This window comes from Pirellulales bacterium (assembly GCA_033762255.1).
Taxonomy (GTDB): Bacteria; Planctomycetota; Planctomycetia; order Pirellulales; family JALHPA01; genus JANRLT01.
Window position 1 is genome coordinate 230,686 of record JANRLT010000021.1, and the last position, 105,873, is coordinate 336,558.

Annotated in this window: 78 protein-coding genes and 2 tRNA genes (1 of these 80 only partly in view); 39 read left to right on the forward strand and 41 right to left on the reverse strand. The window is 54.9% G+C overall.

Annotation, left to right across the window (positions count from 1 at the left end):
- The 5 genes from SFX18_06525 to SFX18_06545 form a co-directional block, all read right to left on the reverse strand.
- A protein-coding gene (locus SFX18_06525; protein ID MDX1962788.1) for an FtsX-like permease family protein crosses the window boundary here: on the reverse strand, positions 1-848 show its 5' portion. 292 nt of this gene lie to the left of the window's left edge; only the first 848 of its 1,140 coding nucleotides appear in the window; it begins with the start codon at positions 846-848; its stop codon lies beyond the left edge, outside the window.
- Positions 845-1,510: a TetR/AcrR family transcriptional regulator gene (locus SFX18_06530; protein ID MDX1962789.1), complete on the reverse strand. Its 666-nt coding sequence runs from the start codon at positions 1,508-1,510 to the stop codon at positions 845-847. Before SFX18_06530 ends, SFX18_06525 begins: the two co-directional genes overlap by 4 nt.
- 399 nt (positions 1,511-1,909) lie before the next feature.
- Positions 1,910-2,359, reverse strand: a complete 450-nt coding sequence (locus SFX18_06535; GenBank protein ID MDX1962790.1) for a hypothetical protein — start codon at positions 2,357-2,359, stop codon at positions 1,910-1,912.
- A 581-nt stretch (positions 2,360-2,940) separates the two neighbouring features.
- Positions 2,941-4,158, reverse strand: a complete 1,218-nt coding sequence (locus SFX18_06540; GenBank protein ID MDX1962791.1) for a PQQ-binding-like beta-propeller repeat protein — start codon at positions 4,156-4,158, stop codon at positions 2,941-2,943.
- Positions 4,159-4,467: 309 nt separating this feature from the next.
- Entirely contained in the window at positions 4,468-5,661 is a 1,194-nt protein-coding gene (locus SFX18_06545) for a hypothetical protein (GenBank protein ID MDX1962792.1), read from the reverse strand.
- Between the two features lie 367 nt (positions 5,662-6,028).
- On the opposite strand from SFX18_06545, the gene SFX18_06550 reads away from it, so the two are divergent.
- From SFX18_06550 to SFX18_06585, 8 genes are all read left to right on the forward strand, one after another.
- Entirely contained in the window at positions 6,029-7,591 is a 1,563-nt protein-coding gene (locus SFX18_06550; protein ID MDX1962793.1) for a CehA/McbA family metallohydrolase, read from the forward strand.
- A gap of 280 nt (positions 7,592-7,871) precedes the next feature.
- Positions 7,872-9,191 (forward strand): glycosyltransferase family 4 protein, encoded by a 1,320-nt coding sequence (locus tag SFX18_06555; GenBank protein MDX1962794.1) that lies wholly within the window; start codon positions 7,872-7,874, stop codon positions 9,189-9,191.
- 108 nt (positions 9,192-9,299) lie between these two features.
- A complete protein-coding gene (locus tag SFX18_06560) occupies positions 9,300-10,379 on the forward strand; it encodes a WecB/TagA/CpsF family glycosyltransferase (protein ID MDX1962795.1) in 1,080 nt (359 codons plus the stop codon).
- Positions 10,380-10,511: 132 nt separating this feature from the next.
- Positions 10,512-11,012 (forward strand): glutathione peroxidase, encoded by a 501-nt coding sequence (locus SFX18_06565; GenBank protein MDX1962796.1) that lies wholly within the window; start codon positions 10,512-10,514, stop codon positions 11,010-11,012.
- 343 nt (positions 11,013-11,355) lie between these two features.
- Entirely contained in the window at positions 11,356-12,117 is a 762-nt protein-coding gene (locus SFX18_06570) for an ATP-binding cassette domain-containing protein (GenBank protein ID MDX1962797.1), read from the forward strand.
- 21 nt (positions 12,118-12,138) lie between these two features.
- Entirely contained in the window at positions 12,139-14,469 is a 2,331-nt protein-coding gene (locus SFX18_06575) for an ABC transporter permease (GenBank protein MDX1962798.1), read from the forward strand.
- Between the two features lie 28 nt (positions 14,470-14,497).
- On the forward strand, positions 14,498-15,757 hold the full coding sequence (locus tag SFX18_06580) for an amidohydrolase family protein (GenBank protein MDX1962799.1): 1,260 nt from the start codon (positions 14,498-14,500) through the stop codon (positions 15,755-15,757).
- A 202-nt stretch (positions 15,758-15,959) separates the two neighbouring features.
- The gene (locus SFX18_06585; GenBank protein ID MDX1962800.1) at positions 15,960-17,240 is read left to right on the forward strand and encodes a hypothetical protein; all 1,281 of its coding nucleotides are present in this window, start codon (positions 15,960-15,962) and stop codon (positions 17,238-17,240) included.
- 46 nt (positions 17,241-17,286) lie between these two features.
- Here the strand turns inward: SFX18_06585 and SFX18_06590 are convergent, their stop codons facing one another.
- The 3 genes from SFX18_06590 to SFX18_06600 all read right to left on the reverse strand — a co-directional run bounded on the left by SFX18_06590 (position 17,287) and on the right by SFX18_06600 (position 21,385).
- Positions 17,287-18,807 (reverse strand): sugar ABC transporter ATP-binding protein, encoded by a 1,521-nt coding sequence (locus SFX18_06590; protein MDX1962801.1) that lies wholly within the window; start codon positions 18,805-18,807, stop codon positions 17,287-17,289.
- Between the two features lie 272 nt (positions 18,808-19,079).
- Entirely contained in the window at positions 19,080-20,267 is a 1,188-nt protein-coding gene (locus SFX18_06595; protein ID MDX1962802.1) for an ABC transporter permease, read from the reverse strand.
- Positions 20,264-21,385, reverse strand: coding sequence for a substrate-binding domain-containing protein (locus SFX18_06600; protein MDX1962803.1), 1,122 nt, complete (start codon positions 21,383-21,385; stop codon positions 20,264-20,266). The genes SFX18_06595 and SFX18_06600 overlap by 4 nt, the downstream gene beginning before the upstream one ends.
- 510 nt (positions 21,386-21,895) lie before the next feature.
- Here SFX18_06600 and SFX18_06605 point away from each other — a divergent pair.
- The 5 genes from SFX18_06605 to aroA all read left to right on the forward strand — a co-directional run bounded on the left by SFX18_06605 (position 21,896) and on the right by aroA (position 28,443).
- Positions 21,896-22,903, forward strand: coding sequence for a serine/threonine-protein kinase (locus tag SFX18_06605; protein MDX1962804.1), 1,008 nt, complete (start codon positions 21,896-21,898; stop codon positions 22,901-22,903).
- A gap of 132 nt (positions 22,904-23,035) precedes the next feature.
- On the forward strand, positions 23,036-23,941 hold the full coding sequence (locus SFX18_06610; GenBank protein MDX1962805.1) for a DUF3472 domain-containing protein: 906 nt from the start codon (positions 23,036-23,038) through the stop codon (positions 23,939-23,941).
- A 327-nt stretch (positions 23,942-24,268) separates the two neighbouring features.
- On the forward strand, positions 24,269-26,377 hold the full coding sequence (locus SFX18_06615; GenBank protein MDX1962806.1) for a PAS domain S-box protein: 2,109 nt from the start codon (positions 24,269-24,271) through the stop codon (positions 26,375-26,377).
- A 6-nt stretch (positions 26,378-26,383) separates the two neighbouring features.
- Positions 26,384-27,004: a response regulator gene (locus tag SFX18_06620; GenBank protein ID MDX1962807.1), complete on the forward strand. Its 621-nt coding sequence runs from the start codon at positions 26,384-26,386 to the stop codon at positions 27,002-27,004.
- A 116-nt stretch (positions 27,005-27,120) separates the two neighbouring features.
- Entirely contained in the window at positions 27,121-28,443 is a 1,323-nt protein-coding gene (aroA, locus tag SFX18_06625) for a 3-phosphoshikimate 1-carboxyvinyltransferase (GenBank protein MDX1962808.1), read from the forward strand.
- An 89-nt stretch (positions 28,444-28,532) separates the two neighbouring features.
- Here aroA and SFX18_06630 read toward each other — a convergent pair whose 3' ends face one another.
- A complete protein-coding gene (locus tag SFX18_06630; protein MDX1962809.1) occupies positions 28,533-28,778 on the reverse strand; it encodes a hypothetical protein in 246 nt (81 codons plus the stop codon).
- Between the two features lie 724 nt (positions 28,779-29,502).
- On the opposite strand from SFX18_06630, the gene SFX18_06635 reads away from it, so the two are divergent.
- Positions 29,503-30,099, forward strand: a complete 597-nt coding sequence (locus SFX18_06635) for a hypothetical protein (GenBank protein ID MDX1962810.1) — start codon at positions 29,503-29,505, stop codon at positions 30,097-30,099.
- A 46-nt stretch (positions 30,100-30,145) separates the two neighbouring features.
- Here SFX18_06635 and SFX18_06640 read toward each other — a convergent pair whose 3' ends face one another.
- On the reverse strand, positions 30,146-30,835 hold the full coding sequence (locus SFX18_06640; protein MDX1962811.1) for a peptidylprolyl isomerase: 690 nt from the start codon (positions 30,833-30,835) through the stop codon (positions 30,146-30,148).
- Positions 30,836-31,318: 483 nt separating this feature from the next.
- Here SFX18_06640 and SFX18_06645 point away from each other — a divergent pair, with 483 nt between their 5' ends.
- From SFX18_06645 to SFX18_06675, 7 genes are all read left to right on the forward strand, one after another.
- Entirely contained in the window at positions 31,319-31,984 is a 666-nt protein-coding gene (locus tag SFX18_06645) for a protocatechuate 3,4-dioxygenase (protein MDX1962812.1), read from the forward strand.
- Between the two features lie 345 nt (positions 31,985-32,329).
- Positions 32,330-32,512: a hypothetical protein gene (locus tag SFX18_06650; GenBank protein ID MDX1962813.1), complete on the forward strand. Its 183-nt coding sequence runs from the start codon at positions 32,330-32,332 to the stop codon at positions 32,510-32,512.
- A gap of 268 nt (positions 32,513-32,780) precedes the next feature.
- Entirely contained in the window at positions 32,781-33,440 is a 660-nt protein-coding gene (locus tag SFX18_06655; protein ID MDX1962814.1) for an OmpH family outer membrane protein, read from the forward strand.
- Between the two features lie 98 nt (positions 33,441-33,538).
- A complete protein-coding gene (locus SFX18_06660) occupies positions 33,539-34,180 on the forward strand; it encodes an OmpH family outer membrane protein (protein MDX1962815.1) in 642 nt (213 codons plus the stop codon).
- Between the two features lie 173 nt (positions 34,181-34,353).
- Positions 34,354-35,229, forward strand: a complete 876-nt coding sequence (gene lpxC, locus SFX18_06665; GenBank protein MDX1962816.1) for a UDP-3-O-acyl-N-acetylglucosamine deacetylase — start codon at positions 34,354-34,356, stop codon at positions 35,227-35,229.
- A gap of 53 nt (positions 35,230-35,282) precedes the next feature.
- Complete coding sequence (lpxA, locus tag SFX18_06670) at positions 35,283-36,089, forward strand: acyl-ACP--UDP-N-acetylglucosamine O-acyltransferase (protein ID MDX1962817.1); 807 nt, start codon at positions 35,283-35,285, stop codon at positions 36,087-36,089.
- Between the two features lie 66 nt (positions 36,090-36,155).
- Entirely contained in the window at positions 36,156-37,328 is a 1,173-nt protein-coding gene (locus SFX18_06675) for a Gfo/Idh/MocA family oxidoreductase (GenBank protein MDX1962818.1), read from the forward strand.
- A gap of 68 nt (positions 37,329-37,396) precedes the next feature.
- On the opposite strand, the gene SFX18_06680 is transcribed toward SFX18_06675, so the two are convergent.
- The 5 genes from SFX18_06680 to SFX18_06700 form a co-directional block, all read right to left on the reverse strand.
- A complete protein-coding gene (locus SFX18_06680; protein ID MDX1962819.1) occupies positions 37,397-38,929 on the reverse strand; it encodes an ABC transporter permease in 1,533 nt (510 codons plus the stop codon).
- Positions 38,930-38,956: 27 nt separating this feature from the next.
- Positions 38,957-39,226, reverse strand: coding sequence for an acylphosphatase (locus SFX18_06685; protein MDX1962820.1), 270 nt, complete (start codon positions 39,224-39,226; stop codon positions 38,957-38,959).
- A 184-nt stretch (positions 39,227-39,410) separates the two neighbouring features.
- Positions 39,411-40,655, reverse strand: coding sequence for a pitrilysin family protein (locus SFX18_06690; GenBank protein MDX1962821.1), 1,245 nt, complete (start codon positions 40,653-40,655; stop codon positions 39,411-39,413).
- A 99-nt stretch (positions 40,656-40,754) separates the two neighbouring features.
- Positions 40,755-41,990, reverse strand: a complete 1,236-nt coding sequence (locus SFX18_06695; protein ID MDX1962822.1) for a pitrilysin family protein — start codon at positions 41,988-41,990, stop codon at positions 40,755-40,757.
- A gap of 183 nt (positions 41,991-42,173) precedes the next feature.
- Positions 42,174-42,767 (reverse strand): GNAT family N-acetyltransferase, encoded by a 594-nt coding sequence (locus SFX18_06700; GenBank protein ID MDX1962823.1) that lies wholly within the window; start codon positions 42,765-42,767, stop codon positions 42,174-42,176.
- Between the two features lie 462 nt (positions 42,768-43,229).
- On the opposite strand from SFX18_06700, the gene SFX18_06705 reads away from it, so the two are divergent.
- Positions 43,230-43,649 carry a hypothetical protein gene (locus SFX18_06705; GenBank protein ID MDX1962824.1) on the forward strand — a complete coding sequence of 140 codons (420 nt, stop codon included), beginning with the start codon at positions 43,230-43,232 and terminating at the stop codon, positions 43,647-43,649.
- A 173-nt stretch (positions 43,650-43,822) separates the two neighbouring features.
- Here SFX18_06705 and SFX18_06710 read toward each other — a convergent pair whose 3' ends face one another.
- Entirely contained in the window at positions 43,823-45,517 is a 1,695-nt protein-coding gene (locus SFX18_06710; protein MDX1962825.1) for a thiamine pyrophosphate-binding protein, read from the reverse strand.
- Positions 45,518-45,809: 292 nt separating this feature from the next.
- Here SFX18_06710 and SFX18_06715 point away from each other — a divergent pair, with 292 nt between their 5' ends.
- Positions 45,810-46,436 carry a flavin reductase family protein gene (locus SFX18_06715; GenBank protein MDX1962826.1) on the forward strand — a complete coding sequence of 209 codons (627 nt, stop codon included), beginning with the start codon at positions 45,810-45,812 and terminating at the stop codon, positions 46,434-46,436.
- 106 nt (positions 46,437-46,542) lie between these two features.
- Positions 46,543-47,220 carry a J domain-containing protein gene (locus tag SFX18_06720; protein ID MDX1962827.1) on the forward strand — a complete coding sequence of 226 codons (678 nt, stop codon included), beginning with the start codon at positions 46,543-46,545 and terminating at the stop codon, positions 47,218-47,220.
- A gap of 155 nt (positions 47,221-47,375) precedes the next feature.
- Here the strand turns inward: SFX18_06720 and purU are convergent, their stop codons facing one another.
- From purU to SFX18_06745, 5 genes are all read right to left on the reverse strand, one after another.
- Positions 47,376-48,212 (reverse strand): formyltetrahydrofolate deformylase, encoded by an 837-nt coding sequence (purU, locus tag SFX18_06725; GenBank protein ID MDX1962828.1) that lies wholly within the window; start codon positions 48,210-48,212, stop codon positions 47,376-47,378.
- A 394-nt stretch (positions 48,213-48,606) separates the two neighbouring features.
- Positions 48,607-49,002, reverse strand: coding sequence for a hypothetical protein (locus SFX18_06730; protein MDX1962829.1), 396 nt, complete (start codon positions 49,000-49,002; stop codon positions 48,607-48,609).
- A 328-nt stretch (positions 49,003-49,330) separates the two neighbouring features.
- Entirely contained in the window at positions 49,331-49,672 is a 342-nt protein-coding gene (locus SFX18_06735; protein ID MDX1962830.1) for a hypothetical protein, read from the reverse strand.
- A 302-nt stretch (positions 49,673-49,974) separates the two neighbouring features.
- Entirely contained in the window at positions 49,975-51,204 is a 1,230-nt protein-coding gene (locus SFX18_06740) for a hypothetical protein (GenBank protein ID MDX1962831.1), read from the reverse strand.
- Positions 51,197-51,940, reverse strand: a complete 744-nt coding sequence (locus tag SFX18_06745; GenBank protein MDX1962832.1) for a sigma-70 family RNA polymerase sigma factor — start codon at positions 51,938-51,940, stop codon at positions 51,197-51,199. Before SFX18_06745 ends, SFX18_06740 begins: the two co-directional genes overlap by 8 nt.
- Positions 51,941-52,397: 457 nt before the next feature.
- Between SFX18_06745 and mtnA the strand changes: the two genes are divergently transcribed.
- Positions 52,398-53,459, forward strand: coding sequence for an S-methyl-5-thioribose-1-phosphate isomerase (mtnA, locus tag SFX18_06750; protein MDX1962833.1), 1,062 nt, complete (start codon positions 52,398-52,400; stop codon positions 53,457-53,459).
- A 250-nt stretch (positions 53,460-53,709) separates the two neighbouring features.
- Entirely contained in the window at positions 53,710-54,174 is a 465-nt protein-coding gene (locus SFX18_06755; GenBank protein ID MDX1962834.1) for a hypothetical protein, read from the forward strand.
- An 81-nt stretch (positions 54,175-54,255) separates the two neighbouring features.
- Here the strand turns inward: SFX18_06755 and SFX18_06760 are convergent, their stop codons facing one another.
- Positions 54,256-55,176, reverse strand: coding sequence for a TrmH family RNA methyltransferase (locus SFX18_06760; protein ID MDX1962835.1), 921 nt, complete (start codon positions 55,174-55,176; stop codon positions 54,256-54,258).
- Between the two features lie 248 nt (positions 55,177-55,424).
- Entirely contained in the window at positions 55,425-57,776 is a 2,352-nt protein-coding gene (locus SFX18_06765) for a hypothetical protein (GenBank protein ID MDX1962836.1), read from the reverse strand.
- Between the two features lie 14 nt (positions 57,777-57,790).
- Here SFX18_06765 and SFX18_06770 point away from each other — a divergent pair, with 14 nt between their 5' ends.
- Positions 57,791-58,126 carry a hypothetical protein gene (locus tag SFX18_06770; protein ID MDX1962837.1) on the forward strand — a complete coding sequence of 112 codons (336 nt, stop codon included), beginning with the start codon at positions 57,791-57,793 and terminating at the stop codon, positions 58,124-58,126.
- Between the two features lie 229 nt (positions 58,127-58,355).
- Here the strand turns inward: SFX18_06770 and ilvB are convergent, their stop codons facing one another.
- Both ilvB and SFX18_06780 read right to left on the reverse strand, forming a co-directional pair.
- On the reverse strand, positions 58,356-60,122 hold the full coding sequence (gene ilvB, locus SFX18_06775; protein ID MDX1962838.1) for a biosynthetic-type acetolactate synthase large subunit: 1,767 nt from the start codon (positions 60,120-60,122) through the stop codon (positions 58,356-58,358).
- Between the two features lie 216 nt (positions 60,123-60,338).
- Complete coding sequence (locus SFX18_06780; protein MDX1962839.1) at positions 60,339-61,298, reverse strand: hypothetical protein; 960 nt, start codon at positions 61,296-61,298, stop codon at positions 60,339-60,341.
- A 463-nt stretch (positions 61,299-61,761) separates the two neighbouring features.
- Between SFX18_06780 and SFX18_06785 the strand changes: the two genes are divergently transcribed.
- Both SFX18_06785 and SFX18_06790 read left to right on the forward strand, forming a co-directional pair.
- Positions 61,762-62,901, forward strand: a complete 1,140-nt coding sequence (locus SFX18_06785) for an alpha/beta fold hydrolase (GenBank protein ID MDX1962840.1) — start codon at positions 61,762-61,764, stop codon at positions 62,899-62,901.
- 38 nt (positions 62,902-62,939) lie between these two features.
- A tRNA-Ala gene (locus SFX18_06790) sits at positions 62,940-63,012 on the forward strand.
- A 400-nt stretch (positions 63,013-63,412) separates the two neighbouring features.
- Here the strand turns inward: SFX18_06790 and SFX18_06795 are convergent.
- The 3 genes from SFX18_06795 to SFX18_06805 all read right to left on the reverse strand — a co-directional run bounded on the left by SFX18_06795 (position 63,413) and on the right by SFX18_06805 (position 68,402).
- Positions 63,413-65,494 (reverse strand): alpha/beta hydrolase-fold protein, encoded by a 2,082-nt coding sequence (locus SFX18_06795; GenBank protein MDX1962841.1) that lies wholly within the window; start codon positions 65,492-65,494, stop codon positions 63,413-63,415.
- A 10-nt stretch (positions 65,495-65,504) separates the two neighbouring features.
- A complete protein-coding gene (locus SFX18_06800) occupies positions 65,505-65,969 on the reverse strand; it encodes a MarR family transcriptional regulator (protein ID MDX1962842.1) in 465 nt (154 codons plus the stop codon).
- Between the two features lie 372 nt (positions 65,970-66,341).
- Positions 66,342-68,402, reverse strand: coding sequence for a trypsin-like peptidase domain-containing protein (locus SFX18_06805; protein MDX1962843.1), 2,061 nt, complete (start codon positions 68,400-68,402; stop codon positions 66,342-66,344).
- Between the two features lie 465 nt (positions 68,403-68,867).
- On the opposite strand from SFX18_06805, the gene ftsH reads away from it, so the two are divergent.
- A complete protein-coding gene (gene ftsH, locus SFX18_06810) occupies positions 68,868-71,183 on the forward strand; it encodes an ATP-dependent zinc metalloprotease FtsH (protein ID MDX1962844.1) in 2,316 nt (771 codons plus the stop codon).
- A 181-nt stretch (positions 71,184-71,364) separates the two neighbouring features.
- Positions 71,365-71,790 carry a Dabb family protein gene (locus SFX18_06815; protein ID MDX1962845.1) on the forward strand — a complete coding sequence of 142 codons (426 nt, stop codon included), beginning with the start codon at positions 71,365-71,367 and terminating at the stop codon, positions 71,788-71,790.
- Positions 71,791-71,934: 144 nt separating this feature from the next.
- Here the strand turns inward: SFX18_06815 and SFX18_06820 are convergent, their stop codons facing one another.
- Together SFX18_06820 and SFX18_06825 are read right to left on the reverse strand one after the other, a co-directional pair.
- Positions 71,935-72,594: a hypothetical protein gene (locus tag SFX18_06820; GenBank protein MDX1962846.1), complete on the reverse strand. Its 660-nt coding sequence runs from the start codon at positions 72,592-72,594 to the stop codon at positions 71,935-71,937.
- 411 nt (positions 72,595-73,005) lie between these two features.
- A complete protein-coding gene (locus tag SFX18_06825; protein MDX1962847.1) occupies positions 73,006-78,846 on the reverse strand; it encodes a PA14 domain-containing protein in 5,841 nt (1,946 codons plus the stop codon).
- 682 nt (positions 78,847-79,528) lie between these two features.
- On the opposite strand from SFX18_06825, the gene fliG reads away from it, so the two are divergent.
- The 3 genes from fliG (at position 79,529) to SFX18_06840 (ending at position 85,680) form a co-directional block, all read left to right on the forward strand.
- On the forward strand, positions 79,529-80,521 hold the full coding sequence (gene fliG / locus SFX18_06830; GenBank protein MDX1962848.1) for a flagellar motor switch protein FliG: 993 nt from the start codon (positions 79,529-79,531) through the stop codon (positions 80,519-80,521).
- A gap of 62 nt (positions 80,522-80,583) precedes the next feature.
- A complete protein-coding gene (gene mutS / locus SFX18_06835; GenBank protein MDX1962849.1) occupies positions 80,584-83,190 on the forward strand; it encodes a DNA mismatch repair protein MutS in 2,607 nt (868 codons plus the stop codon).
- Positions 83,191-83,559: 369 nt separating this feature from the next.
- Positions 83,560-85,680, forward strand: a complete 2,121-nt coding sequence (locus tag SFX18_06840) for a glycoside hydrolase family 97 protein (protein MDX1962850.1) — start codon at positions 83,560-83,562, stop codon at positions 85,678-85,680.
- A gap of 218 nt (positions 85,681-85,898) precedes the next feature.
- Here SFX18_06840 and SFX18_06845 read toward each other — a convergent pair whose 3' ends face one another.
- The 4 genes from SFX18_06845 to SFX18_06860 form a co-directional block, all read right to left on the reverse strand.
- Entirely contained in the window at positions 85,899-86,390 is a 492-nt protein-coding gene (locus tag SFX18_06845) for a hypothetical protein (protein MDX1962851.1), read from the reverse strand.
- A 711-nt stretch (positions 86,391-87,101) separates the two neighbouring features.
- Positions 87,102-88,736 carry an SPFH domain-containing protein gene (locus tag SFX18_06850; protein MDX1962852.1) on the reverse strand — a complete coding sequence of 545 codons (1,635 nt, stop codon included), beginning with the start codon at positions 88,734-88,736 and terminating at the stop codon, positions 87,102-87,104.
- A 206-nt stretch (positions 88,737-88,942) separates the two neighbouring features.
- Positions 88,943-89,602: a hypothetical protein gene (locus tag SFX18_06855; GenBank protein ID MDX1962853.1), complete on the reverse strand. Its 660-nt coding sequence runs from the start codon at positions 89,600-89,602 to the stop codon at positions 88,943-88,945.
- Positions 89,603-89,892: 290 nt separating this feature from the next.
- Positions 89,893-91,044 carry an iron-containing alcohol dehydrogenase gene (locus tag SFX18_06860; GenBank protein ID MDX1962854.1) on the reverse strand — a complete coding sequence of 384 codons (1,152 nt, stop codon included), beginning with the start codon at positions 91,042-91,044 and terminating at the stop codon, positions 89,893-89,895.
- 344 nt (positions 91,045-91,388) lie between these two features.
- Between SFX18_06860 and SFX18_06865 the strand changes: the two genes are divergently transcribed.
- Both SFX18_06865 and SFX18_06870 read left to right on the forward strand, forming a co-directional pair.
- Positions 91,389-92,462: a 3-isopropylmalate dehydrogenase gene (locus SFX18_06865; GenBank protein ID MDX1962855.1), complete on the forward strand. Its 1,074-nt coding sequence runs from the start codon at positions 91,389-91,391 to the stop codon at positions 92,460-92,462.
- Positions 92,463-93,442: 980 nt separating this feature from the next.
- Positions 93,443-93,515, forward strand: a tRNA-Asn gene (locus SFX18_06870).
- 1,668 nt (positions 93,516-95,183) lie between these two features.
- On the opposite strand, the gene SFX18_06875 is transcribed toward SFX18_06870, so the two are convergent.
- The 7 genes from SFX18_06875 to SFX18_06905 form a co-directional block, all read right to left on the reverse strand.
- Complete coding sequence (locus SFX18_06875) at positions 95,184-98,081, reverse strand: YfjI family protein (protein ID MDX1962856.1); 2,898 nt, start codon at positions 98,079-98,081, stop codon at positions 95,184-95,186.
- Positions 98,082-98,398: 317 nt separating this feature from the next.
- The gene (locus SFX18_06880) at positions 98,399-98,638 is read right to left on the reverse strand and encodes a DUF1580 domain-containing protein (protein MDX1962857.1); all 240 of its coding nucleotides are present in this window, start codon (positions 98,636-98,638) and stop codon (positions 98,399-98,401) included.
- Positions 98,639-98,881: 243 nt separating this feature from the next.
- Complete coding sequence (locus SFX18_06885) at positions 98,882-99,652, reverse strand: hypothetical protein (GenBank protein MDX1962858.1); 771 nt, start codon at positions 99,650-99,652, stop codon at positions 98,882-98,884.
- Positions 99,653-100,366: 714 nt separating this feature from the next.
- Entirely contained in the window at positions 100,367-100,570 is a 204-nt protein-coding gene (locus SFX18_06890) for a hypothetical protein (GenBank protein ID MDX1962859.1), read from the reverse strand.
- Between the two features lie 61 nt (positions 100,571-100,631).
- A complete protein-coding gene (locus SFX18_06895; GenBank protein MDX1962860.1) occupies positions 100,632-101,405 on the reverse strand; it encodes a hypothetical protein in 774 nt (257 codons plus the stop codon).
- A 26-nt stretch (positions 101,406-101,431) separates the two neighbouring features.
- Positions 101,432-101,761 (reverse strand): hypothetical protein, encoded by a 330-nt coding sequence (locus SFX18_06900; protein MDX1962861.1) that lies wholly within the window; start codon positions 101,759-101,761, stop codon positions 101,432-101,434.
- A 44-nt stretch (positions 101,762-101,805) separates the two neighbouring features.
- Positions 101,806-102,228, reverse strand: coding sequence for a hypothetical protein (locus tag SFX18_06905; protein ID MDX1962862.1), 423 nt, complete (start codon positions 102,226-102,228; stop codon positions 101,806-101,808).
- A 639-nt stretch (positions 102,229-102,867) separates the two neighbouring features.
- Here SFX18_06905 and SFX18_06910 point away from each other — a divergent pair.
- Genes SFX18_06910 through SFX18_06920 form a run of 3 tightly spaced genes read left to right on the forward strand, consistent with a single transcriptional unit; the run spans position 102,868 to position 105,334 of the window.
- Entirely contained in the window at positions 102,868-104,238 is a 1,371-nt protein-coding gene (locus SFX18_06910) for a polymorphic toxin-type HINT domain-containing protein (protein ID MDX1962863.1), read from the forward strand.
- Between the two features lies 1 nt (position 104,239).
- Positions 104,240-104,929 (forward strand): hypothetical protein, encoded by a 690-nt coding sequence (locus SFX18_06915; GenBank protein ID MDX1962864.1) that lies wholly within the window; start codon positions 104,240-104,242, stop codon positions 104,927-104,929.
- Positions 104,930-104,971: 42 nt separating this feature from the next.
- Positions 104,972-105,334: a hypothetical protein gene (locus SFX18_06920; GenBank protein ID MDX1962865.1), complete on the forward strand. Its 363-nt coding sequence runs from the start codon at positions 104,972-104,974 to the stop codon at positions 105,332-105,334.
- Positions 105,335-105,873 lie beyond the last annotated feature (539 nt).

The following is a 105,873-nucleotide window of genomic DNA, read 5'->3' on the forward strand; positions in this document are numbered from 1 at the left end:
TTTTCGATGATAAACAGATAGAGCGTCTGGCCGGTGACAGCCGCGCCGACGATAAAGCCCAGGGCGATCGTCACGCCAAAGTTAATTGGAATGCCGGTAGAACCGATAAAGTACCAGACCGTCTTCCAAAAAAACTGGTCCCGCGAGAGCGCGGTCAGACCGGTCGCGGCCTCAATGTTTTTGCGGACGGTCTCCACCGGTTGGCCCGCCGCGGTCTTTGCCAGGACGAACGTGGTCGCCTTGGCGCGGGGAGCCATGATCCGCGCCGCTTCTAAAAATCGCGAATAGATAATCGGCACCGAAAAGAACGGCGACCCGACCTCGCACACCCCGACCAGCACCACGCGGCGGTCGTTGATGTGAAACTCCCGACCCAATTGGTATGGCTCCGTTCCCCACATGTATTCATAACCCGCCTTGTCAATGATGACCGCTCCCGGCTGCCGCAGATCCAATAAATTACCCGCCAGCAACTTTGTCGGCGCTCCCGCCAGGCTCGTATCGTCCACGCCGGTCAAATAGACATTGCGCGTTTCGCCATTTTCCAGCCGGGACAGCACCTGCCCTTTGTGCAGCGGAACCGCCCAGGCGACTCCCGCCACGCCGCGTACCCGTTCCAACTGCCCATCGCGAATCGGGCGGGCTTCGTCCAAAAATCGCACATGCCGATCCATCACCCAAATGTCAGCGTCGTTCACATCCAAAATTTGATTGCCCGTGCGGGTGAGGATCCCCATAAAGATCGACACTTGCTGCGTCATGAGGAGCGTGGCGAACGCCACGCCAAAAATCAGGCTTAGATACTTCGCCCGATCCCCCATCAGCATTTTTAACGCAACCCAGTTCATGGCAACGCCTCCTCATGGGTAATACGCGCGGGGTCGCGCAACATGCCGCGCAGCATCGATTTGATCATGTGCCGGGCAGTCTCCTCCACGGGCCGCCAGTCAATCCACTGATCCTGTCCTTTGGCGATATACGCGGATGAAATCCCGTGCACCGTCGCCCACAACATTTGCGAAATCAGCTCGTGGTCGTGATACTCTGGCCGAAAAACATCCGCAGCCAAGGCGTAATCGACCGCCGCGCGGAGGAACGCGTAGCCATCCTCGTTGGGATTGCCGCGCTCGATCTTGGTCAGTTCGGCGCTGCGGGTGTGCCCCGGCGTCATCATGAGCAGTCGATAATGCTGAGGATGCGCGAGTGCAAATTGCACGTAACCCCAACCGATCAGCATTAGCCGCCGAACGGGGTCGGCCTCGGCTAGCGATTTTTGCACGGAGAGCCGCAATGCCTGGCAATCCTCGTCCATGAGCGCCTGCAGTAGCGTCTCTTTGTCCGCGTAGTGAAAATAAATTCCCGTGGGCGTGTAACCGATCATGTCCCCCAGCTTGCGCATGGAAAAACCGTCCAGGCCGACGGAGAGGAACAACTTGCGCGCGGCATCCAGGATCAGCGTGCGGACACGCTCTTTTTCCTGGGCACGGCGATCAGCGGAACTGAGTTTCATGGGTGTATGTAGGAGGCGAGTCCGTCGCCGAATGAGCTGTACGGGGCGAATCTGTCGCCGAAGGGACCGGAAGAGGCAACTTTGCCGTCGAAAATAACGTACGGCGGTTCTAACGCAATCATTTTGCCCTACACAACAATAATACCTATCGGCGTTAGGTTGGGTAGTGGCGTAATGCTTTTATATTACGATCGCGCATGAATAAAAAGTTCGTAACCTATGATTTATTAATAAGTTACGACGATATTTCCTGACAGAAAATATTCACTTTTTTTTAAATCCAAACAAAAAAACTAGCTATTTTGATGAATTTGTAACATATACGACACCGCTAATCAAAGTAACAAGCAGAGAGGCCGGAACAGTCAGATTGATAGAACCCAATGCAAAGGCGAATCCTCAATTATGTGCCAAATGTTGCGGAAAAGGTGTGGGAGGCCCTAAGACATTCTTGGCATACATAGGCAATAACAATATCCCCAATATGCCTCCGACTAACCAAATTACACTGACAGCGATGGCTGTCATGAGCACATATCGTTTTAAGACTTTTGGATTTGCAATTCCGCCACACCAAAAAAAGACCACCCCTCCCAATACAAATCCGTTTATCCCGCCGTAAATAGCACCTTCGATCGCCCCTTGAATAACCGCCCGAATGATTATCGAATCATTCCAATTCATCAAGTAATGGAAGTATGCCGGCCCAAGCCATCCGTTAATAAAACTTGTAATCATGCCTATCAAACTCCCCAATCCCACGGCATACAAAAGCACGCCAAGCATTTGGGGCGGATTGATCAAACTCGTATCATCACCAGTTTGTGGCGCGGAGTAGGGATTTTGCATGAAACAGTAAACTACTGCAGGGTTGCATAAAAGTGGAATGGACTTTCATTGCTAATAAATTGCATGATTCTAACTTAGTGTCCTTTAGGTTAAATTAAATCGCGAATCAAAGTGGTCGACGCAACCAATACATACTTGCAGCATATCGCAGCCAAAATCGATATAGCGAAAAATGATAAACCATCGCTTGTGTGTAACTGCTTCGGCAACGGAGTTGCCTCCTACAATTGTCCTCCCTTCCCCACACAGAGACAAAAAACAAGTTTTGACCCCGCCACCCTCTCGTCTCACGCCTCCTACACCGCCGATACCATCGGCGGCTTTGAGTGAGTTGCGGAATATCAAAAGCGTGCTCCGCTGCGCGTTGCGGCTAACCAGTTTTCTACCGCCACAAGCCCTTTGTCCAGTCCCTCACCACACATGGGCAAAATGCCCATGCCACGTCGCTAGCGTACCGGTGGACTTACGCCCACCGCTCGCCGCCCCCGCTTCTTCGTCTCCCATCTCTCGTCTCCCGTCTCCCGTCTCTCACTTCGGCAACGGAGTTGCCTCCTACATGGCACGGCGACTAAAAGTCGCCGCTACTTCCCTAACTTCCACACATGCTGATTGCTGCGCACAAAGATCGCTCCGTCAGCGATCGCGGGGGTGGCCATGATTTCCTCATTCAGCGGGTTTTCGGCCAGGACTTCCCCTTTTTCCTTGGTCAAATCGACCACCTGGATCAGTCCGTCCTTGGCGGTGGCGTACAGCTTGCCGTCGGCGATGACGGGGGTGGCCCAGAACTGCCCCTTCAGCCGTAATTGCCAGAGCGGGTTGCCGGTCGCGGCGTCGGCGGCATTCAGCACCCCCGCGCGATTGATGACATAGACCTTGCCGTCGTGGACGATGGGACTGGCGGCGCCCGCGTTCAGCTTATTTTGGGTCCAGAGCAATTCCGGGCTGGAACTGCCGGTAAATTTAAGCGCCCGCAGACCATCCCCCGGCACATACGCCACATCGCCGACATACACGCACGAACTGATCCCGTCGCATGGCTTGGCATTTAACCAGATCTGCTGCCCGTCGCTGGGGTCATGGGCGGAGACCCCTTTACCATTGGTCAGCAAAACCACCGACTCGCCCGCGGTTTTGCCAGCGGCCACGACCGGCGACGCCCAATGCGCGGATTTGTCGCGGTCGATGCGCCATTTGGTTTCGCCGGTATTGGCGTCAAAACCCGCGGCAAAGGAATCTCCCTGGGCCTCGGACTGGACAATCACCACGCCATCGGCGACGACCACCGACGAGGACATGCCAATGTCATTCCCCGCCAGGGGGTAATCGACCGTTAAGCCGCGGTACCACTGCAAGTTGCCATCCAGGTCGAGGCAAATGAGATCATTGGACGAAAAGAACGCAAAAATTCGCTGGCCGTCAGTCGCGGGGGTGTTGGCGGCGACGGAACTGCTGGGGTGGCAAAGCGTGCGCCCCGTCGCCCAAAATTGCCGCTCCCAGAGCTGTTTGCCAGTGGCCTTGTCCAGGCAAATCACATGCAGGCGGTCGTTTTTACCGCCACTGGCCGCGGTAACAAAAACGCGATCCCCCACGACGATGGGGCAGGCGACGCCATTACCGGGCAGAGGCGTCTTCCAGGCGATGTTTTCCGCTTTATCGGCGTCAGCAGTCCATTTGACCGGGGTTTTTTGGTCGGCGGCGACGCTGGTGCCATCGCCGCGAAACCCGGTCCAATCCGCAGAAAGGGAAAGAGGAGCAAGGGCAAACAGGAAGGGAAAAATGGCGAGGGAAGTTGTGCGCATGGTTGGATTTCTGAACATGTGAAGATGATTGTTTATGAAATGGAATGTAAAATTGTGTTGCATAAATTATTGTCACTCGTCCTCTCCTGCCATCAAGCAGGGATAGTATGCTGCGTCTGCCACCGTCTTTTACCGCCGATTCCATCGGCGGTTTTGTGTGGATTATGGCATGTCGTTAAGTGCTCCGCTGGGCGTCGCGGCTAACTAATTTGACTCTCGCATACTGTTGCACCAGTCCCGTCCGGCGGACGGGATCTACTCTCGCCTCCTAACCGCCGATACCACCGGCGGCTTTGTATCCCGCCCCCCTTACTGCGGTGTTTCCGCGGGCTTGGGCGAGAGGGCCGCGGCAGGGGTTTCCGGCCGGTTGGCGGCTAATATCGCCGTGCCAATGCTATCGCAGACCCGCAGTTGAAACATCCAGTCCTGGGCCCATTGCTCGGTCTGCTCGTTCTGGCAGATTTTGAGCAAAATCGTGTTTTTGCCCGGTTTTAGCTTGGCCGGAGCGATGTATTGGTCGATGGCGTTGGCCGCGTGGTACACTTCCCGCTGCCAGATGAGTTCGCCGTTCAACCAGATTTTGTTGGCGTTGATGCAGCCCAGGCGAAATTGGCAATCCGTCCCTTTATCCGCGTCAAATTCGGTGTAGGCGTAGGCCACAGCCCCCTTGATCTTGCCCAGGGCCGCGTTCAGGTCCACTTCGCCCGTGGGGCTGTTGGTCGTGTGGGCCTGCCAGGCGATCTCGCCCGATTTGCCCTGGTATTTGGCCTTTAAGTCAATTTTTTCCTCTGGCGGATAGGCGATGTTAAAAGCCGACTGGTTGGTATTATCAAATGGGGCCAGCAATTGCCACTCCATGAGAAAGCCCAACTGCCGCGGCAGATCAACCGTCTGTCCGGCGTCGCGCAGTTTCTTGGCCAGGCTTTCGATTTGATCGATATCGCGGGCGGCGGCAAACGCTTTTTTATACGCGGCCAGCGCGGCTTCGCTGGCGGGTTTTTCCCCCACGGCGGCGTCGGTGTCGCGGATCAGCTTGGCCACGGCGTCGCGGCGTAGTTCCAGGCTGGGGTCATCCAACATATCGGGCAAATAGCGGTCGGGGGTTTGCGGGTCGATTTTTGTCAGTAATTCATAGGCCATCCGGCGCCCGCGGTCGCCATTGGCATGATCGGCGATAAATTTTTCCAGGACGGTCGGAGCGAGCTGCTCTCCCTTCGCGGCGGCCCGGTCTAAAATCACCTCGACCGCGCTACGCAGATAATTGACCGCGTTGGGATTGGCGTCCCGCATCGCCAATAAAATCGTGGGAACCGTGGCTAGCGACTGCTGGGCGAGTTCCTTTACGGCGGCATTGGCCCCGGCAAACCCTTCTGTCGATTGGCCCGCGGACTTGATCGCGGCGATCAGGGCCGGCACCTCGGCGGCGGGGGCAGGTTTGGCCAACAAGCCCATGACCAATAAGCAGTAACACAGACCCCGCAAGCAAACGGTTCGATAAAGCATGGCAAGTTTTTGGGTGGTATGGTGGGAAAGTTAATGGTGGGAATGCCCCTGATTCTAACGGATGACACTCCCTCCCGCCAACAACTCCCCGGGGAAATTTCCCGTGGCGGATGACCGTCATATCCGGCAGAATGCGACCAAAAGAATTTGACAGCGGGCGTGGGCCAGCCTCGCCAGAACGAAAATCTAGCGAGAGGGCACGCGCGGGGAATTATCATAAGAATAGATCGCGACGATTGATGGAACAGTGGCAAATACCGTGGGTTAGCGCCCGACGGCTGATCGGCCCAACTCGAATCGGCGGCTTTGACACTGTACTAACACGGCCTGTGGGGTGGAAAATATTATGAGCGGCAAGGAACAAAGAATGCTGGCGATGTTACGGGAAATCGTGTTCTGCACGGGGCTAATGCTGACAGCGTTTGCTGGGGGCTGGCCAGGCGTGCTACGCGCCGCTGATGGCCAACTGGAACTGCGGGTCATCGACCGCGACACCGGACAGCCGACTGTGTGCCGCATGCACCTAAAAAACGCCGCGGGCAAGCCGGTCAAAATCCCCGGGGCGTTGCAACATGGCGACTACGTTGTCATTACCGATAAAATTGTGCTCCGTTTGCCGCGCGGCAACTACACCTTTACTATGGAACGCGGGCCAGAGTCGCTCATCCGCAGCGGGCATTTTACGATCAATCGATTTGCCGATGATGTTGAAACCGTCGATCTGAAAAATTTTTGTAACCTGGCCGACGAAGGGTGGTACGGGGGCGATCTGGATGCTCAGCGTCCGGTGGACGATCTACCCTTGCTCATGGCGGCCGAGGGGTTGCACGTGGTCGCGCTCACCTCCTGGCAAAATGACAAGACGATTTGGAATAAACAAAACCCACTTCCCAAAACCCCGATCGCCGAGCACCCCAATCATCGCCTGATTGATCTGCTGGGGGGGCGAGACGAACGGCACGGCAGCGCGCTGGGTTTATTTAACCTGCGGCAGCCGCTAACCTTACCGCGCTCTGCCGATCTCTGGCCCACGCTGGCCCAGACCGCCGCGACCGCGCACGCCGAGCGCGGCTGGGTGGACGGGGCGCGGCTGTTTTCGCGGGAGTTGCCGCTCTTGGTGGCGGCTGGAAAGCTGGACTCCGCACAACTGCTTAATAGGCATTTGCTACGCGGGGGAATCGTGGATCATGAAGCCGACGGTTACGCCCGCGACAAAAAGTTTTATCCCGCCCCCTTTGGCAACGGGCGCTGGAGTCAACACATCTATTATCAACTGCTTGAATGCGGCCTGCGCCTGCCGCTGACCGCGGGGAGCGGTTCCGGGGCCAACACCAACCCGCTGGGGTACAATCGTGTGTACGCCCAGGTGGAGGGGGAATTAACCCTGGAAAAGTGGTGGGCCGCGGTCCGGGCGGGGCGGGTCATGGTGACGAATGGGCCGTTACTGCGCTGCACCGTGGAGGGTAAATATCCCGGGCACACGTTTACCGCCAGCAAAGGCGAAACGCTGGAGCTACTGCCGGAGTTGACGCTGTCCACCCGCGACAAGATCGATTACATCGAAGTGGTCCATAATGGCGTGGTCGTGAATGAGCTCCGCTTGGCGGAATACCAAAAATCTGGCGGAAAAGTGCCCCCTCTCACATTTACCGAAAGTGGTTGGTTTTTATTGCGGGCGGTGACAAACGAAAAGTCGACCTACCGCCACGCCACTACCGGGCCGTTTTTTGTCGAGTTTGATTACCAAAAGCGATTCAACCCCGCCGCAGCACGGTTTTTTATCGATTGGGTGGACCGGGAAATCGCGGCCATCCGCGCCGAAGAACCTGCCGGCATCGAACAGCCCGCGCGGCTCGCGCAGTGGGAACAAGCCAGGGTGTACTGGCAAAAGTTAGGAAAAAGAGGTGGAGGCGATTCCGTCGTCGAATAGCCAAAATTTGTAGGAGGCAACTCCGTTGCCGAGCAGGCTGCTTTATCAGGTGGGGTGAGGAGGAGCAGAGGTGCGGGGGTGAAGGTTGTTGGTTAACCGCGGAGCGCGACATAAAAAAGGGAACTGTGCGGCAGTCAATTCCATTGCCCCACCCAGCTCCGCAGGAGCGCGATCTTTACAGTAAGCTTCTCCTCCCCGCCGGTTTTTTCCTTCTAAACCGCATAATTGCCACACTTTCCGGCTTGCGGCCAGGCATGACCTATGCTTGCGCATGCCGCTTTTGCCTGCTACCGCTGTTTGTCCCCCCGTACCGGATCTGGTCGCATTGGGGGGGCGCGCTGAAGTCTGGGAAACCCCTGTTTCCAGACCAGAATCAATCGCGCCCAATCCGGCTTGCCCACCAAAATCTTATCTTTCACCATCCGTCGCGCCGCGGGTCCTGCAAGTCGTCAATGGCGAACATTACGCCGGGGCCGAGCGTGTCCAAGATTTACTGGCGGAGCAATTTGACCGGCTGGGATTATGGAATGGTCTGGTTTGTGTCAAACCTAACAAATTTCCCGAACAGCGACTTGCCCGGCAGGTGCCGCTGTGGTCCTTTCCCATGCGGGGGAAGATCGATTTGCGCCCGGCGCACAAACTCGCGCGGCTCATCCGTGCGCAACAAGTGCAACTGCTGCACGCGCATGGCGCCCGGGGGGCGCTCATCGCCAGCCTGGCTGGCTGGTGGACCAACACGCCAGTGGTCTATCACGTGCATGGTCAGACCGGAGTGGAAGTCGGGGGTAAATGGTCCACTTGGCTTAACGCCACACTGGAGCGCCGTATTTTACAGTCCTGCGCGGGGCTGATTGCCGTCTCGGACAGTACGGCCCGTTACTTAACAGAGCACGGCGCTCCCGCACATAAAATTCATGTCATCCCCAACGGCGTGCCGGGGCGCCCCCTTCGGCAGTTAGTGGAAGCTTCCCATTCTTTCGCAAGTCAATCCCACAACGGTCCCACACTAGGGTTTGTGGCATGGTTGCGGCCGCGCAAAGGACTCGAGGTGTTTTTGGACGCGGCGGCGCAACTCTTGCCGCGTTTTCCCGCGCTGCGGCTATGGGTGGTGGGAAGCTTTGAAACATCCGCGTATGAGGCAGAGATAAAAACCCGCGCGGCACATCTGGGATTAAGCGATCACATTGTCTGGCGCGGGTTTTGCCAGCCCATCGACGCGGAGCTGGACATGCTGGATGTGTTGGCGTTTCCCAGCGTGCTGGCCGAGGGGATGCCGATGGTCCTGCTCGAGGCCCTGGCCGCGGGCGTACCCATCGTTGCCAGCCGTGTACCCGGGGTGACTGATGTCATCCGCCACGAACAAAACGGCCTCTTGGTCGAGCCACAGAGCGCGGCGGAATTGGCCGGTGCCATTGAGAAATTGCTAGATTCCAGCCAGCTCCGCGCTCGCATGATTCAGGCGGGGCAACAATGCCACGCGGCGGAATTTTCGGACGTGGTCATGGCCCGCCGCACGCAGCAACTCTATGCGCATGTTCTCGCCACTCAGGCCCCATCCGCTCGCCACTCTTTGTCAAAAGGTCTCGCTCTAGGTCCGTAAATTGCAAATCACGCCCGGCCCCCTATACGGGGGGTAAGCGAGCGAACCGTGATGCACCGTGATGAACCACTCATTTCACCTTAACGATTTTGATTCCTGGTAGCACGCATGCCCCGCGACATCGCCACCGTTGAAAATACGACAACGACCACCACCACTATTGGCTATGGTTCCGCGTCGCCTGGCATTTCGCCCGCTTCAACCAATGCCATCGAGTTGGCCAGCCGGGCCCAGGTCTTGCCCGAGCCGGAATTTCTGGGCGCGCAAACCCACCCGCCCCAAGTTTGGGAACAGGCAATTCCCGAGGCCCTGCAAGCCGACAGAGATCACCAGCGTTTGCTCCGTCATTCAACGTGGCACGACGGGTTGCCGGAAGAGCTACAACATCGTTGGAGCCAGGCCGTCTCCCTGTTAGGCGTGGGCGTAACAAATTTGGATTTTTCAGGGGCAATTTCCCTGTTGGATTTTGCCCTATCCGCAACAGACGGCGTCACCCGACCAATTTATTATGTGAACGCCCATACGCTTAATATCGCCAGCGTCAATCCGGAATTTCGCGGCGTGCTAAACGCCGCGTGGCGGGTGTTTGGCGACGGCACGGGCGTCCGCTGGGGGGCGCGGGCGCAACACGCGCGGATGCGGGCAAACCTCAACGGCACGGACCTGGTCCCGCGAATGTTTTATCAACTGGCCGATCAGGGGTACAGCTATTATTTGCTGGGGGCGGACGAACAGACGATTGCCCGCGCCGCGGAGTACGCCCAAACGCGGTTTGGCGGGTGGCGGCTGGCGGGGTACCATCACGGTTATGTCCAGGGAGAGGCCGCGGGTCCCATGGCAAAAGAGATCGCGCGGTGCCAGCCGGATTTGCTATTGGTGGGAATGGGCAACCCACTGCAGGAAAACTGGATTCATCACCAACGAAAAAAGCTGGGCGTCAAGTTGGCCATGGCGGTGGGGGGGTTGTTTGATCATTGGGGGGGAAACTTGACCCGCGCGCCCCGCTGGGTGCGCGGCTTAGGTTATGAGTGGTTGCAAATTTTGTTACAGCAACCGCACAAATGGCAGCGATATTTGGTGGGAAATCCGCTCTATCTGTGGCGGATCTGGCAAAATCTGGCGCGGGATCGACGGCAGACGCGGCAGTGGCGGGAACAGGAGAGCGGGGTAGAATTAATAACGATTTGAAAATTACGAATTTCAGATTGCACGTATTCCCGCTCCCCCCACGTCCACATTTCCCCAACACACAACCCACGCAGGCAAAAAGCACGTTTTGCCCCCAACCACCCTCCCGTCCGGCGGACGGGACCTACTCCCATGCAAACATCTCTCTACGATATTCCGATTCAAACAATCAAGCTGGAAAATACCACGCTAGAGCCTTACCGTGGCCAAGTCCTGTTGATTGTCAATGTGGCCAGTCGTTGCGGCTTTACTCCGCAATACCAGGGTCTGGAAGAACTCTATCTGCGATTCAAGGACCAGGGGTTCGCGGTGCTGGGATTTCCCTGCGACCAATTTGGGCATCAAGAACCAGGGACCGAGGCCGAGATTGAGCAGTTTTGCCAGCTAAATTACAAAGTGACGTTCCCCCTCTTTGCCAAAATCGACGTCAACGGACCGCAGGCGCATCCCCTGTATCAAGCGCTCAAAACCGCCCAACCCGGGATTTTGGGGACGGAGGGGATCAAATGGAATTTTACCAAATTTTTAGTGGATCGCGCGGGTACGGTGGTCAAACGGTATGGCTCGATGGAGACGCCAGCCAGTATCGCCCCCGAAATCGAGCGGCTGCTAGCAATGAACGCGACTAGCTAATTTCCTGCCGGTCTGACAAACCAGGGGACACATAGTGACGCCCGTTTAACTGACTCAACGCCCTGATTCTCCCAACTCAGCCGTGCTCATGTGCAAGGCACCAGCGGATCATTTTTTAACAGTCGTTTATTAACTGCTCATCCCCACAACCGCGTTATGTTTGCCAATGGCCGACTTTGCGGCAAACGTCCGGTTCTAACGATTGTAACTCCCCGGGATGGCCTGGAAAGTCCGCCAACTATGGGAGAGTTGGTAGTGCCAGCCCGCAAAAAACGGTAAGCTGGCGTGTGGCGGAATGGCTGGTCGTATTGGCTGACGCGGCGAGTAGAATTTATAGATCCTGATGATTACAGTCCGCGACTTATCGAAGCATTACACCGATTTGCAGCGCGGGGCGTTTGTGGCACTGGGGGGTGTCAGTTTTTCCGCGCGGCCGGGGCAGATTTTTGGTTTATTAGGGCCCAACGGTGCGGGGAAAACCACGGCCTTGCGGATCTTGGCCACATTGCTGCGACCGACGGGGGGGACCGCGCTGCTCAATGGCTTTGACGTGGTCTCGCAGGCCAGCTTTGCCCGGCGGCAGTTGGGGTTTGTCTCAATGAACACCGCGGTGTACGACCGAATGACCGCCTGGGAAATGGTGGAATACTTTGGCCGGTTGCACGGATTTGCCGGCGAAGAATTGCGCGGCAGAATGGAAAAACTATTTGAGCGGCTGCAGATGGGGGAAATCCGCGACTTGCTGGGGGCCAAGATGTCCACCGGCATGAAGCAAAAAGTCTCCATCGCCCGCGCGCTAGTGCACGATCCGCCGGTGTTGATTTTTGACGAGGCGACATCGGGGCTGGATGTGCTGGTGGCCCGCTCGCTCATTCGCGAAGTGGCCGAACTGCGCGACCAGGGAAAGTGCGTCATTTTTTCGACGCACATCATGCGCGAAGTGGAAAAACTATGCGATCGTATCGCCATTATTCACCGCGGCAAGATCCTCACCGAAGGTTCGCTGGACGAACTGCGCGACCGGCACCACGAACACGATTTTGAAGAGTTGTTTTTTCGCCTGATTTCCGACCATGACGCCTCCCCGGTCCCTGTCCCGGCCTAAGCTTCCCCTTCGCCCATCGGTATGAACTGGACGAACATATTTTTGATCTTTTGCCGCGAGGTGCGCGATCAATTGCGCGACCGGCGAATGCTATTTATGATGTTCATCCTGCCGCTGATGCTCTATCCGCTGATGGGCCTGAGCGTGATGCAATTGACGCAGTTTCTCAAGCAGCACATCCCCAAAGTGCTGCTCATCGGCGCGCCCCGCTCGGCCGAATACCCGCCGTTGGTCCAGGGGGAGGAATTTTCCAAAAAATGGGTCAAGGACCTGAACACTTTTCAGATTCGGCAGCAAGACTGGCCCGACGATGTTAACGCCTGGCCCAACAATCTTAAGGAGCAAGCCCGTCACTGGATCGAGGAAGAGAATTATGACGTGGTCGTGGCTTTTCCGGCGAATTTTGCCGCCAGCCTGAATGAATTTCACACCTGGCTGTTGGCGGTCCGTCAGGGAACCGCGCATTTGGACTCTCCCCCGCGGATGCCCCAGCCGCAAATTTTTAGCAATACCGCCCGGCAAAAGTCGGTCCTGGCCCTGCATCAGGTCCAAGAAGTCCTCCGCCGCTGGCAAAGCGCGATTTCACAAAAAAATCTTTCGGACACGCAGGTTCCCCCCCAGGCGCTACGCCCGTTTGAATTCGACACCGTGGAACTGGCCCAGCCAGAGCAAAAAAGCGCGGCCACCTGGTCCCGTATTTTGCCCATGCTTTTAATCCTGTGGGCGTTAACGGGGGCCTTTTATCCGGCGATTGACCTGTGCGCAGGGGAGAAAGAACGCGGTACGCTAGAGACATTGCTTTGCAGTCCCGCCGAGCGCGAGGAAATCGTCACGGGAAAAATGCTAACCGTCATGCTGTTTAGTGTCGGGACTTCGCTATTGAATTTGCTTAGCATCGGCCTAACGGGATTGTTTATCTTTAAGCAATTAGAAAGCGTGGTCAATTCCAAGGAACTCGGCGTCCCCCCGCTGGAAACCATGGGTTGGCTGGTGCTGGGATTGATCCCGGTGGCGATTTTATTCAGCGCGCTTTGCGTGGCGCTGGCGTCATTTGCCCGCAGCAGCAAGGAAGGGCAGTTTTATATGATGCCCCTCATGCTGTGCGTGCTGCCGCTTGCCATCCTTCCCATGGATCCCCGCATGGAGCTTACCTTGGGCAACGCGTTGTTGCCGATCAGCGGCTTGATTCTTTTGTTGCGGAGCCTATTAGAAGGGGAATTTCTCAAGGTATGGCCCTATTTTTTGCCGGTTACCGTGGTCACGGGACTAGGTTGTTGGGTCGCGGTGCGCTGGGCCGTGGATCAATTTAATCGCGAGGAAATTCTCTTCCGTGAAAGCGAGCGATTTGATCTCCGCCTGTGGATCTGGCATTTATTCCGTGATCGCCGTGAAACACCCAATGTGGCGATGGGTCTGGCCTGCGCCTTGCTCATTTTGATCGTGCAATTTTTTGTTAATTGGTTGCTGGCCAGCCATGGGACGGGGGGCCTTCCCACGCTCAAGTCGCTGGTAACCCTCGTGCTCATTTCGCAACTGGTCGTGATCGCCACGCCCAGCTTGCTCATGACGATCATGCTGACAACGCGTCCGGATAAGACGCTGTTGCTGCATTGGCCCGGTTATCGGCGGGTAACGGTGGAGTTAGCCTCCGCCCAGTCGGCCCCCGCCCCCGCGGCGGATCGCGCCTGGTGGCTAAGCGGACTGATCACGCTGGCATTGGCGGCGTTACTAGCCTTGGTGCTGCAACCAGCGACGCATTTATTGGCGCATCTGCTACAAGTGCTCTATCCAATCTCCGCCGAGAACCAGGCCGCGTTGCAGGTGCACCTGCAACCCCTACAGACCGGCCCGGCCTGGTTGCCTTATGTGTTATTGGCCTTGCTACCCGCCATTTGCGAAGAACTAGCCTTTCGCGGGTTCATCCTCAGCGGACTGCGCCACTGGGGCAGTCGCCGCCGGGCAATTTTGCTCTCCGCGTTCTTCTTTGGCATTACCCATACCATTATTCAACAATCCCTCAGTGCGATGATCCTAGGCGTGGTGCTGGGCTATATAGCCGTCAAATCTAATAGCATCTTGCCCAGCTTTACGTTTCACGCGCTACATAACGCGCTCGGCTTTTTTGTCGCCACGGCGGCCGCCCAGCAGGCCCCTTGGCTAGAATGGATGCTGGTCCGCGGGACCACGGCGGATCAAAGCGGAACATTTACCTTTACTCCAGCCATCACCATTCTGGCATTGCTGATTTCCGGGGTAATCCTGGCTTGGTTTGGCCGCTTGCCGCAAGAACGGACCGAAGAGGAGACCGTTTGGGACGCGATCCAGGAAAATCGGCAGTTAGAAATGACCTAATTCGATTTTATGTGCGAGTTACGTAATCATGCCCGCGTATCGCGCTAAATGGCTGGTCCCCGTGACCACGCCTCCCATCGAAAACGGCGTGATTGCCTTCGCCGCTGGAAAAATTTCCGCCATCGAAACTGCCCACTGCTGGTCCGGGGAAACACCTGTGGATCTGGGGGACGTGGCGATCCTGCCGGGTCTGGTCAATGCCCATACGCACTGGGAATTTAGCACGTTACCGGCACCGTTGGGCCAGCGCGGCATGCCATTTACAGATTGGCTGCGACTGGTGGTGAAATGGCGTCAATCTCAAACGCCCATGGATCGCCAGCAGGCACTTATGGCTGGCGTGCGCGAAAGCTTGGCTTCGGGCGTCACGACCGTGGGTGAAATTGACACGCAAGGTTGGCTTACTGATCAGGCTTTTTCGGCAAGGCCGGTCCCCGACGCCGTGCTATTCCAAGAAGCCATCTGTTTTAGCCAAACAGACGTTCCCGCCAAGATTACCGAGATTTCCCGCCGATGCGGCTATGATTCGGTACGGCACGATCATTCTCTAGCGTCACGGCCTGGACCCGCGGACGTTTGGCAACCGGGAGTAAGCCCCCATGCCCCCTATACCGTTCACGCAGACCTCTTGCACGAATTAGTACGGTTATCATGCCTGCACCAACTTCCCCTGGCGATGCATTTGGCCGAGACCCCTGCGGAATTGGAGTTTTTGCACACTGGTCGCGGGCCGTTGATGGAAATGCTGTTTGGGGCGGGTGTCTGGCGTGAAGATCTGCGCGGATCGGCGCGCACGGTCCATGATCTATTGCAAATCTTGGCAACCGCTCCCCGGGCCCTGGTGGTCCATGGCAATTACCTGGGTACGGCGGAAATTGATTTATTAGCAAAAAACGCCGACCACATGAGTGTCGTGTATTGCCCCCGCACCCATGATTTCTTTGGCCATGCCCCGCATCCGTGGCAAATTATGCAAAAGGAGGGGGTAACGGTGGCTCTGGGAACGGACAGCCGGGCCTCCAATCCCGATCTTTCCCTCTGGCGGGAAATGCAGTGGTTAGCGGAAAGAAATGTTGCTATCGAGCCAGAAAAAATATTAACAATGGGAACTCTGGAGGGGGCAAAGGCCCTGGGTAAGGCTGGGGAAATTGGCAGTTTAGAGGTGGCAAAAAGGGCAAATATGTCCGTAATATCAGGGAAGGCGGGAAAATTATCCGGGTGGGAGTCGCTGTTGTATGACCCGTCGGCACGGGTAGCCGCCACCTGTTTGCGGGGAGATTGGCTCTAAGTTGCCCTCCCTCTGCCGGAAAATTAAATTTTCGCTGCTGCCCAAAAAACACAAAAATTCTAGCGAGCGGGGCAACCTTATTTGTTAAAATGCGAATATCAACCGGGCTCGACAGGTATAACACCAGGTTAGCCCCTACCAAACCGCCGTGCCAGTTTTGACGGCACGGCACCTATTTTCTTCCAGATCGAGGCACTCAATCATGGGGCATCGCTGGTTTGCCGGCTTGGTTGTGGCGTTTTGGGTAACCTCCATGGGTTGGTTGCTGGTGACAAAACTATTGCCACCGCTGCAAATGGGGGAACCCCCTTCTTACCGTTCAATTTATGGAAATGCCGCCATTTCCCGTCCGCGCCCAGTCGGGTGGCAGATGACCTGGCGGGACAAGCCCATGGGTTGGGCGGTGACGCATTATGAATGCGACGATCAAAACTACACCACGGTGCAAAGCCATGTCCATTTTGACTTTTTGCCGGTGGACGAATTACTGCCGGTCCTGTTTCGCGGATTATGGGACAGCCGCGTACGCGGCTTAGGCAAGATTCACCTCGACGCCGATAGCAAAATCGTTATCGACCCACACGGTTTGTTGCAATCATTATCATTTCATCTCACTAGCCCCGAACTGCCCGAACCAATCCGCGTCACCGGGCAGTTACGCAACGAAAAATTACAAATCGTTATTTTTAACCAGAGCCAGCAATTTACCAAGCTCGAATTGCCGGGCAACGTGGTGCTGGGAAACGACCTTTCCCCCATGTCGCGGCTGCCGGGATTGACCGTGGGCCAAACGTGGACGGTTCCCATTTATAGTCCATTTCGGGTGACGACATCCTCCCCGGTCGAAATGTATCAGGCCACAGTCGAGCGGCGGGATATTTTATTATGGCAAAATGACCTGCATCCCGTGTTGGTGGTGACCATGCGGCCCGACTCGGGCGCTTTGGGAACCAACCAGCGCCGTCCCCGCGCGCGACTATGGGTCGATGAAATGGGCCAGGTATTGCTGCAAGAAAGCTTTATCCAAAACTTCAAACTGGCGTTTACCAGGGCCAATCTGGTGGAAACATCCGCCATGTGGGCCAAATCGCAAGCACACAAGCAACAAAGGCTGCGCGAAACACTTGATCTAGAGCCCAACGCGCAGGCTTTGGCGGCTGTCAATGTCTGGGAAATTCCCGATTGGGCACTAGCGGCGCAAGAGTGGGAAATTCCCACGGCGGAGTCGGCCTGGCGCAAATCATGGCGGGGGTTTCAAGGCGTGCTGGGGGGGCTTGGACCTGAAAAAGAATCCGCACTCCCCGCGGATATCCAATCCAACAACCAAAAACAGCCAGGCCAACCTACCAGTGGGAAAGAAACTCCTTCGGTATGGAAATCAATCTTGCGCGGAGGAGTCCGGTGGTTACCGCGTGAATCAATAGCCCCATCCCCAACCGCCGAGAGTGACGCTTGGGACGCGGCGTTAGAGTCAGGGCCTTAGCCGTGTGTCAGCGGACGGGGTATTTCCACAGCTTGATCTGTCCTGATCAACCCGCCCGCTGCTTCTTGGTGGTGGCCGCCTCCATGATCTTTTGTTCGGTCGCCTCAGCCCGGGTAAATTCTCCCGTCAATTCCCCTTCGCACAGAACTAATATCCTGTCGCTGACGGTTAATAACTCTGGTAACTCGCTGCTGGTCACGATCATGGCCATCCCCTGCTCCGCCAACCGGTCCAGCAGACGATACAGCTCGGCCTTGGCCCCCACATCGACCCCGCGGGTTGGATCATCCAACAGCAGCACCCGCGGTTGGGTCAAAAGCCACCGTCCGATAATGCATTTTTGCTGGTTTCCCCCGGACAACGTGGTGATGGACGCCTCTGGCCCGGCGGTTTTGATACCCAAATCCGCAATCTGCGACTGCACCGCGGCTAATTCCGCGGCGGGATGAATCAGACCCGCCGTGGATAATTCGGCCAGGCGGCACAGAGAGATATTTTCCCGTACGCTCATATGGGCAAAGAGGCCCAGGCGTTTACGATCCTCGGTGACCAAGGCCATCCCCGCCCATTTGGCGGCGGCGGGATCGCGAAAGCTGACGCGTTGACCATTGAGGCGAATTTCTCCCGCAGGGGGGGTGGGACTGGCGCCAAACAGGGCCTCCAGCAGCTCGGTGCGGCCCGCCCCCATGAGTCCGGCTATGCCCAGGATTTCCCCTTTTCGCAGCGAGAAGCTAATATCACGCAGCCGCCAGCCGCGGGCGTGCCCCGGCCAGGGAAGTGATAGATTTTGGACTTCGAGCATGACCTGACCCAGCGCCGCCGAGGTGGGCCGCAAGGCTTGTTCGATCTCGCGTCCGACCATCAGATGGGCAATCGCGCGGGGGTTGGTGTCGCGGGTTGGAACCGTTTTTACAAATTGGCCATCCCGCAGGACGGTTATTCGGTCGCTTAAGTGAAAGACTTCTTCCATCTTGTGCGAGATATACAATATGGTGACCCCCTGGCGGCGCAGCTTTTCTATCACGCGATAAAGGCGGGCGACTTCCGCCTCGGTCAGGGCGCTTGTGGGTTCATCCATGATGAGGATGTCGGATTTGAGCGATAACGCCTTGGCAATTTCCACCAGTTGCTGGTCCCCGACGCGCAATGTTCCCACCAGCGCCCGGGGAGAAATTTCGCAATCGAGCTGGCCCAGCAACTGTGCAGCCTCCTGGTCCATCAGCCGCTGATCCAACAGCCCCCAACCAAAAGTTTTTTCCCGGCCGAGAAAGATATTGGCCGCGACGGAAAGTTGCTCAACCAGGTTGAGTTCTTGGTGAATAATACTGATACCGGCGGCTTCGGCGTCCCGCGTCCCGCGAAAGCGCGCGGTCTGGCCACGGATGACCAGTTCCCCCTCGTAGACGGGATAGACGCCGGAAAGTATTTTCATCAGCGTGCTTTTGCCCGCGCCGTTTTCCCCCATGATGGCGTGCAGTTCACCGGCCTCCACATCGAGGCTGACATTGTGCAACGCCCGCACGCCGGGAAATTGTTTGCCAATCGCGCGAATCGAAATCAGGGACATAGGCGGGCAATGAAAAAATTAAGAATTAAAAATTTAAAATTCAGATTTGGGAAAGAGATAAGACATTAGCGTACATGTACGCACAGTGACTGCAATCCGACCGTAGCGAATACCGCCGATACCAGCGGCGGCTTTACTTTGAAGCTTACGGGATTCCGTATTCCGTCGCGCTCCGCTGCGCGTCGCGGCTAACCGTCTCTCGTCTCTCGTCTCTCGTTCCGCCGATACCAGCGGCGGCTTTGTGTCCGTTTTCCCCACTCCCTCGGCTCCCCTTACCCCTCTCCTCTGACTTTTGAACCGCGCGATTCCGCAATCGCCCAGGCCACCAGTAATACCCCGACGATGCCTCCCACCACCAGGCTGGCCACGGTTTGCTTGACAAAGAAATAACACACACAACCGGCCAAGAACGCCAAAAAGGGGATGGTGGCCCAGCCGATGCTATCGCTAAAGAAGCGCCGGGTGAGTCGATCGCGCTGGCTAAAAGCGACCGCCACCACAACGACAATTCCCACGATAAGCCCCTCGTAAACCTTGGAATCGCTCACGATGCGGCCGATTGCGTCAATCACGGTGCTCAGAAAAAGACACCCTAAGACCACTCCGGGAATCGTCCCCACGCCCCCCTTTAAACTGCATCCCCCGATGACGGAAGCGGCGATGGCGTTAAGCTCATAACCGACCGCGTCGATGTCGGGCTTGGCGGCGGAGGTTTCGCCTAAATAAAAGATCCCCGTGACACAGGCGGTGAGGGAGCCGAGACAATACGCCAGCCACTTGAGCCGGTCGGTGGGAATGCCGCTCAGGACCGCCGCTTGTTCGTTACCCCCCAGGGCGTGCAATTGCCGGCCTAACTTGCTACGACTCATCAAAATCCACAAGACAAGCGCCAGGCAGACAAAGGTCGCGCTCAGCACGGTAGGGCTGCGGAGAATTTGGCGAATCCACTCCTCGGAAAAATTGACCTGCCCGCTGCCGTCGATTTTGGCCAAACCCCGGGCCAGGCTGCGCAAACCCACCAGGGTGGCCAAAGTCGCAACAAAGGGTGGCAGACCGACGCGGGTAATCAGCCACGTGTGAAATGTCCCCACAAATAACCCCAGGACTAGCGTCCCCCCGATCGCCCCGACGAACGCCCAGGGGGAGATATCGATTTCATTACTGGCAAAACCGGTGGGGTCAAATAATTTCATCAGGCAGGCAAAGACCGTGGCGGCCAGCGCGATCATGGCCCCGCTCGAAAGGTCGATTCCTCCCGCAATGATTATAATCGCGGCCCCCATGGCGAATATGCCCAAGAGGATCGTGTCTTGCAGGATTTCCCAGGCACAGACATCAAAGCTGTACCAGTATTGAAGGTTTTCGCGATCCGCGATCAACGTTACCGCAATTACCCCGATCCACGCCAGCAACAATTTCAGCTCGATCGACCGCCCGGCGCGCCGCAATAAATCACTCATGAATCGGTCAATCCGTATTTTTTAAGCCAGGCTTGAAAGTCGGGCAGGGTTAATAGCTCGACTTGGGAAATGGGAGTATTCAATTCTTTGAATGTGTCCGCGGTCAGGGGGGAGCCTTTTTCCGGGATCACCACTTTTAAGCCGGTATCCTTGATATTTCCCCCCTCCGCTCCCAAATTGGGAAAAATTTCCTTAATGGTCGCGTCATCCTTGTTTAATTTGGCATAAGCCGCCTTGACCGTCAGATACCCCATCATAAATGGGTTTTGAACCACCATCACATCAATGTTCCCTTTTTGCATATGGGTAATGGCGTTGGCCTCGGCGTCAAAGGTCGCCACCGTTTGTTTGCGGTCGGGACCACCCACCTCATCGGCTATCGCGGGGGCGTTGTACGACCAGATCCCGACCAGCACCCCCACATCGGGATGCTTGGTCAAGACCTGCCGCACATTGTCCCGCGCGATCTTGCGGTCGGAATTGTCCAGCTTCCGCTCTAGTTCTTGAAATCCATCTCCCATTGCCGCCTTAAATCCATCCATTCGTTCTACGGCGTTTTGCTGTGTGTCCACGCCCACGAATTGCACATAAGTATTATTTTTGGGTTGCAGATTCTTAGCCGCTGTTCCCAGCACCTGTCCCCCTTTGACATTGTTGGTGCCAATATAAAAATCCCGCAGATGCTGTTTATCTTTGGGCAGGTCGCTATCAAAGCAGATAATAACAACCCCTTTCTTTTTCAGCTTTTCCAGTTCTTCGGCCAGACTGGCGTTTCCCGCGTCAATGGGAGAGATTCCCACGGCGACAATATCGTTGCGGGTGTAGTATTTTTTTAGTCGATCGACCTGCCCTTGGCCCGTGCCGTCGTTGTTGTCCATTTCGGCGGTGAAGTTGGCATCGGCCAATTTGAGATCCGTGACGGCATCCTTGATGCCCGCCCGCGCCGCATCCCAAAAAGTGGATTCGGTGTTATTCAACAGGACAATCCGTTTCGTTGTCGCGCCGCCGGCCTGGTTGTTATTGGGGGTTTTTTCCCCACAACCCGCGCAAGGAAGAATAGCCGCGAGCAACCCGAGGGCGATTAAAAATTCACGACGCAACTGCAAGCCTGATAACATAATTTCCCCCCAGAAAAGAAAGGCTCTGAGCTGGTGTATCACAGAGGCCACGACTATCCACTAAAACGGCTATCCACTAAAAACGTTGACAACTCACTAGCTGTCGCATGGCCAAAAAAATCCGCCCCCGCCATGTTCGTAAACAACACGTTTTCCCGACTTCCCAGTGACGATTTTAGCTAGCAATGCCGCGTCAAACAAGTAAAGGAATGCGTCTGTTGTGTGAGAATTCTTGCGCTCCTGGGGGAATTCACCACACTCCCCGGGGCGACCCCGTTCGCGCCAAAACACCAAAATTGGGCAACCGTCACATTTTACCAAATCCCGCGGTGGCATCGCTGCGCTTGAACTTTTTACAGGAATTTCGTCGATGCTGCTTAAGCGGCAGCGCCCTTCGCGCGCGTTTTATCCTTGTTCCGCCGTCCTGATTCCAGAAATGGTCGTCGCAGCCGTCAGTGGCAGTTTTTTGCCGCGCAGGGGCTGTTTCTAGTTTTTTTGCCTAGAACCGAAATGCCAGCGATGCTAGCCGCTCAACCAACCTCGACTTTCCCGCGCGGAATACAGCCTGAAAGCCCTTCCCGCGCACGACCCAACACCGGGCTGGAGAACGAGCTTTCGCAACTCGGACCCTGGAAACTGGGAAGCGTCCTCGGCCGCGGTGCCTGGGCGACCGTGCGGCTAGGATGGCAAAATCACGCGACCCTGCCCTACGCTATCAAAATTTTACGCACGGAATGGACCGACCACCCCTGGGCCTTGTCTCAATTTCAACAAGAAGCCGAATTAGGACGCCGACTGAATTGTCCGCATCTGTTGCCCATTCTGGGGGGTGATTGCCGTCGGCACCCGTATTATCTGGTCATGCCTGGCTTGCGGGGAGAAACCCTGCAACAACGGCTCTCTCGATCGGGGCCGTTATCCCCCGCCCAGGCCCTGGGAATGGGCCGCCAGGTCGCCACAGCGCTGGGTGTAATCCATCAGGCGGGATTTGTGCATCAGGACGTAAAACCGGCCAATATTTGGCTGGTCCCCAATGGTCACGTCACTTTATTGGACTTGGGTTCTTGCCAAGAGATTGTCCCGGCGACTTCCGTTTGGGAACGGCCCCTTATTGGGAGTCCGGCATATTTGGCCCCCGAGTCCTTTACTACCAGCCAGGGCATCACTCCGCAAAGTGATTTCTATTCTCTCGGTGTGGTGCTGTATCAAGCACTTTGTGGGCGTTCGCCGTACCCCTGCAATCATGCCGATTTGGCAGATGGCCCAGCGACGGCTCGCGAATGTTCACCCGAAATAACGGCGATCACGGCTTTGGTGGAGCAAATATTGCACTTTCGCCCGATTCCCCTGCGGCAATTACAACCCCTGCTCTGCAGTGCGACGGCGGACTTTATTCAGGGTCTCTTGGCCAAACACCCAGCTCGACGCCCCTCCTCTGCCGCGGATATCATCGCAACCATCAGTCGCTTGGAACTGGCGGCCATTCAAAACTCAGTCAGCCGGTTGTTGGCGGAATAAACTCTTGCTTTGGGCTTCGGGATCAGAAAGAATATGTTTTAGGCGGTTATTGGGTTGCGTGCGCCGCAATCCATTTTGATAGGCACCGCAAACAACATCTTTTCCGGCTGTACCAACCCAGCGAGGCTCTCGATGCATGGCATTCCCCCCCGGATGACGTACGCCCAACCATTACGTCTGTGGCTGGTCCCGCTAATCGCGGGAATAGCCATGTTATCCGGGTCCCCCTGCCAGGCAGATGAAAAGCTGGCAGGAATTGCATGTCGATCGGTCCATCTGCAGTTCCCCACCGGCCAGGGGACCGCGTTTTATAACGAGGTTACCATCAAAAAGTCCGCGCCGGGAACTTATTTTTGTGTTTGTGGTTTCAACGCCGGTTACTTTGGCCTGCAAGAACTCGGCGATGGCAAAAAACTCTTGATTTTTTCGGTTTGGGATCCCGGCAACCAAAACGACCCAAACCAAGTGGCTGAAAGCCAGCGAGTGAAACTGCATGACCAAGATCCCCAAGTGCGAATCGGTCGATTTGGCAATGAAGGGACCGGCGGGCAATCGTTTTATGATTTTGACTGGCAACTGGATGAGACTTATCGCTTTCTAGTAACCGCTCGGAAGGATGCCGAACGCACCGCCTATACAGGCTGGTTTTATCACCCGGGCGAAAAGACCTGGAAAAAACTAGTCACTTTTTCCACCCTCAAAAACGGCGAATTACTAGGGGGATGCTATTCATTTGTTGAGGATTTTCGCCGCAACCGAGTTTCCGCCACTCAGACACGGACCGCCCAATTTGGAAATTCCTGGTTTCAAGATGAGCAGGGGCAATGGCGGGCGATTGACAACGCCAAGTTTACCGCTGACTCCAACCCCGCCACAAATATTGATTCGGGCGTGCAAGACAAACAGTTTTTTCTGAGCACCGGGGGAGAAATCAAAAATACGGGGACACAGCTAAACGACAAACTTAAGTTAATCGAAACTCAATCTCAATTACCGGAGTTGCCTGCGGAATTGACCAAATCACCAGTACAAAAATAGCTGTTAATGTATTTATTATTTGTAAAAATAGCCTAGACGGTACATGGGTACGGACTATAAAAATGCGTTATTGTCAGGGTCAACTTACATACAACTTGTAAATCTGCTGAACCAATACACTCCCTTGAAATTGCCGCTTTGAATTTGCCAGTCGCGATAAACTGGCTACCAGCAATAAAATCACACCTTTGCGGTTTAACTGATAATTTGGGGCTTTTCATCACGAACTTTGCCATCCGCGATTGAGGCGGGCATTCTGGCAGTGGACCAACAAGTTGATAGGTGTGCTTGGTGCGCCACTGGGTTTAGGGATTATTCAGGGGAATTATGCTGGAACAGAACAACCTGGCATCGTCTTCGATTCTGGATCAACCCGCCGAGGCGTGTTTTCCACTGCCGGTTAATTTACATCAACAGCAGTTTGAAACCCTGCTCATTGGTAATAACCGGATTTTAGAATTGATTTTGCAGGGAGCCGAACTTTCCCAAATTTTGCAAGAAATTGCCAAATTTATGGAGAATCTCGATCCCCGCTGTCGCAGCACGATATTGCTTTTAGATGAGGATAGTCAAATCTTGCGGCACGCCGTGGGCCCCAGCCTGCCCGAAGCCTATCGCAACGCGATCGAAGGTATCCACATTGGCCCGGATGTCGGTTCCTGCGGCTCGGCCGCCTTTCGACGACAAATGGTGATCAGCCGCGACATCCGCCATGATCCTTTATGGGCCAAGTACTTGGATTTGGCGGCGGCGTTTGACTTGCGGGCGTGTTGGTCAATTCCCATCATGGCCAGTCAAGGACAGGTCTTAGGGACTTTTGCCATTTACTTTAAGACACCCCTGACGCCGACGGATTATGATTTGCGCAATATTCGGGGTGCAGCGCATTTGGCGGCCTTGGCGATCGAGCATCATCGTTCCCGAACGACACTGGAAAAAAACGAGCGTTATTACCGGCTCTTGGTGGAGCATTCTTGCGATGCGGTTTGTCTTTTGGACCATCAGTTGCGCTCGATCTATAGTAGTCCCAACGGCGCGCCGCTCTTGGGCTATCCGCCCTACTTTATGATCGGCAAATCCGTGCTAGAGATCGTCCACCCAGAGGAGCATGAATATGTCTCGGCCGTGGCCAAGGACCTTGACGGGGCGGCTGATACCGTTCGGCTTATTCGGGTGCGCGTGCGCAATGCCTCGGGAGAATATCGCTGGTTAGAGGCATCGATACGCAAAGCCCCCCCCACGATTGCCCCGGATGCCTTTGTGGTGAATTGGCGGGACATTACCGAGAAAAAGCTATTTGAAGAAAAACTGATGCGCGGGGAACAGCGTTATGCCCTAGCCACCAAAGCAGGCAAGGCTGGCATTTTGGAACTCGACTTGGCCGGCCAGCGTGCCTATGTGGATCCAAATATCTGGCAGATTTTAGATTTGGAGGATCCCGGTGAAATCTCCTTGAATGAGTGGCTGCAAGCAATTCACCCCGAGGACCAACTCCAGGTGGCAGCCCTCTTGGACCGGATCCAGAGACGGCAATCCGATCAATTTGAACTTGAACTACGGTTGTTGAATCGACAAGGGGGGACGGAATGGTTTTACTTCAACGGCAGCGTCAGTCAAACCGCAGGTGCGGGATTGCAAATCATTGGCACGGGCACCCAAATTACCCAGCGCTACCAATATGAATCACAGCTACGCTTGCAGCGCGAGGAACTCACCCATGCCGCGCGACTCTCCACGCTGGGAGAGTTAGTCGCCAGTATTTCGCACGAAATCAATCAACCCCTCTATGCGATCGCCAACTTTGCCAATGCGCTGAACGCCTCGCTGAATCATCCGCCGGACACTAAGGCCGCCTGCGCTGAACAACATAGCAAATTGCGGCATTGGGCCCGGCAAATTGCCAGCCAGGCCGAACGAGCGGGCGAAATCCTGACACGCTTGCGAAATTTTGCCCGCAAAAAAACCCAAGAGCTAAAACCACTTGATCCGCGAAAAGTAATTTTGGATGCGGTAAAATTAATGTTGCCCGAGGCGCGCTCCCGCTCCGTGGAAATTAGTGTGTTTGCCCCCGTAAAGCTTTCCCGGATCATGGGTGACGCCATCCTGATCCAGCAAATCCTCGCCAATCTGCTGCAAAATGCCATCGAAGCCGAATCCGCACGCACCAGCTTGACTGATGAACAGGGGATAAACGTTACGGTGAGCGAGCAGGATGGCCACGTGCGGATCGAAGTCCGCGACCATGGAGCGGGAATCACCGCCGAACAACTTAGCCAGATCTTTCAACCCTTTTACTCCACCAAGCCTAATGGCCTGGGCCTCGGACTAGCCATCTCGCTTACAATTGCACAGTCGTTGGGCGGCAAGCTCTGGGCAGAACCATGCCCCGATAAGGGTGCCGCGTTTTTCTTGGCCTTACCCGTCTGTGAAGAGTAGCCCGCGATGAATTCAACCAATGAACAAAAAGTGTATATCATCGACGATGACCCGGTGGCGGCCGAATCGATGGTCGCCCTCGTCGAATCGATGCACATTCCCACCGAACGGTTTTCTTCCGCCGAGGAGTTTTATGAACGGTCTATCGAACATCGCCGAGGTTGCGTCTTGACCGATCTGCGGATGCGCGGCATGAGCGGATTGGATTTGCTGGAAAAAATGAATGGAGATAGCTACCCCCTGCCGGTCATTCTGGTTTCGGCTTATGCGGATGTCCCCCTGACGGTCCGGGCATTTGAAAAAGGTGTATTAACGGTATTGCAAAAGCCCTGTCGCGATCAGGATTTGTGGGATGCCTTGCAGCATGGCCTCAAGCTGGAGGCGGAACTCCATAAAAAAGCGGATACCAGGCGAAAATTATGCGAGCGTTTGGAAAAGCTAACCACCGATGAACGTGAAGTGTTGCGCCTGGTCCTGAACGGCTTGCCAAACAAAACCGTGGCCACCCGGCTGGATATCGGCCTGCGAACCGTGGAAGCCCGAAGGCATGCCATCATGGTTAAATTAAACGTCTCCACGCTGGTCGAATTGGCCCGCATTCTGGCGGAAAATCAAATTACCATCTGAGCGGGCAACCAACGCAGAAAAGCGTTTTGTCACGCGGCCTACACGCCCTCGCCCGCCGCTGTTAAAATCACCTGCGGTATCCGCCCCACTATTCCGCATTCTTTTTTCCGTGTGATATGCCGCGCTCCTGGCCCGCCAGTCTGTCAATACTTCCCGTGAAATCACCCCTGCATGGCGAGATTCGCCCTCCAGGCTCCAAGAGTTTGACCAACCGTGCGCTCATCTGCGCCGCTCTCGCGCGGGGAGAATCCGTCCTGACAGGCGCGCTGGAGAGCGAGGATACCGCAGTCATGTTGGATTCGCTTATCAAACTGGGATTTACCGCCCAGGCTGATTTTTCCCGTGAGGGGCAGGCCGCCAATACAATCAGGATCAACGGCCAAGCGGGCCGGATTCCCCTCCCCCTCGCGGAGTTGTTTATTGCCAATAGCGGCACTTCGGTCCGTTTTTTAACAGCGCTGGCGGCCTTGGGCCAGGGGACCTACGTGCTGGACGGCACATCCCGCATGCGCGAGCGACCCATCCAGGATTTATTAATCAGTTTGCAGGGGCTTGGCGTGTCGGCGCGTAGCCTGGCCAATAATGGCTGCCCGCCGGTGGAGATCGTCGCGCGGGGCTTGAAGGGGGGTACCACCTCTGTCAAGGGTGACGTCTCTAGCCAATTTCTCAGTGCGTTGTTGATGGTGGCTCCGTACGCGGCTAGTCCCCTGACGATCAAAGTAACCGGAAACCTGGTTTCACGTCCCTATATCGAGTTGACGTTGGCGGTCATGCGGGCTTTTGGGATTAACGTCCCCATCGATGATGGGCGCAGCTTTGTGATTCAGCCCGCGTGCTATGCGCCGTGTCATTATGAAATCGAACCGGATGCCTCTGCCGCCAGTTATTGGTTTGCGGCGGCGGCGATTACCGGGGGTGAACTCACCGTGCGGGGGCTACACCGGGATAGCTTGCAGGGGGATGTGCGATTTGTGGAGGTCCTACGGCAAATGGGATGCGCGGTGGAATACCTGCCTGGGGCTATACGCGTGCGCGGTCCACAACAATTGCGCGGCGTCGATGTGGACATGAACGAGATTAGCGATACCGTGCAAACCCTGTCCGTGGTGGCCCTCTTTGCCAATGGACCCACGCGGGTGCGGGGGGTCGCCCATAATCGCCATAAAGAAACCGACCGAATAGGCAACTTGGCAATTGAACTACGCAAGCTGGGAGCCAGGGTTACCGAACATGATGACGGTTTGACAATTGATCCCCCCGAAGTGCCGACTGGGGCTGCGTTGGAAACTTACAACGATCATCGCATGGCGATGAGCTTTGCCCTGGCTGGCCTACGAACAGCCGACGTGCATATTTTGAATCCAAGTTGTGTGGAAAAAACCTACCCCGTTTTTTTTGAGGATCTGGCACAACTAAGCCCCGGGTGCGTCCTGTTATGAACGTACGGTTATAAACGTACTATTGGAACCTGTCCAGAAGTTGGCGCGGAGGCCAGCACGGTTGCTGAGCGGCCTTGTTTAAAATCGCCTTAACCGACAAGGGCGCGGCTTTTTTCCAGACTGTCTAAAAGCAAGCTGGCGCGCTCGAGCATGGTGGGGGCGGCGCACTGCGGAGTCGTGTGCGGATTGTCAGGATCACTGGCAATAAACGCTCCTTGACAGTGCTCGCAAATCATCTTTTTTCCCAGATAGCTTACGCGGACCCGCAAGGCGCGGCCGCAGGTCGGGCATTCTTGATAAAAATACGTCGCCGTGGATGCTCTGGGCATATTCATGGAAAGGTATCTCCTTCTACCAAGTTCTTGGGCTAACATAAGAGTGCGGTTAAACCGCACTGTTTTTGACTACAGAGTTGCTTTGACCCCATAGTCTTTTTGGACCCTACTGTCCCTGGAATAACCCTAACACTCTACTACCCTGACACTGTACTACCCTGACACTGTACTACCCTGACACTGTACTACCCTGACACTGTCCTACCCTGACACTGTCCTACCCTGACACTGTCCTACCCTGACACTGTCCTACCCTGACACTGTCCTACCCTGACACTGTCCTACCCTGACACTGTCCTACCAAAACACTATTGCCTGATCATCAAGCAAATAAGGAAAAAACCCAATTGCGGCGAAAAAGGTCTTTGTTGACCTTTACGCACGCATTTTACCTTTTGTTCAAAAAATTGCAAGTCTATATCTGACATACAGATAGGAATCGTCGTCTTGTGAAACTATTCACAAGACCCCTTTTGCGGGGTACAGGCGTTAAATCAGAATATTTGATACAAATCTCAACAAATATTCGAAATCCAAAAGCCTCAGTGGTATCGACTATCATTTTTTCCCCATGGATTCTTGCACTCCAAGGAGTGACATCACCCTCAAAAGGTTCACGTAATTTAAGCAAAAATCGTGCCGGACTATTATTATCTCCCCCACTTTTTTGACCTATGCTTATCATGGGGTAATTCTAGCTCACTTTTGCTCATACTTTAATAACATGCCTGCACCAAAATACATCCGCTGGCAAATAACGGTTTGGCTTTTGGGGATTGCTGGGGGATTGCTTTTTCATCAGCAAATTTCCCCTTGCCACGCCGAAGAACGACTCACCTTTGAGCAGATCATCTTCGAGACCCAACGTGTTACCACGCGGTGGCAAGATTATGAGCCAGGTGACCTTATCCGCCAAAGTCAAGCGCAAGAGTTCATCCAGGCCTATCGGGCCTTAGGTTGGGATGTGCCTGACGCGGAGACCCTCTTGGCAAAAGTCCCCGCCGATGGGGAATACCTATTCGATTTGCTGGCTACCCGCGGCGGTAAACCTTTTATGCGGGAAATCGCCACGATCCCCAGTGGCTATGATAAACTGGACCGCCTGCTGCAACTCCCCGACGGCAAGCAACTGGTCAAGCAACTCATTAACGCCCGCGACGGAAATAAGCTGATTGCCTATCTGGCATCGACCAAAGGGGGAAAAAACCTCGGCAAGATGCTAGGCGCGGCGGCGGATGTCGATTTTAACGCCCCCACCGGTCGGATTTATACCGTGCGGGCGTTCATCCAGGAATTGCAGCCTTTATTTATCAGCAAGTAATTTACCCACGAGCAGCCCTCATGGTTCACCGACGCGGCCAGGTTTTTTAGCGAATCCGTTTCATCCCTTTAATGGCCACGGTCTGGGCGGGCAAGGCGGGAAAGTCACTTTTAGGACTGGTGGGTGTGTTACCCAGTTGATCCACGACTTCCCGACCCGCGACAACTTCGCCAAAGACGCAATAGCCGTATTTATCCGTCTCTTCTCCGGCATGGTCCAACAGGTGGTTGTCCGCCAAATTAAAAAAGAAATGCGTGGTGGCGCTGTCGATCGAATCGGGCAACCGGGCCATGGCGATGGTATATCGCTGATTTTTTAGTCCGTTGTGGGCTTCATTGCGAATGGGCAGGTCCACGCGTTTGTTTTTTAATTCCGGGGTATAGCCTCCGCCAATCACGATGAAATTCTTTTGAACTTCGTGAAAAATGGTGCCGTTATAAAAGCCGCGCTGGACATAAGATAAAAAATTGCCAACGGTGATCGGAGCGCGCTCGGCATCCAGCTTAACGGTGATCGGACCGAGCGTGGTCTCGATAACAACTTGCGGATGCAGGGGATCCAAGCTTTCGACCGGGGTGGCCGCTTCGCTGCCGATCGACAACGTCGCGGCATTGTTTCCCGGGGCGTTCTTTGCGGCGACGGGCCGGGTATCATCCGGCGGTGTCGCCGAGTCAGAGCCTTGGCAACCGCAATAGAAAATCACCGTTCCGGCGATCATGCCGCCGCACATCCGCATCACAGATGACCCTTTCGGCCGCACTGAATTCGTTTGTATGGACATCAAACTGCGCCTCCCTGCGCGGTAACCAAAAGTAAAAAAATTTTATCATGCCCCCCACGGGGGTTCTTGCCGCCAACCCTGGTGGCCTTCGCGTTTTGTCAAAGCGATCGTTTCGAGTTGGGCAAGTCAGCCCACGGTTTATGCCGCTTTCGTCATGATCTTGTGCCACGCGACTGATCACACTGACAAAGCCCTAGGCGGGAAATTTGTTGGTTTTCCCGGGGAATCAGCGGCTAATTCTGGGGATTTGGGCGTTTTTCCACAAGACCAGTTTGCCCCGGTTTGGGCCAGTTTGTGACAAAGTTGTTGCGGTGCGAAATTGCCAAACACGCTAGAATCTACTTGAGCGGTAGCGCTTGGCCGATACCCGGGGACGTGATCCGGGTTGGATAATCACCAAGCTAGACCTCACCATTCCTTATCAACAGGTTGACGCGCATGTCCTACTCCCCTTTCCATGGTTCGCGACGGATGTTTTTGGGCGGTATTTCCGCGGGTTTAGCGTATTTCACCACTCCCGGATTGTTTGCCGAGGAGCTGGTCAAAACCCCCGCACAAACCGAGGGGCCGTTTTATCCAGACAAAATGCCCCTGGACACCGATAATGATTTACTCATCTTAAATGACAGCATTACTCCCGCCGTGGGAGAAATCACGCATTTGGGGGGGAAGATTTTGGACAGCAGCGGCAATCCCATTCGCAACGCGGTGGTCGAAATCTGGCAGGTCGACCACCAGGGAGCGTATTTACATACTGGCAGCGATAATCGCGAGCGGCAGGATAAAAATTTCCAGGGTTTTGGAAGGTTTTTGACCGGCGGCAGCGGCGAATATTATTTTCGCACCATCAAGCCCGTGGCCTATCCCGGCCGCACGCCCCATATTCACTACGCTGTCTACTTGCCTGGCCAGCAACGCCGCTTTACCACGCAATGCTACATCAAAGGGGAACCCCTCAACGCCCGCGATGGCATTTACAATAGTGTTCGCAATCCCCAGCAACGGGAGGCGATCACGGTCGAATTCGCCCCCCTGCCCAAATCCAAAATCGGCGAATTGACGGCTAATTTTAACATTGTGTTGAATCACACGCCTGAAATGTAAACTCCCGCTTTAGTTCCATCATTCGATGCGCTCATGCAGAGCCAGCTCCCCGCGGGAGCTGGCTCTGGGCGTTAATTGACTTAAGGGTAAAACCGATTTTGTAAAAATTTCTGTTTATCAACTTGCTAGCGGCAATAGGTTTCTAGTTAATTTGACCACAACTTATTCGCAAAAACAGGGCTTAAATGAATCGTCTCTCCCCATCGACAGACGACAGGCACAGTTTGGCCCATGATTTGCACAACAACTCGGAGGGGCAATCGTCACAAGATTTAGCCAGAGTCGCTGGCATGGTCAAAATAACGGCAAAACGCAATTCTTTTGTGGAGGCTAATACCAATGGTCATGGCACTTTCCTCACGAAAATTACTGACCGGCGAGGTTATTGCGACCCGCCCCCCCGTAATGACAGCCACGGATTTATTACCGTGGGCGGATCCGTACATCCTGCGGCTGCTAAGCGAGCATGAACAGGCCTTGGCTCAATCGCAAGCGACTAACCGAATAACAGCCTGGGAACAGCGATAAAGGGGAAGTATCCGCAATGAAGCAGTTTTTTTGCCAAAGTTGGAAGCTAGCTGGGAAAATTTACCCCATAAACTTCCCGGTTTGGCCGATAACTGACCAGCTATTCCCTCGCGGTGATTTTTCTGATTGCTCTTTACGCCTGATGGTCAAATCGCCACAATTCCCGCCGCTCATCCGGCCGCGGGTCATACGCAGCCGAATAAGTTGACTACTTTTTACCGCGAGCGGAGGCTTCGCGAGACCTATTTGCACAAGGGAGTGTGCCGCCGTGAGTTACCCGACGTTCCTGCATGGAAAAACCTGGATCGCCCCCTTAGCCAGCCTTTTGCTGGGTGCCGCCTACGCGCAGGCCCAGGGGTTGCCCGGCCCCGCGGCGCCCAATCCCGCCGCCGCGGCTGTTCCCTCCTCCACGGCGGTTGCCGCGGCCCCCGCCGCGCAAAGTTCTGGCCACCGGATCGCGGTGGTGGATGTGGGGATCATCTTTAAGCAAAGTCCACGGGTCGCCGCCCAACTGGAAAAGCTCAAGCAAGAGGCGCAAGCCAGCGGTGACGCCCTCAAGCAAGAATACGAAGCCCTGCGCGGCATGGCTGAAAAACTGCAAAAATCAATGGACCCCAGCGGTTTCGAGGCCAAGCAACTCGAGGCGGAAATCACCAAAAAGAAGCTGGATTTTGACTTTCGCCGCACGCAAATGGGCAAGGAACTGGCCGAGCGCGAAGCCAAGCTGATTTATGCCCTGTATATCGAGATCGACCAGATTGTCCAGGGAATTGCCCAGCGCAATGGGATCGCCCTGGTGATTAAGCATAACAGCCTGGAAGTAAATCCCAATGATAAAAACGATATCATGCGGGGATTAAACAACCAGGTTGTGTATGTGCACCCGGATTTGGATATCACCAAGCTGGTTATGGCCAGTTACAAATAACCCGCGGGCCCGCGTGTGCGGGCCCGTTAGGCACATCACCTCGGCGGCCATGGCGGGCCGGCGATCATTGTTTCCGACTTTGCAAGGAGTGTTACGTCGTGAAATTTCATCTGATGGCGTTGTTGGCGGGGGCCATGGCCCTGGGTATGGCGTTTCCGGCGGTTGCCCAGCAACCGGCCGGGCATAACATTGCCGTGATTGATGTCAGTGTGATCTTTAAGGATCATGTGCGCTTCAAGCAGGCAATCGAGCAAATGAAGACCGAGGTGGAGCAGGTCGAAAATTCGCTCAAGGCCGATTACGAGAACATGAAAAAGATGGCCGAGCAGATCAAGGCCATGAATCCCGGCTCGCCGGAATTTAAAAAGCTAGAAACGGATTTTGCCAAGGCCGATTTGGACTTTAAGTTTAAACGCGCCCAATCCTCCAAGGATTTTGCCGAACGCGAAGGAAAGCTGTATTACGCGATTTACCTGGAGATTGACCAAGTGGTCAAGGAAATCGCCATTCGCAACAACATCGCGCTGGTGTTGCGGCATCATTCCGACAAAATCGACTCCAATGACCGCACCGAGATTCTGCGCGGCATCAGCAAGCCGATCGTCTATGTCAATCCCGCCCTGGACATTACCCAGCACGTGCTGAATGTGCTGAATCGGGGCGCGGTGCAGCCAGCGACAACTCCCGCGACGGCCCAGGTCCCCGGCGTGGCGCGTCCCGGCGTGCAAATTCGCCAGTAAAAATACGGGTGGGGACGACGCGGGGGACCGCGTGGCTGGTCCCTTTTCGTCGCAACCGCCGATTGTCCGCGGCCCGCGCCCAATCGCGACGGTGCCGTTGGTCGCATGGCCGCCTACGCGGAGGCGGGGTGGCGAGTGGTTTCCGCCGAGTTTGACTTTTCTTTGCCGATATCATGTTGAATTTACAGCGGACTCGACGGCAACGCACTTTGGCCCGCGCAGTGGGTGTTACCGGACATGGCTATTGGACGGGCGAGAAAGTGCGAGTGGAGTTCCGTCCCGCGCCCGAATGCACGGGCATCGTCTTTGTGCGGGGGGACTTACCTCAGCCAGCGCGCATACCCGCGGTGGCCGCCGCCCGCATCGAAATTCCCCGGCGAACCGTGCTCGAGCATGGTCCCGCCCGCGTGGAAATGGTCGAACATGCCCTGGCCGCCCTGGCCGGCCTACAAATCGACAACTGCGAAATCTGGCTCGACCGCCAGGAACTACCCGGACTCGATGGTTCCAGCCAGGACTATGTCGATGCGCTCACCTGGGCGGGAGTCTGCGCGCAGCAAGCCCCGCGGGCTCAATTGGTCATTTCTGAAGTCATTCGCCTGGGAGATGAGCAAAGCTGGATCGAGGCCCGCCCCGCCGCCGGTCCGGGGCTAAGTTTGCGCTATGTGCTGGATTATGGGCCGCGCGGACCCATTGGCCGGCAAATCAAACAAATCCAGCTTTGTCCCCGGATTTTTCGCGAGGAATTGGCCGCTTGCCGCACATTTTTATTGCGGGAAGAAGCGGAATGGCTGATGGCGCAGGGGCTGGGACGAAGGGCGACCTTGCGGGATTTGCTGGTTTTCGATACAGAAGGCCCTGTTGAAAACACCCTACGTTTTCCCGATGAGTGCGTCCGGCACAAATTATTGGATATGGTGGGGGACTTGGCCCTGGCCGGCTGCGACTTGGTGGGGCATGTGACGGCGCATCGCAGCGGACACCGGTTAAACGCCGAACTTGTGAGTCATTTGCTGGCGCGGCCGCCGGCTTTGCGGCGCAGCGCCTAATTTTTTCCCGGTGAGACGCCGGTTCGGGCAGGATTTGTAAGGAATGGTTTTGCATGGCAGTGACAATTGTCCAACCCGCTTATGTCGACCCCCGCGCGGAACTGGCGGACGAGGTCTGGGTGGGACCGTTTAGCGTGATTGGCCCCGACGTGCGAATCGGTCGCGGCACGCGCATCGAAAATAACGTCACCATCACCGGTCACGTGACCATCGGCGAGGAAAACCATATCTATCCCAATGTGGTCATCGGGGCCGAACCGCAAGACATCAGCTATCGCGGCTCACCCACGCGCGTCGAGATCGGCCATCAAAATATCATCCGCGAAGGGGTGACTATTAATCGCGCCACGGAAAAAGAAGAAGGACTGACTTCGCTGGGGGATCACAATTTTTTGATGGCTTGCAGCCATGTCGCGCATGATTGCCGCGTGGGCAACCATGTGCTGCTGGCCAATGGCGCGCTCTTGGGGGGACATGTGCGGGTGCAGGATCACGCGTCGCTATCGGGCGCGGTGGCGGTGCACCATTATGCCACGATCGGCAGTTACGCGTTTATCGCCGGGCTCAGCCGGGTCCTGCATGATATTCCCCCTTATATGCTCGCCGAAGGGCATCCCGCCCGACCCCGCTGCGTCAATATCGTGGCGTTGAAACGCAACAATTTTAGCGCCCGGGCCATTCACGCCCTGGCCGAACTTCACAAACTGATCTACCGCTCCAAAGTCGGTTTAGAACCCGCTCGCGAGTTGCTGCGGGCCGCCGATAATCTCCCTCCGGAAGTCCTCCGCGCCTTGCAATTCCTGGAAGAATCCCACGCCGGTCGGCATGGACGGGCCCAGGAAACCCGTCGGGCCGCCTAATCATCAGACTAGCGGGCCACGATCCCCGCCGTTGACATTCACCCCTTTTTTCTAGGATTCCACCGTATGCCGCTACGCCTGGGTATTATCGGGGCAGGTCATTTGGGAAAAATTCACGCCCGGATCGCCGCGGCGCGGCCCGACTTTCAGTTGGTGGGAGTGGCCGACCCCCGCGCGGGAGCGGCGGAGCAAATCGTGGCGGAAATTGACGCCTTGGCGGCAATTGACGCCCAATCGGGGGAATTTCCCGTATCGGGGCCGTTTTTGGCACGCCGGGCGGTGGCTGATTATCGCGAATTGATCCCCCATATCGACGCCGCGATTGTGGCCGCCCCCACTTGCCTGCACTTTGGCATAGGGCGGGAACTGCTGCGGCGGGGCGTGCATGTGCTGATGGAAAAACCCCTGGCATCCAGCAGCGCCGAGGCGGATCATTTGGTCGCCTTGGCGCGCAAGCAGGGATTGGTGCTGCAGGTTGGACATATCGAACGTTTTAGCCCCGCTTATCAGGCGTTGCGCGGGGCGATTTTTGCCCCCCGGTTGATCCAAGCCAGCCGTTATAGCGGATTTACCTTTCGCTCGCTGGATATTGGGGTGGTGTTGGATTTAATGGTGCATGACTTGGATTTAGCGATGAATTTAGCCCGCTCTCCCGTGCAATCGGTCGAGGCCTGGGGAACCGCGGTCATGGGGGGCCAGGAAGACTTGGCCCACGCGCGGTTGCAGTTTGATAATGGTTGCGTGGCGCTCTTGCAGGCATCGCGGGTTAGCGACCTGCCGCGGCGAACAATGGAAGTCTGGAGCGCGGAAACGCGGGGCAGGATCGACTTTGCCGACCGTAGCGGCGTGATCGCCCGCACCGACGGAAGGCTGCTCAAAGGCGAATTAGATTTGCTTTCGCTCACTCCTGCCGAACAAGCCCAGGTTAAGGAGCGAGTCTTTACGGATTATATCCATCTGGAACATTTGGACCCCGCCCCCTGCAATCCCCTGGCGGACGAGCAATTGGATTTCTTGGAATCCATTCGCGAAGGACGCGATCCCCAAGTCACGGGGGAACAAGGGCGGGATGTCGTGGCGGTCGCTGAACGTATTTTGAATAAAATTCGCTCCCACGAACGACAGCCGACGCCCTTGGTGGCGGAACCGCACAGCGGACAGCCTCCCGCGGTGGTCAAGCCACCCCACTGGTCGGCCCCCACCCTGCCCAAGCCGGGGGACTACCGCCGTTCGGCGTGATGCCGCGGGGGTAAAAGCGGCGGCAAGCGTATTGAGGATTAATAGTGCGTAGGGGGGGCAATCCGTCGTTATGACAGGTCGCGATCCTCAAACAGCAAGAGCGACACCAAGAGCGCCATGCCGCAATACAACAGCGTATATACCAGCGTTAATCCCAGATACTGTAACGGGACTTCCTGGCCCGCGGTAATGGCGGCGTGAATATTATAAGTCTCGAGCGTGGGAAAAATGGTCGCAAAAAAGCGCGCCGAAAATTCCACCAATTTATCCAGGTTGTAATCCGTCCCAATGCGCGAAGATTGCACCAATTGCGGCAGCAAATTTCCCAGCACATAAATTGTCAACGTGATAATCATGTTGACCAGCATCGACAAACGGGTGGAGATCGCCACGGAGATGGACGTCAGGCACATGATCTGCATCAGGGTCAACGCCAGCCCGGGCAATATCGTGCGAATTTCCTCGTAGCCCTGTTGCCAGGACACATTTAGTTGCGATGACTCGCGCGAATCATAGACCATCTTGAACGGAATACAGCCAATAAAAAACAGACTGCCGATCAAAAACAAAATCATCACCGGAAACAACACGCCGAAATATTTTCCCACGACAAATTCCAACCGGCTGATCGGCTTGCTCAGCACGGTTAGCGCGGTCCGCCCGTCAATCTCATCGGCGATGGTGTTGCTGGCCGTCCAAATCGCCACCAACAGGGAAAAGACCGTCAGCACGGTCAGCACGTTTTCTTTATATCCTTTGATATCCTCCCCAAAGGTGTAAAGCGGAATAACCAATTGGATAAAAATAAACGCCAGGATCAAGCACAGCACAATTCCATAAATCGGCTGATAAATCGCCTCTTTCATGGTGGTGTTGGCGACCGCCGAAATCCGGGGGAACAACCAACTGAATAAAAAGTACGCCAGCACCCCGCTGATTAACACGAGGGCCGTCGCGGGAATCGCCGCCACCTGCGGATGCTCGGCCGTGGCGACCAGGCGGACTTCCACCGGGTTATCCAGATTCGTGTTATTTGTCAGATAAAATTTTACCTGTTCGCCGGTAAAGTAATATCGCTGTTTGCCGGAACGCTTCCATGTGTAGGTTTGCTTGGGATCTATAATCGTGCGCGGCTGAAAGGGGCTAAAGGCCGGATCGCCCGGCAGCACCAGCATCAGCTCGGCGTTATGCAGCGGCGTCACATGAACTTCGGCGATTTCCACCGGACTGGCGTCAAATACGACCGCGCGGTTCTTTTCCGACGGTTTTAAGGGGACTGTTTGTGTTAAATTATCGTTGGCCAGCACGCGGGAAAGCGATGTGGCCATCGTCCCTACATTGAGTTGCTTGGACTCAAATGTGATCGCCGCCACCAGCACCATCAACGCATAGACTGAAATCACCGCCGCCGTGGCAAAAATGGGCAATAGCACCCCTTCGGTCGCGGTGTCCCACAGCCAGCGGCCGACCGCTGGACTGGCCAGGCGGGCCACTCCCCACAGTAAGAGCAAAATCATCAACCCGGCCAAGATGCCCATGGCAAACAGCCACGAAGGTGTGAGCCAGATAAACCGATCCGCCAGGAGTAACGCGCTGCTCATGCCAAGTGCCCAAATGTTAAGTAAATCTTAATAGCAAATGTCAAAATCGGCGAATTCACCCGTGGCCGCGCCGGGTTGCTCGTCCACCGAGTGGATACCGCCCCCCCAACATCGCCGTATGGCCGCCAAAAATCCCGCTAGCTCCACTTCGGCTCCTTCCACAACCACGCGCACTCCACCCGAGGGAAGGTTTTCCACGGTTCCACCCACGGCAAAATCACGGGCTAGTTCCCGCGTCGTGGCGCGAAATCCGACACCCTGCACCCGTCCGGTAAATCGCCAAATTCGCCGCTGCATCCGCGCTTTGCAACCCTGGTGATGGTGTGTCGGCCCACACAGACAACCGGGGACAAGGGTTGCCTACTTATTCGCCTGCGTGCCGTGCAATTCAGTATAACGGCAATTGATGGCTTCTTCTAGCAGCGCCGCCCCGCGCAACAAGGGGCCCGTTCCCGTTGAATCTGTATTCTTTGCCGGATTTTTAGCTATTCCATTCCGTGGCAAAGCTCGCCAACGGGCCTACGGCGCAAACGGTTCCGCTGACCAGCGGGTAATCCCGCAAAATGGCATTGCAGTCCGCCACCGTGACGCCGCGAATGGACGCCAGGTCGTCCCGCACGCTGCGATATTCCCGCCGGTACAGCCAATTGTTGCCAATGGCAAATAACCGTCCGCGGGGGCGTTCGCTCCCCAGCACCACCCGCGCGGCCAATTTGCTTTGGGCCAGGGATAATTCCGTCTGACTAACGCCATCTCGCCGCGCTTGCTGATAAATTTGCCGAATAACCTGCAGATTATCAGCGGTGGCTTCGGGCTGACAGCAAAGATAGGTAAAAAACGTTCCCGCGTCTTCGTAGCCGTAATAATGCAGGCTGGCGTGTTCGGCTTTGCCCGTTTCGATAAGTTCCCAGTAAATGCGACTGCCGGAATCATCTCCCACGATCATGCTTAGCAATTTGGCCGCGAATCGCCGGGGATCCTTGCCATGGGGAGCGGCGGCCATGGCCAAGAGATACTCTTGAGTCGCGCTTTCCTTGTGCAGGCAGTTGACGTTGTTTTGGTACAGGGGAGTGGAAAACCCCCGCTCCGCGGGGCCGGGTTGCCAATCACCGCAAATTTGGTTGGCGGTGTTTACCAGTTGGTCAAAGTCGACCTTGCCCGCCACAGCCAGCGTGATATTTGCGGGCTGATAGCGGCGCCGACAATAATCCCGCATTTGTTCCACGCTAATGCCGCTGACCGACGCGGTCGTTCCCAGCACACTGCGGGCCAGGGGATGCCCGCCAAAAAATAGCGCCCGGCATTTGTCATCCGCGCCAAAGGGGGGCTGGTCGTCATACATGGCGATCTCTTCGAGGATCACATTTTTTTCGCTGTCAAAATCCTCCTCGCGCAGCGCGGGACGCAACAAATCCCCCAATAGCGCGACGGTCCGCGCTTGAAATTCCGGCAATATATTGGCGTGATAAACAGTCGCCTCTTCGCTGGTGTAGGCGTTGTAGTCGGCCCCCATCTCGTCAAATTCCAGATTGACTTCCGCCGCGCTGCGACGCTGCGAACCTTTAAAAATCATGTGCTCCAGGAAATGGCTCACCCCCGCTTCGGCATCTTCCTCGTCCCGTGCCCCCGTCCGCACAAAAAAGCCCAAGGCCTGGGTATGCGCCTGGGGATTGCTTTCAGCAATGATGGTTAACCCGTTGTCCAGCCGTGTTTGCAAAAATTCCATGTTGTTGTCAAAAAATGAAATGCGAATGCGATTATTTGTCAAAAACCAATAGGTGCGTCACTTGTCGGTTACAAACTCCTGGGTTCGCAAATTCCACGGTTACTCCGCAACTTGCAGTTCCCGCGGGCCAATGGTCACCACGGTAAAGTCCCGGGGAGGTTGGCGGCGCAGGTAGGCGTTGATGCTCTCGACGCTGAGTTCATCGACCTTTTGGCCAATCTCCGCCAAAGTGCGCACCCGCCCCAGGTGGTACCATTCGCGGGCGATCGCCCCCGCGCGGGCGGAACTAGACTCTTGCTGCATGATCAGGCCGCTTTTGACCCTGGCTTTTAAACGGTTCAGTTCGCTTTCCTCGATTCCCAACGGCAGCCGTTTTAGCTCCCCCAGGGTCACGTCTAGTGTCTCTTGCGCCCGATCGGCCGAAGTCCCCGCATAGCATATCACGCTGGCCAGATCTTTATGCGTGTGATAACTGGCATACACCGAATAACATAGATTGCGTTTTTCCCGGACTTCGGTAAATAACCGGGAACTCATCCCCCCGCTAAGGACACCCACTCCCCCCGAAGCCTGAAAGTAGTCCGGATGATTGAACGGAACGGATTCATACGCGATGCCAATTTGAATTTGCGCGGACTCGTGGGGCAAATGCGACAGCTTTGCGCCCCGGGCACCGCGGGGCACTTTCGCCGGCGGAACAGGCCGCCAATCGCCAAACAACCGCGTCACCTGGTCCAATACGCGCGGCCAGTCTAGCTTGCCCGCGATGGCCAAAATGCTATCCGCGGGCTGAATCAACCGTTGATAATGCGACAGGCATTGCTGGATCGTGGCCCGTTCGATCGCCGCTGCTTCCCCTTCGCTGGGGCGGCCCCAGGGATCGGGATAATGCTGCCGTCGCAGGTGCTGCATGACTTTATGCGCGGGATCATCCTCAATCGCCAACAATTCCTGCAGCACCACCTGTTGGGCCGCGGCAAAATCCTTTTCCGGCATGTGTGGCCGCAGCAGCAAATCGGCGTAAATTTCCAGCGTGGCGGGAAGATTCTCGGCCACGGTCGCCGCGCCAAAGCTCATATGCGATGATGAAACCCCCTCCCCCCGCTGCACCCCCAGATTCTCGAGCGCGGATAAGAACTCGCGGCTATCCCGCTCCCCCGCGCCGCGTAACATCAGGTCACAAGTTAGTGCGCTTAGGCCTTGGCCGTCTGCCGGCTCATAAATGGTTCCAGCGGGAATTTGCCAAGAAAAAGCCACCGATTCCAGGCCAGGCATCTCCTCGGCGACAATTACCAACCCATTTGTCAGGGTGTGTTGAAAAAACTTTTGCGGCAACGGGACCTCGAAAAAGAGGGGCTAACGGGAATATTGTGTCATTCACAATCGCGAAAACCGGGCTTTTGTAGCCATCCCCGGTCGCTCAGGAAATTATAGACATTTCTGGCCAACTCTCGCAGTGGGTGGGGCCAAGAGGGGGAATTTTTCCCCAGAGAGGCCGTTATTTGCCAATGCACGCCGTTACTGGGAATTTCGCTCAATCACTTTGTAAACCGTGCGAATCTTTCTAAATCCAAGCCGCCGATAGAGTTGCAACGCGCGTTCATTACGCGATGTCACCTCGAGCGCCGCTCGGGTAATCCCTGCATGCAAAAAACCAGCAAAGGCCTGAAAAAGCAGGGCGGTCCCTAATCCTTGTTGGCGGAACATGGGCAAGATACCCACGTTTTGAATGCCCCCCATGCGCTCGTGATCGACGATCCCTTGAATCGTGCCAACCAAGGTAGGCTGGCGAGAGGAACTGGCGGGGGGATTTTGGACGAGGAGCCACGTTGCCTGGGGCATAAACCCGGGCTTGCGGGCGATTTCCCGCATTAAACGAAGGCAGCCTTCGTAATCACGCAAGCAGGCAAAAACCTGAGAGTCAATTTCCTGGTGAAAACTAAGAAATTTGGCCTGAGCGTGTTGCTCGAGCGTGGTTTGATGCCAGGGAACAAAACGAAAACCCGCAGGTAGGGGATTTGCCAGCAACCCCCGGCCCCGGAGATCAAGCTCCATCCGGTAGCGTTTGTAGTAGTTAAGCGGGAGGCGCGCTGTGGCGGAAATTCGGGTCATTCCCTCTCCCCCTGGATATCCGGTCTTTCCAGCTAGCAAGAAAACAATCAACCTAATGGTAACCCCCAAAGAGACCCAGGTCAAATAAATAGGTAGTAAGTTTTGTGACAACGGCGAGATGCTCACATACTTGATATCTTCCAGGATTTTTATAGCTATTACAAATCAATGAGATGTAAATCAACTCGCAGTAATTGAAAGGACCTTGATCGATCGTTCCGCTTTGCATGGTTTATGTTCGAGAGACGATTTCAGGCAGCTAGCGTAAATGCAACCAGGTGATGGTTTTAATGACTTTGCCGATTATGGTGATTTTCTCGATTTTTCGGCCTTGGGCAGACGATAGGCACTCTTAGGCCCTGAGTTGGGTGAGATATTCGCAAAACGAGAGGCCTTGGATACACACATTGTTTTTTAGCTTTGGCGATTTCTTTGATCGCAGTCTTGTCCGGGGGGACTACCATGCGGCAACTTTGTTGGGTAGCGGCGGGAATTTTATTTTTATCCTTGGCGACGGGTTGCGCGTGCCATCGCGGCGGGGAACTGGACTGCTTTTTTAACGGCTGCTGCCATGGTCCGGGCTGCAGCGAGAAATATCATGGCTGCGATTGCGGCGAAGCTTATTATGGCGATTGGCACAGCCATCCCCCGCAAGGAAACCCCTGCGATTGCTACGGCAACTACACGGGCCACAGTGGTTGCACGGATTGCAAACACTTGAATTCGCACCGGCACGAGGAACACCTGATCGCCAAGCTCAAGGGACATTGCCACGGCGGTTGCGGCGACTCGTGCGGATGCAGCTCTAGTGGTGGTTGCGGCTGTGACACGGGAAGTTCATGCGGCGGTGATTGCGGAGCGAACTGCGGCTGCGGGCATTAAGGTGCCCAGCATAATCCGTATGATAAATACGTAGGCTGTGTCTGACAGCTTGCTAACGGCGTTTGATTCTTTGCGGGCCAAAGGCCCGACCTATCCCAGCCTAGGGCGAGCGCAGCGTCGCCCTAGGTCTCGGGTATAAAAACTGTAAAGGGCCAACGGCCCGATTCATCTTCCTAATAATTCAACCGCGTTGGCACCGCGGCGTCGATGGGGACCTCTATCAGCAATGGCGTCGTGCGCGACCACGCCGAGTCTACCATCGCGCTTAATTCGGCTGGCTCGGTAATCCGCATCCCTTCCACGCCCAAGGACCGTGCCAACCCGACATAGTCGATGATCGGCCCATCCAGATCTAGGCCATGAAACTCCCCCCGCATGGCCCCCGGCAAACCGATCCCCCGCGCGCCGACTTTTAAAATTTGATAACAACGATTGTTGGGTATCACAAACACCACGGGCAGCTGATACCGCGCCGCCGTCCACAGCCCCTGGATCCCGTACATCGCCGCTCCATCGCCTATCAGCCCCAGCACCGGCCGATCGGGCCACGCCAGCTTGACCCCAATCGCGCAGCCCAACCCCCAACCAAGTCCCCAGCCCCGATGACCAAAATAACCATCGCACGTGGGCAGGCGGCCTAGGCGTTCAAACACCCGGTTGGTGGTGGTGACAGCCTCTTCAATAACGGCGACATTGGGGGGCAAAACACGCGATAGTGCTTCCATGAGAGTGAGCGCGGTCATGGGCCGCAGGGATGATTCCGCCGCCGCTTGTTCCAGCAACTTTTCGCGGGAGGCGGCTTGCGTCTGGGCCGCAGCGGAGCTGCGGGCCGTGGCCGCGGCGCGCCACGCGGGATCCACGCGTTGGGCCAATTCATTGGCCAAATCACCGAGCGCGGCTTTGGTCTCTCCCCATATCGCCACGGTTAAGGGATAATTTTTTCCCAGTTGACAGGGGTCCTCGTCGATTTGCACGATTTTGATACCCGCCGGCAGTGGACATGGTGGATCAAAATAGACATATTGCCGCAGCAGATCCATTCCGACTACTAGTAACACGTCATATTCGCTTAGACGGGCCAGCACTTCGGGCGACCACAGGGGCAGCCCGTCGGCCTGCAACGGATGCTGACAAGGAAAAGGAACCCGCCCATGCGTGGTGCCGCTTTCGGCAATGACGGGAGCCCCCAGTAGTTCAGCCACCCTGGTCAATTCCGCCACGGCGTCTTGTTCAAGCACCCGGCTACCGGCCAAAATCGCGGGAGCACGCGCGGATAACAAAACTTGCGCCCCCCGGGTGGTCACTTCCGCTGGTGGATGCAACCGGGGATTGATGGCCGCCGCGGGAGAAAGGTCCAACTCGGCAATTTCCATCTGCACATCCAACGGCAACGACAAAAAGACCGGCCCCGTCGGGGGCGTGGTGGCAATTTGCAAAGCGCGGCGCACCGCGCTGGGCAAATCTTGGACGCGGCGGACCTCCGCCGACCATTTTGTCCAGGGTTCGGCGACACGGGCCAGATCGCTACCCAGGATCGGTTCTTCAAATTGCAGCCGCCGATCTTGCTGGCCTGCCGTGACTAATAGTGGCGTTCCCTCGCGCCAGGCATTGTACAAGAGGCCCATTGCGTGCCCTAGTCCCGGGCTAATGTGCAGATTGACCACCCCGACGCGGCGAGAGGCCATGGCATAACCATCGGCAATGGCCATAACGGGTACTTCTTGCAATGCGAGAATGTACTGCAACCGCCGGTCCGTCAATAACGCGTCATTGAGCGGCAATTCCGTCGTTCCGGGATTGCCAAAGATATAGCGGCACCCGGCCTGGTAAAGTAATTCCAAAAACGCTTGAATACCGCTGGTGGGCATAAAAATGAGCTGAAGTTAAGGTGTAACCACGGCAAGTTGGGACCGTTGCATCGAACTTATTAAATCAGTTATCCACCTCAGTTGTCAAAGAATGCTACGTTTTCCCCGTCATGGCAAGGAAGTTTCCCACTTTCGCATCCGGGGCGTAGGAAGATCGATCAGTAAGCTCGGGATAGATGGCTAGCCTAAAATTATTTTACGTCCGGCTAAAAAAATCAGTATGATAAGGAAGGCGGCGATTGCCTGGTGGTTCCTGGCTCACGCCGCAGGTCCTCACTTTTTTTGGTGTCGTATGCCCATCCCATCACCCAGTCCGCGACTCGCCACCGAGCATGCCTTGCAACTGGTGAATCGTGAAATCTGGATTGTCACCGCGCAAGCCGGCGCGCGGCGGGGGGGCTTGGTCGCGACTTGGATCAGTCAAGCCAGTATTGACCCGGAACGCCCCGTGATGGTGGCGGGGATCGCGCCAAATCATTACACGGCGGAGTTAATCGACGCCGCTGGCGGTTTTGGCCTGCATCTGCTTAGTGCCGCACAAACAGCCCTCGCGCTCAACTTTGCCATCGGCTCCGGTCGTGAGCGGGATAAACTGGCCAACCTGGAAGTTTTACCCAGCGGCGGCGCGCCGATCATCCGCGATTGCCTGGCTTGGCTGGAATGCCGCGTGATCAACCGCTATCAAACCGGCGACCGCAATTACTATTGGGCCGATGTACTGGCCGCGGGGCGCAGCCTGGCAGCGCGTGATGCGAACGTGCAAACCCTGCGGGAACGGGATTTAATTTGCGCCGCCACGCCGGAACAACGGCAGGCCTTGCAGCGCAACCTACATGCCGATATTGAGTTACAGCGAACGTTTGTGGAACGCTGGCGGGAAAATATCCAGGCCGAACAGAGCACCGCGGCGGGGAGATAATCGGATTTTCGACCAGACTATTCAGCGTGGGCAAATTATAGTAAATCATGTAAGCGTTTGCCCTTGTTTAATAAATCCTCCCGGCAGTCCGCAAAAACTACCCCCCATGTCCCAGTCTTCCGCCCCCCAGCGCCCCCCCTTTATGGAAATTTTGGGGCTGTTGCCTCCCTATTCCGCTGATGACGTGGCGGCCGCCTTTCGCGACAAAGTGATGAAGGCCCATCCCGACCGCGGGGGAAATGCCGCCGACTTTCAAAAACTCAACGAAGCGTTTCAACAGGCCAATGAATACGTCGCTTTTCGCACCAGCCGTCGTGCCTGGCTGGCCGCCCAAGTCGAACATTACGCCGCACAAGAGGCACTAGCGGAACGGCTGCGACAGTTGGGCTGTGCCCTGGAAATGGAAACTTTTGACTGGCTGCGCAAATCGGTGGGTGAGGATTTTGCCGTCGTGACCGAACGCATCGACACGATCCGCTGCTGGAACCAACCCCAGGCCGATCGCGTCCTGGCCGAATTAACGCAAAACCAACCAATGCTAGATCATGTGCGCACGTTGGACTTTACCCGTTCGACCCTTAGCGACGGGCAATTGCTGCGTCTGCAGGGATTGCCACTGTTGCACACATTGATCCTGGTTGGCACGCCCATCACCCGCGCGGGACTGGAAAATTTAACGCGTTTTCCGCAGTTACAGCGCCTGCAAATCGGGCAAAGCGGCGTGGGCGTGTTTGGCCGCTGGCAGCTCAAGTGGAAATATCCGCGGCTCAAAATTACCTCTTAAAATAATATCCTCAGACTGTAGTTCGGGCTTTAACCCGAAGCTTTCTTGGTGGACAGTGCAGGCATAATTTATTCACCAAGCAACATGGAATGTGGCCGCGTGTCGCCACCCTACTGCGGCACTTCTCAGGGGACTGAGAAGAATACACAGTTGCCCTATTCAAACACGACCGTGCGATTGCCATAGACAAAGACCCGTTCCTCTAGCACCAACCGCAGCGCTTTGGCCAGGACCAGCTTTTCGACTTCGCGCCCCGCCTGGGCCATGTCCGCGTGCGAATACGAATGATCCACCGGCTGCACTCCCTGGGCGATAATCGGCCCCTGGTCTAAATCCGCCGTGACATAATGGGCGGTAGCGCCGATGATTTTTACCCCCCGCTCATACGCTTGGCGGTAGGGATTGGCCCCGACAAAGGCGGGCAAGAACGAGTGATGGATGTTGACGATCCGCCGCGGCCACCGCGCGACAAAGTCGGGCGACAACACGCGCATGTACTTGGCCAGGATCAGGTACTCCGGTTCAAAGGGGGCAATCGCGTGGGCCAGCGCGGCCTCATGCTCGGCCCGTTCGCAACCGAGGTGGCTGACATGCACAAAGGGTATCTCAAACTGCCGGGCAAGCGGAGCCAGCGTGTCGTAGTTACTCACCACCGCGGCGATTCGCGCGGGCAGTTCGCCATAGGCATGCCGCAGCAGCAAATCCCCCAGGCAATGCGGCTCTTTGGTGGCCAAAATCACAATCGGCCGCGCCGCCGCTACCGCTAACCGCACATCCGCCCCCGCTGGCAGCAGCGATTGCAATTCTGCCAGGGCCGCGGCGGGATCGGGCCCGCCGGCGAACTCGGTCCGCATAAAAAACTGGTTCCCCGCCGTTTCCACGAATTCCTGGTTATTAATAATGTTAAATCCACGGCGAAATAACACGCCCGTGATCGTGTGGATCAGCCCCGGTTGGTCGGCACAGTGTATTAAAAGCAAATGCTGGGGCATGGGGGGGGAGAAGAGTGGGAGGTGGATGGTGGGTAGTGGATAGTGTGGGAGGTTGGTGGGTGGTGTCTTTCCACTCCCTCTCTCGATAGTCGCGTTTCCTACTGTGTAAATACTCTATCGGGAGAGGGCCGGGGTGTAGGAAACCAGAATGCCATCATGTACGAGTAATTTAAAAACTTCGATGCAAAATTTGCAGCCCTTAGCCGGTGGTTGAGCGTAGCGAAAACCACCGGAAGCTGGTATTTGGTTTATGGTTGCTAGTATTTAGTAAAAATTCAATCCCAACAGTATGCCGCCAGAAAGCCCACCGCAGGTGGTCTAGCTCTGCGCGGTGAAATCTCAAGAGGAATTTGCAAGGAGATTAGCTTAGATTAAGATTTCTACCCTCTCTGGATTATTTGTTCTGAAATAAATTCTCTATTTCGGCTTGAGAGGGATAACCGCAAATGACTTTGTGAAAAATGTCGCGTTTAAAGCTGACTAAGGCGGGTTGCCCATAGTCGCAGGATTTTATGAAAGCGTCCATTTTTGAACGCAACACTTGCTGGTCATCTGTTAGAATTACAACGAGTTTGTCGTAGCTTGAAAATTTTAACGATGCCGCATCAAACATTTGCAGTAATTGCATATCCGAGAAAGACCATCCTGCTACAAACAAAACGAGACCATCATTTGCATCCTTTAAATACGATTTTAAATTAGTTGCCGTTACGTTTGTTTCGCTGACAAAAACTATTTTTTCGTTCATTACGAAATCCGGCCTAAGTTCATTTTCATGCATCAATTCCACAGTAGTGAAGAAACTGCAAATGCATACACATGTACAAGTAGTTAACAGCGCAAGAATCTGAAATAACAATAATGATCGAAGAGTAAAGGAATACTTGCTCATAATTATTGGCCTACCACCTGAAATCCACTTTGTGATTGAGTTTGGTCTCCGCCAGGCGTATCCATTGTGTTGTTCCCTATTGCCGTGTAGGGAAACGAGGATTGCAGTCCGAAACAAGTGGCAACCTACTTATCCCCGCTGTGCGATTCAAGAAAGTTACGCAACCCAACCTGCGCGGGTGGCACGGCAGTTACGGGTAGTACAGGGTTAGAATGGCGCTACTGGTTTACCTTGTATCTTCCGTAGTCTCGATTACGAATGAATCAATACAATCGCCACTGTCATAATTAATCAATAAATAATCAAAGATTATTCCAGGATCATTGTAGATGAAGAAGCGGTCACAATTTTTATTTTCATCATCGGGAGCACCGAGTAGCCTTCTTGTTTCCATTCGAGTCATTCCCTGCTTAATATCCCAAGCCATGAGAGAATGGACCATTTGTTTTCGATTGCGATTCTGTTTCCAATCAACTGGATCAAACGGTTCAGTATCGCTACAGCCTAAACATGAAATTAGAACCGCAACAATTAAAACCCAGATCAACAGACGAAAAAGTGTCTTCATAGCAGCGTCAAAATATTTAGTTCATTTGGTAACACAAATGGTACGTAACCGTTGCCATTATTGCTACTTGGCATTTTATCCGGATCGGATGTTAACTTTATACCTCTCTGAGCCTAAATAAATAAGGTGCGTCAAGTATCCACTTGACGCACCTTATCACGGGGGGGAGAAATTCTGCTCGCTTGAATATTTAATTATCTAACAATTTGCCCAGCAAAGTTTTTTGCTTTTCCAGCATGCTCTGTCCACTACTCACTTTCCACCATCCACTCTCCATTACTCCAAACTCCACTCCTCCTACCTCACGGTCCCTGTCCGCTTCCCACCAACACCGCGTCGTTGTTGTTGGTACCGGCTAGTGGCTCGCCCAGATGGTTCAGGTAAAAGTGATCCCCTTCGGGCGATTCGCGGCAATCTAGCAAATACAAAATGTGACCATCTTCAAACAGCACATTCCGGCCGTTCCCGCCGTGATGCCCTAGGTATTGCAACTTGCCGTTTAGAATCGTGCAGCGGGGAAGGTCCGACATCAGGGCAAAATGCTTTCGCGACTGGTTTTTGACCGGGTAATAACGACCATTATCACGATAGCCCAGGGTAAAAGCGTAGCTCCCCCCCATGAACTCTTGCAGCTTGCGCAAGTCGGCGGGGGAGGCCCGCAAGAGGTCCTGGGTGCGTGGAATCCGAAATTCCGACTGGCGGGCCAAGTCGGACTCGGGGCACAGAACTAAGCGGGGATGGGTCAAATAACCCGCATCCTGAAGTTGGGTGGCATACACCCCAGCCGCCGCCAAGGGACCACGCTCGCTCGCCACAGGGAAAATCCCTTGATGATGCGCGGCCAGGCTACTTAGCCCATAATGGACCTCGCGCATGTTGTTTTGACAATTGACTAACTGGGCATGCTCGCGGGATTGTAAAATCGATGGCAAGACCAACGCACCCAAAAACAGCATGGCACCGACAGCCACGCCGACATCCAGCGGCCGCCAGTTACGGGTGGAAAAATCGGGGACATGCCCGGCGACATCCACCGCGGTGGCGGAATTTTGAGAGTTGGTCTGAAATACTTGATCGGTGATGCCAGCCGTCAAGGTGTTTAGGTCGGTGCCAATTGTCCTGGAAGTCGGCGGGATAGGAGCGGCGCCACCCAGAGTCGGATGATAAGCCACGCCCAGGGGTGTCAATGTTTGACCGGTCAGATCCAACGCGGCGGAATCATCCGCCAGGGGAGAAATTTGATTTGGCGAATGGTCGATCCCGGCGGGAGTGACTTCCACCGCGGCGGAAGCTGGGGAAGGACGCGACTCTTGCGTCCAAACTTTTTGACAGGTAGCCGCCGCTAATTGGGCCGGGGGATCAAAAGGTTCTTCATCGGCGGAAAGAAGCTGCAAACCGCGCTGCAAGCATAAACATTCGTAACGAAGCAGGGTGTCGCGGCGCAATTGGTCGGCGACTTGCTCGGTTTCGTCAGGCTCGAGTGCCTGCAATAAATATCCGAGCAGCTGGACGCGGGGGTTAGTTTCAGTCATGTTCCGCGGTATGGGTTTGTTTCCAGGATTGATGCAGCTTGAGGATGGCCGCGTGCAGGCGGCTTTTGACCGTCCCCACGGGAATTTCCATCACATCAGCCGCTTCACGATACTTTAAACCCTGATAATACACCAAGATCAAGGCAGTACGGAGTCCCTCCGGCAGTTCCTGAACAGCTTGGCGGATCCAGTCGCGCCGTTCCAGCATTTCCAGGTTGGTGTCGGCTTCTGGCTCGGTGCTGGTGAGCAATTCGAGCAAGGTGCCGATCTCTTCGCCGTGGTCATGCTCGGTCCGACGATCCAGACTGACCATCCGGTGCCGTTTGTTCCGGCGCTGGGCGTCAATCGCCTGGTTTGTGGCAATCGTATACAGCCAGGGCCGAAACTTGCGTTCCTCGTCGAATTGGTCGCGCTTCAAGTGAACCTGTAAAAAGGTCGCCTGAAACGCGTCTTCCGCCAAAGTCGCATCCCCCAAATACCGGCGCAAATAACTATACAATTCGCGCTCGTACCGCGAGACGAGTTCCTCAAAAGCGCGGCGGGTATCGGTGGTCCGATACTCGCGCAGCAATTCTTCGTCGGATCGTTCCGCCCAGGGGATAAAACTTATCGAGTTGGTTCGAGGACGTTCGATGGTGACACTCATGGTTACGCAGTGGTTTTGGCCGTGGTTCGCGAGTTTGTTGCCGCCGGTGACGGAATCTTTTTGCAAATTGGCCAAAAAATCGGAATTCATTGAAAATTTAACACACCGGGCCACCCCGGGTTGGCAAAAAACCGGATCACGGTCGGGTTTTGCCAACTTTGCGGGGACGCCTCTCGTATAACGCAAACAATGTGCCAAGGTGCTCTAAACGATTTTTACGGCCTTATGCACAGGCATAAACATAAACTTAAATTATTACTGTAAATCAACTTGCGCTAAATCCAGGAATTGCCATAAATAGTCTGTGAAACTTGTCACATTGTAGTTTTGGCATGTTTTTTTGCGAAATTGTACAATCTGGCAGGAAGCAAAGAGTTGAATTTTAATACAGCTTAATTTTTTGCGCATTTTTCGTGAATTTTTTCACGGATGAATCCCCACAGACTTGCCATTCAATCACAAAATTGCATGCTGGCACTTGGTGGTCGTCGCATCTCTGCCCCGGAAGCCAACTGATTGAACCAGGATAACTAAAGGTGTTTTTGAAATGAATCATGAGCCAATCATCGCCACGCGTTGGATCGGAGAGACGGATGGCTATTTGGAACTGCTGGACCAAACCCTGTTGCCGGGTCAAATCACGCGCTTAGCCTGCCGCGACGTTCCCACCGTTTTTGAGGCGATCCGCGCCCTCCGCGTCCGCGGCGCGCCCGCCATCGGCATTGCCGCCGCCTATGGAACCGTCTTGGGCGTGCATCATCTCCGTCCCACAAATACCAGCGAGTGGTTAACAGCACTGGAGAGCGTGACCGCGGAATTGGCCCAATCCCGCCCCACGGCGGTGAATTTGTTTTGGGCGTTGGAGCGCATGCGACAATTTGGGCGGGAACAAGCCAGCAAGTCGGTCGAGGTAGCCTTTTTAACAGAGCAACTCCTGGCAGAGGCTCATCGCATTCGCGCGGAAGACGCCGCCATGTGCCGGGCCATTGGACAATACGGGGCGGAGCTATTGCCAGCCAATCGCGGCGTCTTGACGCACTGCAACACCGGATCACTGGCCACGGCCGAGTATGGCACAGCGCTGGCGGCCATTTACACCGCGCACGCCCAGGGAAAAAACATACAGGTGTATGCCGATGAAACGCGGCCGCTGTTACAGGGCGCGCGCTTGACCACGTGGGAACTGCAACAGGCGGGCGTGCCGGTAACGTTGATATGTGATAATATGGCCGCCACAGTCTTACGCGCGGGTCAGGTGGGGGCGGTGATCGTGGGTGCGGACCGGATCGCCGCGAACGGCGACGCCGCGAACAAGATCGGCACGTATGGTCTGGCAATCCTAGCCCACTACCACCAGGTGCCGTTTTATGTGGCGGCCCCTTCCAGCACTTTTGATCTCAATATTTCGAACGGCGCGGGGATTCCCATCGAACAGCGTGATCCGCGCGAAGTGACGGAAGCTTTTGGCCGAAGGACAGCCCCGGCTGATACGCGGGTGTTTAACCCGGCCTTTGACGTGACCCCCGCGGAGTTGATCACGGCGCTGGTGACCGAGCGGGGTATCATTCGCCCGGTCACGGCGGCTAATATCGCAAAACTTCTAGGCTAAGGGGCGTCAAGCCGCGCCGCGAAGCTTTGGACGCGCTGAAACGCTTGCTCAAAGTTGAACTGGTCAAAATCGGCGGAGCCCCGTTTAAAAGAATGCTTTATTCCTATGAGGGGTTCGCAGCTTTGTATTCTATTTCGAGAATATTGCGTCAACGACAATATTGGCAAAATGGAATACAAGACAGTCATTTTGGAAGATAACTTTGGTGATAAGTGTCAATTATTCATTTAATAGCAAACTGGGGTAGAGTGTGGAATTTTTTGCTTTTTGCACCGCTGTGTTTTTCTCAGCTTTCATCTATGCGGGATTCTGTGCTTTGCTTTCTTGGGTTGGGGGATGGTGGCAACTTGGCAATTTGTATCCAGCTACCATAAAAGAATCTGGCAGTGAATTCTGGATGATTTCTGGCTCATTCGGTTGGCCGCCCTTTGCCGCCTCTTATGGTCGATGTTTGTTTGTGACAGTGACTTCGCGTGGTTTGCGAATTTCGATATTCTTCTTATTCAGGCCATTTCACCCTCCCTTATTTTTTCCCTGGGAAAGGGTCCTACGAGGCGATTTTCATTATGAATTGTTCTACCGCGCGCTTTCCATTGAATTAGTGGACTATCACACTCCAATAGTGTTGTACGGTCGCGCGGCACAACCGATAGCGGATGCCTTCAGCCAATGGCAATGCGATCGGCAAACGGAGGAAGAACTCGCGGAATTATAAACTGAAAGAAAGTCATTCATTAAGGCAACTGCGGCTTACAGCTTATTTTAAAGTTCAAGACCAAGCCCTCGTCCCTGTACCCTACCCCCTTTCCTCCCGTACCCCTCGCTGACGCAGCGCCTCATAAAATAAAACCGCCGCCGCCGCGGAGACATTTAAACTATCCGCAATGCCCAGCATCGGGAGCGCGATAGGCACAATCATCGCAGAGGGTGAAGAGTCGTCGGCATTTTGGGGCGCACTGGGGTTGGGAAATCCCTGCCAAGCTATGTCCAGCCCTTCGTCTTCGCTTCCCAGGGCAATGGCGCACGGAATGGTAAAATCAACCTCCGTGTAACTCTGTTCCGCATCCAGACTGGCGGCATAGATAACTGCCACATTTCGCCGTAACCACGAAAGCGCATTTTGTTCGGTGGCCGTGCAGCAGGGAACGTGGAAAATTGTCCCCAGGCTGGCCCGAATGGTATTGGGGTTCCACAATTCGGCGTTTTCCCCCGCGACGATTACTCCCGTCACCCCCGCGCCATCCGCGCTGCGCATTGCCGCCCCCACATTACCTGGTTTTTCCACATCCACCAGGACGCCATACAAGGGAGGTTGGGTATTTGGCAAATGTAAAAAATTCTCCAGTTTTCGCACCGGGGCCTGGGCCACCGCAAGAAAACCCTCCGCCCGTTCGCCATAGGCCAGGCGTTCAAAGACTTTGGAGCTGACGGGGAGCAGTTCGGGAAAGACGCTTTCCGTCCCGGGGTGAGCGGACAATTCCTCCGGACTATTCGCAGGGAAACTTCCTTGTTGAATGATAAACAGCAGGTCACTCCCCTCGGACGTATGCACCCATTCCTGGCAGTAGTACAACTCGGTCAGCGTGATCCCCGACTGCCAGGCGCGCAGAATTTCCCGCGCTCCATCAATCAGAAAGCGGCCAGACTTGCGCCGTTGCCGGGAATCGCGCAGGCGAATCGCTGCCTTTACCCGTGGATTTTGCAAACTGGTAATCATGCAAAAGGCAATAGAAAGGGAATCGCACGGCCATTCAAAATGAGCTAGTGCCCTGTCAACGATTCCTTTGCGGCTGAACCGGAGGGTGTTAACCAGCGGTGCGAGCGGCAAGAAGCGGGGACTCGGGCCCTGCGGCTGATCCGCCTAACTCGAATCTTCAGCGTTGACACAGAACTAACTCTCATTCCCAGATTAGAAATAAAGTCGGCTCATGTCGAGAGAATATGGGATAATAGGCCCTAGGGAACTTATAGGCCCAGCTTGTCGATGAGGACCAGCATTCCCTGGCAATCGACCCCCTGTTGTTGCGCTTCGGTCCATAATTGCCGCGCGTCGGCGATTTTATTTACTTTCACTTGCACAAAGTAAAATGCCCCCAAGATGGCTTTATTTCCTGGTTCGCTGTTAAACCATTTTTTCGCGATGACCACCGCCAGTCCCGTGGGCAGACTGTTGAATTTAAAGTTTTCATTTTTACCATTGCGGCGGATCGTGATTTCGCTGGCGGTGGAGTTAACCACATTGGCCTTGCTGCTGCCGATTTCAATTTCGCCGTCCAAGGTCCGCATCGATTCTTGCACTGCGCTCCAGAACTCGCGAGTGTACTCGGCGACTTCTTCCATGGATTGCAAATGCGCTTGCAAATCCGCGCTCACCGCCAACTCGCGCGCGGATTTAAGTTTTTCCACGGCAAAATCAAAGTTGCGCTCCGCCAAGCCTGAACGGACTTCGCGCAATATGTCCCAAAACGCCTTTTCCTGCTCCGCTGTCGCCTGGACCGGCGGTGGAGTGTTTTGGGCGGGAGGCACTGACTGGGGAGGCACCGGCTGAGCTGAAACGGGCTGAGATGGCTCTGACTGCGGCGAGCCAGCAGGTGGGGTACTGGGTTGCGACGCAATGCCTGGGCCGGGGTTGGGGGCTGGCATGGGCGTTGGATTTGTCGGCGAAGTTACATTACCCGGTGCGGAAGGCGGAGGCGTCGTCGCATTTGGCGCGGGTAAAGCAGGCGCGGTCGTTAGTTCCGCCGATGTGACAGCATCTGATTTCGGCGGATTAGTTGCTTCCCCCGGTGGTTTCACCTGTCCTGGCGGAGGCGCTATGGTTGAATTTGTAACACTTTTGGCGGTTTGGGCGGGACTGGCGGGAGGATCCGCTGGCGGAGAGAGTGTATTGGGTAATTCCGCTGCTGGCGCTGGTGGGGTCAAAACGGGCATAGTCTTGGACTGCGCCGGATTAAAAGGAACCTTTGAAGAAGCAGCATTGTTTCGTGTTGGAGTTGCTGGCGACGAACTTAGTCGTTTCGAGCTAGAATCTGAATTCTGCGCGATTTCCACGGGGCTCTTGGAATTACCTGCAAAACTGGCCAGAACAAAAACCAGAATCATTCCCCCTAGCATGACACCTGCAAATAACGCGTATGTTTGCGCGGCGTTATGACGACGATTTAGAGCATGGGCCACAGAAGTCCGGGCAGGCGCGGACGTTTGACCGGAAAGAACCGCACTGCTTGTCTCGTTCGTTGGTAATGACGTCCCGGGAGACATGGGGTAGCGGTCCATTAACAAAGTGGACGCCGTGGTCTCGGGCCTTAACGGGGCCATTGGGTCATGGCCGGCAACTTGGACGGGCAATAAAGGATTCGCAGGTTGATTGACGGCGGCAGCCGGCGTCACCACGGCAGGATAACTCATCCCGGGCGGATATTGGCCTGAAACATACTGCCCCGGGGGATAGCCGGGGTGTGTCGAGGCACTGCCCGGGGGAGAATGCTGTGCCGCCAAATGGGCCGGTAATAAATGCGGCGGCAACAATCCCGATGAAGCTTCAAGAGGAACAGGCTGGCCAGTCGCTGGAAACGGCGTATAGTAGCTAGCCGTTCCCCCTGAATAAGCCGGAGCCACGGCGGAAGGATCTAGGGACGGATGTCCTCCAGAAGCTGACTGCGGAAATTGTGCGGGAAAATACCCTCCTGGACCGTAAACGGGGGGACTATAAGCCGGTTGACCTACGGGTGGCGCAGAGGGAACAAAAGATGGCGGAGCCGAGACGGGCGGCGCAACCGGGGGAGGGACAGGTGGAGCCAATGGGATGGATGATGCGAAGTCGCGCGGCTGTTCACCCCCCCCCTGAGCGATATGTTCCGGCACCGGGACCTGTTGGGACGCATTCGCGGTGGAAGAGCTAATCGCGGCGACTGGTTCCGCCAGGGTCAGTGGTTTACGCGGAGCAGCCCCTTCAACACCGTAAATTTTACGCCCCTTCGAGGGAGCGGCCTCTCGGTTTAATTTGATTTGTAATTTCAAACTTTCGTCATATTCGCGCTTATGGCGGGGATGCGAAAGAGTGCTTTGGGCGGCGGCCAATTCTCCGACCAGGCGTTGCCAGACCTCGCGATGGGTTTCAGGCGTAATTTTTAACAGACGACTTAACTGACGTTCGGCGGCCTGGGTAATCAAGCCGGTGTTCGCCTCAAACAGCTCTAAATTCAATAGCTGATAGTGGTTAGGCGTTTCACCACTGGTATTTTCACTACTTATGTGATTACCCGCGATGTTATCCAAGCCCAACCAAGTCCGATACGGATTAAACGTGTCTTTCATGGAGTCAAATCAGCATGGTGAAAACGAGCATCCGCCAGAATCATCCTGTAGTACTCAGCGATTACGGCACAACCCAGCGGGAGAAAAGCCTTCCCCACCATCAAATCCAGCGTCAACAGTCAGAAATTTATTGTAACACAAGCAAAAGCGGCGGGCTGACGGATTTTTTTAAGGAAAAAATAGTCAAAAAATCCGCAATCCGGGTCGGTCATTCGCCTACGCCTACAAATACAACCAGCAAACAACTAATAAATAGACTCTGCCCGGGGAGCAATGTTCCTAAAAATTTGCCTCGAAGAAACAAAATTCCCGAAAACCTTTCGCAAATTTTTGGAGATTTTATTCCCTAAGAGATTAGGAACGCATGCAGACTGAATGTCCCCAAGTGAACAAATGCCCAAGTAGGGTGTTATGCCTGCTAGCAAGCTAGAGGATGGAATATAGCATGCGAGCCCAGGTTATACCTAACTTAGCCCAAAGCTAAATTGCCGTCTCATGGAGGGGAGGCGCTCTGTAGCGACAGCAAAAAGGCCCTAGTTAAACCCGCGGAACGGGTCAGCTAGGATCTTTCATCAGTGATTATTCCTTGATGATGTCACGGACGGTCATGCCGGACGGGATCATCGGCAGGACATGCTCTTGATACGGGACTTCGACATCCAACACATACGGCCCATCATAGGCAAGCATCTCCTTGAGCGCATCGACCAGTTCGGATTTCTTTTTGACATAGCGGGCACCGCAGCCAAAACCCTTGGCAATCTGGACAAAGTTGGGGTAACGCTCGGAGGCCGGTTTGCCGTGCCCTTGGCCGATGGCCTCGGGATTGTCGATCGGACCTAAATAGGTATGAGCGCGATTCCCCTTAAAAAAGCGGTCTTCCCACTGCACCACCATGCCCAGGTGTTGGTTATTTAGCAACAGCACTTTGACGGGTATCTTTTCGCAGACGCAGGTGGCTAGTTCCTGGATATTCATCAAAAAGCTGCCATCCCCGTCAATGTCAATGACGTGTTTGTCGGGGTGGGCGACCTTGGCCCCCATGGCGGCCGGCAGGCCAAAGCCCATAGTTCCCAGGCCCGAACTAGACATCCACGTCCGCGGCTCCATGAACTTGTAAAATTGCGCCGCCCACATTTGATGTTGGCCAACGCCAACGCTGATGATCGTGTTTTCGCCACGGGTCAGCTTCCACAATTCATGAATCGCCAGTTGCTGGGTGATCGCGTCGATTTCCGGAATCTTGTATGGATCCTGCGATTTCCAAGAAGAAATTTGTTCCAGCCACGGTTCCAGCCCCGTTGGAGCCTCGACAATTTTATTTAACTCGCTCAAAAAGTACTTCACATCACTGACAATCGGAATATGGGCGTCCTTATTCTTATTCAGTTCCGAGGGGTCGATATCGACATGTAAAATAAAGGCATTTTTGGCAAATTCCTCTTTCTTGCCGGTGACGCGGTCATCAAATCGCACGCCCAGCGCGATGAGCAGATCGCATTCATCGACGGCATAGTTGGAATAAACGCTGCCATGCATGCCCAACATATCCAACCACAGGGGGCCTTCACCCCGGACCGCCCCAAGTCCCATGACCGTGGTGGTGATGGGAATGCCGGTTTTGCGAACGAATTCCCGCAGTGCGTCGCTAGCTCCGGAGCTAATGACCCCGCCGCCGGCATAAATCACCGGACGTTTGGCTTGCTTAATGGCGGCGGCTGCTTGGGCGATTTGCTCCGGCTTGGCCAGACGTTCGGAAATTTTATAACCGGGCAGATTCATCGGCACATCAAAATCGGGAACGATTTGCGCCATTTGGACGTTCTTGGGCAAATCAACCAACACCGGTCCCTGGCGGCCCGTGGTGGCAATATGAAACGCCTCGCGCATGACACGGGCGATATCATTAACATGCGTGACCAGATAATGATGCTTGGTAATGCCGCGGCAGACCTCCACAATGGGGGTTTCTTGAAAAGCATCCGAGCCGATAACCGGAGTGCCGACCTGGCCGGTCAAGGCAATCAAGGGGACACTGTCCATCTTGGCATCGGCAATGGCGGTGACCAGATTGAGCGCGCCAGGGCCGCTGGTCCCCATGCAGACTCCCGGTCGGCCAGTCGTGCGGGCGTACCCTTGTGCCGCAAATGCCCCCCCCTGTTCATGGCGTGGCAATATGGTCCGGATTTGGTCTTTATACCGCGTTAACGACTGGTGCAGCGGCATGCTCGCTCCACCGGGATAGGCAAATATCACATCCGTTCCCTGATTGATCAGGGATTGGATCACTACGTCCGCACCATTGATTAACTGATTTGCCGCACGCGGTTTAGTCACTGTGGCCACATCAAACCTCGGTAAAGTCCCATGAAAAAACAAATAACACGATTCCGCCACCAAAAATACTGTTTAGCCGCCAATTTTGCCTAATCAATTGAAGATAAATGCCAATCCCATTTCCCGCAACTCAAAATTCTCCGGCCAAGCTTTTAGCATAGACCGTAACAGGCTATTTGCCCACATTTCTTGGATATTTTCCCGGGTGAAATCCCGGTTTTTAGCTTAAAATTGTTCCAAATATAATAAATTATGCCGGGTTTCGGCTTGCTCCGGTTCAACCGCCAAAATCTCCCCTAAGATGGCTTTCCCGCGACGAACTTCACCATGACTGGCCAGTTGGATCGCCGTGGCATTCAGGGCGGCCCATAAATTGGCCCGCGCGGCGTCGTGCCGGGGATCCGCCTGACACGCGCCTAGCAACAGCTTTGCCGCGTAGCAATAGTCACCCCGTTGGTAGGCATCCCCCCCTCGATTGTACAACATCAAGCCCAAAATTGCCCGCCGGGTCACTTGTCGTTCAGCGGGATGGGGAGCGAAGGGCCAATCCACCCTGTCGGCAAATTCCATCGTGCGCTTCGATGCATTTTGCACATGCACACTCGAGGAATGTTGCAAAAGGGACACCCCATCCAAGCCTAGGTTCGCTGGGCTAAATAGCGTCTGTACTTTTGGCAATTCTGGTAAAATGGATAAAGCGGAATCTAATCGCAAAAACACATTCTCAGGTGCGGTTGGCTCTATAGGCAAACACGCGATTTCCGCTGTGGAGGGGGCCGCGTCAGGATCATTGTCCCCCCAAAAAGGACCAATAATCGCCACACGGCAATGCCCTTCCCGGCAGAGACCAACGGCGGGTATATCCAAATCGTTTGCCAGGGCCAAATACAGCACTGTGCCGCTTAGACAGTTGAATTTACCCGTGCGGACGAGACTTTGTAAATCGCTCGCTTGGGGGTCATATTTTAGCAATGCATGCCGCCGCAACCACAGCAATAGGTTCGCCGACCGATGCCATGTCTGATGAACAGCGAGGTTCCTGGTAGCCCCGGTTTCCAGCTCGCCTAATTCCATTTTGCACCGGGCCAGCCAGGCCTGATAAACTCGGGCAAACAGAGGCCAGTCCTCACTCTTATTTCCTCCCGCAAGCCAAGCCTCATGCAAAAAATCCGCAGAATTTGTCAAATTTTCAGAAACAGAAAAACAGTCCTCAAGGTCTAATTTTAGTTCCTTTGCAGTTGCTACGGTTTCGCTGCCTAGCAAAACTCGAATATTAGCCACCCACGCGGGACCTAAGTTTTGCTGAGTTGCAGGTTCAGCGGCAAAACTGGGAAAAGAGAGACAGCAAAGGCAAAAAATCATGCAATTTTTTGCCGCGCATCTTTCACCCCTTAGTTCCTGGGCACGATCATTTCCTAGTTTTTTGAGCATACGAACTGGTTTATTTATCCGCCAATTTCAGAAAATCTGGGTAGTATGGGAAATTTAGGTCAAGCCGTTCCTTGAGGTTCTTTAAAAATCAAGAATGCCGCTCTCGACAGAAAAAAACAGAATTCATAGGATCAGATTTTACCACCTGTAACATTTGGATTAGATTTACTAGCGATTTGTTGGGCTCTCTATTTTTTTCTGTACACCACGTCGGTTTATGGAATTGCAGTTATCCACCCATGCTCCCGCACTACGGTCAACAGCGCCGTTTCCGGCGTCCGAGCAACACCTGCGGTCCCTGCTGACCCAGTTTTCTGGTCAATTCCCCCCGTTTCAACCCTCGCGCATGCTGCGGGGGGGGCATTTGCAAACTCTGGCGGGCGTTTATTACCCCAGTTGGACCCTTCCTTACCGCGCGCAGCGGCATTTGGTCCAGCTTTGTGACGGTGACCAACTGGTCCTGCATGACGACTGTCCGCCAAATTGGCGGGTTGGCGACCGAACTGCAATGTTAATTCATGGGCTAAGCGGTTCTTATCAAAGCTCATACATGATTCGGACGGCGGGACGGCTTAATGAGCGCGGGATACGCGTCTTTCGACTGGATTTGCGCGGCTGCGGGGCAGGTGTGGGTTTGGCGCGGCACCCGTATCATAGCGGTCGGTCCGACGATGCGATCGCCGCCATTGAGCAGGCCGCCGCACTCTCTTCGGGCAGCCCCTTGACACTGATCGGTTTTTCACTGGGGGGGAATGTCTCGCTCAAACTCGCCGGCGAAGTGGGCTCAACGACCTGCGGCGGTTTGGATAGCGTCCTGGCGGTATGTCCGCCGATCAATCTGGCCCGCTGTTCACGTTCGCTCATGTCCTGGCCCAAATTGTACTATGACCGCTACTTTGCCAAATTGCTGCGCGCGGAAATAGCCCGGTTGTATGCCAGCCGAGAAGATGCCATGCGCATCAATGCCGCGCGTCTGCCGAGGCGAATCCAGGATTTTGACGAATACTATACCGCGCCGATGAGCGGGTTTGAGTCGGCGGAAGATTACTACACCCAGTGCAGCGCTGCTCGTTTTTTGTCCTCCATTCGCAAACCAACGTTGATTATCGCCGCCGCGGATGATCCCTTAATTCCCGTGGAAATCTTTGCCGACGCGCAACTTTCGTCGTCGATTGACCTGCGAATTTATGCGGGGGCGGGACATATGGGCTTTGTCGCCCGCCGAGGGGTCGATCCCGACCGCAGATGGCTGGACTGGAGAATCGTGGATTGGGTATGCGCCTGGGATCGGGCGAGCCGCCAGTTGCCGTCCCTTTGCGGACCGCATTGGCCAGCGGAGCTAACCCGCCTATCCTAGACATGCCCGGCAGCAGTGGTTAAAATAATTTTTTCCAGGGGGGCGTAGCTCAGTTGGGAGAGCGTCGCGTTCGCAATGCGAAGGTCGTGGGTTCGACTCCCATCGCCTCCAGTATCTAGCCCTAGACAAAGGTGTTGCAGGGCTTTGCCATCGTAAGTGCTTAGCTTATGTCCGTATGTAATATTAAAAATCTACTGAATATCGCAAAAACGCCGCTACCTTATACTCATCGCAAATCATCATAGTGCGGTTTTTACCCCGTTTACCAAGGGATTCCGCAACTTCGTGGGAGTAGGAGTTCAGGGATTTTGCCCTTTTACCCAGGGTAGTTAGTAGCGATCCAACCCGTGGGCTATGTCCACTGCATTGACAATTTACAGGGCGCGTTGCGGTACCCCCCTCTTCCTCTGGGACAGGGCCGGTGTGAGGGAATCTACCGCAACGCGGTTATACGGAACTCAGCCCTGGGTCGCCGCGCAGCGGCTACCCAGGAAGTACGGCTGGACGAAATTTATTCCTTAAATAAGCGAGGGGCAAATTCGCGTAAGCTGCGACGCCAAGTTTGCCATTCATGGCCGGTCTGGGGGGAAATATAATAATGAGCATTCACACCTGCGGCCTGCAAGGCATCGATATTTGCCTTTGGGTCGCCGCCACGGCGCGGGGTTCCGTCTCCTAGCTCATGGCTACCATAGCTAACAAATACCAGCCGATTCTCTTTTTTAAACTTTTCCAGATCATCAATGTCCCCCGGGGCAATGCTGCCGCCGCTAAACAAGCCGATGTGTGAAAAGAGATCCGGTTTTTTTAGGGTGATTGTTTTCGTTTCCATGCCACCCATCGATAGACCCGCCATCGCGCGGTGGGGCTGGTCGGCGATTGTGCGAAAATGCGTATCAATGTGGGGAATTAGCTCCTCGCATAGCACTTTTTCGAACGGGCGAATATCAAAGTTCCGCAACCCCCCAACACGGACATCATTTGTCATTCCGTAAGTCATGACGATGATCATCGGTCGAGCCTTTTCTTCGGCGATGAGATTATCCATGATTAAACCGGCATGGCCTTGCTGGCTCCAACCATACTCATTCTCGCCGTAGCCGTGTTGCAAATATAACACGGGATACCGCCGGTTAGGTTCATCATCATAACCCGGCGGGGTATACACAAACGCCCGACGATGCGTATCTGTGCTATCGGAATGAAATAAAATCTCGCGAACTTGGCCATGCGGCACCTTTTTTACCGCGTAAAAATCCCGATCTTGCGCGGGTACTTCCACGCCGCTACCCCACCGATTCGCTCCAAAAAACATCATGCTATGCGGGTCGGGAACTTCAGCGCCGTCTATCTTTAGGGCATAGTAATGAAAGCCTTCGTCCAGCGGGCGGGTGTATCCGATCCAGGCGCCATTTTCTCCTTTTACAAATTCCGTGCTATCCCGAAATGTCACGCCGACGCTTTTTGCGTCTGGCGCGATGATTTGGAATTTAACTCGACCTTGGGAATTGACTTGGGGATATTCCTGGCCTGGTTGATTTGTCGATGCGGGCCGAAAGTCGTCGACGATCCCCGCGGGAAGGGCATCAGGCTGTCGAGCGGTTGTCGCCGCGGCATCAGTTTGATTCGCTTTGGTCAAAGCGGTTTTTGTCGCTTCGGCATTAAATAGCAACTGGGCAAAGTGATAAAGATTATTTCGCCAGTGGGTAGCATCGTGCCCATGCTCATCCACATTCCAAATATGCTGAATGTCATTTTGAGCCAAGTGGCGTTGCAATCGCTGGCTGATGCGGATCAGGCCATCTTTATTGCCGCACGATAACCACAACAGTTTGAGCTTTTCCTTGGTCTGGCTGGCGTCGGGAATCAGTTCCGCGGGTGGCAGTGTATTTGGGGCGGATGAAAAGCCTCCAATCCAAGCAAAGCTCCCCAGCTGTTTTAAGCCGATATTTAGTGACTGCCCTCCGCCCATGGATAAACCAGCCAAAGCTCGATTCTCACGATCCGCCAATACGGAATAACGCGACTCAATAGCGGGAATGACATCATCCAGCAAGTCCCGCTCAAAAACCGCGAAGGCCGGAGCCGACTCAAAAACATTCCCTTCCGCCCGATCATTCTTTTGGGCGCGGCCATTAGGCATAACCACGATCATAGGCACCGCCTTGCCGTCATGAATCAAGTTATCAAAAAGCCTGTCAGGAGTGGCAAATCGCTGCCACTCTGTTTCATCACCGCCGATTCCATGCAGTAAATACAAGACTGGGTATTTCTTATCCGTGGAATACCCGGGAGGAGTGTAGACATTCATCTTGCGTTTTGTGCCGACTGTCTTAGAGTCGTAGGTGATCAATTCTAACTTGCCGTGCGGGATATCGTCGCGCAGGGCGACAATACCCTCGGGAGGATCGGCATAGAATTGCTTGTCCGCGGGCCCCAGCTCGATGGGTCCGCCGAATGCCCCGGGACCGCCCCGCCGCGGGGTATTTTCCGGGGACCGAGGATCGCGATTTGAACCACCTCCCGGTTCCTGGGCCACAGTCAACGAAAGCGCACAAGCCAACAGTCCGCACAAAAAGATGCCTTTTTGCATACATGGTCCTTTACTTTGATTTTTGGGTTTTCACGGCAACCTTGTCAAAAGGAGTGTCCGCGAGTGATTGGGATACAAGCCGCAACAGTTTAACAAGATATTTTTTTTCCTCCTCGCTCAGTAAAGCCACCATTTGGTCTCGAATGGATTGGCCCGCTTGCCACACTTGCCGATACTTTCGCAGTCCAGTATGCGTCAACGCCACCGTTCTGGCGCGCGCGTCCGTGGGATGGGTGTTGCGCGTGACGAGGCCCCGTTTTTCCAGCAAGACCAACATGGCCCGTACCGTGCTGGGATCAGACGGCATGCGCGAAGCCAATTCACGCTGTGTCAGCGCATGGCCTCTCGCCAACGTCGCTAACAGCACAAATTGATCGGCGGTAACGCCATATTTCACAAAATGCATATCCGAACGCCGATGAAGCGCCAGGTAAACGGCCCGGAGTTCTAGCGGTAGTTGGTCTTTCGCCTTCAAGCAAATTTCCCGTGATTCGGTAGTAACACTAAACTCCTAAAACGTATGTATACGCACTAAATGACCAGACGACAAGACAAAAATCAAAAAAATTCCCATGCAGGACAAATTTTCACGCCATCCGGGCAGAACAGCAAAACCCTCGTGCTGTGTCCCGGTAAAGATTCGAGATAGGCAGATCAGCCGCTGGGCGCTAGCCCACGTTTTTTGCCGCTCTAATCGTGGGTGACGTCCGGTTTGTGCAACAGCCGCACCCCACCTCAAAGCGTTCATTCAGAAAGCAGCTATGCCAGAAACAATCCCTTCAATCCGCATGGCGACGAATTTTCATTAAAGAAATAGTTTTACACTTGATGAATAGGCGACGATGCCCTACTTGACCGGCGTTAACATCGCCTTGTGGATCACAAAGCGGCTGCCGTTGCTACCGATAAAGAGTGTGTCTTTTTCCGCCGGGTCCCAAGCTTCGGGCACGACCGGAAAAGCCTCTTTGCTTAGCTTGCGAAAGATTTCTTGCTTGTCGGCCAATACCTGCAACCCCGCCGTACGCACCTTGAGCGTCAGGGTGATCGGCGTGTCCAGCACCAGCACCGCGCCCCGATGGCTACCGCGACGATCCGTGGTATCCAAACCGCTAAGATTGTCCTGATCCACATACAATATCGATTGGTGCCCCCCCCGCGCAAAGCCCACGATAAATTCCTTGTCGCTCGCCTTACGTTCCACAATGAGGGTTAAGTCATATTGCGCGGGTATATTCGCCGGAAATTTGAAGATGGCGTTGGCGCTAATGGGCGTGACCAGGGTTTTATTGTCCATTTTCCACTTGCCATTGACCGCATCCTGGTCGAGTTTTATTCCGGATAACAGATCCACCGAACCCGCCGGAATCGTCAAATCCAAACTTGCCGCCGCGATGTTTTTAGTCACGGTGTTGCTGGACGTGGTTTTCGCGGGCTTACTTTCCACGGTATTGCTATCGTCAATGCGGATCTTGAGATCGGGCTTGGTCTCGCTCTCATTGGGAATGAATTTTTCGACCAGTTTTTCAAAATCGCTGGTCACCGCGGGCTTTTTGGCTTTTTCTTTTTCCGCGGCCAGCTTGGTCGACTTTTCCAGTTCACTGGCAAAGGCCTCGGTCGCGGTTTTTAGTTGCTCGGCATGTTTGTCGGAAAGCTCCTTTTCACAACGGACCAGCAACTTTTGCATCTCCGTCAACCGGTTAGGAGAGTATTTTCCGCTGCCGACCTTGACGGCAAATTTGGCCGCCTTGGCCGCTTCCAAGAAATCTTTTTCCTTATACCAGGCAATCGCCAGGGCATCCCAAAATGGAGCCGCCTTTTCAGGAAATTTGGCAATCCCCTCGTGCCAGGCCTTCCGCGCGTCTTCGCTCTTGCCAGCTTTGGAATAGGCCATGCCCAACTCGCGATGGGCGTCCAGACTATCCGCCCCCCAGGGGTCTAGGACGATGGAATTTGCCAGATGCAAGATTGCTTTATCATAAAAGGGAGTCGTGACAAACTCCAAATTCCCTAGCGTGCGTAGAAACTTACCATAACGGTAGTTAATGGCGGGGCTGTATTTGCCGTCGTCACTGATGATGTCGGAGTATTGTTCGAGGATATTAATCATTATTATTCGAAAGCGCGGATCGGAATCGTCCATTTCGCCTTTGATGCGTTGCATTGCCTCCAGCAGGCGGTCCGAGCGTTCAATAAGCTTTTCTTCTTTCTCCTTATCCGGGCGCAACTGCGACGGGGTGATAAATTTTTCCGTGTCCAGATCATATAAGGGAAGCGCGAAACCCTGCCCTTCGTTGCGGCTCTTGAGGGTATTCATACCGATCACTTCCCCCTGCATGTTAAAGAGCGGCCCACCGGAATTACCCGGGTTGATAGGAGCACTGGTTTGATAATATTTGACTCCGTCAATTTCGCGATCCACGCCGCTTAATAGTCCATCAGTGATTGATTTGACCAAACTGGTATCTCCCCCGCCGCCGGGGTTACCGATGGCAATCACATCAATCCCCGTCGCTTGTTTTTCCTTGGCTAATTTGATGGGCGAAAGAGTTCCCGGATGTTCCTGCGGATCGATCCGCACCAGGGCCATGTCAAACTTGGGATGAAAAGCGATGATTTTTACTTTTTTAAAGGTGACGGTCATATATTCGCCGTTGACTTTGACATCTAATTCCGCCTCGTAAGGGAGCGGAGAAGAAACGACGTGCTTATTGGTCAGGATCAGCCCGGTTTTATCTAAAACCATCCCCGACCCAAAGCCATCCTCGCACTTAAGAAAAACGATGCCGTGGTTGACCTTGTCAAAAACGTCCTTGGCGGAGTTTTCAGCCAGGACGACCGCACTGGCCCAGAGTTGCCAGCAAACAATGCCCCAAACGGCAACGTAACGCAAATAGGCCCCGAGCTGCATAGAATCACCTGTCAAAGAAAGTTTATTTGACAAATTACGGCCACGCCGTCGTGGCATACGGCAAACAAGATTAACGCGGAGGCAGCCATCGAAAAAACTCCCATGTCGTGTCGTAGCTTTATGATAGACGACCTTGAGGCACAAAATCAAACCAATCCAAACTAGTTTTTTGAATTTGCCAAATTAACACAATTCCCCAAAGAACGCCGCCGCGGCTTGACAGTTTATTGCCTGTAACGGAGAGGGATTTACCGCGAACCGTGAAAATCCTGAAATTTCTACTCTTTATTTCTGGCAACTTCGGACCTATGATTCTTTATAGCCGCAACTTGTTTAACTAAAAGAGGTTGCAAGAATTTTAACATTTCCCCGTGCTGACTCTTGTTGAGTTCCCCGCGGTTCGTTCGTCCACTTGTGTTCATTACCCGCTGAGTCACCCGTTCGTAGACATACCAGTTTCTTGACATGGAACAATCCCCATCAAATCCTTCCCCGGGCAAACCCACTCCTCCCCCGCCGCAACGCCAAGCCATGGCTGTGCTGACGGTCGTGTTTTTATTTTTGTCGATCACGTTTTTGGTGTTTTTGATCTCGGTCAATCCCGCGCCCCGCTACCAGATAAGTTATGACCAGTTTCGTACGGAATTGCGGCGGGGCAATATATCGGAAGTGCAGTTCGAATCGGCGTTTTTGATGCGCGGCAAATTTCGCCAGACACCTCCCAATATCGAACCAATTTCGTGGTCCGCGTTCTTTAGCAATATCATCCGGGAGGACTCCTCTAAACCCACAGCTGGCGACAGTTCTCCTGGCAAATCGACCACCCCCCCGACCGGGGAAAAAACGGACTCCCAAATTTCAGCCAAAACCGGCGCTGAACCCGCTAAATCCGTCGAACAATCCGACAAAAACTCCCCCCCTCCATCAACAGAGACCACCCCTACCCCGGAAGCTCCCCCCGCTGCTACAGAAGTGGCTCCCCCCGCAAAAAATTCCCTCCCCACGGCTGAAACATCATCCCCTCCCTCAAAATCCCTAGCCAATACGCCAAAAACCTCCGCCAAGGACTCTTCACGTGCCGCAAAAGACTCCCTCACCTTTGAGGTAAAGCTGATTCCGGTCATGGGCGAGGATCTTGATCGCGAGCTGTTGTCCCACAATGTCAAAGTCATTGGCATGACCCCCAATGATGGGACGGGATTGTTTTTGGTTGCTTATTTGCTAGTGCCGCTCTTGCTGTTTGGCGGCTTGTGGTACCTGATGTCCCGCATGCGCGACCAAATGATGGGGGGAGGCATCCTGGGGGGATTTACCCGCAGTCCCGCCAAAAGATATGACACCCAGGCCAAACCGGTCACTTTTGCCGATGTGGCGGGGCTAGAAGGGGTCAAAAATGACCTGCAGGAAGTGGTGGAATTCCTTAAAAATCCGCAAAAATTCGCCCGTCTGGGGGGTCGAATCCCCAAGGGAATTTTGCTGTTTGGACCCCCTGGCACCGGTAAAACCCTGCTCGCCCGCGCTGTCGCCGGCGAAGCCGGAGTGCCGTTTTTCTCGGTCAGCGGGTCGGAATTTATCCAAATGTTTGTTGGCGTGGGGGCCAGCCGGGTGCGGGATCTGTTTCGCACGGCCAAGGAAGCCTCTCCCGCGATTTTGTTCATCGACGAAATCGACGCCGTTGGCCGTCACCGGGGCGCGGGCCTGGGGGGCGGAAATGACGAGCGTGAACAGACGCTCAACCAAATTTTGAGCGAGATGGACGGCTTTAGCCAAAATGAGTCGGTCATCGTGATCGCGGCTACCAATCGACCCGACGTGCTAGATCCCGCGCTGTTGCGTCCGGGGCGGTTTGACCGGCACATTACAGTCGACCGTCCCAACGTCAAAGCCCGCAAGGCCATGTTTAAGGTACATTCGCGCGATGTCCCGCTGGCACCCAGTGTGGACCTTGATCGCCTGGCCGCGGGAACCGTCGGCCTGACCGGCGCTGATATCCGCAATCTGGTGAATGAAGCCGCCCTGTGGGCGACGCGAAACGGCAAATCCCAGGTTGATATGAGCGATTTTGAATATGCCCGCGATAAAGTGCTGATGGGGCCCAAACGCGAAGAAATTTTATCCGGCAAGGAAAAAACCATGACCGCATACCACGAGGCGGGGCACGCGCTTTTGGCGTGGCTGTTGCCTGGCGTGGATCGCGTGCACAAGGTCACCATCGTCCCCCGCGGCCGCGCCCTGGGCGTGACACAGTTGTTACCCGAGGAAGACCGTCTCAATATCGGCCAATCGGACCTCATGAACCGGTTGGTGTTTATCCTAGGGGGGCGGGCGGCCGAGAAAATCATTTATAACGAGTTTAGCGCGGGAGCTGAAAACGACCTGATGCAAGGGACCAAACTTGCCCGCCGCATGGTCGCCCACTGGGGCATGAGCGAACGGGTCGGGCCGGTGGCCTTTCGCACTAGCGAAGAGCATCCTTTTTTGGGTAAGGAAATCGTGGAACAGCGGGAATTTAGCGATCACACGGCTCAACTGATCGATGAGGAAGTCTCGCGCATCCTGCACGAGGCGGACAACCGCGCCCGCCAAATGCTCAGCATGCACAGGGATAAACTGGAAACACTGACCCGCGAACTGGAAAAACGAGAGGTCCTGGACGATGTAGAGATCGCGGCCCTTATTGGTCCCTCGGCCAATGCCAAAGCCGCCAGCCAAAATGGCCAGGCCGATCCCCTGGGCGAACTTCCGCCGATTCCGGTTACGGTGGTCACGGGAGGAAACTAAATATAGCGGCGAACAGCCCTCGTTTCCCATTTTGTCCCGGTAATCTTTACTCGCGCAGACCGGCATCTTGCCAGTCATCATTTCTCCGGCTAGGCTAAAGAGGCATTCGCCGTCACCAGCAAATTTTTGGGGCGGCGAGGATGTTGGATTTTCTTACTCTTTACACATTGAGGAGTTGTTGATGCGCGCCCCGCTTCGTGTTGGTATCATTGGTTGCGGCTGTGTGGCCGTGATTGCGGCAATTCTTCGCTTTAGTGGAGCATCCCTGGCAATGGCAGATGAAAAAACCGCGCCCGCGGGAAAGCCGCTGGCCCACATGGTCTATTTTACCCTGGCCGAATCCACCCCCGCCAACCGCGATCAACTGGTGGCAAATTGCAAAAAATACCTGGATCAGCATGAAGGAGTGGTGTACTTTAGCGTGGGGACGTTGTCCGATTACAAACGCGAAGTGAATGACCGCGAATATGATGTCGCGTTGCATCTGGTATTTAAAGACAATGCGGCGCACGATGTGTACCAGGACCATCCCCGCCACCAAGAATTCATTACCAACAGCAAAAACCTGTGGAAAAAAGTGCGGGTGTTCGATTCGGTGCTGCAGTAATTTTCAAGTGGGGATTTTGCCGCCAGCGGCAAATGATTAAAAACTCAAACCAGCCTGGGGTGATCCCAGGCTGGTTTTTTTATTGCCCGCGGTTTGCCCGGCAATCTGGTAAATGTCATATCGACATGGTTACCTAAGCGGGATTTATCGCCCGCGCAAGGGGATCGTTACCGAAAATCCCCCCCGTTGCAGGGTGAGTCCCCCCTGTGGACCGCCATCAGGGTTGTATCCCCCGAAACCCCAAGCTGGGGCGGGCTCGTTGAATTGGCGGCCAAAACCGCTTGCTCCAGGGGTAAAAGTGACGTGCCCGTCTGTCCATTGCCCATGCCCATCTTGCCAGTGATCGAGGCGTGGTTGCCCAAAATTCCCCGGCGGTTCAAAATCCCGCGCGGGGGGATAACCGGTTGTCCAAGGGGGGGCGACCGGGGGAAAATGTCCCACGCCGGGTCCCGCGTGGCGGCGTTCCGCCCGTTGCCAATTTCTTTCCGCCAACCGGTGCTGCTGCTCGATGGCCAAGCCCTGCTGGACCAGCACAAAGGCTGATTGCAGTTCCCCGCGATTCCCCGTGGCACAGAATGCCTGGATACTTTCCACGGCCCCATGCAAAGCGGATGCGGCCCGGGGATCACAAACATGCCGCAGCGCCACGCGCAGCTCTGCCCGCGCGGCACGCACATGCCCCTCGCTGGCTAAAGGATGATTTGCGGCCCGATTAATGGCATACAACGCGGCGATCATCGGTTCTTCGCCGGCAAAATGCACGCGTTGGCCGCGATAGTGAAAGTTTTGGGCGGTGGCTGGCACCGGAGCCATCGTAAAAATTAGCAATAGACATCCAGCAAACCAAGGAATTTGACGGCGGAAATAGCGTAGCATTGATCAAGCTCCCCATGGGCAAGGGCGAGTTGCCCACAATCAATCCGGGGCCGGCTAACTGGAAGAGGGGGTCCAGACACTTCTACAATTGGCCACAAACCCGCGGCTATTTTTGAAAGCGATAGCCGTCATGCCGGGGGGACAGGGATTCCTAACGGTCGATCGTATGAATAACAGGGTTTATCCGCCACTGCGTTAAAATCGGTATTTCTGGAAGCCTGACAAAACAAAAAAAGAGGTCCACCACAAGGGAGGACCTCTTTTGTTGGGACAAATCAAACTTCCAGGTTCTTTGCGGATGGCTAGCCACCCGCAAAGTCCTGGATCATTTTGATGATACTACTTTTGGCGGCGACGCAGACCCATCACGCCCAAGCCGATCGCGGCCAGCGAACCGAGGACCCAGGTGCTGGGTTCGGGAATCGCGGTGACAACCGGATTGCTCAGCGGATTGCCGACACCGGATCCAAAGAACGAGTCGATGGGCAGGTAGTCAGCAGAGGTCACCACACCGTCGAAGTCACCGTCACCCAGGGTCCAGCCGCTGGTCAACCCGGCGGAAGTGGCACCTTGGTTGGAGTCAACCACGACGTAGTCCGAACCGTCAACCTTGCCGTCCAGGTTATAGTCACCCGGATAGGTAAAGCGGACGATCACTTGGTTAAATCCGGTCCCCATACCCGAGTCACCCAGGGTGAGGTCGTAGAACGGATTGCCAACATCGCCGAATTGGCTGTTGAGGTTGTCCACGGGGATGATGACGCGGGTACCGCTGGAGTTATCCACCGCGGTGCTGCCGATCATCGGGACGCCGTTACCAGGAGCCGAGCCGAAGCTGTAGTAGTTATCCACCAGGGCAGTAACCGCGGCAATCGGATTCGGGCTGTTAACGGAATCGTTATGGTACAACACCAAGTCATTGTCGTTCAAATCCAGGTAGGATTCGTTCCCCATGACCAGGCCCGCGGCATCAGCGGCGGTGTTATTAATCACCACCAAGCCAGCGGAACCACCATCATTCGTAGCGACATTCACCCGGGTAAAGTTGGTCGCGTTACCGGCTGCCAACGACAGCTTATTAACGCGCAACCCATCGACATTAAAGGTCTGTTGGGCCGCAACATTCACCGTACCGGCGGCGGTGCCAAATCCGGCACCCGTACCGACCACGCGGCCAGCGGTGTCGTTATGGTTGACGTTCAGCACGCCGCTGCTGGTCATGACAACCTTGGACTTGTTGGCGCCAGCCGACAAGACCGTTTGGCTACCAGCGACATTCAGCGTACCACCCACATTCACCGTGGTGCCGGTCCCGATGGAACGGGCGTCGGCAGCATTGATGGTGATGTTGGTGGTGCCGCCGTTAAAGCTGGCGGTGGCATTATTACCCAGGCTGTAATTCCCGGTAAAGGTGCCATTCCCCAAGGACTGGGCTCCAATGCTGAGCGTGCCAGCACCAGACTTGGTAAAGGAAGACCCGTCGGCCACACTCACAACAGCGGTGTTATAAGCACCAGCATTGTTGAGCGTGCCACCGGTGCCAGTCGCATTGATCGCCCGGCTGTTGCTCGCGCCGGTGGTCCCCAACGTGCCAGCGCCACTCAGATTGACGTTCCACATGTTGGTGATGGCGTTGACATTGCCGGTTGCCCCATTGCTGACATTCACGTTACCCAGATTGGCGGGATCAGTGACATAACGGAACTGGATTTGGTTGCCATTTTGGCTGAATCCATGCACCGGACGGACATACTGCGATTGGGTACCGCTGTTATTGCCGTTCTGGAATGGATCATCCATGTTGGTAGACAAATCGTCAAACCCGTCGCTGCCGTCCAGATCGATACCGAAGCCGGGAGCGAGGTCTCCACCCGGATTGTTGGACCAACCAGAGTTATTGGAAGGACCAGCGCCGCCGCCACCTTCATGGAAGCGAACTTCGATGTCGGTCCAACCGACCGGCAGGATGATTTCACCGGTCGAACCGTTGTCATCCCACTGGGTGTTGCGATAGCGATCAACACCACCCAGACGAATGTAGACATCGTCGTCAAAGTTCTCGCCAAAGGCAACCGATCCCAAACCGTCCGAAGTCGTCAGGTTGGTCGAATTCGGATTGAGGTTGATATCGGCGGCGTTGTCCGGGATAAAGATCTGACCCTTGTAACCCACCAGTTGATTATCGCGCCAGAAACCAGCGATAAATTCGGCTTGGGTGACGGTTCCACCCTCGCCACTGCCGTATTCATTGCCGTAACGCATCCGTTCATTCCGGAAGCTGCCGGTGAGCGGCGTGGTGGTGTCAAAGCCACCCAAGAGCAACGCTTCGAGTAGCACGCCGTTTTCCACCGTTGGCGCGGTGGGTTGATTAAACACCGCGCTCGGCAGGTTGGTCGTTCCGCTGCTAAAGTTCAAGTTACCCTGAAGAGTACCGCCAGTCATGGTCGCACCGGTGCCGGTGTTGCCGGTTCCCGGATTGAAGTTCAACGTGGCGCCTTGCTGCACATTGGCGCTGGCAGCGCCCGAGAACATGACGCCATTGTTGGTCAATGACACCGTGGTGGCATTCGCGGAGTTATCACCCGACGGACGGAGGGTACCAGATCCAGCCACAGTACCAGTAATGGTATAAGTGGTGGGGTTGACCTCGTTGATGTTGTTGGGGGATTCAAACGCCAGCGTTGTCCCAGCGGCGATGTTGGCGTTAACCACGGTGGTTTCGTTGGCAACGGTTGGATCTTCGCCAATGACAGTGCCGACACCCGTGGAGACAGCAATGTTGCTGTAGGTGGTTGGCAGGTTATTGACCAGACGAGCGCCATCCTGCAGGGTAAAGGTCCCGGTAAGATTGGCTGCCGCCAAATCGCCATTGAACAACCGCTGCGTACCAGCGCCAACCAGGACGTTTGTGCCAAAGTTCAGCGTGCTTTGGAAGCCTTCGGTCGTGCTAAAGCGACCTGCCTGGCTGGGCTTGTTCGGCTGAATCGTTTCCAAAGCGGTGCCAGTACCGGTGCTAAACAAGAAGCGTTGGCTACCACCACCACCTGTGTCACGCGTGACCAGGGCGATGTTGTATGCACCCGCTCCAGCAGTAAAGGCGCTTCCGTTGATTGTGGCCTGCACGTCGTTGTTGCAGCAACCCGCGCTGGTGATCATTTCACCCGTTTCGTAGGTGTTGTTCTGGTTCAAGTCAACCCAGACGGCCATTTGGTCGTCACCGTCGAACACACCAAAGTTGAAATCAGTGGCCAATTCAGAGGCACTAATGTTGATCTTGCCGGACAACACCTGGGTGTAGGTATCGCCGGTATTGATGCCGTGGAAACCGTCCACATCGACGTCGCCGCTGCAGCAGTTACCAGCACCATCGGTAAAGTTGGCGGTACCAACTAGGTTGCGGTTATTAACCGAAACTCCGGTGGCCAGCAGGTTGTTAATGCCAGCGCCGGACGCATCGTCAATCACATCAGTGGTGCTACGGTACAACCGGGCACGCAAGGCATTCGAGACATTGCCAACCGCAGCGTCGGAAATGTTCAATTCCAAACGACCGCCATTGATTTGCAGCGTCGAACCACCCAGGGTATTGACCGTACCGGCGACATTGGTCGTGGCGCGGGTCACACCGGCGTCCAGTTTCAGCGTGAGGTTGCTAGAGAGCGGGGTCATCGCGGTGTTGGATAGATCCAACACGCCACCACCCCCCTTGCTCAGGACCGAGCCGGGAGTCGCCGAAATACCGCTTAGTGGAGGAGTGATCACGCTGACGGTGTTCAAACCGACATTTCCGTCCACCGAGATGCTGCTGAACGAGGTGGCGGCGGTATCAACCGTCAAGACACCGGTGTTTTGCAGGGTCAAGGCGCCAAAGTTAGCCCCGGCACCTTCCACGCGGATGGCCGAGCCAGGACCAGAGACCGTGATCGGCGTATTGGTCAGATCCATCACACCCCGCTGGCCAAACTGAGCCGGTGTCGCGCCGGGATTGATTGTGCCGGTAGTGCCACCTTCGTGGGTGTTGCCAAATTGGAAGTGGTAGCTGCCGCCGCCGCCGCTGTCATTAACCGCCAGGGCGATCTTGTAGGTACCGGCATCCAGAGAGATCGAGGAAATATCGTCCTGGTTGCAGCAACGGTCGTTGTCGATCAATTCGTCAACGTCGACACCGGGGGTCGTGAAGACACCGTCGTTGTCACCGTCGATCCGATCAAAGGTCCCGTTGTTATTCAGGTCAATCCATAACGAAACGCTATCATCGTTATCCAGGGTGGCAAATTCATGGGCCAGGGCGGTCCCGGTGGTCACACTGGTGGTAAAGTAACCGGTGTAAATCACGCCAAAGTCACCCGTGTCGGCGCCATAAAAGAACTGGCTGACCTTACCATCACCGTTGCAGCAATTGCCCAACCCATCGGTAAAGTCAATCGCGCCAGTCGCATTGCGGGAGACGTCGGCCAACCGAGTCTCAATAAAGCGCATCCCTTCGACCGTGTCGGGCCATTGGGTGCCGCCTTCGTTGAAGTTACCGCGGTCAAAGAACCGGGCTTGGAGCGAACCGCCGACAATCGGGGCGGTGTTTTCAAAGACCACCGTACCGCCAGCCAGATTCACAGCCGCGCCGCCGATGGTGCTGACCGTGGAGTTCTTTACAACCTTGGTCACGCCACCGTTCAGTTGAACGGTGTCACCTGCGGTCAGGTTCGAGGCGGAGGAAGTGTTGGTGATTTCCAGCGTGCCTGGGCCGGTCTTGACCAGCGTGGCCACGCCACCGGATTTGCTCAACACGCCAGTGCTAGCGCCGGTGGTGTTGTTAATCGTGGCGGTGCCGGTGATGGTGGTGCCGGCAAAGTTCGCCTTGCCGCCATTGGTGTTCAACTGGGAGTTGTTGATGGTCAATGCGCCGTAGTCAACATCCGTATCGGCAACCGACAAAATCGTGGAGGCGGTGCCGCCGCTCACGGAGATGTTGTTGCTGGTGAAGTCGTCGCTATCTTCAGGCACAATGGCGGAGAAGTTAGCCGAACGAGCCACAGGATCAATCACTTCCAGCACATTGCCGGTGTCCGGACCATTCCAGCCAGCGACAAAACCCGATCCACCACCTTTTTCATAAAAGCCGATGGCGATCTGGTGTTGACCTGCCGACAGGTTGATCGTGCCGGTACGCAGGGCTTGGTTGGTCGGACCAGCGGGATCATTGATCCCCTGGTAGCTGTTATTGTCGACAACCTTGACGCCGTCGATAAAGATCACCGAACCGTCGTCACCAGCGGTTTGGAAGGTGTAAGTACCGGGAGTCGTGATGTTCAAGTTGCCAAAGAAACCGGCCACATGTTCATCGGCATTCAGCGTCGTAGCGCTGGGGAACGGATTTCCGCCGCTGTCGTCCAAGGTGGTAAACCCGCCGCCATTGGGGAAGTCGAGGGCTTCGGTCGAGGCCAAAGCGGTTTCGGGATCGCCCATGCGGTCGCGCAGGGCCAAGAGGCCTTCGTAGGTGTCAAAACCGATGATACCGTTGCTGGTACCGGCGCTGAACCGGGGACCATAAGCGGTACGGCCACCGACGTCATAGTTGTAATACTCATGGCTGAGTTGACCGGCGATTGTCAAGCTGCTGGCGATGTCGGCGATAAAAGTACCGCCAGCCAGATTGATCGTGGCGCCACCAACCGAGTTAGAAACGTTCGCACCTGCGCCACTTGCACGGAGGGTACCGCCGGCGTTCACGGCGATGCTGGCCCCGGCAAAATTGTTAGCGCTAGCGCCCAACTGGGTGTTGGTGAGACTCAGCACACCGCTGGAGATGGCGGATGGGCCGAAAGAGGTGACTTGGGAGGAAATCGTGTTGGCACGATCACCAGAAAAGCTGCCAAGCTGTTGAATGGAACCTGTCGTCAAGGAACCATTGCTCAGCGTAAAACCAGTGGTCGCGGGACCGGCGAACTCCAACTGGTTGATGGTAAAGGGACCCGAGGTCAAATCCACGCTAAAACCAGTAGCGGTGTTGTTGAAGGTCGCCTTGTCAGGAGCGCCAGGAACGCCAGCGGACCAGTTAGAGGCTGAACCAAAATCACTGGTACCCCCAATCCATACCGAATCCGCCGCCGTGGCCGCGGTTGCTCCCATGCCAGCAATGGCAAAGAGCGAGATGATCTTACTTAACTTCGAACGCTTCGACATGATGTTCCCCCAACGAAAAGATGAACGCAGAACCGAGTAGTAAGTGAACTCTTCCAAACACGCGCGCGTTAATCCAGGTTGTTTGGATAAAACGTGCGCTTTGGGTCCCCCCGGACCCACCCCCTCTAAAAAACAAAATCAGAACGATTTCGTTCCAGAAGAATCTGGAATCATTCGTATACCAATAACATCAACTGTGCCGGTTTGTCTACGATTTGGTTAGTGAATTATCAAAAAAAGACGGTTTTAACGAAAATTCTGTTAAAGAACCATTACTTTCAGCAAATTTATGAGTTAATGCGTCAATTCAATTGATATTCTTTGCGGCCAGTAGCCTTCATCAATACTCAATCCATACAACTCCCACTGTCGATTTCTGACAAGAAGCTTGCGCAGAACTAACATTTCGCCACGTTTTGATTCCTTTTTGCACCATAAGCCCCCCTTATTTTCGATATTTTTCCACTTTTTATACGATTTTAACAATTTGACCCGTCGCGGTCCTGCATGACCTTTCTCCTCATCAGCCACCTCGTTCCTTTGATTCTAAACCCTTTTGCTGGCAAAGTTTACCACGATAAATGCCGACATTATGCGCAGCCTCTTTCCCCAACGACCCGTCGCGCGCCTTCTTTTAGCTTTGTCTTAATCCTTCGAAAGCCTTTTTTCAATTTTTTTCTTTATGGCCAATTCCATCCGGAAAGCCGCGATCTTGCTAATGTCGCTCCCCCAGGACGACGCGGGCAAAATCATGTCAAAATTTACGCCCAAAGAGGTGGAAGCGGTTTCGATCGAAATCGCACGGCTGGGGGCGGTAAGCAGCGACGAACAAGACAACGCGATCAATGAATTTGCCAATAATAGCACCAGTTCGATCGCCGGTTCGGGGGGCCTGGATTTAGCTAAGTCGCTGGTGGAAAAGGCTTTGGGAAAAAACGCCACCAGCACGCTGGATAATGTCCGCCAATCGATCGAGGCGGTCCCCTTTGGCTTTTTGAAAAATGTCGATAGCCAAAATCTGCTCACCTTTATCACCGATGAGCACCCGCAAACCATCGCCCTGATTGTCTCGCACCTGTCTCCCCAACAATCCGCCGATATCGTGGCCGGATTGCCCAGCGAACGCCAGTTGGCGGTGGTGCGGCGGATCGCGACCATGGGCCAGACAAATCCCGAAATCATCAATGAAGTGGAAAAGGGATTGGAATATCGCATTTCCGGCGTGATGAGCCAGAGCTTTGAAAAGGCGGGAGGCGTGCAGACCGTGGCGGAGATTTTGAACGTCATCGACCGCGCTACCGAACGCAGCTTGTTGGAAAATCTGGCGCAAGAAAACCCCGATTTAGTCGAGGAAATTCGCCGCCTGATGTTTGTCTTTGACGATATCAACAAGTTTAACAATAAAGACATCCAAACCGTCCTCAAGAACGTCGAAACCAGCCAATGGGCGATGGCCCTCAAAGGGGCAAGCGAATCGCTCAAGGAAAAAATCCTGGGCAATTTGTCCACGAGAGCCGCGGATACCTTACGCGAGGAAATGGAATATTTGGGTCCGGTCAAGCTCTCCGCCGTGGAGCAGGTGCAGCAACAAATTGTCGATGTGATCCGTCGTTTGCAGGATTCCGGCGAGTTGGTCATTCAAAGCAGCGAAGAAGAAGAACAAATGATCGTCTAAGCCATAGGGTCGACGGCCGCGTCCGCTTTGCAGGGGGGCCTTGGTTTGCTAGCATTGGCCGCATGAATCTTTCCCCCATGATGCAACAGTACCAACAGGCCAAGGCGTCCTGTCCGGATGCGCTGTTGTTGTTTCGCATGGGTGATTTTTACGAGCTATTTCACGAGGACGCCCGCACCGCGGCGACCATCCTCAATCTGACGCTCACCAGCCGCGACAAAGGCGAAAATCCAGTGCCGATGGCCGGTTTTCCCTATCACCAGCTCGAAAGTTATCTGGCCAAACTGATCGCCCGGGGCCTGCGCGTGGCGGTCTGCGAACAAGTGGAAGATCCCGCCGCGGCCAAGGGAATTGTCCAACGGGAAGTCGTGCGGATCGTGACCCCCGGCACCTTGACCGATGACGCCCTGCTCGACCCGCGGGCCAATAATTATTTAGCCGCGGTCGCACCCGGAAAAAACGACCAACTTGCCGGCGTGGCCTGGGTCGAACTTTCGACCGGGCGCTTTTGGGCGGGACAATGCCCGGCGGCAAAACTGGCGGACGAGCTCGCGCGAATTGATCCCGTCGAATGCCTCTGGCCGGAAGGACTGCCGTGCCCTTTTGCGACGAGTGCCGACCCCGGCCCGGGAAAAATGGCAATCACCACCCGACCAGGCTGGATTTTTAGTTTGGCATCCGCCAAAGAAGCGTTATTGCAGCAATTTGGCATTCATACACTGGAGGGATTTGGCTTTGGGGAAGAAACCGACCAGCCAGCGATTTGCGCGGCGGGGGCGGTCATGTTGTATTTGCGCGAAACCCAAAAAGCCACGCTTCCCCAACTGGATCGGCTGATCCGTCATCAACCGGGCCAAACGCTGGAAATTGACGAAGCCACTCGCCGTTCGCTGGAATTAACCCGCACCTTGCGCGATGGCCGCCGCGAAGGGACCCTGTTGGCGATTCTGGACCGGACACAAAACCCCATGGGAGCGCGGTTATTGGCGGAATGGGTGGCCGCCCCCCTGACCGAGGTGGCCGCGATCGAGCAGCGGCTGAATGCCGTGGCCGAATTGCGGGGGGACCCGCGTTTGCGCGATGCGGTCCGGGCCGACCTGCAAGAGCTAAAGGACCTGGAACGGCTTTTAGCCCGAGTGGCCACGGGACGCTGCACTCCGCGTGATGTGGGTGGAATAGCCAAGGCGTTATCGCTATTACCGGGTGTGAAAGCCCGCTTGTCAGAACGGGCCGCCCCCCTTCTCAATGAACTAGAGTCGGCGATTCAGCTTTTTCCCGAATTACGGTCTCGACTGGAATCAGCCTTGGTCGATCCCGCCCCCCTCGCGCTGAAGGAAGGGGGCATTATTCAGCCGGGATTCTCGGTCAAGCTGGACCAATTACGCGATCTGGCCAGCGGCGGCAAACAATGGATCGCCAACTTTCAAGCGGCGGAAACAGCCCGCACGGGCATCCCCAGCCTCAAAGTCGGCTTCAATAAAGTCTTTGGCTATTTCATTGAAATCACTAACACCCACGCGCAAAAAATTCCGGCCAATTACATTCGCAAACAAACCGTCAAAAACGCCGAGCGTTACATTACGCCGGAATTAAAGGAATACGAGGAACGGGTCTTAACGGCCGAAGACCAGGCCCAGCAGTTGGAATATGAGCTTTTTTGCCAGTTGCGGGACGACGTCGCGGGACAGGCCGGGCTACTGCGGAGCACGGCGGGCGCGCTGGCGCAATTGGACGCGCTGGCGGCACTGGCCGACCTGGCCTGCGCGCGGAATTATTGCCGACCGCGGATCGTGGCCGAGCCGGTATTAGAGATTTCGGCCGGGCGACACCCGGTGGTGGATGCCCTGGCCGCGGCGGGAACGTATGTCCCCAACGATGTCTCTTGCGGCGGGAATGAGGGGCGGATTTTATTGATCACTGGCCCCAACATGGCGGGTAAAAGCACGTACATTCGCCAAGTGGCGCTCATGACGCTTTTAGCGCAAATTGGCAGCTTTGTTCCGGCAAAAAGCGCCACCATTGGCGTGGCGGATCGGATTTTTGCCCGCGTCGGCGCCAGCGACGAACTGGCCCGCGGTCAAAGCACCTTTATGGTCGAAATGACCGAAACGGCCAGAATCCTCAACACCGCCACGCCTCGCAGCCTGGTCATTCTGGACGAAATTGGCCGCGGCACCAGTACGTATGACGGCGTGTCCTTGGCCTGGGCGGTGACCGAATACCTGCATGACCGGGTGGGCTGCCGGACGCTATTTGCCACGCATTACCATGAATTGACCGATCTGGCCAAGACGCTTTCTGGCGTAAAAAACCTCAACGTGGCCGTGCGGGAATGGCGGGAACAGGTGGTGTTTTTGCACCAGATCGTCCCCGGCGCTGCGGACAAAAGCTATGGCATTCATGTGGCGCGGTTGGCGGGGATCCCGCCGGAAGTCAACAACCGCGCCAAGGAAATTCTAGAGCAACTAGAGTCGCAGCATTTGGATGGCAAACCCGCCAGCCAACGCCGCGTCATCCAGGGAAAAAACAAACGAAGCGGGGAATGGCAAATGCTGCTGTTTGAAGCGCCGGAGCATCCCGTCCTGGAGGAACTACGAAAATTGAGTGTTAACGACTTAACACCGCTCCAAGCACTGAAGCTGCTGGAGGAGTGGAAGGGACGGGTTTAGGGAGAGAGTATTTGATTATCATCACAAACCGGTTTAGAGATTTAGTGGGTAAAAGTAGGTAATGGGTGACGAGCCCTAAGCTTGTGGGTCACAGGCCCAACCGATCCCAGCCTAGGGCAAGCGGAGCGTCGCCCTAGGTTCATGGATAAAAGAAATAGCAAGGGCCAACGGGCCGATTCAGCAACACCGTCTATTTGATAGGAAATCGGGCTGTGTAGGGGAAATCCAGTTCTGGGAGATAGAGGAATATTTCAATATAAAAATACAGAAAAAAATTTCCTTGTCAGCGTATTCCCGGCATTATAATGCGTTTTGGCTTGGTACACATTAACACCTCTGAGCGACACCTTAACAGGGCTTTGAAATACAATGCAACGCATGCATTCCCTCTTCATTGTGTTATTCCTCTTGGTATTTTTGGCCCAACCCGTCCCGGCCTTCAGCCAACGCTCCTCCACCGCGCAGTCTCCCGACCGAAAAATTGCCGCCTCGCTGGCTGTGGACGCCCAGGGACGGCCCTTGCTGCGGGTTCAATTTCAGGACCGGCACGTGGCCGGGGCGCACTTTGGCCTACGGTTCGCCGATGGCGTCGTCTTGGGTCAAAACAGCCAAATCACCGGAGTCTTGGCCAATAAACACTCAGAGGATTACACCATTCCCGTGGGAAAGACTTCCCGTGCCCGTGATGAACATCAAGAACTGGTGGTGGATTTACAAGAGTTGCCCCCGGCGGATGCCACCCGGGAAAATAGCAAAACCACCCCCCTACGCTGGCAAATCGCGATCCGCGTGTTTAATGATGGCGTGGCGTTCCGCTATGTGGTGCCACGGCAAAAGGGATTTCAAAAATTTGTCCTGCTTGATGAGGAGACGTCTTTCACATTTCCCCGAAACGCGACTGGTTGGATTCTGCCGCTCGATAGTTACACCACGTCATACGAAAAACACTACCTGGTCCAGCCGTTAACAACCATCACCGCCAAGAACCTGGTCGGCTTGCCGTTGCTGATGCATCTTCCCGGGTCCACCACCCAGCCCCATGCCTGGGTGGCCATGACCGAGGCCAACTTGCACGATTACGCCGGGATGTACTTGGCGGGAATGAATGACGAGGAAAAGTCCAATACTACCGAAAAAGGAAGCCCCGACCTGCGCTTGCAGAGCAAACTTTCTCCCCTGCCGCAGCGGGAAGACCAAGCCAAAGTCATCGGCACGGGGACGTTTGCTTCTCCCTGGCGGGTCCTTATGATCGCCGCCGATCCCGGCAAGTTGCTGGAATCGAATATCATCTTTCACCTCAATCCACCATCCAAAATTGCCGATCCTGGCTGGATCAAACCCGGCAAAACGACTTTTCCCTGGTGGAACGGTTATGTGCTGGAGGGGGTCGATTTTAAAGCGGGGCTGAACACCGCCACGCACAAACATTACATCGACTTTTGCGCCCAGCAGGGGATTCCCTATCACTCGCTGGACGGGACCGACACCGCTTGGTATGGCGGACCGATCGTCCCCACCGGACCGACGGATGTCACCAAATCCGTCCCGGAAATCGACCTGCCGGAACTGTTGCGCTATGCCCAGGAAAAAGGGGTGCGTCTGCGACTATGGATGCACTGGCGGGCGTTAAAGCCGCAAATCGATATCGCCCTACCCTTGTATGAAAAGTGGGGGATCGAAGGGATCATGGTCGATTTTATGGACCGCGACGATCAGGAAATGGTGGCGTTTTATCACGAAATGGCCGAAAAATGCGCTAAACACCACCTGACGCTCACCCTGCACGGGGCCTACAAGCCCACGGGCCTGGAACGGACCTGGCCGAATGTCCTCAACTACGAAGGGGCTCTCAACCAGGAATACGACAAGTGGGAACCAGAGGGGGTCACGCCGCGGCATAACCTGGACATCGCGTTTGTGCGGATGTTGGCCGGACCGCTCGATTACCACCAGGGGGCGATGCGACAAACTACGGCAAGCGAGTTTAAACCGCAAAACGAACATCCCCGCGTGCTAGGAACCCGTGCCCATCAGTTGGCGATGTTTGTGGTGTTTCAGGACCATCTGCCAATGCTGGTGGACTTTCCCGCGGCCTACCGCGATCAACCGGGGCTAAAATTTTTGGTCGACGTCCCCACCACCTGGGACGAGACACGCGTCCTGCGCGCCGACGTTACCGCGCCGCCAACTGGCCAGTTGCTGATCATCGCCCGGCGGAAAGGGGCGGATTGGTATATCGGCGGGATGTGCGACCAACCAGTGGAGTTGGAACTGCCGCTGGATTTCTTAGCGGCAAACAGTGAAGCTGAAAATTCGGCGGTAACGAACCGAACGCAACTTTATACCGCGGACCTATACACCGATGTCACGGCGGAGCAACCGACCGAGGTGCAGGTAACACAAACAACCGTGACGCCTGCCGAGAAGCTCAACCTTAAACTGGTCGCGGGGGGCGGTGTGGCGGCAAAGTTGACCCCGCAAAAGCCGTAGTTTGGGCGCCCCGGACATCCACCGGGTAGCCAAGGAACTTGTTCCTTGGCCGCGCAGCGGCAGGAAGCAGTTCTTTAATTATATGCGTTACATGCTGTCGGCTGCTTGTATTGTGCACACGGGAACAAATTCCAATGCCACCCCGCGGCCAAGAAATAATGGCTTTCAAAACCCACACGATCCGCATCTCGGGTTGACCGCCTTGTTCGGCGATCGGCTCATTCGCTTGGCGGATCGGAAAGCTTAAATTCGTATAGCATAATTTCCTCGACGAGCGAGTCAAAATCCCAACACTTGCACATGGATTCCTTAGCTGCGACTGGTTCAATGCCTTCGTGAATCTCGAAGAATTGTTTGCTGCCTTTCATGCGAACTAACGCACGAAAGTGCAAAGTCTTCTCGTATTCGTTTACGACTTCCAAATACGGTCGCTTGGCCCCCTCCCGAGGTGGCAGCCCCGGTGATGCGGAGGTTAGTGCGAGTTTGACCTTGATCGCCATCTTTGGATCGCGCGTTTCTTGGGACTTGGAGGGTTGCGAAAGTTTATTACCATCTCGATTGAACACAATGGCGAATTCCTCACCGGTCGCAACTTGGATATTCTCCTCAATCTGTTTTATATCAACGACTTGTGGCTTGTCATCCGCAAGCAGGACTGTCAGGTATCCAAATAGTAAAACCGGAGCGGTCACCGCGAAGATCGTCTTCATTATGAAGTCTCCAAAATGGAAGAATGGGTGGAAAGTCTAGCCGAACCTATAGACGCTTGACAGCCGATTTAGGTTCCAAAATCTTTCCGCCGATAAATACATTTTCCAGGCTTTACGCTGGGAGATTGGTAGTATCCAGGCCAGCGACACGGCGATTTTCACGTATCGTATCCCTTGAAATAATCATTGTCTAGTTATTTATTTTTCATTGAGCAAAGCACTTAAGTCCATTAAGGAATGTTCCCAATCCCGTCAATTTCAGTTGTAGCTGGTAGCGAGTGACCAGCGGTAAATCAAAGATACTATTGGGATAAAGCCACTGCCGCGCAGTCCCACCAATCGTGGGACTGCGCCGTCAATCTTTGTTGGTGAATCATGGCGGTTTGGCGGCTGGTCCCACCCTACATTTTATTATTTTGCGTACCCCGGGTGGTCGCTGCACTCCAACCCGGGGCTAAGGGCTGTAACCGCTGCGCGGTAGAAAGGGATTCAACCAAATCCCGGTTGCCATAAAGATGACGCTCCTCCGGCGCTGAATTGTACGTCCCCCGCCACAATCCTGTCTCCCGTCTCACACCTCCCATCTCTAGCCTCCCATCTCGCGTCTCCCGTCTCCCACCTCTGGCATACCGCCGATGCCAGCGGTGGCTTTGTGGCAACCTCTCACAGAGTAAAAAAAGTACTATCCACCGCCCACTAACCACCCATCACTCACTTCACCGTGCCGTTGGTTTCAAACGGAGTCGGCGTGATTGGTTCCGGCGTGGAGGATGCACCGCCGCCAGCCACCTTCAGAAACGACTCCGGCAGTTCCACGCCGCCAATATCACGCAGGACTTGCATCATGGGCGGCAAGCTGCGGGCCATGTTTTGTAAAAAGTTGGTTGTTTGGCTTTTACCATTCTCGCCGCCGTTTTCCCAGACAATGACTTTGTCAAACTTGATGTTGCTGATGGCTTTAGCGCTGGCATCGACCAGATTGTCAAAATGCTCCAGCAGCAGCAGTTGAAACGCCGGTTGAGCCCCGCCGCACGCGCTGACAATTTCCCGCAAGCCCGCCGCTTTTTTTGCCATGATTTCGTATTGTCCGCGGGCCTCGGCCTCTAGTTTGGCGTAAATGGCCTTGGCTTCCCCTTCGGCCTCGATCCGGCGGCGTTCGGCCGCGGCTTCCGCTTCGACGATGGCCCGGGCTTTGTCAGCTTTGGCGGGGGCTTCGACCTCGGCGCGACGTTCCGCCTCGACCCGTTCGGCCTCGGCCAGCGCGGCTTTGGCCATGGCCCTGTTTTGCACCTCCAACACCGCCGCTTCCGCTTCCCGTTTGCGCGTCTCGCCAATTTTATAGGCGTCCGCTTTTTTCACCATCAAATCCGCCTGCGAAGCCGCGATCACCGCTTGGGCGATGTTTTCGCCATCGACCGCCTTGGCGTTGGCCTCGGCGATGCGCACCCGCATGTCTTGTTCGGCCAGTTTGACGGCGGTGTCCCGCTCAAACGCGGCCTGCTGTTCGGCAACTTTTTGCTCCCGTTCCAGGGTCGCCACGCGGACCGCCTGTTCGCGGGCAGCCTCGCGCGTGCCGATCTCGCGCAGTTTATTGGCGTTGGCGACTTGGATCAGTTTATCGCGGTCAGCTTCGGCCACGCGGCTTTCGCCGATCCGTTCTTGCTCGGCCACGTCGCCGCGGGCTTGTTGAATCGCCTGGCTGGCCGCCTTTTGGCCGATCGCGTCGATGTAGCCGCTTTCATCGGTGATGTCCGTGATATTGACGTTAATCAGGACCAACCCGACTTTTTTTAGTTCCGGCTCCAACGAGCTTTGAATGTGCTGCTGAAATGTCTCCCGGTCGCGGTTGATATCCTCAATCTTCATGCTGGCGATGACTTGTCGCAACTGGCCAAAGATGATTTCCTCCGCCTGTTTTTTGATCTGCGCGGTGTTCAGGCCCAGCAGGCGAATTGCGGCGTTGTTCATTACTTCTAGTGTCGTGCCAATGGCCACCGTAAAAACGCTGGGGACATTGACGCGAATATTTTCGATGGACAGCGCGCCACGCAAGGGAATTTCGATTTGAATCGGCTCTAAACTCAGGTACGCGTAATCCTGGATCAAGGGCCACACAAACGCCGCACCGCCGTGAATGGGGCGTGACACATTCCCGGCGCCGGTCCTACCATAAATCACCAGCACGCGGTTGCTGGGGCACCGCTTAAAGCGCGAGATCAACAGCAGGACAAAACCAAAGAAAATAATTGCGGCCAAGATTCCAGTGACGGCCAACCAAAAATAAAGGCCGCCGGATTGGAATTGCGCCCAGAGTGCCGTCTGTGCAAAAAAATGTGTCGTAGGCATCGTGTCGCCCCCCAAAAATGAGGAATGTCCTAAGAGTGTGTGAATGAATCTGGTTGTTGTCGTTTGGATATGAGGACTAGCCATCGGGCGTTATCCCGCGAATGGCTTGGCCATAACCGTGGGCCTGTGCCCGGCGGCCGAAAATAATCGTAGGCTAGCGTCAACGGCTGATTTACCCGACTTGAACCGATCGCTTTGACAAAGTGCTAGCCCGCCATCGTCTCCGCCGCTACTTCCACCCGGTCCGCCCCCAGCACCCGCGTTACCAGCACCCGCGTTCCCGTGGGAAGCTTTTCATGCGGGGTCATCGCATCGTATTCCATCGTGCGGTTTTGTAATACGACCTGCACCTTGCCCAGACCGCTATTCTTGGGCGGGATGGTTAAATAGACGATCGCGGGTTGCCCCACGGCCCGCTGAATATGCACCGTCCCATCCGCGCGCAGCCGATGCGCTAGCCGCAACAAGTATTGCACGCCGTACATCGACATCAGTCCGCTGCCGACCGCCACCACCAAGGTTTGCAACTGCGGCCAACCCGCGGATGTGCCGACCATGCCGATTAAACCAAAAAAAGCGATAAACGTGACCACGGTCCGAAAAGTTAACACGCCAAAAAACCAGCTCGAGCCATGCTGCTCGTGCCCGCTGTCATGCCCCTGCCCCCCGTGGGCGTCGCCGCCTAGACCGCCATTCCCTCCTGGATGATCCAAATGGCCGTCCCCGGACAGGCTGGCATCGCCTAGGCCGTCGGTGTGCAGGTCAAAATCCGACCCCTCGGCGCCACTTAGCCCCATCAGTGTCAAGGCAAACTGGCAGACCAAGATCGTGCCGCCAATAATGGCGCAGAACAAAAAAATTAGCATTAGCATAATACTGGCAACTCCCAAAATATTGCGGTCAGGCGAAAAGTAAGCGATATCATGTCAAACAATAAATGGACATGATAACCGCAAATTTTATTACCCCCTTATTCGCGATTCCTGGCGCGATCTTGGCGGAATTCGCCCTGAACCCGGATGAAATTACTCTAAACCTAATCAAATCCGGTGCTTATGTCACGTCAAAGATTTTACAATAGTTCACCGCGGATGCACGCAAATTCACCCCGCAAGCAATCAAAATATGTCAGTTTCTATTTTTATTATTCCGACTTTTACCACACCTCCTGATAAAGGGCCAAACAATCCTCCTTCGTCAAGGGGCGCGGATTATGGGCGGCGGTCCACTGCTCCGCCGCTTGTTCGGCCAATCGGGGCAATTCGGCTGGATTGACATCCAAGTCGCGCAACCGATCCTTTAACCCCGCCAATCCGATCCGCGAATGGACAAACTCCGCTAGGCCAGCGCTACCAGAACTAGCAGGGGGCATTTCGGGCAAACCCGCGGCCGCAGCCAATAGATCATGATATAAGGGGTCAAATTCTCGTCCGTTGTAGCGAATAACGGCGGGCAGAACGACCGCGACAGCTTGACCGTGGACCACGTCATATCGCGCGGTAAGCGGATTTGCCAGGGAATGCGCTCCGCCCAGCATGCTGTTTTCGATGGCCAACCCCGCCAAGCAAGCGCCAAGCTGCATGGCCCCGCGCGCCTGCAAATCGTCCGGCCGCAGCAGTACTTGATGTAGATTTCCCGCCAACAACCGCCATGCCTCGCGGGCAAACATCATCGACGCGGGATTACGCGACTTAGTGACGTAGCTTTCCACCGCGTGTGAAAGGGCGTCGATCCCGGTGAGCGCCGTCACCCGCGGTGGCTGCGTCAATGTCAGTTCTGGATCTAATATCGCAATCCGAAACGCCGCTTTCTTGTCGCCGCAGGCCATTTTCACGTGGGTGTCGGGCGTGCTAATCAGGGCAAAGGACTGCGCTTCGCTGCCGGTCCCCGCGGTCGTGGGGATGCCGATCATGGGGAGCAGCCATTCGCGGGCCTTGCCAATTCCCCAGTAATCGCGGATTTCGCCCCCATTCGTAAATAAAAAATTGATCCCCTTGGCGCAATCCATCGAGCTTCCCCCGCCCATGCCGATGAGCAAATCGGGTTGAAAGTCACGGGCCACCGCTAACCCCGCGGCGACATGCTCGGTCGTGGGATTTTCGCCAACGCCGGAAAAGATCTCGGTAGTTAGCCCTGCCCCTTGTAATGAATTGATTGCCTTGGCCGTGTGGCCAGCCTGGCAAATTCCCGGATCGCTGACCACCAACACCCGTTTGGCTCCTAGCTTTTGCGCTAACTCGCCAACTTGCTGTATCACTCCGGGTCCAAAGACGATGCGCGTGCGAACCTGCAAATCAAACGGTGTCATGCGTAGGCCGGGGATCAGGGATTAGCGGGAAAAAAATTGGCTAGATTCTTTTGTGAACAGGGATTGCGGCAACTTATAAGGAATTGGACGGGGCCACGGGCGGGTATCTGCCCCTTCTCGGTCGGTTTTTTGGCGGGAATGGCCCCCTTAACCGCGAAAATGGCAAGGTCGGGGTTAAGGCATTATATCCATTTACCCCCGCGACCGAGAGCCGAACTTGCCGACCGCTTCAAAGGAACGAGCGTCCTTGCTAAACTGACGCTTTACCCAACCGGACAGGATTGTCGCGTTTTCCGCGGATTATTCTCACCTGTTTTAAATCTTTACCCACGAATTGTTGGTCCATGAGCAAAAACTCCCTGAAAATTGCGGTCATTCCTGGCGACGGCACCGGCCCCGAAGTCACCGCCGAAGCCCTGAAGGTATTGGCCGCCATTGCCAAATTAGAAAATTTTTCCTACGAAACGACCACGTTTGACTGGGGGGGAGAACGCTACCTGCGGACCAAGGAAACCTTGCCCGCCGGGGGGGCGGACGTCCTGCGTAAATTTGACGCGATTTACCTGGGGGCGGTGGGGCATCCCGACGTGGCACCGGGCATCCTGGAAAAAGGGTTGCTGCTGGAACTGCGTTTTCAGCTTGACCAGTACATCAATCTGCGGCCGGTCAAGCTCTTTCCGGGGGTAGAAACCCCGCTGCGGGACAAAGGTCCCGCCGATATCGACTTTGTCGTCGTGCGCGAAAACACCGAAGACCTGTACGCCGGTATCGGCGGTTGGCTCAAAAAACACACCCCCGACGAAGTCGCCCAACAAACCGCCATTTACACCCGCAAAGGGTGCGAACGCTGCATCCGCTGGGCCTTTGAATACACCCGCAAACGGAACAACCCCAAGGGCAAAATGTTAACCCTGGTCGCCAAGACTAACGTCCTGACCTATGGGCATGACCTATGGTGGCGGACTTTTCAGGATGTCGCCCGCGAATACCCCGATGTCAAGGCTGACTACAACCACGTCGACGCCTGCTGCATGTGGATGGTCAAGTCACCCGAATATTATGATGTGATCGTCACCACCAACATGTTTGGAGATATCATCACCGACCTGGGGGCGATGATCCAGGGGGGCCTGGGCGTGGCGGCGGGGGGAAACCTCAACCCCGACCCCGGCGGTGTCAGCATGTACGAACCAATGGGTGGCAGCGCCCCCAAGTACACCGGCCAAAAAGTGATTAACCCCATCGCCGCGATCAATGCCATGGGCATGCTGCTAGAACATAGCGGCCAACCCCGCGCGGGCCAGCGGATCCTGGACGCCGTGATGAAAGTCACCGGCACCAAGATGAAAAGCCAAGCCGCCGGCAAAATGGGACACTCCACGCCCGAGGTGGGGGACCTGGTCGTGGCGGAACTATAATAAACTGGTTATTCATGCGGTGGATTTGCCTTTTGACGGCGGCAGTTGGGGCCGCCGGAGCTTTTGCATTTAGGGTCACTAAGCAACGCCAACGTCTGGCGGTGTAGTAAATCTTATAGCCCGATGCGGCAAGATACTTCGTGATGTGCGACGCATCCTGGGAACGGCATGTCGTGCATTTCTCCCTCTCCCGTTGGAAACATTCCCTTTTGTAAAAATTACCTATTGGGAAATGGGAATGGATGCGTGGAGTTTGGAACTGTGGAGTAATGGAGCTGTGGAGTTTGGAGGAGTAGAGAAACGGAGTTTGTTAGCCACACGCACACCGGAGCACGTTCCCCCGTAGCGGAGAGTTTTACTCGCCGTTCCCCTCGTACCGACGCGTTTTACTCGCCGCTTCCCCCGTACCGACGCGTTTTACTCGCCCTTCCGGTCTTCAAACTCAGACATCTAGCAATCTGGTATTTGTTTTCACATTTCAGTGTTATTGCCGCGAACTTTCCTGCGGGGATAACCGTCATCACCAGTGGCTAAGCGCTGCCATTTCACCCGACCACCCCACCGGGCTTGGGCTAGTAGGCGGAAAGCGGTTAAATATGCCGAGAGGCCTGTTCCGCTCCTTCCTGTTTTGTCACAGCCATCGATGCGAGAAGGGTAAAACACCCAAAAGGCGCTGGCCCACGGTTTTTGCCGCTTTCACCGTGAGCTAGCTCCAACGGTATATTTGTAAACCTAGCGATGTCGGATCCCCGGGAGGCTAACGTGGTAGAATAGGGAAATTACGGCAGGTTTACAAAATATTTTGTCGCATCGGGCGGATTGTATCGGTTATATTTGCCCCGCCAGCCTGGATGAAATTTGGATGGGCAAACGGTAATTCGAGGCCGCTTGCAAGGTGCCAAAAACCAAGTAGAATAACATATTCTGACAACCGACCGCCGGGGCGGGCCACCGGGCCAGTCCCCAAATGGCAGTAACATTCCCCTGTAGCTCAGTCGGTAGAGCAAGCGGCTGTTAACCGCTGGGTCGTAGGTTCGAGTCCTACCGGGGGAGCTTGTACGTTTGTATAGTGTCCGACAGTGTCCAATACCCCACAAATTGTGGGGTTTTTTTGTGGGTCCGTATCGGTACGGATACCTTGCGAGTCTATAAGTGTGCCGGAAAGTGTGCCGGACAAACCAGCTTGTTCTAGGTAATCGGCATCGGTAATGGTTCGGTAAAACTCATCCGCCACTTTGCCAGAGTGCCCGAGCCAAGCTTCGGCCAGATACCCTGGGTTGCTTTTGATAAGTTCCGTAGCTCGGGAGCTTCTAAGATTCTGGAATAACATCGGCCAGGGGGTGATCCCCGCCCGTTCAATAATCCGGGTTAATCCCGTCCTGAGATTCGATTTTGCCCCTTTGCTTAGTTGGAATACTTTAGCATCGGGCTTTTGTTGGGGTTGGCCGGGTTGCTCAAATAGGGGGGCTAATTCGGCTTTTAACTCGGGCCAAAGGGGAATAAACCGTTCGGCTTGTCCCAAGTGATGCTCAGTCTTACGGCTTCTGATTCGTACCTTACCTAAATCCCAAAATACATCCCGCCAAATCATGTTTTCCAATTCACTGGGCACCCGTACCCCCCCTATGCGGGCCATTGCAACAATCGCTCGCCATTGCTGATTAGGGCACTTATCCAAGAGCTTGGCGTATGTTTCCAGAGTGATAAAGCACCGCCGTTGCTTGTTGGATTTAACAGCCAATCCTTTGAGCACTCGGAATGGGTTCTGTGTGAGAATTCGCTGTTCAATGGCATGGTTTAGGAATTGTCTGGCACGGCTACAGTTTCGCCGCACCGTATTTATTCCCTGCCCAAGTTCGGTTGCCAAATATCGTTGAAAATGACGGGCATCCGCTTCGGTTAAAGTGGAAATATCCTTAACATCCCCGAAAAGCTTAATTAGCTCATCGGCTACAATCTGCAATTTGTACTTTGTTCCCGGTTTTAGGTCCGTTCTCCCGGCCAAATAAGCCCGTAGGAATGGGCCTAGCTGGGTTTTGGCCTGATCCTCTAGTAAACCTAGCTTCACAAACCGAGAGCGTAAATCAGCCGTTAAATCGACCGTCCAGGCCAGGGTATCCTTAGGCAGTTGGTAGCCCTTTTTGAGGGCGTGCAAGATGCTGTCGATATGTTCCGCCGCCTTATTGGCAAACCGCTCGGGCACCCTGCCTAGCCGGATTGTGTGCCGCTGCTTATCTAGGCCCACAAAGAGCACCCGATAATTCCCGTTTGGTTCTCGGTTCACGCTTGCCATTTTTAATGTTCCGTTGGGTTGTTTTTGAATGTTCGTTAAGGGTGACAGTGACAATACCCTAGTTTTACGCCGAATTAAGGGGGTTCTGTCACCGGGGCCGCTTGGTTAGTTGTAGTTTGAGGGTTGCTGTTAGTCTCTCTAGGGCTTGCCAGCTAAGTCCACGCTCGCCGTTGTAAAACCGGCTTAATGTTTCGTGTGCTATCTGGGCGTCCAGGGCAATTCTGTAACGAGATCGCCCGTCGGCATCAATTGCTGCAATTAGTTGTTTCGCTAGTGTTGGGTATCGTGCCATAACACAATTTTACGGGGCATTTGACTATGTGTCAAATTGTCTATTGTGCTATTCGGTATTCATCCTGAGGTAAATAATTGATTATCGGTTGTGATTTTTCGCAACCGCACTCCCTGTTCCCGCTCGGGTAGTACCTTCAAATAACTATGTCACTCTCCCCCCCTGGGGGTTGTCTTTTCAGTTCCGCCACTTCCGCCAAGAAAGCCATAATCCCCGTGTTATCCGGCTCCTGTCCCGCCGCTTCCAAGAGTAAATTGTTAACGTCAATTTCATCCCCCACCGTGTTAAACTGGGTAGTTTTCGGTTCGGGGTTGGAAAGTGAATTTTCACACTCTACTACGGGTGACAACTGACAATACCCCCTTAACTCTGGGAAATAATGGGGTATTGTCACCGGGGCCACGGTTGGGGCAGGGTTCGGGGGGGGTTCTGTCACCACTCCCGCCAGCACAAATTCGCGGGTTGGTTTCCCGCCTCTGGGGCCAGGGGGCACCGGTTCCCAAGTGCCAATTTTAGAATCGGTCAATTGCTGTAGGAAAGCTTCCGCCGCTTCCGCTGTAGCAAATCGCTTGTCCCGCCGCATAAGCTCCCGCCCGGTTATCCTGCCGCCGTTCCGTTGGATTAGCTCAAAGGTTCGTTGGCAATCCCGTTGCTCGGGGCTAAGTGCCAATTGCCCATAAAGCCGGGTTGCTTCGAGCTTGAACCACTCCACCAAACGAATAGCCCCTTCGAGGGCCTGCTCGCCCACTTCCCGGGCGTGCGGGTTGCTGGTCAATTGCAGAATGAGAGCCAGCCGGGGGGCGTAAGCTTCGAGCTTGGAAAATGCCGCCGCCAGGTTCCCCGATAAATCAAAAGTCTCCCGGTTGTGGGCGTTATAGAAGTCCCGCCAAATCGGCTTGGCATTGCTTGCCAGGGTCAACTCCACCGGTTCAAGTTCGCTATCGCTGGGTTCGGTTGTGTGAATCACCAAATCCGTTCCGCTAAAATCGTGCGGTTTAAACTGCCCGCCGCTGACAAAGCTCAAATCCTGCAATTCATAAATCCGCTCCCGCATCGGTTGCTCAAACTGCAAGGGCGGGTGGTCATCCCGCCACACACACAACCGGGCCGGGGGTTGGCAGAATAGCAACCGTGCCGCCAGTCCACTCGCCAGTTCATGCCGCCCAAAGGTCGCCGCCAAAGTTTCGGGCTGAGTCCCGCCAAAAATGCTAATTGCCGTTCGCGGAATATGGGTTGTCCGCTGGGCATGGCTCGCCCGGTCGATTGTCACGCTGTCGCCATTCCATAGGCTGAGCCACCGGTTAAGGTCGCCGCGTGAATCTTTCTTGTATTCCCCGAAACTGAGCCAGCTTCCAAGTTCCTCCGAATAGCGGAGCACTCCCTTAGGGTTCTCTTTGAGAATCTTGGCCAAGGTTTCAAGCGTGCAATCCTCAACCAGATAACGCCGGGCGGTTGGCGGTTGGGGCTTTTGTGGGGGGGGTTCCCCGTCCTGCTTGGTATTTTTCTTCCACGTTGCAAGCTCCCGTTCATAGAGCGTTTGTTGCTCTTGGTATTCCGCTTCGAGGCGTTCATGCTCACGAAACTCTACGTCTTGCCGCTTCTGTATCAGGTTCTTAATTGCGATTAGAGCCGGGCTTTTCTTTCGTCCGCTTTCACCCAATACCGCTACCCAGAGTATAGGGGGCACCGTCCAGCTTGGGGTTAATCGTAACCGCCGCGTTGCACCAATAGCACTCCCAGCTAATGCCAAGAGGGGCAAAGCCACAAAGCTTTCGTCACACTGGACACTTGCCGCAAGCTCCCGCACATAATTCCGCATTACCTGGGGCAGAGCACCCACGGGAAACGGCACCCAATCATTCGCGGGCTTCACAATCGGGGCAGTTGTGGGCTTGCCGTTTAGCATCTCCCGCCACGTTCCCGCTGTCTTTTTGTCACGTTGCTTTTGTTCATACTCGGCTTGCCGCTGGGCCTTTGCTTCCCGCCAGTTGGGTTCGAGAATATCCCGCAAATCTGTCCAGCTTTTGCCAGAGCACGAATTGTGAAAGCAACCCGCACTAATCCCGCCGCCATCAAATTGGATAACGCAACACTCGCCCTTATCGTGTTGAGAGTTCCAGGGGCAGGGGATAAGCTTCCAAAGCTTACCCCGCCCATTTTTCCCCGCGTAGTCGCTGGGGCCTTGTACCCGCCCGCTATAGTTACGCAAGAGGGCTTCGAGGTCGAATTGCCCGTTGCTGTGATAGCCGTTGCTGTGAGCCACCTTGGCGGGTTGCTGGGGTTGTGGAGCCAAAGCCGCTACCGCTTCGAGCTTGTCGAGGGGCACGGGTTCGAGGGCATCGGGCACCACAAGAATTTTGCTCTGCCGCCACGGCCTGGGGGGCGTGAGCTTGTCGCCGTCGCGGTCGCCTTTGCAAGCCAAACTTCCATACCACCGCCAAATTCGGGCCGGGTTAAAAACGCTGCAATCCACTTTGCAAGTTTCGTCATCCCACTCAGCCGCGATTGCTTCGAGCACTTTCTTAATTAGCCCGTTATCATCGGCGGGCAGGTCCACTCTATAGAGCAAGTGCCCACCGTTGCCAGAGTCGGCCACGATAGCGGGCGGGAATTGGAATGTTTCCCACAACCAATTATCAATTGCGTTTATTCTTTCCGCCGCCGCCGCGTGTTCGGCATCGCTACTGCTTGTTTCCGCAGGGCGGGTTGGGTCCACGTCAACCAAGAGCCACCGCCGGGCGACAATATCGCCATCACTGGCCGATTTAATTCCGCTGTTAAATTTGTTCACCGCCCTTTGCAAGAGGCCGGGCTTAACTGGGTTGGGTGTGCAATAAGCCCCTTTCCAACTCACAAACCGCTGGGCGTCTAGGGCTGATACCGCTTTAGCCGGATCATCAAAGTAGCCCGAATATACGCTGCCCCGCCGGTCGCTTGGCGTCGTGCCCGCCAGGACACGAATTTCAAAGCATTGCCCGGGTTCGGTAATTGTTTGCAGGGTTCGCAAAATATCGTCTGGGTTGTATAATTTCATGGGTCAGCTTCCTTGCTCGTTTGGGTTATTGAGGGCCAGCCGGTTGCCGCCGGTTGGCTCTCTTGCTTTTGGGTCGGGGTTCGAGGGGGATTACCGCTTGCTCATTGCAGAGCTTTTCTAGCCATGTTTTCAGGGCAGAGAGCGAATAAAAAACTCTCCCGCCAATTTTGCAGAATGGCACTTTCCTTTGCTTCTGCCACTCGGCCAAAGTAGATTGAGCCACGCCAAGAATCTTGGACGCTCCCACCGCATCGGTGCCTATTCTTTTGGCTTTGACGGGTTTCACCCGCCGCAGGGCTTCGAGGGCTTCTTGCTCGTTAAGCATGGGCCACCGCCTGCCCGGCCTGGGCCTGAGAGAGCCGCTCACAAAAACGCCGCACCGCTTCCCGGCTTGTTGCCCGATGCCCGCCGCAAAGAGCGGTTTCAAGCCGGACACCGTGCACCCCTTTATGGGCATACCTGTAAAGAGTGCTCAAACCGATTTTTCGCCCACGGTTCGCGGGAAAAAGTTCCGCCGCTTCATTCAACCGCACAAGTTCCTCATTCAAAATTTGCATCGTTCTAGCTCCTAAAAAAAGAGTTCAACAAACGGCCACAATCATGCCGCCTTTGCAATGATAAAGCCCACCCAGCCTTAATCTGAGAAAAATCGAGATTCGGTTATTCGATTTAGGCGTTGATGCTGCAAATCAGCCGCCTTTGAGATGATAAGGGGGCGATATAGCTGCTAATGAGAAAAATCCAGAGTGGATTTAGGGTAGAGATTAACGGGCCAAAGAGAGTGCCGCACCCGGCCGCTTTTACTCCACGCTCTTGGATGCAATGTTTTCTTGCCGCCGCCGCTCATTGGTTTCAAGAAAGCTTTCGTGCAACTGCTCGGGCGTGAATTTCAGCTTGCGGTATTTTTGGGCAACGCAAATATATTCCCGCTCCTCCCGGTCATTGATAAAGCAATAAATCTCCGCTGGGGTAACGGTTGTTTCATATACCGCTGGGTTCGCTAAATAAGGGAATCTCCCAGCAAACCACTTGGCGGTTTCGAGGTCATCCGTCCAACTCACCCCGCGTACCTGTCTCTCCCGGGTTGTCCCTGCAACTCCCCGATATAGCGTGAATGTTTCACCTGGGGGCAAAGCATCACCCGCTGCCAAAAGCTTTTCCCTGCCCCCTAATTCAAGCATCCAAAGTTTCATCCCGAGAGTGAAGCTTGAGTTATTTGTGCGTGGGGCTACGAGGGCATCAATCAAGGCTGTTTCATACATCCCTTGCTGCCAGAGGGGGCGAATGTTTCTATAAACAAAATCCAAATTATGGTGATTCGCCATCAAACATAACAAACTTTTCGCATCACGATTACGGATTGCATCCTGTGCCCGCTCTTTCGTCTTTTCCCTCCCCGCTTCAAATTCTGCCCAAGTGCCCGATTCACGGATTGCCTTTAGAACTAGCTCACTGGGCATAGGGGCAATATGGCTCAAATCCCATTGCAGTTCGTTACCCCCTTCCACCTGTGCTAGTTCGGCCAGCCGCTTCCGTGTATTCTCCGCTTTAAGCATTGTTGCGAATATCATGCATCACCTTGCCTAAGAGGTAATGCGGGCGTTGCCGGGCAGGGAGCTTTGGCAAGGGAAAAGCTTCGACCTGCCACGGCAACTAAGATTACGCTCGCCGGTTTGCAACCCGACAGAGCCACCGCATATACAGTATGACACTACTGGACGTTTGGTTACAGTCCCCCCGCCAGCACCCCCCGATACCGCACCGCAAAGAATCTCAATCGCGGAAGTGGAAAGTCGCAAGAGATTCCGCGATTTTTTTCGACCGCATGTTAAAATATGGCCAGAAAGTACCTTGATTAAAGGGGTCCCCCCACCCCCCCCCCTATCGCGGGTCCTACCGCAAAGAATCTCAATTCGCGGTCGATCAGAATCCTGCAAAATTGAGCAAAATTCGTTCCGGCGTCCCCCCCGCGTTTCACCTGGGGGGTCGGGGGGGCAGTCCGCGCTGTAACCTGGCAGTCAAGTAGGCTTGGTTGTTACCGCGATTCAAGGTTACGTTGTCACCTTGATCCTCTTTGGCCTCATTGCTTTTGCGGTCGCCGCCATGTTTTCCCAGTACTGTGCGAAGTGACTGGCCGCGCTTGGCGCATAAAAAACCCCCTGCCTGAGAGAAAACAGGCAGAGGGCCGCACCAGCTTTAGCACATCGGGACAGCGAAACAAAGTCGGAACAAAAACGCCACCCGAATCGAAACTGGAATCTTGCGGGGAATGTCCACCCGCCGTTTTACTTTCGTCGCGTTGGCGGCAATCGCAAATCCGCCACCATTCGTTTCAAGGCGTCCAGGCGGCTTAGGCCAGAGGATTCAAGTTCCTCCACCCGTTTGGCAGTCCCATCAACCGGCTTGCGTCGGCTAAACGGTTCGGGGTTCGGCACGTGCTTTATCGCCCGGGGAAATGGCATATACTTTGGTTCGCGGTAATCACTCATCTTTTATGCTCCTATGAAAAGCCCCAGCCGTGAGCAAATCCCACGGCCAGGGCCGGTTAAGTTAAAGGGTCCAATCCGTACCGCCGTTGTGCCGCAACACCGCCCGCCAATCCTTGTGCCTGCCGGGCAAGAGCGAAACGCTGCCGCCGGATTCCTTAAAAATATAGGCACCTGGGGCCGCGTCATCATCTACAAAAGGGCAAACCGTGTGCGGTTCGCTTGGGGTTCGGCCAGTACCGCAAAGCCAAATTCGATGGGCAATGGAACGGGGTTGCTCGCCAATGTCGAGTTTCCACCGCCTACGGCTTTCATCCCCTTTCACGCCACAAACAATCAGCACCGCCGCCCCAGAATTTGCCGCCTGTTGGGCCAATTCTAGCCAGGGTTCGGCGCCATCCGGGCCAAGTTTGGCGGGCGGGAACAAAGCCAGAATTGGGAAGTTACTGGCCAGTTCTTGGGCATCACTCAAACTTGCAAAAAAGAATCGGGACGGGTCGCCGTTGTTGGCTAAAATCCCGCTCAAATGGGCGTTGGGATCGCCACCGACTAGCAAGCAATTCCCGCCGCTATCGTTTTTTGACAAAACAAACCGGGCGAGGTCTGCCCCGTAGTGTTTGGCCGTACTGCTAAAAGCCAAATTCACAATCAAATTAACTTCACCTGGGGTAGCTAACCGGCTTAAGTCGCGGGTTAAATTCCTAACCATTCCGGCCAAACTCATAGCCCGGGGGGCTTCGAGGGTTGCCACGTTTGCCGGTTCAAGCTCGAGCACCTGCTCCACTACGGGCAGGGCGGGTTCAATCACTTCAAAGTCATTCTGGGGTTTCTTAGGCATGGTAAATTCTCCTGGGGGTTGGGGGTTTAGGAATTCACTTCTTGGATGTAAGCACTCCGCAGTTCGGGCCGGGTTTTAGCCAAATGGCTCGTTGCTTTCGATTTCGGCATGCCCTTGCTGGTCAACTGCTCAATTGCCGCTTCCCATGCCGCTTGGGCCGGGCGGGCCTTGGTGCCGGGCTTTTCGTGCCGTGCCCCCTGCCGGGCGTTTGCCGCCGCCAAAAATTGTTGATGCAAAAGCGGTTGCTCCCGCACCAACTTGGCGGTCAACGCTATTGGCGATAGTCGCGGGTTCCGCTCCCGCATCAAATCGAGGTTCGCTTGCCAAAGGTCGGCAATGTTCTGGGTATCTGACATCTAACACCAATCCATTTCTGCCCTGAGGGCAATCAAGAAAAAAACTACCGCGAATCCGTCGCGGACACGGTTGCGGGTGACAATACCCCCATAACTCCCGCGTTTTCGGGGGTTATGTCACTGTCACCGCCTAAAGAGTTCTGAAAATCACCACTCGGGGTGCCCTTTGAGAGGGCACTTAACACAATCGCCAAGACTTGCTGGCGGGTATCGGGGGGGAGCCGGGGCCAAACTTGGGCTAAATCCGAGAGTTCCGCTTTTAGTGTGCCGGAAAGTGTGCCAAATAAATTGGCTATTTGACGTAAGTGCTTGTCACAAAAGAGGGTTATAATTTCCCCTTCGAGTCCTACCGGGGGAGCTTTTTCACCCACATCGCGAACCAATGGGTTCGCGGTTAACACGGCCCCCTCTTCGGCCGCCCCGGAGACAGGGCCGTTTTCATTCGGGGAGTGCGCTTTTCCCGGCATGCCGAACTCCGGGAAAATGGCCATCGCGTACGTTCCGCCCTGTGCCAAAAATAGTGTAACCCCAAAAATGACGCAATCGAATCTGAAAAATCGTAAGCCTGAAGAGGTGGGAACGCCATTACTCGCTGACGACCCATGAAGAATATGCAATTATTCCACCGCACACGAGCGCCGAACCACAGATTTCCCCGCTCGGCGCGTACGGGTTGCACAGTTGATCTTCGCATCGCAGATCGTCGCGCCGGTTGCCATCAGCGTCCATTAAGCCGCCCGGCGACTGTAACTTTTCAACATCCCGCCGAGTCGTTGCCGGCAGCGAATTTCGTGCAGCGAGACTACTTGGGCATTGCTGTTAACTCACTTGGCATAATTTGTAACCCGTCGGTTTCGGTTTTTGCCACCGAAACCGCCTCGAACTACGTAAGTTCAGGCCAATTCAGGAGTTAGCAAAATCGCAAAAGAGAGTATTGTTACGAAGAGGGTCGGTTTCGGGGAGCTTTCTTATTTTGCGGAATTTCCGCCGACCTACGGGTTGCACTGGAACTTGTTCCGGTGTGCGCAGCACAAGAAGCCCACTGGATGTAGCGGAAATATTTGTAGAAATGCTTCTTGCCGCTGCGCGGCCAAGGAACAAGTTCCTTGGGTACCCTTGCGAATCATCTGGGCTACCCGCTGACCGCCGCGGACAAGGCGCGGGGCTACCGCACCATCGCGCTGGCCGCCGAACTCTTTGGCGATTACCTGCTGACCGCCGGCGTTGGAACACTGGCCAAAGGGGCGAATTGGCTCGCCCGCACGTTCAAATACGCCGATAATGTCCACGAGGTGGCGTTTGCCGCCGATAAGCTGGGGGACGCCAGCCGGGCCTTGCGGCAAATCGACACGTTCACGCCGGACGGTTTGGCGACGTTGGCCAAGGAATCGCCCACTGGGGCACTCTCAAAGCTCGACGACGCCGGGCGGTTGGTGGCCCAACACCCCAATGGTAGCCCAATCGGGGGTCAAGCGACTTCCCGGTTCGTTGACGATTTGGCGGATAGCAGGCTGAAAATCATCAACAATGACGGCTGCTTCCCGGCTGGCACGTTGATCAATACCTCTGCGGGACTCAAACCGGTAGAAGCAATTATTGCCGGGGATGTCGTCCACGGGTTAAATTTGTTGACTGGGCTTTGGGAAAGTTGCGCGGTCACCAATACCCGCTCGCTCAACTATTCCGGCAAACTGGTCCGGCTGACGATTGATGGTGAAACGCTACGGGCGACTGCCCATCACCCTTTTTGGGTCGTTAGAGGAGAGGATTTGGACCGTCGGCCCCCACCGGAGCATTGTCCGGCCTTGCCCGAGGGAGCGGCGATCATCGGCCGCTGGGTGGACGCCGCATATCTACTGCCGGGGGATGTGCTGCTGACCCGAAGCGGTGCCGCTGCGGTTAAATCCCAGGAATGCGTTTTGCGGGCGATTGCCCTGGAAGACGCCCTCTGCCAAGTGTATAATTTCACCGTCGATGACCTGCACAGCTACACCGTCGGACACGGCGAAGTGCTGGTGCATAATGTGATTAGCTGTGATGGCTTTGTGTCGCTGGAAGCAATTAATGCGGAATTACGACTCAAGTCCTTTGGCCGTACTCCTAATGCAACTGCTTTTGAGCGAATAGTAGCGGGAGGTGTACCAAACAAAAGGCCTTTCGATGAATTTCCATGGAGTAATGGAAAATGGGGCAACCGAATTCCTGACCATTATATTGAAACTACAGGCACAATCTATGAAGCAACGACATTAGATTGGAATAGTATTGACTTTAGCAATCCCCATTCTGATAGCTATCTTCGGTATTTAAGTAAATTACGTCAAGCGGAACAAGATGGTTGGCTGTTAAACAATCTTCTCGAAATCAAAAATATTGAGTGGTATGGGTTGACTATATTACCGGAGACAGGGAGAGCTTCTGAGTTGACTAGGATTTTGCGTAAGCATGGAATCTCTTACTATGTATTGGAGCTTTAAAATGCTTGATTACAAATCAGTTCTAGCCAAGTTTAGCGAGCATGGCTTTGCTTTGAGTTTTTTCGAACCACGTTGTATGCAATTTGTCATAACACGTGCTATCACAAACTCGCATTTTGAGAGAATAAACTTTCATCATAATATCCGAGGTGATAAGATCGCCGCTGGATTAGAACTAACAATTGTTCCAGGACGAACTGCATTAAAAGGGCTTGGGTACTATAGGTCTTTTATAGAAGCAGCACAAGACAAATTGACAGGATATAGTTCTCTTGATTCGAAAGCAGATCGTAGTGCATTTATTGATCGTTGTGAAAAGGAATATTTTTCCGCCATAAAGCAATTTGCAGGAGATTGTCTAACAATTTTGCTAGATAACAGTAAGAACGCAAGGAATGCAGCTGCAAAGTATTTGGAATATCATCCAAACGTAACTTATACTTTCAATATAAATGAACAAGTGAATCGCATTTTAAATCAACAAGTTGTCTGTATTCCAAATGGCGAATTGTGTTACAAGCAAGCAATTGCACTAATTGCACAATACTGCGGAGTCGTAGAAGGAGATCCGAATTGGTTGACAAAAAGAACCGTATATTCACACAAACGTGAATTAATGGTACGGGTTCAAATTATGGCAAGCCGTATTGCAAATGAACCAGGCTGGGAATTTTTCAGGGCAATCGCTTAAATGAGTTCCGCGCGCCCCGTGCCAAAAATAGTCGCGTGACTTTTGCAACAAAAATGGTTAGTGAAATCTGAAGTTCCTGTGACGAAGATCGCAACAAATCGACAGCAACCAGCACTAAAAGAACCGTGCGGTGATGGATTTTCATCCATTGCGCGCACCGATAGCGCGGTTAAATTGGGGAAAAGAGACCATGCTCAAGAGACGTCACGCCGTGCGACGGCTGTAACTTTTGAGCAATCCGCCCAACCGCTGTTTGCAGCGGATATCGTTCAGCGGAACAGCCTCGTCCCGCCGGTTGCCGCACGTGGTCTTCGGCCGCCCGGGTTGCTTCGTGCGAATCAAAAGTTCATTTTCGATCCCCTCACCCTGATGTGGACGTTCATTGTGATAATGCTTCAGCGTTAATCCGCCTGGGCAGTTTTGTAACCCGGCGGCTTTGGCATTCGCCACCAAATCCGACTCGAACTATACAAGTACTGACTGAATCAGGAGTTAGAAACATCCCAAAACAGAGAATCGGTTCGTAAAGGGTGTGGCCCGGGGAGCTTTTCTTATTTTTTGCGGAATTACCGCCAATCGACGGCTTGCACTGAAACTTGTTCCCGTGTGCGCAGCATAAGAAGCCCACTGGATGTAGCGGAAATATTTGTAGAAATGCTTCTTGCCGCTGCGCGGCCAAGGAACAAGTTCCTTGGGTACCCTTGCGAATCACCTGGGCTACCCGCTGTATTTTGCCGATTACGAGATTCCACTCAAGACTATCAATTACAGAAGTACTCAATCATTGCAGGATTTTTTCACTAGGCGGACCCTAATCTGAAACGCAATTTATGTCAATAAAATAATTTCCCGCAGGGGGAATTGGGGTTGTAAAAAACATGGCTGGACGTTACTAGCGGTGCGGGTATCTGACATCCACGCCACTGGGAACGGAGTTCCAGCCA

Coding starts and splice junctions, on each gene's coding strand:
- SFX18_06785 (MDX1962840.1), top strand. CDS start 61,762: ATGGAATTGCAGTTATCCACCCATGCTCCCGCACTACGGTCAACAGCG.
- SFX18_06610 (MDX1962805.1), top strand. CDS start 23,036: ATGCATGGCATTCCCCCCCGGATGACGTACGCCCAACCATTACGTCTG.
- SFX18_06595 (MDX1962802.1), bottom strand. CDS start 20,267: ATGAGTGATTTATTGCGGCGCGCCGGGCGGTCGATCGAGCTGAAATTG.
- SFX18_06620 (MDX1962807.1), top strand. CDS start 26,384: ATGAATTCAACCAATGAACAAAAAGTGTATATCATCGACGATGACCCG.
- SFX18_06680 (MDX1962819.1), bottom strand. CDS start 38,929: ATGAGCAGCGCGTTACTCCTGGCGGATCGGTTTATCTGGCTCACACCT.
- SFX18_06605 (MDX1962804.1), top strand. CDS start 21,896: ATGCCAGCGATGCTAGCCGCTCAACCAACCTCGACTTTCCCGCGCGGA.
- lpxC (MDX1962816.1), top strand. CDS start 34,354: ATGTTGAATTTACAGCGGACTCGACGGCAACGCACTTTGGCCCGCGCA.
- SFX18_06600 (MDX1962803.1), bottom strand. CDS start 21,385: ATGTTATCAGGCTTGCAGTTGCGTCGTGAATTTTTAATCGCCCTCGGG.
- SFX18_06535 (MDX1962790.1), bottom strand. CDS start 2,359: ATGCAAAATCCCTACTCCGCGCCACAAACTGGTGATGATACGAGTTTG.
- SFX18_06540 (MDX1962791.1), bottom strand. CDS start 4,158: ATGCGCACAACTTCCCTCGCCATTTTTCCCTTCCTGTTTGCCCTTGCT.
- SFX18_06715 (MDX1962826.1), top strand. CDS start 45,810: ATGCCCATCCCATCACCCAGTCCGCGACTCGCCACCGAGCATGCCTTG.
- SFX18_06705 (MDX1962824.1), top strand. CDS start 43,230: ATGCGGCAACTTTGTTGGGTAGCGGCGGGAATTTTATTTTTATCCTTG.
- SFX18_06900 (MDX1962861.1), bottom strand. CDS start 101,761: ATGTCAGATACCCAGAACATTGCCGACCTTTGGCAAGCGAACCTCGAT.
- SFX18_06760 (MDX1962835.1), bottom strand. CDS start 55,176: ATGATTACCAGTTTGCAAAATCCACGGGTAAAGGCAGCGATTCGCCTG.
- SFX18_06845 (MDX1962851.1), bottom strand. CDS start 86,390: ATGAAGACGATCTTCGCGGTGACCGCTCCGGTTTTACTATTTGGATAC.
- SFX18_06690 (MDX1962821.1), bottom strand. CDS start 40,655: ATGGAATTTTTGCAAACACGGCTGGACAACGGGTTAACCATCATTGCT.
- SFX18_06650 (MDX1962813.1), top strand. CDS start 32,330: ATGGCACTTTCCTCACGAAAATTACTGACCGGCGAGGTTATTGCGACC.
- SFX18_06565 (MDX1962796.1), top strand. CDS start 10,512: ATGCAAACATCTCTCTACGATATTCCGATTCAAACAATCAAGCTGGAA.
- SFX18_06590 (MDX1962801.1), bottom strand. CDS start 18,807: ATGTCCCTGATTTCGATTCGCGCGATTGGCAAACAATTTCCCGGCGTG.
- SFX18_06875 (MDX1962856.1), bottom strand. CDS start 98,081: ATGAAATTATACAACCCAGACGATATTTTGCGAACCCTGCAAACAATT.
- SFX18_06905 (MDX1962862.1), bottom strand. CDS start 102,228: ATGCCGGGAAAAGCGCACTCCCCGAATGAAAACGGCCCTGTCTCCGGG.
- SFX18_06580 (MDX1962799.1), top strand. CDS start 14,498: ATGCCCGCGTATCGCGCTAAATGGCTGGTCCCCGTGACCACGCCTCCC.
- SFX18_06795 (MDX1962841.1), bottom strand. CDS start 65,494: ATGCAAAAAGGCATCTTTTTGTGCGGACTGTTGGCTTGTGCGCTTTCG.
- SFX18_06840 (MDX1962850.1), top strand. CDS start 83,560: ATGCAACGCATGCATTCCCTCTTCATTGTGTTATTCCTCTTGGTATTT.
- aroA (MDX1962808.1), top strand. CDS start 27,121: ATGCCGCGCTCCTGGCCCGCCAGTCTGTCAATACTTCCCGTGAAATCA.
- SFX18_06675 (MDX1962818.1), top strand. CDS start 36,156: ATGCCGCTACGCCTGGGTATTATCGGGGCAGGTCATTTGGGAAAAATT.
- SFX18_06855 (MDX1962853.1), bottom strand. CDS start 89,602: ATGCTAATTTTTTTGTTCTGCGCCATTATTGGCGGCACGATCTTGGTC.
- SFX18_06805 (MDX1962843.1), bottom strand. CDS start 68,402: ATGCAGCTCGGGGCCTATTTGCGTTACGTTGCCGTTTGGGGCATTGTT.
- SFX18_06880 (MDX1962857.1), bottom strand. CDS start 98,638: ATGCAAATTTTGAATGAGGAACTTGTGCGGTTGAATGAAGCGGCGGAA.
- SFX18_06560 (MDX1962795.1), top strand. CDS start 9,300: ATGCCCCGCGACATCGCCACCGTTGAAAATACGACAACGACCACCACC.
- SFX18_06640 (MDX1962811.1), bottom strand. CDS start 30,835: ATGCGGATGTGCGGCGGCATGATCGCCGGAACGGTGATTTTCTATTGC.
- SFX18_06885 (MDX1962858.1), bottom strand. CDS start 99,652: ATGATATTCGCAACAATGCTTAAAGCGGAGAATACACGGAAGCGGCTG.
- SFX18_06915 (MDX1962864.1), top strand. CDS start 104,240: ATGCTTGATTACAAATCAGTTCTAGCCAAGTTTAGCGAGCATGGCTTT.
- lpxA (MDX1962817.1), top strand. CDS start 35,283: ATGGCAGTGACAATTGTCCAACCCGCTTATGTCGACCCCCGCGCGGAA.
- SFX18_06770 (MDX1962837.1), top strand. CDS start 57,791: ATGGTGAAAACGAGCATCCGCCAGAATCATCCTGTAGTACTCAGCGAT.
- SFX18_06550 (MDX1962793.1), top strand. CDS start 6,029: ATGCTGGCGATGTTACGGGAAATCGTGTTCTGCACGGGGCTAATGCTG.
- SFX18_06575 (MDX1962798.1), top strand. CDS start 12,139: ATGAACTGGACGAACATATTTTTGATCTTTTGCCGCGAGGTGCGCGAT.
- SFX18_06530 (MDX1962789.1), bottom strand. CDS start 1,510: ATGAAACTCAGTTCCGCTGATCGCCGTGCCCAGGAAAAAGAGCGTGTC.
- SFX18_06895 (MDX1962860.1), bottom strand. CDS start 101,405: ATGCCTAAGAAACCCCAGAATGACTTTGAAGTGATTGAACCCGCCCTG.
- mutS (MDX1962849.1), top strand. CDS start 80,584: ATGAATCTTTCCCCCATGATGCAACAGTACCAACAGGCCAAGGCGTCC.
- SFX18_06850 (MDX1962852.1), bottom strand. CDS start 88,736: ATGCCTACGACACATTTTTTTGCACAGACGGCACTCTGGGCGCAATTC.
- SFX18_06635 (MDX1962810.1), top strand. CDS start 29,503: ATGCCTGCACCAAAATACATCCGCTGGCAAATAACGGTTTGGCTTTTG.
- fliG (MDX1962848.1), top strand. CDS start 79,529: ATGGCCAATTCCATCCGGAAAGCCGCGATCTTGCTAATGTCGCTCCCC.
- SFX18_06585 (MDX1962800.1), top strand. CDS start 15,960: ATGGGGCATCGCTGGTTTGCCGGCTTGGTTGTGGCGTTTTGGGTAACC.
- mtnA (MDX1962833.1), top strand. CDS start 52,398: ATGAATCATGAGCCAATCATCGCCACGCGTTGGATCGGAGAGACGGAT.
- SFX18_06860 (MDX1962854.1), bottom strand. CDS start 91,044: ATGACACCGTTTGATTTGCAGGTTCGCACGCGCATCGTCTTTGGACCC.
- SFX18_06630 (MDX1962809.1), bottom strand. CDS start 28,778: ATGAATATGCCCAGAGCATCCACGGCGACGTATTTTTATCAAGAATGC.
- SFX18_06615 (MDX1962806.1), top strand. CDS start 24,269: ATGCTGGAACAGAACAACCTGGCATCGTCTTCGATTCTGGATCAACCC.
- SFX18_06710 (MDX1962825.1), bottom strand. CDS start 45,517: ATGCCCACCAGCGGTATTCAAGCGTTTTTGGAATTACTTTACCAGGCC.
- purU (MDX1962828.1), bottom strand. CDS start 48,212: ATGCCCCAGCATTTGCTTTTAATACACTGTGCCGACCAACCGGGGCTG.
- SFX18_06685 (MDX1962820.1), bottom strand. CDS start 39,226: ATGCAGCGGCGAATTTGGCGATTTACCGGACGGGTGCAGGGTGTCGGA.
- SFX18_06735 (MDX1962830.1), bottom strand. CDS start 49,672: ATGAAGACACTTTTTCGTCTGTTGATCTGGGTTTTAATTGTTGCGGTT.
- SFX18_06865 (MDX1962855.1), top strand. CDS start 91,389: ATGAGCAAAAACTCCCTGAAAATTGCGGTCATTCCTGGCGACGGCACC.
- SFX18_06890 (MDX1962859.1), bottom strand. CDS start 100,570: ATGAGTGATTACCGCGAACCAAAGTATATGCCATTTCCCCGGGCGATA.
- SFX18_06825 (MDX1962847.1), bottom strand. CDS start 78,846: ATGTCGAAGCGTTCGAAGTTAAGTAAGATCATCTCGCTCTTTGCCATT.
- SFX18_06545 (MDX1962792.1), bottom strand. CDS start 5,661: ATGCTTTATCGAACCGTTTGCTTGCGGGGTCTGTGTTACTGCTTATTG.
- SFX18_06720 (MDX1962827.1), top strand. CDS start 46,543: ATGTCCCAGTCTTCCGCCCCCCAGCGCCCCCCCTTTATGGAAATTTTG.
- SFX18_06645 (MDX1962812.1), top strand. CDS start 31,319: ATGTCCTACTCCCCTTTCCATGGTTCGCGACGGATGTTTTTGGGCGGT.
- SFX18_06700 (MDX1962823.1), bottom strand. CDS start 42,767: ATGACCCGAATTTCCGCCACAGCGCGCCTCCCGCTTAACTACTACAAA.
- SFX18_06740 (MDX1962831.1), bottom strand. CDS start 51,204: ATGACTGAAACTAACCCCCGCGTCCAGCTGCTCGGATATTTATTGCAG.
- SFX18_06745 (MDX1962832.1), bottom strand. CDS start 51,940: ATGAATTCCGATTTTTTGGCCAATTTGCAAAAAGATTCCGTCACCGGC.
- SFX18_06815 (MDX1962845.1), top strand. CDS start 71,365: ATGCGCGCCCCGCTTCGTGTTGGTATCATTGGTTGCGGCTGTGTGGCC.
- SFX18_06570 (MDX1962797.1), top strand. CDS start 11,356: ATGATTACAGTCCGCGACTTATCGAAGCATTACACCGATTTGCAGCGC.
- SFX18_06765 (MDX1962836.1), bottom strand. CDS start 57,776: ATGAAAGACACGTTTAATCCGTATCGGACTTGGTTGGGCTTGGATAAC.
- ftsH (MDX1962844.1), top strand. CDS start 68,868: ATGGAACAATCCCCATCAAATCCTTCCCCGGGCAAACCCACTCCTCCC.